The sequence below is a fragment of the Rhizobium sp. 05N430 genome (genome assembly GCF_056396985.1).
Genome location: NZ_JBFTMO010000001.1, coordinates 1 through 112,555, shown reverse-complemented (window position 1 = coordinate 112,555; position 112,555 = coordinate 1). Strand labels below are relative to the sequence as shown.

Sequence of the window (112,555 nt, the reverse complement as noted above, 5' to 3'; positions counted from 1 at the left end):
CATGTTCAGCGCCAGCGTCACGACGTCGACATTGCCGGTGCGCTCGCCATTGCCGAACAGCGTGCCTTCGACGCGGTCGGCACCCGCCATCAGGCCGAGTTCGGTCGCGGCGATGCCGGTGCCGCGGTCATTATGCGGATGCAAGGAGATGATGATATTGTCGCGGTTGTCGATCTGCCGGCACATCCACTCGATCTGGTCGGCATAGATGTTCGGCGTCGCCATCTCGACGGTCGATGGCAGGTTGATGATCAGCTTGTTGTCTGCGGTCGGCTTCACTTCGGCGATAACCGCGTTGCAGATTTCCAGCGCCACTTCCAGCTCGGTGCCGGTAAAGCTCTCCGGCGAATACTGGAAGCGGTAACCGCCACCGGCCTTTTCCGCCATGTCGGTGATCATCTTCGCCGCATCGACGGCGATCTGCTTGATGCCGTTGACATCCTTGGCGAACACCACGCGGCGCTGCAGCTCGGAGGTCGAATTGTAGAAATGGATGATCGGCTTGTGGGCACCCTGCAGCGATTCGAAGGTGCGGGTGATCAGTTCGGGGCGGCACTGCACCAAGACCTGCAGGGAAACGTCGTCAGGCACGCCACCCTCTTCCACGCACCAGCGGGCGAAGTCGAAATCGGTCTGCGAAGCCGAGGGGAAGCCGATCTCGATTTCCTTGAAACCCATGTCGAGCAACAGCTGGAACATCCGGGCCTTGCGGTCGTGGCCCATCGGGTTGACCAGTGACTGGTTGCCGTCGCGCAGATCCACCGAACACCAGATCGGCGCCTTGGTGATGGTCGTCGACGGCCAGGTGCGGTCAGGAATGTTGATCGTCGGATAGGCGCGGTATTTCAGCCCGGCTTCGGGCATGCCGGCCTTCGGGGAGGTGCTGGTTTTGGAGGAGTTGCTGTTGGCGTCCATTGTCGTCGTCTCTTCTCGCTTCACGCATAAGCCGGCGCCCGTTCGGGGATGAGCCGTCTTCAATGCGGACCTGTAGGGGTCTTGTGTGGCCTGGTCTTGAACGTTCGTGAGAGGAGCTCTTATGCCGGCAGGCTTTTCGGCCGCCGGGCGCTCCTCAACGGACCCGGCAACCGCGCGTAAGGCCGAGGAGAAGAAGCGAGGTCAGGGCATGCGCGTTGTCGCGCAGGGCGATACGCCCGCGTGCAATCGTGCCAGAAATCTTTGCGCCTGTGGTCTTCATGCTCGGGCTTATAGCCGTGCGCTAAAAAACTGGCAACCCCCCCCCACCTATGCTTTTGCCCTTTTCACCAGATGCTGCAGCGTCAGCATCAATCCGCCCGCCAGCAATCCCCAGAAAGCACCGGAGATCCCCGCGAAGGAAACGCCTGATGCGGTGACCAGAAACGTGATCGCTGCGGCCTCGCGCGATTCGGGCGCCTGGAACGCCGCCATGGCGGAGCTCGAGAAGGCACCGACCAGCGCAAGGCCGGCGACCGCCTGGATCAGCACCGGCGGCGCAAGCGCCACCGCAGTCGTCACGGCACCGGCAAGCGGCCCGAGGATCAGGTAGCAGATACCGCAGACCAGCACCGCCCAATAACGGCGAGCCGGATCCGGATGCGCATCGGGACCGGCACACATCGCCGCGGTGATCGCCGCCAGATTGACCGCATGGCCACCGAATGGCGCAGCCAGCAGCGAAAAGACACCCGAGACGGCAAATAGCGGCCCGGGCTTCGGCTCGTAGCCGTTGACCTTCATGACCGCGATGCCGGGAATATTCTGCGAGGCCATAGTGACGATGAACAGCGGCAGGGCGATCGAGATGAAGGCCGGCAGGTTGAAGACCGGGGCGACAAACTCGACGGTCGGCAGCAGCGCCCGCCCGACCGCCGCGCCTGCCCCATCGGGAACATCGACGCCGAAGACCACAACCAGCCCGAACGCCGCAAGCGCTGCCGGGACCGCCCAGAGCCGCTTGAAGGCACCGACCACCATCCACGTCAGAACGATCGGCAATCCGAGCAGCGGATTGAACGCCACAGCCTTGACCGGCGCGAAGCAGAGCCCAATCAGCACGCCCGCCAGCATCGCATTGGCAAGCGGCGCGGGAATGGCCGCCACCGCCCGGCCCAGCGGCTTGAAGAGACCGGCAATCACGATCAGCAGCGCACAGACGATGAAAGCGCCGACAGCCGCATTGAACCTGCCCTCGACGATCCCAGTACTGGCAAGCAGCGCCGCCCCCGGCGTCGACCAGGCCATGCTGACCGGCAGCCGTGTGGTGAAACTCAGAACGATAGCGCAGATCCCGAGCCCCAGCGACAGTGCCATCAAGCCCGACGCCGCCTGCGCCTCGGTGGCGCCGACGGCCTGCAGGCCGTGCAGCACGACGGCAAAGGAACTGGCAAAACCCGCGAAGGCCGCGAGAACGCCCATGAACAGGCTTTGAACGGAAAAGTCTTTGAACATTGCGGGACTCGCGTGATGGGGGCGAATACCGCATGGAGCATGGAGCTTGGGCCGCATGCAAGTGCAGGCGGCCCTGCAAATTGTCGTCAGCCGCTATCTGGTGGCGACTAGCGGAATCGGTCTGTCCTTGCTCTCGTTGAACCGCGCGATGAGCGCCGCCTGGGCTTCAAGATCGACCGGCTGCTCGATCTGTTGCGACGAGCCGTCGGTGAAGCTGATGGTGGCGGTTTTGTACAAACCCTGGATCGTCACGCTGTCATCCGGATGACCGTCGAAGGATATAACGGTTTTGCCATCCTTGTGCTCGACGCGCATCTTATCGACACTCAGCCCTTCTCCAAACTCGATGCTGGCGCTGCCGGCCGCCCAAACGGTGTCTCGGCCATCACCGGCAGCAAACCGCACCGTCGCACCACCTCCAACGACAATCGTATCATTTCCCCTGCCGCCGATGGCAACGCTGCCGGAATGAACCACAATCGTGTCGTCGCCCAAGCCACCATCGACATAGCTGTCGGACCACGCGTCAATCAAATCGTTGCCCTCCCCGCCATCGACGCGTCCGTCAGAGAAAACACTGATGACGTCATTGCCATTTCCACCGCTGACGGTTCCGGACACCGCCTTGATGTTATCATTGCCGTCGCCACCATCGACATAGCTCCCACCACCTCCTGCGTCGATCGTGTCGTCCCCCGTGCCGCCCGACACGCGGCTGTCGGCCCACGCCTTGATGGTGTCGTTGCCAGCGCCGCCGTCGATCTCGCTGCCGCTCCAGGCATCGATCTCGTCATTACCTTCGCCGCCGTAGATGACGCTGTCGGACCAGGCGCCGATCGTATCGTCACCGGCGCCGCCATTGACGAAGCTCTTTTCTCCTACGGTGACCGTGTCGTCCCCTGCCCCGGCATCGACAACGCTGTTGGCTGCCGCCGAAATCGAGTCATCAGTCGCCCCGCCGATCAGGATACGGATTGCCGTCGCCTGCCAGCGATCCGCCGCATTGCGAAGGTCTGCCGACGTTATCTGCGTTTCGTCCGCAGCTTTGCCACGCGGCGAACCTTCCGCGGCAGAGTGCATCTTGTCGAAGTCCGGCGGCTGCGGAGCCCTGTCCGGCGTGCGCCACAGAAGCGAGAAACCTGTCGTCACCCCACTCGTATTCGTCATGGAATCTTCCCCCGAAAATTCATCTGCCGGCAACCGGCCCAAAACCTCACGTTGAAATGCGTACACGGGCAATGCGGCAATCTTGCCGCGCCAAGCATGCCTCAAACTTACGCTTAGGTTGAACAATCACAGATAGAACCTACTGCGGTAGTGAGGCGGATAATTGCTGGCAGCCCGGAGATTCCTGCCACCAGGCACGTCAGGTCGAACCCGAAACTGGCAAATGCTTGCTATGCGAGCAAAAAAGCCTAATTTAGTTGCGGTGGAGAACCAAAAATCCAGGTGAATGAATGTCGGACGATCCCGATGACCTCAGCAGAGCAGCGGTTGGCCTTTCTTCAGCGGCCATTCTCGCATCGCTCATCAAGACATTGAACGAAAAGAATCTTCTGTCGGACGACGAGGAAAACGCCGTCTATGACGCGGCGATCGCACTGCTTGGCGACAATGCGGGCGAAGATGAAGATGGCGTCTTCGAACTGGCGCAGGAGATCATCGAAGAGCGCTGGAAGCCGGCGCCGGGCTGACCGGCAGGCGGAAAGAAAAACGGGGCGCGAACGCCCCGGATTGTATCAGATCTCGCTCTGCGAGGTGATGACGCGCGACACCAGGCCGTAATCCTTGGCCTCTTCGGCCGAGAGCCAGTAGTCGCGATCCGTGTCCCTGGCGATCTTGTCGACCGGCTGGCCGGTGGCCACCGAGAAGATCTTGTTCAGGCGCTCGTTCATCTTGATGATTTCACGTGCCTGGATCTCGATGTCCGACGCCATGCCGCGCGTGCCGCCGGAGGGCTGGTGCAGCAGGAAGCGGGTGTTCGGCAGGCAGAGACGCTGTTCCTTCGGAACCGCGACATAAATCAGCGCGCCGGCAGAAGCGACCCAGCCGGTACCGATCATCCAGACCTTCGGCTTGATGAACTTGATCATGTCATGGATCGAATCGCCCGACTCGACGTGGCCGCCAGGCGAGCTCACGTAGATACGGATGTCTTCGTCGCTGGCTGCGGCAAGCGCCACGAGCTGCGAGCAGACCTTCTGGCCAAGCTCCATGGTGATCGGGCCGTAGATGAAGATCGAACGCGATTTGAAGAGGTTAGCCTCTGCGTCCTTCCCCAAAGACAGTTCCTTGGTCTTGTCCTCTTGTTCTTCGTCGTTCATTCGAACCTCTCTCGGCTTCATTCGGGTTTCCCGGACATAGTGTGACTCAATGCGTAAAACAATGCGGGAAAAAGACAAGCCACGGAACGGGTGAAGATATTCTTATGACAAACCCGAGAACTGCCAGCATTATGCTGCTATCCCCAGGCGGGAGGAAAAGATGACATCGCCTTTGCTTCATCGGGCCGTCAGAAACAACGCGCTCTGGTGCGACGCCGTCTGCGCCGCGCACGGCCAGCGCGGCGAGTTTGCCCGAACACTCTGGCTGCACCGTCAGGGCACCCCGCCCTTCTATCCCGATGCCATCACGCTGACCGGCGCGGAAAGTGCCGCCGAACAGGAGGAGGCAATCGCCGTCCTCACCCGCTCGCGGCCGGGCGGCTGGGGCATCAAGGACAGCTACTGCGCCCTCGATCTCGCGCCGCAGGGTTTTACCGTGCTGTTCGAGGCCGAATGGATCGGTCTCGATGCTGATGATGACCTCGATGACGACGGCTCTGGCCTGACATGGGAGCGCGTCGAAACCGCCGGAAAACTCGCCGCCTGGGAGAAAGCCTGGGCGGGCGGAGAACCGCAGGCCACACCCATTTTCGCCGAACCGCTGCTGCAGAGGCCCGAGATCGCCTTCCTCGCTGCCTATTCCGACAAGGCGCTGCAGGGCGGCGCCATTCTCAATCACCAGGCCGAGGTGATCGGCCATTCGAATGTCTTTGCCATCGGCGGCAATGAGCAGCCGATCCGCACCGGGCTCGTCAGAGAAGCGCGGCGGCTTTTTCCCGGCGAACCTATCGTCGGCTATGAGAGCGGCGACGACCTGGAAAATGCCTTGGCGCTCGGCTTTACCGCGCTCGGCCGGCTGCGGATCTGGGCGCGCGACTGAGCTTACCGAAATGTAAGTTGCCAAGGCTTTGAAAAGCCGGAATCCGTTCCTACGTCATTCGTAGGCGGGCTTATCCCGCACGTAACACAGGAGAGAGCCATGTCACCGGAAGAACGCCAATTGCTGACCGGCCTTTTCGACAGGGTACGCACCGCATCCGCCACGCCGCGCGATCGCGACGCCGAGGCGCTGATCGATCAGGGCGTGCGCGAACAGCCCTACACGACCTATTATCTGGCACAGGCCGTCATCGTGCAGGAAAAGGGGCTGGAAGCAGCCGCCAACCACATCAAGGAGCTCGAAGAGCGCGTCCGCCAGCTGGAAGCCGGCGAGAGCGAACACCGCCAGGCAGAACAAGGCGGCGGGTTCCTGAGCTCGATCTTCGGCAGCGGCCAGACGCAGCAGGCCGCCCAGCCCTCCGGCCCGTGGGGCAATGCCCCGCGCCAGAGCTATCAGGACCGCGGCTACGACGACAATGTACGCCCGATGCAGCCGCGGCAGCAGCAGCCGTCCGGCCCCTGGAACCCGCAGCCGGACGCTCCTTCGGCCGGTGGCAGCTTCCTGCGCGGCGCGCTTGGCACGGCAGCCGGCGTTGCCGGCGGCATGCTGCTCGCCAATTCGCTGAGCGGTGTCTTCGGCAATCACATGTCGTCGCTCGGCTGGGGTTCGCCCTTCGGCTCAAGCCCGTTCGGCAACACGCCGGCACCGACGGAAGAGACCGTCATCAACAACTACTACGGCGGTGACGACGGCAAGCAGGCCGCCGACAATTCGGCCGGCAACGACGACAACAGCAATATCCAGCAGGCAGACTACGATCCCTCCGACGATGACGATAGTTTTGACGATTCACAGGATAGCGGCGACACGTCGGACGTCTGATATGGGTGGCATACGGCGCAGGGCGCCGTATGCCACCTCGATGGTTAGCCGTGCGGCATCATCCGCTTGAGAACGCCGTCGCGCAGCAGATAGTGGTGGCCGAGCGCTGCAAGCGCGTGGCCTGCGGCCAGCACGATGATGATCCAGGCAGCATCGTTGTGCAGCATCTCATAGGTATGAGCGAGCGGCTTGTCCTGCGCAAACAGGCTCGGCACCGAGAACAGCCCGAAAAACTCGAAAGGCTCGCCCTGCGCCCAGCGCAGCAGGAAGCCGAGAACCATCTGCGCAATCAGCAGACAGTAGAGAAGCCAGTGCATGCCCCTGGACAACAGCGCGTTGATGCCGGCATCGGCAGCCGCAAGCCGCTTGCCGCCGGAGCTGCGCCAGACGAGGCGGACGATGAACACGACGGTGAACAGCAGTCCGAGCGAAATATGAATAGCCTGCAGCTCCTTGCGAAGCGGCGTACCCTTTGGAAGCGAGTTCCAGACATAGGCGGCGGCAAAGAGCGCAATCACGAGGATCGCGGTCAGCCAGTGCAGGGCAATCGTCATTTTGTCGTAGCGGGACGTATCGGCGGCCGCGCGCGGGGCTGCGGCGGCTTGATCAATGGCCATGATTTTATCTCTTGAATGAAGTGTGTGACAGGATGCCCTCCGCACATAGCGGGGAGGAAACTCTGCTGCAATCCAAGCCACTTAACGCGAAAAGGCGGCCGCGAAATCCGCTGCCGCCAAAAGATGATTATAAATATCGACTTAACGCCGATGCGGAACGCCGCGGCAGATTTTGCCCAGCGATCACATTTTCGTGCGTGCGCAGGTCAGCCCCGGCCGCGATAGCTGGCGACGCCCTGATCCGGCAGCCAGACATGCTCCGGCGGCTTGCCGGTCTGCCAGAAGACATCGATCGGGATGCCGCCGCGCGGATACCAGTAGGCGCCGATACGCAGCCACTTGGGATCGAGCAGCTCGGCGATCCGCTTGGCGATATAGACCGAGCAATCCTCGTGGAATGCTCCGTGATTGCGGAAGGAATGCAGGAAAAGCTTCAGCGACTTCGATTCCACCAGCCATTCGTTGGGGATGTAATCGATGACGATATGGGCGAAATCCGGCTGCCCGGTCATCGGGCAAAGCGAGGTGAACTCAGGCGCCGTGAAACGCACGACATAGTCGGCGCCCTGGCTGCCATTCGGCACCTTTTCGAGAACGGCCGCTTCCGGGCTCGTTGGTGATTCAACCTGCGAACCGAGCTGCGAAAGCCCGCTGACATCCGTCATCGCCATTTCCATGTTCCTTCCAAATCGATCGTCCGTCCACGGGCGCCGATCGTCGCGCACCGCATGGATTGCTCATGTGGGACCGCAAATAGTCCTTTTGCGCCGATCTTCCAAGCGGACAAAAAGCGGCGGCGTCCGTCAGCCGGCTTGGCCTACCACTTGACGCGAACGCCGAGCGAGCCGCCCAGGGAGAAATTGTCACCGGCGCCGGACAGCGAGGATTTCGCGGCCATCTCGCCATAGACCGAATAGCGTTCGTCGCCCCAGCTATAGGAACCGCCAAGACCAAGCCCCGCCGAAAGGTCATCGCCACGGCTGGCGAAATGGCTGCCGGCCACGTTCACCGAGACACCGTCCAGAAACTCGTAATAGAGATTGGCCGCGCCATAGAGCTTGAGCCGTGTCGCAGTCCCGTCGTCGGCTTGCCAGCTCGCTTCCCGATCGACCGCCATCCCCAACCGGCCGTTCAGGCTGGCGCCGCGATCAAGCGACACCTCGGCGCCGAACTTGTCGTAGAAGCTGCCAAAATCAACGGATGAATAGGTCAGCTGCGCCTGCGGTGTAATCGACCAGGAGCCTGCGATATCAAGACGCTGGCCGGTCTCGATGCTCAGAATGTAGCCGACGGCGCCACTGCCGCTCTTCAGCGGCGAAGCGACGAGATCGGAGCTCAGGTCGCTGCCGTAGAAATTCAGCTGGCTCTGGGCATCGGCATAGAAGCCCTGATCGCCGTACCACGTCAGGGTGCTGCCAAGTCCGAAGCCCGACGTATCGATATGGCCATTGCTGATGCTGGAGCTCAGGTCGCTCGACATCGTGCCGAACTGCGCTGTCAGCCCGCCGATCAGCCTGCCATTGCTGCCGTCATAAAGCGCGCCGTCCAACCCGCCCTGCATTCGCCAGATGTCGTAGTCATGGCTGGTATCGACGGTGCCATCATTGGCCGTGAGGCGGCCATGCAGACCCTCGGTGCGCAGCCAAACGCCTTCGATCTCATCCGCGGCTCCGCCCGCAGATCCATCGGAAACCGTCTGGAAATCGCTCGACAGCATCCGGTCGCCGATGCGCTGCTGAAGCGTGCCGGCCTGATTGAGCCCGAGCAGCATCAGCAGTGGATAGGCCTGATAGACCGGAATACCGGGCTGCAAACCGGCCGAGCGCAGATACCAGTCGCCATCGCCCGGCGTAGTGATGCCGTTCTGATAGAGCCGGTAGGCATAGGCGCCGCCGACGACGGCCTGCTGTCCGTCCAGCACATAGTCGCCGATGAGCGAGAACGTCCCCGCCGAGGTGCCGCCAGCATCGACGATCTTGATGCCCTCGACCGTCTGCCCGCCTGCGCCGCCGAGATTGACGACACGGACATTGGTATTGCCCGAGGTATTGCCGGTTACCACGAGACGGTCGGTGGATGAGGTATCGTCACCGAGTACACTCTCGATTTCGAGCACGCCGCCGCTGCCGGCATAGTCGCCTGAAATCGTCAGCGTGCCGATCGAATTACCGGGCGCGACGGTGCCGGCATTGACCGTATTGCCGACCTGTCCGATGCCCTGCAGCCGCCCGCCGGAGAATATGTCGAGCGGGCCGCCGAGAATGCCGTTGACCGACAGCGTTCCAGCCTCGACCGAGGTGGTACCGGCAAAGGCCGCGTTGTTGCCCGTCAGGAAAGTCGTGCCGCTGCCGATCTGGCGGATCGTACCGCTGCCGGTGACGAGATTGGCGAAGGTGAAACTGTCCGAACGGTCAAAGGCGAGCGTGCCGTTGTTGGTGATATCGCCGGTGACACTGCCGCTTGTGCCGCCATTGCCGATCGCCAATGTGCCCGCCTGGATATCCCAGTCGGTCACCGCGCTCCCGGTGCCGGTCAGGAACCAGTGCCGGTGCCGGTCTTCTGGAAGATATCGAAATTCTGGTACTGCGGGCCAATCGCCGAAACATCGAAACTGTCGCCGCCCGTACCGCCGAGGCGCAGCTTATCGGTGGCAACCCCAGCCCCTGCCACGACATTGCCCTCGATCACCGACCCTGCCTGTAATTCGAGCGTCATGGTACCCGTGGTCGCCGCAACGGTGCGCGTGATCGCGTCGCTCTGTCCTGCACCGGCCCGGATGGTACCGCTATTGGTGATGTCGATATCGCTAGCCCCGGTGTTCGACAGGATAGCCGCTCCCCCAGCGCCACCTTCGATCGTTCCGCTGTTTGTGACCGCGCCGCTGCCAGCGCGGACAATCAGACCGACACCGCCCAGGCCACCGGTAAGGCCGCCGTTGCCGCCCCGGATCGTGCCATTGTTGACAAGCGTGCCAGCGGCGCCGATGCCGCCGAAATCGACGGCCGCTCCACCCGCACCGGAGGCGCTGGAACCACCGGCAATCGTGCCGTTATTGACCAGGCTCGAACTGGCAAAAATGCGAGTTCCCACACCGCCCGAGCCACCGGCGCCGCCGCCTGCGCCACCGGTGATCGTCCCATTGTTGGTAAATGCGGTACGTGTCGTCCACACCGCCACCTGCCCCGCAGTCGTATCCGCCGCACCGGCATTGCCACCGGTCAGCGTTCCCGAGAACGTGACGCCGATACCACCAGATCCGCTTTCCTGAATCGTCAGATTGGCGCGTGTACCGACGGTCGAGGCGTCATAGAGCCCGGTCAGCGTGAAGCCCTGTGTATCGATCGAAATCGGACTGGTCGGCTCCGGCAGGATGCCGGCCGATATCGAGAAGCTGTTGGCCATGACGATCGTCGAACTGGGATCGCCGCTGGCATTTGCCGACGTGATCGCGTTACGAAGCTCCGTCTCGTTGGTCACCACATAGTCGGCCGCGCACGCAGGAGTGGGCGATAGGCAGGACAGAACGATGGCTGAAAAGCTGACACTTGAAAGCAAGATTGCGGATATCGGTTGGCGCGCAGAGTCAACGCCGCATGAAATGGCACGCTTGTACGGTCCGGTCATGGAAATCCTAGATATTGCTAAAACAGAATAATAAGTTTGCAATTCAAAATGCCGGGCCAAGACTTTGACTTCGGCGATCTAGGGATCGATTAGACTGGAATTATTAAACCGATATTGCAGCGCAACAGAGATTATTACTGGACAAAATTGTAGTACTGCGCGGCGCAGCGAAGCAACTTTATGATGCATAGCAAATTGAATTTATATGCAATCCCCGGAAATACAGAGCAGGCACTGGCTCTATTGCAACCCGAAGATGCCGTCACTATCAGCAACGTTGCACCGCGCCAATGCTGCCGCGCACATGCAGATTTTCACATTACCCGCATGCACAGGAGCGCTCTGAGAGTGTCTCCGCCCGGAGACCTTAACCGGCAGACGGCCATATCGGCGCGCCGTCAGGCTTCCTTTATGACTTTGACGCGCAACCCATGGGCTTTTTCGCCCTCCGGTTCGACGTGAATGGCAATGCTGGCGCCCGGATGCACCGCGCGGATGGCATCTTCAAGGCGGTCGCAGATATCATGCGCCTGGCGCACCGACATGGCAGCCGGAACGACCATATGAAAGTCCACGAAGGTCACCGCCCCTGCCCGGCGCGTCTTCAGATCATGGACGCCGAGAGACCCCACCGCATGCGTGGCGATCGCCTGCTTGATCGCCTCTTCTTCTTCCGGTTCCGCCGCATGGTCCATCAGGCCGCCGATCGAGTGGGAGATGACCTTGTAGCCCTGATAGAGAATGTTGATGGCGACCAGGATGGCGAGCACCGGGTCGAAGATCGGATAGCCGGTGGCGAGCGCCAGAAGCAGGCCGATGAGCACGCCGACCGAAGTCACCACATCCGACATGATATGCTGGCCATCCGCCGTCAGCGCTGCCGAGCGATGCTGCGTTCCAACCCGGATCAGCAGCCTTGCCCAGACGAAGTTGATGACACCGGCCGCAAAGTTGATCGCAAGACCGAGCACCGGCGCTTCCAGCATCTTGGGATCGCTGAGAAACCCGACGGCTTCCTTGACGATCAGGATGGCGGCGACGACGATTAGCACGCCCTCGGTGACCGCTGAGAGATATTCGGCCTTGTGGTGGCCGAACGGATGGTCGTGGTCGGCAGGCTTCTGCGCATAACGGATCACGAAGAAGGCGATGAAGGCGGCCACCACGTTGACGAAGGATTCGAGACCGTCGGAGAGCAGCGCCACCGACCCCGTCACCCACCAGGCGGCGAGCTTCAGCCCCATCACGCCGAGCGACATCGGGATGCCCCAGAATGCCAGCCGCCGGACTGTCATATTGCCTTGTTCCGTCATCTCGTATCCCTCTGCGGATGCGAATGAATTGCAGCATTTGGCCCATTCAAACGCAAAACCGCCCACGCGAAAATCGCGCAGGCGGCTAATGCGGCTCATATGGTCGAAGACGGACGATTTGTCAAAGGGCAAGCTCATAAATCCACGTTGACGGATATTACATAACGCGTTATATAATCAAGCATACATAGTGGAGCACAGCATGGTCGAAGACATCGTGCGGACATCGGGCCTGTTGACGCTCGGCAGCCGCATGCGCCGCATCGGCGAACGCCTGCAGGCCGACACGCAACAGTTCATCGACGAGGCGGGCCTCGGCATCCAGGCTGGACAATATCCGTTCCTGGCGGCGATCGACGGCGCTGGACCGCTGACGATCGGCGAGCTTGCCCAGTCGGTCGGCATCACCCAGCCCGGCGCCACGCGCACCGTCGGCCAGCTATTGGAGCTCGGACTGGTCGATATGCAACCGGCGCCGGACGATCAGCGCCGCAGGCTTGTGTCGCTGACGGAAAAAGGCAAGCAGCTCGTCGATGTCTCGCGTGCTGAAGTCTGGCCGCGCATCGCCGCCGCCGTCGCCGACGTCTGCGGCAGCCTCGACGGCCCGCTTCTCGATCAGCTTGCAACAATCGAAGACGGCCTGACCGCAGCATCGCTCATCCGCCGCGCGCCGCCGAAGGAGACGACACCATGACACATATCCTCGACCGCCCGATCTGGAACGCGCTGCAGACGGCGCATGCAGGCATCGCCGAAGGCGGCCCGCTCGCCCGGCGCTACCCGCCCGGAATCGTACCCTTTGCGGCAGCGGCCGATGATACGCCGGAAAGCCTGAGCGCATTGGCTGCCCTGCCCCGGCCCGGTGAGACGATGGCGCTTGTGGAGCCGGGATCGGCTACCGTTCCGGATGGCCTCGATATCGCCGGCGAAGCAACGCTGATCCAGATGATCGCCAGGACGCCGCATGATCCGCTTTCCGACCCCCGGATTGCGCCGCTGACTGCGGCCGACGCCGAAGAGATGCTGGCGCTGGCACAGCTGACCAAACCCGGCCCCTTCACCCTCGGCGCCCAGAAACTCGGCACTTTCTGGGGAATCAAGAACAGCGGCAAGCTGATCGCCATGGGCGGTCAGCGGCTGAAGCAGACCGGCTTTACGGAACTGAGCGGCCTTTGCACCCACCCGGACTTCCAGGGCAACGGTTTCGGCAAGCTGCTCTTCCGCTATGTCGCGGGCCATATCGCGGCATCCGGCGCAACTGCGTATCTGCATGTCAACGCGCTCAACACCGGGGCGATCGCGCTTTACACGACGCTGGGCTTCGAACAGCGCTGGGAACTCAATCTGAAAATCGTCAGGCGCGGGGACTGACCGGCGCCTGAATGGTCGTCTCAGCCTGCCGGGCAGGCTGCGCCCGTATCGACCCAGGCCTTGATCAGGTCGCCGAACTCCGCCTGCGTGCCGGGCGCAGGCTCGCGCCCGTCGCCCGGGTTCCAGCCCCAGCCGACCAGGCTGTCATGCGACATGTGCTCGACGATCTTCGACAGATCGCGCCCGCCATTGCGCTCCGGGTCCTTCAGTTGCTGGCAGATCTCGCCGAGCGACTTTCCAACCCAGGCCATTTCGATCGGTGCCAGATGCCAGGCGGGATTGCCGGGGATGCTCTTCAGCGTCGGCGACTGGCCGACGATCGCCGCATTGTCAGGCCCGTGGCAGGTGTTGCACATCATGCCCGGCACGCCCATACCGCCATCGCCGCGCGTCACCGGCGGCTGGTGCGGATGCATCGCCATCGTCTGCAGCGGCCTGTCGCCCGCCGGATGGCAGTTCAGACATCGCGGATGCTCGATCACCTTGCCCGCCTCTTCGAAGAGCGCCACCGACCGCGCCTTCTGATCGGCAATCGATGCGAAGGAAGCGACCGGCTTCAAGGGCGTCTTGTCGGTTTCAGGCGCCGTCTGCGCCAATGCCATGAATGATACGGGCAAGGCCGCAACGAGGGAGAGACCGCCTGCCATGCAGGCGAGGACCAATCTGCTTGTCATCTCCGCCTCCCTCAGCTCGTCGCCACGGCAACGATCGGCAGGCTGCGCACCGGCGCACCGGTGAGCCGCCGCCAGGCATTGGCCGTCGCGGGTCCGACCGGCGGCACGCCCGGCTCTCCCACCCCGGTGGGCGGTTCGCCGGATTTGATGACGGCGACCTCCACATCCGGCATTTCGTTGATGCGGATCGAGCGGTAATCGTGGAAGTTCGACTGCATGATCGCCCCGCCCTCACCGAGCGTCACCGCATCGAACAGCACCGCACCAAGCCCGTAGCCGATGCCGCCCTCCATCTGCGCCTTGATGACATTCGGATTGATGGCGACACCGCAATCGACGGCGCACCAGACCTTGTGGACCCTCGGCGCCCCATCGGCACCGGCGGAAACCTCGACCACCTGGCCGACATAGGTGTTGAAGCTCTTGACCACGGCAACGCCACGCTGCCGTCCCTCGGGGATCTTGCCGCCCCAATCGGCCATCTCCGCCGCCTTCTTGAGAACCCCGGCATAGCGCGGGTCCTCCGTCAGCTGCTCGAGCCTTCCCTGCACCGGATCCTTGCCTGCCATCTGGAACAGCTCGTCGAGGAAGGTCTCGACCGCGAAACCGGTATGCGTATGGCCGACCGAACGCCACCAGAGCGGCGGGATTGCCAGCTTCACATTATGTGAGATGACCCTGAGGTTCGGCACGTCGTAAGGCAGGTCGGAGGCGCCCTCGACCGAGGTGCTGTCGAGATCGGCCTTGCCCATGATCGACTGCCCGACGATCGCCTGATCCCAGGCGACGATCCGGCCATCGGCATTGATGGCGCCACGCATCTTGTGGAGATACATCGGCCGGTAATAGCCGCCGCGAATATCGTCCTCGCGCGTCCACATATGCTTGACCGGCCGCGACTGGTCGGTCGCGGCGAAGACCGACGCCGCCTCCTGCATGTAGGGCGAACCGAACTGCGCCTTGCGCCCGAAACTTCCGCCGGTGATCTGCGTGTTCAGCCGCACCTTCGCCGGATCGATGCCGGTGATCTTGGCGGCCGTCGCCTTGTCCATGCCGGGGAACTGCGCCCCGTTATAGACATCGAGGCTGCCGTCCGCCGCCTTGATGAAGACAGCATCGAGCGGCTCCATCGGCGCATGCGCCAGGAACGGGAAGATGATCTGCGCCTCCAGTGTCTTCAGCGAGGTATCGGTAAAGGCCTTGTCGACGTCGCCCTTTTCGGATGCGGTGATGCCCTTCTCCGTCAGCGCCTTCGCATAGTCGGCCGAAAGCTGCCCGCTCGACCGTGTCTCCGCCTGCGACAGATCCCAATCAACCTTCAGCACAGACCGGCCCTTCAACGCCGCAAACGTGCTGTCGGCATAGACGGCAACGCCCTGCGGCAGTTGCTTGACATCGACGACGCCCTTGACCTTACGCGTCTCGCTATCGTCGAAGGATTTCACCGCCGCGCCGAAATGGTTCGGATGCGCGACGACGGCGACCAGCAGATCGTCAGGAATGATGTCCAGCGTATAGATCGCCTGGCCATTGGTCTTCGACACCGTGTCGAGCTTCGGCAGTTCCTGGCCGATCAGCGTGAACTTGGAGGGATCCTTGAGCTTCACGTCGGCCGGCGGCTTGATACCGGCAGCCTTGGTGGCCAGCGCTCCGAAGCCGCTGTCCTTGCCGGAGGCCGCATGTTTGACCCGACCTTTCTCGACGGTGATCTCACTGGCCGGAACCTTCCACTCATCAGCCGCCGCGGCGACCAGCATGGCGCGCGCCGTTGCCCCCGCCTGACGGAACTGCTCATAGGAATTGGCGATCGACGACGAGCCGCCGGTCCCCTGCAGGCCGAAAGCGAGGTTCGCATAAACCTTGTCATCGGCCGGCGAATGCACCGCGCGCATCTGCCCCCAGTCGGCATCGAGCTCTTCGGCGACCAGCGTCGCAAGACCGGTGAACGGCCCCTGCCCGAATTCGATATGCTTGGAAAGGATCGTCACCGTATCGTCAGTGCCGATCCTGACGAAGGTGTTCAGCGTCACCAGCGCGTCCGCGCCGCCCGCCTGCACACCCTTTTCTGCGGCAAAGGCCGAAGTCTTCGGCAGCAGCGCAAAGCCGATCACCAAGCCGCCTGTTGCGGCCAGAAAGCCGCGGCGTGTCGTTGCAATCTCCTGAATGGTCATCGCTCAACCCTCCATCGACGCGGCGGCATTGTGAATGGCCGCGCGGATCCGATGGTAGGTGGCGCATCGACAGATATTCCCGGCCATCGCCCCGTCGATATCCTCGTCGGTCGGCTGCGGGATGTTCTGCAGCAGCACCACGGCCGACATGATCTGGCCGGATTGACAGTACCCGCATTGCGGCACGTCGATCTTGACCCAGGCAGCCTTCACCGCATCGGCTTCCTTGCCTTCGACACCTTCGATCGTGAAAATCTCGGATCCATCGACGGTGGAGATCGGGGTGATGCAGGAGCGGCGGGTGAAGCCGTCCATATGCACGGTGCAGGCGCCGCATTGGGCGACACCGCAGCCATATTTGGTGCCGGTCAGCTTCTCGAAGTCGCGGATGACCCACAGCAGCGGCGTATCCGGATCGCCGTCGAACGTTTTCGTCTGTCCATTGAGCGTGAAAGTAACCATGGTCGAGCCTCGGGAAATTTGGCTGGACCCATTGCGGCCCCAGCGAGCATCGCAGCTTTGTTCACGACGAATAAGCTAGGGCGACGATCAACCTCGGCCATGGCAAGAACTGATAAAAGCGCGGCGTTCCAAACGCCTGAGATCAGGCGCCCTCTACGGACGCCTCACCATCATCGGTGCCAAAGACGACAGTCTGCGGCCAGCGCAGCAGCGCCTCGGCGCCCGCAGGCGTCAGGGCATAGACGCCCTTCGCCTGCTTTTCGAACCAGCCATAGACATTGCCGAGCAGGATTTTTCCGGCATCCGGCGCATACGCCTTCATATCCCGCGGCCTGACCAGCCCCTGCTGCAGAGCGGCGGCGCAGATCAGCGCCTGCTGTCGGTAGGCAGTCATCTGCGGCACGCGCGTGCTCCCGCCGATAACGGGATCGCCACGGCGGCGCTGATGCTCCCTGACCAGCCGCGACCGCCGTTTCGGATTGGTCCGCGGCATCGGCGAGATGGACGAGACGATGACGCTCACATCGCCGGTATCGGAAACGCCGAGCATGCCGATCCCCAGCCTGCGGCAGAGATCGCGATAGCGCTTGTCTGCCTCGCGCCCGCGCCCCTTGGCCGAAACCCGCGCGGCGATCCAGACTTCGTCGCTCATCGCCGCCCGGTCGACCGCCTGCAGGATAAGCTCGAGATTGAAGCTGAGCTTCAGCTCGCAAACGACGACCACGCTTGGATCGCCTTCGCTGAGGCCGACGAGATCGCATCCGCCGATCTCGCCTTTGACGGCATAGCCCGCCGCCTCCAGAAAGGCTTTGACCGGCAGATAGAGCGAAGTTTCCATCGGGAAGTGTTATGCCGGATTGAGATCGGCGATCTCGCCATGGCGAATGAGCAGCCGCGGCGACGACATATCGCCGGTCTCGTCATCGACCATCACCGCATAGGCGGCAACGCCGATAAACCGCGCGGCCATCGAGGTCGCGATCTTTTCTGCACTCATGGCATTCGATGCTTGCCGCATCTCGCCCGGCACCAGGTTGCCCCGGTTCTTGCGGTACGGGAGGACGATAAACTTCTCAGCATTGGCCACGACGATATCCTTATTCATCGTTCCTGAAATGTTCTGATTTGGAATGGGAAGTCAACCAGTTGCTTCCTCTCCTGGGCGAAAGGCCCCGGGAGGGTTGTGAAGCCGGAGCGAAATACGCAGCAGCCACGGCAGCGGCGTCCACAGGCCGGTCGCAATCCCGGCTTCGCGCAAGCCGGCAGCGGTCCACGTATTGCAGCCGACAAGCGCGTTGAAACGGCCCTGCCCCTCGAAGAAGGCATCGCCCTGACCATAGGAAAAACCAAGCGGCACAGGCTTTTCATCGCCAACGATGAAACTCGACGCGATATAGTCCGACAGCCGCGCGAAACCTGCGGCGGACACGTCGATCGGCGTCACACCGGGATGATCAAGCGGAATATCTCCCGCCAGCTGCACATGCATGACAGCACTATCCAGCGTCAGGCTCTTGAACACCGGCATCGGCTTCAGGTCGGCCCAGGTCGGCGTTTCGGTATAGAAAGCGCGCCCTCCCCAGCCGAAGATGATGTAGCGCACATCGGGATTGCCGAGATCGAGACCGGCATCGGCGAGAAAGTTGAAACGCTTGAGAATATCGGGCGTGGCAGGAATCGCGAAATCTGTGTGAATGGGATTGCTGAGAACGAGAATGCGGTCGGTGGCACTCGTCGTTTCGGGCGGCGGCGCACGCCAGGGCCTTGGAATCACCATTCCGGCAACGACGGCAATGGCGGCCAGCACGATAATGATCGCCAATCCCTTGAGCAGCTTCACGAGCATGCGATCTTCCGCACGAGAGATGGGAAATGATCGGCCACCGGATGGCGGCGGCCGATCGGTATCCTTGGCTCAGGCAGCCTTGGTCTTCGCCTTCCGCGCCAGATGCGCCACCACATTCTCGATCATCCGCATCCCGGCATCGCCGCCGAGCGTCATGATCGATTCCGGGTGGAACTGCACCGCCGCGATCGGCTCCTTGGTGTGCTCGATGCCCATGATCGTGCCGTCCTCGCTTTCCGCCGTGATCATGAACTCACGCGGCAGGGTCGAGGGATCGGCGAAGATCGAGTGGTAGCGGCCGACGGTGACTTCCTTGCCGAGGCCGGAGAAGACCAGGCCGGGCTCTAGCACGCGGATGCGCGACGGCTTGCCGTGCATCGGCAGCGCCAGATGGCGAAGCTCGCCGCCATAGGCCTCGGCGAGCGCTTGCAGGCCGAGGCAGACGCCGAAGATCGGCAGGTTGCGGGCGCGCGCCTTCTTGATCGTCGCCTTGCAGTCGAAGTCCTTCGGATTGCCCGGTCCCGGCGACAGGACGACCAGATCCGGATCCAGCCGGTCGAAGATTTCGTCGGGCACCGGCGTGCGCACAGTCGAGACAGTGGCGCCAGTCTGGCGGAAATAGTTCGCCAGCGTGTGGACGAAGCTGTCTTCGTGGTCGATCAAGAGGATGTTGACGCCCTTGCCGACGGCAGCGACGTCGCGGCTGACCTTGCCGGAATTGCCGGCCTTGGCATCGCGGATGGCGGAAAGCATGGCGGAGGCCTTCAGTTCGGTTTCGGCTTCTTCTTCCTCGGGGATGGAATCGTTGAGCAGCGTTGCCCCTGCCCGGACTTCGGCAATCCCGTCCTTGATGCGCACGGTGCGCAGCGTAAGCCCCGTGTTCATGTCGCCATTGAAGCCGACCATGCCGATCGCTCCGCCATACCAGGCGCGCGGGCTCTTTTCATGGCTTTCGATGAAGCGCATCGCCCAGAGTTTTGGCGCACCTGTCACCGTGACCGCCCAGGCATGGCTGAGGAAGCCGTCGAAGGCATCCATGTCGTCGCGCAGGCGGCCCTCGATGTGATCGACCGTGTGGATCAGACGCGAATACATCTCGATCTGGCGGCGGCCGATGACCTTGACCGAACCCGGCTCGCAGACGCGGCTCTTGTCGTTGCGATCAACGTCGGAGCACATCGTCAGCTCCGATTCGTCCTTCTTGGAATTCAGGAGCTTGAGGATCTGCTCGCTGTCGGCAATCGGGTCCTCGCCGCGCTTGATCGTGCCCGAGATCGGGCAGGTCTCGATGCGGCGGCCAGACACGCGCACGAACATTTCAGGCGATGCGCCCACCAGATATTCCTGGTTTCCAAGATTGATGAAGAAGGAATAGGGCGACGGATTGATCGCCTTCAGCCGCTTGGAAATGTCGGACGGCTTGCTGTCGCAGCGCTCCATGAACTTCTGGCCCGGTACGACCTCGAACAGATCGCCGCGGCGAAAGCTTTCCTTCGCCTTGGTGACCAGCTCGGCATATTCGCCGGGGCGATGATCGCTCTTGGGCGGAATGGCATCGGTGCGCACGAAAGGCTCCGGTGCGATATCGCCGGCCTTGCCCTCGGTCGTTAGGCCGCCCTTGGCGAAATCGTAGCGATCGACCCAGGCCTTGGCCGAGTAGTTATCGACGACGAGGATCTCGTCCGGCAGATAGAGAACCATGTCGCGCTGGTCGTCGGCGCGCTTCAGCTTCAGGTCGATCGCATCGAACTGGAAGGCCAAATCGTAGCCGAAGGCTCCGTAGAGGCCGAGGCTGGCATCGGCCTGCGAATAGAAGAGATCAGTGACGGCGCGCAGCACCGTAAACACCGTCGGCATCTTCGAGCGCTCTTCTTCGGTAAACACCCGGTCGGGCAGCTTCACCTTGAGATCGAGCCGGCGGGCGGTGGCGGCGCCAAGCTCCAGCTCACGCACGGCCTTCAGGCGCTCGGTGACGAAGCCGAGCAGCACTTCGCCGCGCTCGTTATAGGCTTCGATCCAGACATCGCGACCGAAGGAGGAAATGCCGAGCGGCGGATCGACGACGGCCGTATCCCAGCGCGTGTAGCGGCCCGGATATTCGTAGTTCGACGAGAACACCGCGCCGCGGCGCTCATCGAGCTTGTCGACATAGGACACCACCGCATCCGCATAGGGAATGGGCCGCCGCTGCCGGGTGACGGTGATGCCGCCCTTGGTCTCGTAGATTTCCGCACCATCGTCCCGAAGGATCGTAACCATAGTTCCACTCCGTTATCGGTGCCCGGACGCAAGGCGGCCAGAAAACAAAAAAGCCGCCTCGAAAGTTTCGGGCGGCTCACTCGTCGTCTGAAGACACGATTGGTCGAGGCCGCCTCAGCGAGCCCACCACCAAACTGCAATGTTCTTCGACGTGTTCATGGGCGAAATTGTTAGCGTGAGATGAGAGAGAGCGCAAGAGGCGAATATGGAATGAAAAAGGGCGGCCCGAAGGCCGCCCTTGTCGTCAAATCCGTTGATCAGAACTTGGCTTTTGCCGTCAGCATGAACGTACGGCCGCGGCCGGTATCGATCGTGCTGCCTGCGATTGTGCTCGACGCTGGCGTATAAGCCTTGTCGAAGACATTGGTGACGCTGGCGGTGACTTCGAAGCCCTGCTCGAATTTGTAGTTGGCGAACAGATCGACAAGGCCGTAACCCGGCTTGTAGGGGCTGGCGCCCGCTGCGACGTTGACATCACCGATGTTCGCACGGCTCGCGGCATAGAAGCGCGTACCGACCGTCAGGCGCTGATCTTCGAGGAAGCGTGCGCCAAGCGTCGCGGTGAAGATGTCGTCAGGCAGATAGGACTGAACGCCAAAACCGTTGATCTGCGATGGCAGGTCGGTGTCCGTGTGGGTGTAGGACAGATCGCCGAAGACGAAACCGGCATCGTAGCCAGCTTGGATTTCGATCCCCTGAACCGTCGACGTGCCGGGATTGTTGGTGAAAAATACACCGCCCGTCGGCGTAAACGCGGCCGTTATGTAATTATCGACACGATCATAGAAGTAGTTCGCTTTGAACCGGAAGCTGTCACCGGAATCAAACAGACCATCGACCTTGATGTTTGCCCCGATTTCCCAGCCTTTCGAGACTTCCGGCTCTAGGAACGGATTTGGGAAGAAGGACATCCGGCCGCCAGGATGCGTACCGCCAACAAATGTCTCGTTGATCGTCGGCGAACGCATCGTTTCGGCATAGGTCACATAGGGCTGGAGCCAATCGGTGGCGTTGACTGCCAGCGTCACACTCGGATCAAGCCGGCCATCGGAGCGATCAACCGAGTACGGTCCTGCAGGCAGCCCAGCAGGATTACCTGCGGTAACGGCCCCGGAGCCGCTGAGATCGAAATGGTCGTAACGCAGACCGAGCGTCAAATCCGTGATGCCGTACGTAAACGTCGTGCTGTTGAAAACACCGAGCGTGCCATTCTTGCCGTCGCCGTTCACTCCACCCTGCGGCTGCGCCGTGCTGTTCATGACATCATAAGTGTCGTGGAAATATTCGACACCATAGTTCGATGAGACCGAGACATCGCCGAGATCGAATTTCGAGGTGTTCGAGACGTCGAAACCGATACCGGTATCGGTGATCTCGCGTCCGGCCGCAGTTCCTCCGCCAGTCGCGTTTGTATCATACGTCATCTTCAGACGGTTGTAATAGAATCCGGTCTTGAAATCGATGAGATCGTTGTCGCCGGGCTTGTATTCGTAGGTCGCGCTGAAGGTCTTGTTCTTCAGATTCTGGTAGTAAGAGTTGGCAAAGAAGTCGTTGTCATAGGTCAATCCGCCGATGCGGATGGTGTTTTCGGCGTTCGGCGTGATCTCAGCCTTGAGCAGGCCCGAGATCAGGTCCTCTTCGGTAAACGGCACCTCGACGCCATCGCCGTTGTCGAAATTCTTGGGATCGCTCTTGCTGATGCCGCCGACAACGGCAAACACATCGTTGAACCGGTAGGCACCGACTGCGGATTCAGACCAGCCCATGCCGTTATCGCCAGTGGTCGCCGAAACGATGCCGCCATAGCTCTTGTCGCCCTGGATAAGATCGTCGACATTGTAGGTCTGAAAATTGACGGAACCGGCAAGCGCACCGCCGCCAATACCGGTGACCGCCCCGCGCGTGATATCGATGCCAGCCAGGAACGCCGGATCGACATAGGTGAGGCCCTGCGCCTCATGGCCGGTGAAGCGGAAGTTCTGCCGAACGCCGTCGATCATCATGTTGACACGGCCAGAACCTTCAAAGCCGCGGATGTTGACGGCAACGCCAGGATTCTGCGGATTGTTGGCAGTCGACGTGCCTGGAACGCCACGCAGCAGATCGTCGGTTTCCTGCCCCGATTGCAGGTCGATCTGATCCGCTGTCACTGTGCTGGAAGGACCGGCCTTGTCGTAGGGGTCATTCGCTGCCTTGCGATCGCCCTTGACGATGATGGGAGAAAGGAACGTTTCTCCGTCCTTCGTCTGCTTATCGTCCGACTGCTGCCCGGCCGGGGCCGCGCTCTGCGCAAGGCTGATCGACGAATGAGAAATTAGAGCAAGCGCCGTGCAAGCAAGCAGCAGCGAACGCGAATTGCGGACAACCATAAAACCAACCCTCTATATGATGAAGTACCGGGCTGGCTGGTCGGTTCGCGGGCGCGATCGAGGGGCTGGCTAGGCGTTTTCAGATTGAGGCGGCCCCAAAAACCGCCTTCTTTTTGCCGCAATAAAAAACATGACTATTTGTGTCAATATATCAGCGCCGATTATCTTGATAATAATCATCATGTTTTAACGATCCACACAAACGTTGCGAAATTGCAACGAAACCAGCCCGTTTGCGTTGTCCCTCCTGCCGCTAACAGCAACGTGGGATGGGCATGTGAAAATCGCTTCCGCAATTGCCGCCATGAGCCTCACCGTCTTCATGCTCTCGGGCGCCACCCTGCCCCGTAACGGGCCGGTACCTGAACAGAAGCCTGAAGCAGCCGAACCGGCAGCGCCGCAAGACCAGGCTCCGCCGGTGCAGACAGCACCCGTTCCCCAGCCCAAACCCGAAGAGGCAAAGCCCGAACAGCCGAAATCCGATGACGGCAAGCCGGCGCCTGCCAAGTCAGGAAAACCTGAAGATACCGCCCCGGAAACGGCCAAACCCGATGCGTCGCAACCCACCGATCAGAAACCGGAGGATGCCAGGCCCGAAACGCCGAAAGGCGAGACGCTGGAAGATCAGCACCTGACGATCGAGCCGGAGAGCGATACCGACCATGCCGATTGCATCAAGGAGCTGCAGAGCCTCGGCGTCGTCTTCAAGGAGATCCCCCGGATCGATGACGGCAACGGCTGCGGCATCGACAAGCCGATCGTCCTGTCGGAAGCGCTCCCCGGCATCAAGGTGAAACCCGAAGCGACGCTGCGCTGCCCGACGGCGCGGGCGCTCGCTCACTGGATGAAGGAAAGCGTCATCCCGGCCGCCGCCGTTGCCGCCAAGGATCAGGGCAAGATCACTACGATCAATCAGGCGTCGGCCTATATCTGCCGCCTGCGCAACAGCGCCGAAACCGGCAAGATTTCAGAACACGCCCGCGGCAACGCCATCGATGTCGCGAGCTTCAGCTTCGAGAGGGGCGAGGATATCGCGGTCAAACCGCGCCGAGAGGATTCGACGCTGACCGGCGCCTTCCAGCGCACGGTCAGCGCTTCCGGCTGCCTCTACTTCTCGACGGTGCTCGACCCTGAAAGCGACGCGGCCCACGAGACGCATTTCCATCTCGATGTTCTCGAGCGCAAGGGCGGATACCGGTATTGTCACTGAATGTTCAGCCCACTCAACGCGTTAGCCTCACAAAGTGAATCGGAAACTGAACCACCTGATTCAGTTTCAGAACCAGTCCTCAGAACAACCCCTCGATATACCCCTGGTCGTTCAGGAATATCCGCTCCGCTGAGGGCGACTTGGGCAGGCCCGGCATGGTCATGATCTCGCCGGTGATGACGACCACGAAGCCGGCGCCGGCCGAGAGGCGCACTTCGCGCACCGGCACGATATGCCCTTCCGGCGCGCCGCGCAGATTGGGATCGGTCGAGAAGGAATATTGCGTCTTGGCCATGCAGACCGGCAGCTTGCCGTAGCCTTGCTCTTCCCAGGCGATGAGCTGATCACGCACCGCCTTGTCGGCGGTCACTTCGCCGGCGTGGTAGATCTTCGAGGCGACGATCTCGATCTTTTCCAGCAGCGGCAGGTCGTCGCCATAGAGCGGCTGGAACTTTGCCTGACCGGAATCGGCAAGTTCGACGACTTTGTGGGCAAGCTCCTCGATCCCGGCGGAACCCTCGGCCCAGTGGCGGCAGAGGATGGCTTCGCCGCCGAGACGCGCAACATATTCCTTCACAGCCGCGATCTCAGCATCGGTATCCGAAACGAAATGGTTGATGGCGACGACGACAGGCACGCCGAACTTGCGGACGTTCGAGACATGCCGTCCGAGATTGGCGCAGCCCTTGACGAGGGCGGCGACATTCTCTGCGCCAAGGTCTTCCTTCTTCACGCCGCCATTCATCTTTAGCGCCCGGACGGTAGCGACGATAACCGCAGCATCAGGCTTCAGCCCCGCCTTGCGGCATTTGATATCAAAGAACTTCTCAGCACCAAGATCGGCGCCGAAGCCTGCTTCAGTGACGACATAGTCGCCAAGCTTCAGCGCCGTTTTCGTCGCCGTCACCGAGTTGCAGCCGTGGGCGATGTTGGCGAAGGGGCCGCCATGAACGAAGGCCGGATTGTTTTCCAGCGTCTGCACCAGGTTCGGCTGCATTGCGTCCTTCAACAGGACGGCCATCGCGCCATCCGCGTTCAGGTCGCGGGCATAGACGGGTGTTTTGTCGCGCCGGTAGGCGACGATGATGTTGCCAAGGCGCTTTTCCAGGTCCTTCAGATCGGAAGCAAGGCAGAGGATCGCCATGACCTCGGAGGCGACGGTGATATCGAAGCCGCCCTCGCGCGGAAAGCCGTTGGCAACGCCGCCGAGCGAACTCACCATTGAGCGCAGCGCGCGGTCGTTCATATCCATCACCCGCCGCCAGGTGATGCGGCGAATGTCGATATCGAGCTCGTTGCCCCAGTAGATATGATTGTCGATCATCGCCGCCAGCAGATTATGCGCCGAGGTGATCGCGTGGAAATCGCCGGTGAAGTGCAGATTGATGTCTTCCATCGGCACGACTTGCGCATAACCGCCACCGGCCGCTCCGCCCTTGACGCCGAAGCAGGGACCGAGCGAGGCCTCGCGGATGCAGACGATTGCCTTCTTGCCGATGCGGTTTAGCCCGTCGCCGAGGCCGACCGTCGTCGTCGTCTTCCCCTCGCCCGCCGGCGTCGGGTTGATCGCTGTGACCAGGATCAGCTTGCCGTCCTTCTTTTCCGCCTGCGCGGCGATGAAACTGGCGCTGATCTTCGCCTTGTCGTGGCCATAGGGCACCAGATCCTGCTCCGGAATGCCAAGCTTGGCGCCGATCTCGAAGATCGGCTTCTTCCTGGCCGCGCGGGCGATTTCGATGTCGGATTTGATAGCCACGGGTCGTCCTCGGAGTTTGTGTTATTGTCCGACCATGCCGCCATCGCCGCGTCGGAAACAAGACCCCGCATGCCGCTTTTCACGCCGTTCCACGACAAACCACGCCATCGGCCGGGATGAAATCCACCGTCAAGGCTTGCTGCAACTTGCATGGATGGGCTATGCCCCCTCTATCGTTTCAGCGTGCGGGGGCACCTAAAGATGAAATCACTTGAGCTGCTCGTCGAGCGCATCATCCTGTCGAGCCGCTGGCTGCTCGTCGTGTTCTATCTCGGTCTCGTGGCGGCCCTTGCCGTCTATGCGATCTCCTTCGGCTACAAATTCCTGAAGGTCGCAAGCGCCGTCTTCACACTTGGCGAAGACGAGATGATCCTCGCCATGCTTGGTCTCATCGATGCCGCGCTGGTCGCCAGCCTGATCGTCATGGTGATGATCTCGGGCTACGAGAATTTCGTCAGCCGCTTCGACGAGGCGGACGGCGAAAAGGAGCACGAAGTGTCCTTCCTCGGCAAGCTCGATTCCGGCAGCCTGAAGATCAAGGTCGCTTCGTCGATCGTGGCGATCTCGTCGATCCACCTGTTGCAGGTGTTTCTCAATGTCGATCAGTATGAAGACGGCAAGATTATGTGGCTGACGCTGATCCACATCGCCTTCGTCGTCTCCGCGCTCATGCTCGGCTTCCTGGAAAAGCTGATGAGCTCGACCAAGAAGAACGATCTGAAGGACAAGGACTAACCGCCGGAAGCAGCCGGCGCCGATGCCGGCTGGACATCCGCGGGCGCTCCAGTCGTCGCCGGCGGCTCGCCGTGCCGGTGGCAGCGGGCGCCCGCCGGATCGTCCGCCTGGCAGAGCCGGATGCCTGGGCTCTCGTTCGAGGCAAGCATGTCGGTGATCAGCCCCAGCTTCAAAGCCTCCGAAGTCGGCAGAAGCCGCAGCGTCTGCGGCGTCGCACTCATCATCAGTGCGATGATATCCTGGCTGACGCCCATTTCCTTCAGATAGGCGGAGAGCGCAGCCTCGGCCTTCTTCCCGAGCTTGGTCGATTTCGTCTCGCCCTCGCTCCTGCGGCCGATCTCGGTGCGCGAAATCTCCTCTTTCCGGCCGTTCACCATCCGGTATTCGATGCGGTAGGACACCCGGATCCTGTCATAGATAGTGGTGATCTGATGGACGCCGATATAGGCCCATTGCGACGCAACCCGCGACATCCCGCCGGCAAGTGCGATCGGACAGGCCGAAAGACAATAGGCGCCGCCTGAATACGTGAGGCCGGCAGCCGTGCCGTCCTTGGCGATCGCCGCCTTGCATCGCATGTCGGCGATCGGACAATCCTTGAGCCGGGTGCCGCCGACTGCCGTTTCCAGACCATTCTTGCGGATCATCCGGCCCATCGCATAGGCGGCATCCACCTCCCCGCCTTCCGACCGGAAGACGACTGGCAGCTTGCGCCCGTTCAGCTGCTTCAGAATTTTCTTCAGCCGCAGCGGTGTGTCGCGCGTGATCCGGCCTTCTGCCGATACCCACTCGGCGCAATCCGCCAGGCAATCGGCGCTGCGGACGAGGATGAAACTCATGGAAGGAGGCTGGTTCCGCTTGGGTTTGGCAGCCCACGCATCGGAACCGGAGACAGGAGGCAATTGGAAGCAGAAAATCAGCGAAAGAATGACGAAATATTTGGCGGCGAGAATGGTGGCACAGCGCACGAGCGGTCGTCCCGTTTGGATCGCCTGACGCTAGCAATAGCGACCCGAAGCAGCAAGCGCCACAGCCGCACGTTATGCTAAAGTGAAACCGTATTCATCGCTTCAGAGGCAGCCTTTTAGGAATTTAAGTCTACCGTCGACCAACTTCTGAGGTGATTCTTCTCCTCCCGGCGCGGGAGAAATCCACAGCTTCGTAGTAATGGAAGAAGTAAAATAGCCGCGATCACTACCTGCATAATACATTATGCAACCAATGAGTGCGTATGTGTGATTAATTTTTAACACTATAAATTAATCAGCATGGCCGATGCGAATTGTGGCTAGCATCCCGTGGAGTTTTACGTATGTGTTAGCGGTAACATTCGAGTGATCGGGGCGCATAATGTCATACATGACTACCTCTGAACGGCAATCGCTGCTGACAGGAGAGCTGGCTGCTGCCCGCACGCGTGTATTGTTCGTTCACGCACTGCACAGGGTGGCCGGCGCATTCGGCCTGTCGCAGACGACGCTCCTGCACACACCGTCGGCCGAAGATCTGCTGTTGAAGTCGCTGATCATCGAAAGCTCGCTGCCCGCCTCCTATATCCGCGAATTCGACCGGGCGCATATGCTGCGCAGCTGTCCCTTCACGGCAAAGCTTCGTGAATCAGCCGTTCCGCAGCACTGGAATCTGGCGGAAACGCTGCAAGGACTCAACTTCCCGGCAGAGCTGCGTAACCTGATGATGCATTACGCCATGCCGACGGGCATCACCTTCCCGATCAACGCACTCGATGGAAACCGGCTGGTCTTCTGGTTTGGCGGCGAGCGTGCGCCCTTCGCCCAGAACGAAGTCAACGAGCTGGCGATGATCATGCTGCATGCGCTCGACGCCTATAATACCGTGCGCCGCAACGAGGACAGCGCCTACAATGCCCTGTCGGCCCGCGAGCTTGAGGTCGTGCGCTGGACGGCGCAGGGCAAGACCTCGGTCGAGATCGGCCAGATCCTGGCGCTCTCCGACCATACCGTGAACGCCTACATGACCAATGCGATCAAAAAACTCGATTGCGTGAACAGAACGCAGTTGGTAGCTAAGGCCATACGCTTGAAGCTGATCAGCTGAGAAATCAGAAGAGAATCAGTGCGCAAACCTCATGGGAGGGAACGTGCCTCTTCGATTTGAACAGCCCGCCAACGGCAAAGAAAAGCAGACGCGCGACCATATCGGCATCTCTGATCTTGAGATCGTCCAGATGGTTGCAGCCTACCGAAATTTCGGATTCTGGCGCATCGAGGTGGAATCGGGACATTTCTTCGCCAGCGAAGATGTCTTCGCGATTTTCTGCATGACCTTCACCTCTGGCCCCGCCAATCTGGTCGAGCTCCTCTCGCGCATTCATCCCGAGGACCGGGTTCTGATCACCGAAACCTTCGAGCAGGCGAGCCTGCACAAGACGGGTTTCCACTTTTCCTATCGCGTCGATAACGGGCTTGGCGGCTACAAGACGGTCCGCTCCGTCGGAAAATTCCGCAACAACGAGATCGTCGGCATTACCTACGAATTCGTCGAGCAGCTCCGCGTCGTCGGCTTCGAGGATAACGGCGCCTGAGCCGGCCGCATCAGCGGCCGAGCACCGCGCGCATCTCGACGATATTCGAGCGCACCCTCAGCATATAGAAGCCCATCGTCGCCAGGTGGCTCGGCATGATCCAGCCGTCTTCGCGTCCATTGGAAATGATCGCCGGCTGGATGCGCAGCGCCGCCTGGAACTGCTTGGTGGTGCCGCTGAACAGCGCCCCGAGATTGCGCTCGGCTACCACCTGCGAAAAGTCGGATCGGGCAGCCGTCAGGATCGCGTAATAGCCATACAGCTGGCCATAGGCGAACCAGAAGCGGTCGTCCGCCCGGGTGTCGAACCAGCCGAAATTGTGGTTCTCCGAACGCTCCGCCAGAATGTCGGATGTGCCGCCGAGATCGTTGGCGATGCGATCGATGAACTGCAGCAGGTTGTCGGCGCGGCCGTCGAACACGGCATTGCAGTTCGCAAGATCGGTGTTGAACTTCCGCAGGCTCTCGATCGCCGAGCGGTAGTAGCTCGGCGTCGGCGTCTTCGGGCCAAACGGGTTCATGCCGAAATACCAGCTGTACTCGTCATATTGAAGATTGCCGCGGGCGCTCTGCAGGTCGCCGTTGATCCCTGAAGTACCGCGAACGCGCCCCAGCGTATCGACGAGTTCGGCCGACGTGCGGCGAACCGCCTGATTGATGCCGCGCTGGAAGGAGGCTTTGTTGTCGAGGAACGGCGTGTGATCCCAGTCGACGCCGAAGAAGCCCATGCGATAGAGCAGCATGGAGGAGATCCAGGCATTCTGGTTGACGTTGGAATCGATCAGATCGGCGGTGACATCGACGATCGCAGAACGCTGGCAGGTCTTGGCAGGCGCCGGCGACGCCGCCGAAGCTGTGCCGGTATCAGCAACCGGAATTTCCTGGCCGGCAGCGACCTTGCGCTCCGAGAAGCGGTACTGATCGACGAAGTTCGGATTGAAGCCCGACCAGACCTGCGTTTGCCAGAAGAAATAGCCGTAGAGCACCGCAAACAGCGCGACGACGGCGATGACAGGTAAACGGATCATCCAGCTGCGCCGCTGATACCAGCCATGTGCGGCCATGAACGGCCAGAGGATGCCGGCAGCCAGAACGCCGAACCAGCGGCCGATGGCGCTTCCGATAGACCTGAAGAAACCGGTAATCCGGTCGAGCATTGCCATCTCCCCTTGCGCAGAATTTCCTCATCCACATAAGTGCTTGCCGAAGCGAGCACAACAAGAGCACGAGATTTTTGCCGCGCGCACCGAAGCGCCACCCTGTGGGCGGCGGCTCCGGCGGCTCGGATTTCTATGAGCAAATCCTCATGGTACAATGCCGCGCTTGGCGCCGTCCGCCGTGGGCCCGCCTGCCGGGAGGTTGTGTGATGAGCGAAGTCGACGTGCTGTTCGCCACCCTGAGACATGCGGCCGGCCAGCAGACAGCCGACTGCATCGAGAATGCGGTCAGGAACGGCTCGGATCGCGATCTCAACCGCATCAACGCGCTCGCCTTCGCCAAGGTGCATGATCTCGACGAAGAGAAGACGATCGCGGGCTTTCTGCATGCGGCCCGGATCGGCGCCTTCGAAATGACCTGGAATGTGCTCTGCCCCGGCTGCGGCGGCGTCCTCGACAGCGGCACCACGCTCAAGGCGGTCGATCGCGAGAGCTATCATTGCGCGCTCTGCGCCGCCGGTTACGAGCCGACCCTCGACGAGATGGTCGAGGTCACCTTCACCGTCAGTCCACGGGTGCGCAGGATCGCCGCCCACGAGCCCGACCGGCTGCCGGCGCTCGAATATTACCGCCAGGTGTTTTTCAGCACCGGCGTCGACCTTCCCGACGATCTCGAAGACCGGTTCGGTCGCATCCTCCTGGAGATGATTGAGCTGGATCCCGGTGAAAAGGCCTTCGTCTCGGTGCAGCTGCCACCGCAATTCATCATCATCTTCGATGCCGTGACGCATTCGGCGCAGTTCATCGACGTCCAGGGCGAGCCAACCGGCGAGCGCCAGAACCTGTCGATGGTCATCAGCCGCAGCCATACGCCGAACGAGACCGAGACCCTGCGCCCCGGTCTGCTGCGGCTGACGCTGGAAAACCACACCGACCGCCGCGTGCTGCCAAATGTCTGCATCGCCGGCGACGACCTGCACGATATCCTCGGCCGCAGGCGGCCATTCCTGACCGCCAAGCGTCTGCTGACCAACCAGAGTTTCAGGGATATCTACCGGACCGATACGCTCGACGTCGACCAGCGCCTGAGGATCACCAGCCTGACATTCCTGTTCACCGACCTCAGAGGCTCGACGGCGCTTTACGAGCGTGTCGGCGATCTCGCCGCCTTCGATCTGGTGCGCGCTCATTTCCGGGTGCTTCACGAAATCGTCGCCACCGAGGCAGGCGCGGTCGTCAAGACCATCGGCGACGCAGTAATGGCGACCTTCCCGAGCCCCGACCGCGCCGTCACCGCAGCCCTGCGAATGCGCGAAGCGATGCTCCGCCTGAATACCGAACGCGGTAGCGAAGATCTGCTGCTCAAGATCGGCATCCACGAAGGCCCCTGCCTCGCCGTCAGCCTCAACGACCGGCAGGATTACTTCGGCCAGACCGTCAACATCGCCTCTCGCGTCCAGAACCTTGCCGATCCTCACGTGATCCTGACGACCGAAGCGATTGTCGGAAACGAACGGGTCTGCGAAATCCTGCGCGACAGCGGCATCACCTCGGTCTCCCGCATGGAGGAGCTGCACGGCATTTCCAGAGAGGTGAAGATTTTCGCGCTGCCGTGACCGCTATTCCAGGATCGGAACATGCGGCGCGGCGGTCCGCGGCAAGATGCCGGTCACCCGCGGATCGTCGGCGACCTCGATCAATAGGGCATAGGGCGAAAAGCCCGAGCGCCGGTAAAACGAGAGCGCATTCGGATGGTCGAAATGGCAGGTATGGAGCCACAGCCTTTCGATCGGATGCGCCCAGGCGATGGAAAGCGCATGGTTCATCAGATAGCGCCCGGCGCCGGTGCCGATCGTCTCCTTGGTGACGCCGAAAAACACCAGTTCGCAGGCGCCCGGCTCCCGGAAATCGAGTTCGATCATCCCGGCAGGCTTGCCGCCCGATGACAGCACGTAGATCTCTACCCTGGGATCGCGGAGGATAGCGGCCAGTTCGCCGTCGCTGATCACCAGCCGTGAAACCCACATCCATTCCTCGCCGATTGCCCGGAAAAGCTGCCGGTAGGTATCGAGATCGGGGACGGTCATGCGCGCAAGGGAAAGGTCTGAGCGTTCGGCGGCTGCGACGACTTCCGGCTTCTCCCGCATTTCCAGGCAGGTGACGGCGTTGGCAAGCTTGCCCTTTGGGACAAGAGAATAGCCTTCCGGCAGGACCGGATTGGAGTTGCCTATCGTTTCAATCGTTTCCATCGTTTGGCCCTACCATGCGTGTCGCGGAATTCCCCGGTCGAGGCATAGCGGCTTGGCCGGTTCTTGCAAAGACCGGAGGTCCGGCGCTGATGCCGGCTAGGAGCGCCCGAACCGCAATCTCAGACGCGGCAGCCGCTTGGTCAGGTCGATCAGCGGCCTGTCGTGCTCCATGCTGATCACAGGCACAAACGCGGAAAACTTCTTCTCGAAGGCGATGCTTGCGGCGCTCTTGCGCTGCTCGATATCCTGCGGCACCAGCATGCCCCGCTCGAAAAGCGAGATCGGTGCGGCGATGTTCGGAAAAATCGTCTGGCTGATCTTCGCCTTGGCACCCGGCCGGTCGGTATCGACCTGGGCACGGTAGAGCACCAGCCGCTCTTCCGTATCGACCATCAGCTTCCGGGTCAGCACGTTGCAGAGCGCGATCTGGCTGTTCAGCGCATCGACGAAACTCTGGAACATGGTGATGAAGCGCTCGCGCCGCTGGCTCTCGTCGCGCATCACCTGCTCCTCGCTGGAAATGCGGTCAGCCTCGCCTTTCAGCGCGCGGCGCTCTTCCTCGAGCCGCTCCCACTCCGTTCTGCCGCCATAGACGCCGATGCGCCCCTGCGTCGTCAGCGCCTTGGCGTTCAGCTCCTTCATCCGCATCCGCGCGATATCGATCGCATCGACGAGGCGGCGGCGGTGCTCGATGATATCGACGACACCGCCTTCGGCCGTCTTGTGGCACTCGCCGGCAAAGCCGCGGTGCTGGGTTACAAGGCCTGCAAGCGCATCACTCTTGGCGAAAAGATCAAGCAGCCGCTCGACGACAGGTGCCTCGCTGACGCGCTGGCTGTGCAATCTCCACATCCGCTGGCGCGAGAACCACCCAGTAATCCGCTCGCGGCGCGTCAGTCCGCGAAAACTGTCGAGATCGGCGGAGACGTCTTCAGACAACCGGTCGAGTTCACCGGCGAGCTCGCCAAGCGCGGCATCAAGCGCCTCGCGCTTCTGGCCTGCGGCCTGGAAACGCTGGTTCTCGTCCAGAAACGTCTCGTCGCTGGACTGCGCCTCGTTGCGAGCAAAGCTACCAATGAAGGCGGCGCAATCGCCAGCTTCGGCGCGCAGCTCTTCCGCCAGCGCGCTTGCCGTTTCCATGAGAATTTCGAATGATGGAGCCTTGCGCACCCGCTTCTCCTGGGAATCGTTGGCCTCAAGCTAACCGGTCGGAGACGGGATGAAAATCCGCCTTTTCAGACGGCCTCGGCCACGAAGGGGCCGTTCATTTCGTCGTCCCAGTGCCTGCGGCAGAGCGAAACATATTTCTCGTTGCCGCCGACATCGATCTGCGCGCCCTCGTGCAGCACCTTCCCCTCGCCGTCGAGCCGCACCACCATTGTCGCCTTGCGGCCGCAGTGGCAGATGGTGCGCACTTCGCGCATCTCGTCAGAAATGGCGAGCAGCTCCTCGGAGGCCGGAAACAGCTTTCCCTGGAAGTCGGTGCGCAAGCCATAGACCATGATCGGGATACCGAGCCGGTCGACGATGCGGGCGAGCTGCCAGACATGCTCGCGCGTCATGAAATGCGCCTCGTCGACGAAGACGCAGGCGATCGGCTCTCCCTCACCGGCAAGCCGTGTCACCAGCGCCAGAAGATCGGTCTCCGCCTCGAAGGGAATGGCCTTGGCTTCCAGGCCGATCCGCGAGCCGATGATGCCCTTTCCGGTGCGCTCGTCGAAGGCGGCGATCAGCATCACCGTGCGCATGCCGCGCTCCTGGTAATTGTAGGAGGCCTGCAGCAGCATCGTCGTCTTGCCGGCGTTCATCGTCGAGTAATTGAAGTAGAGTTTCGCCATGTTTTTCTCCGTTCCTCGCTTTTGACGGCTCGAATCGCCGATGAGAAGAGCGCAGAGCTGATAACCACAGGAAATCCACGCGCGAATCCCGCCGGAATCCTTGCTTTTCAGGCCATCACGGAAAATTGCGCGACGTCGCAATCGAGTATGCCAAACCGCCGCAAACGCACTGTGGTCGCTTGTAAATGTCAGCTATTGATGGTTGGCTTGGGGACGATAAGACTGGGAGTCTATAAATGAGAACGACAAGCGCATCCAAACTGCTTACCGCAACTGCCGTTGCAGCTCTTTCCATTGCCACGGCCGCATTCGCAGCAGATCCTGAAAGCTGCACCGCCGTGCGTTTTTCCGACGTCGGATGGACTGACATCACCGCAACCACCGCAACCGCGACCGTCGTGCTGAAGGGCCTTGGCTATGAGCCGAAGACCACGGTTCTGTCGGTGCCGGTCACCTATCAGTCGCTGAAGAACAAGGACATCGACGTGTTCCTCGGCAACTGGATGCCGACCCAGGAAAAGGACGTCCGTCCCTTCCTCGACGACAAGTCGGTCGAATCCTACGGTCCAAACCTCGTCGGCGCGAAATATACGCTCGCGACCAACGCCAAGGGCGCCGAACTCGGCATCAAGGACTTCAAGGACATCGCTGCCCACAAGGATGACCTGGACGGCAAGATCTATGGCATCGAGCCAGGTAACGACGGCAATCGCCTGGTCATCGACATGATCGACAAGAACACCTTCGGCATGAAGGGCCTTGAGGTCGTCGAATCCTCCGAACAGGGCATGCTGGCGCAGGTCGCCCGCGCCGAGAAGGCCGGCAAGCCGGTCGTCTTCCTCGGCTGGGAACCGCACCCGATGAACACCAACTTCAAGCTGACCTACCTGACCGGCGGCGACGACGTCTTCGGTCCTGATTTCGGCGGCGCCAAGGTGTTCACCAACGTTCGTGCCGGCTATTTCGGTGAATGCCCGAACACCGGTACCCTGATCAAGAACATGACCTTCTCGCTCGAGATGGAAAACCAGATCATGGGCAAGATCATGAATGACGGCGAAGAGCCGGAAAAGGCTGCTGCGGAATGGCTGAAGGCCAACCCGTCGGCGCTCGATCCGTGGCTCGCAGGCGTCAAGACGCGCGATGGCAGTGCCGATGGCCTGCCCGCCGTCAAGAAGAGCCTTGGCCTCTGACGATGACGTGCGCGGGGCGGCCTTGCCGTCCCGCCTCCATTTCATCCCGAATTCTTGATCTTTTTTGGATAGGCACGCCCCTTGGACTGGATCACTGACGCTAAAATTCCGATCGGCTCTTGGGCCAAGTTGTTCGTTGACTGGCTGACGACCAATGCCGACTGGTTCTTCAACCAGCTGGCCTTCATCCTGTCGCATGTCATCGACGGCATGCTGTTCGTGCTGCAGGCGCCGCATCCATTGATCGTCATCGCCGCCATCACCGGCATTGCCTACTGGATACGCCGGTCGGTCGTCGTTGCGGTCTTTACCTGTCTTGGGCTGCTGCTGATCACCAACCAGGGTTACTGGAAAGAGACGACGGAAACGCTGGCGCTCGTGCTCGCCTCCACCTTCGTCTCCATGCTGGTCGGCATCCCGCTCGGCATCGCCGCAGCGCGGCGCGCCTGGGTCTACTCGGTGCTGCGCCCGATCCTCGATCTGATGCAGACGATCCCGACCTTCGTCTATCTGATCCCGGCCCTGATCCTCTTCGGCCTCGGCATGGTGCCGGGCCTGATCGCTACGGTGATCTTCGCCATTCCCGCCCCGATCCGCCTGACGCGCCTCGGCATCATCTCCACGCCGCCCTCGCTGGTTGAAGCCGCCGAATCCTTCGGCGCGACGCCGATGCAGGTGCTGCGCAAGGTGGAACTTCCCTTCGCCACGCCGCAGATCATGGCGGGTCTGACCCAGACCATCATGCTGTCGCTGTCGATGGTGGTCATCGCCGCCCTCGTCGGCGCCGATGGTCTCGGCGTCCCCGTCGTTCGCGCGCTGAACACCGTCAACGTCGCCAAGGGCTTTGAAGCCGGTCTCTGTATCGTCATCCTGGCGATCATCCTCGACCGCATGTTCCGCACTGCAGGTGAAGGAGACGGCGTATGACCTCCGTTCGTTTCGACAATGTCAGCATCATCTTCGGCGACAAGCCGGAAGCCGCCCTCTCGATGGTCGATCAAGGCAAGACCCGCGACGAGATCGGCGCATCGACCGGCCTCGTGCTCGGCGTCGCCGATGCCTCGATCACCGTCGAGGAAGGCGAAATCCTCGTCCTCATGGGCCTCTCCGGCTCCGGCAAGTCCACCCTCCTGCGCGCCGTCAATGGGCTGGCGCCCGTCGTGCGCGGCTCGGTCACGGTCTCCACAGCCACCGGCCCCGTCGATCCCTATAAATGCAGCGCCAAGGCGCTGCGCGATCTGCGCATGCACACCGTCTCCATGGTCTTCCAGCAGTTCGCGCTGCTGCCATGGCGCACGGTTGCCGACAATGTCGGCTTCGGTCTGGAACTCGCCGGCATGGCCGACGCCGAGCGCAAGAAGCGCGTCGATGAGCAGCTCGAACTTGTCAACCTGACAAAGTGGGCAAACCGCAAGGTCAACGAACTCTCGGGCGGCATGCAGCAGCGCGTCGGCCTCGCCCGCGCCTTCGCAACGGGCGCGCCGATCCTCCTGATGGACGAGCCGTTCTCCGCCCTCGATCCGCTAATCCGCACCCGCCTGCAGGACGAACTCCTGGAATTCCAGCGCCGTCTCAAGAAGACCATCCTGTTCGTCAGCCACGATCTGGACGAGGCCTTCCGCATCGGCAATCGCATTGCCATCATGGAAGGCGGGCGCATCATCCAGTGCGGCACCCCGCAGGAAATCGTCAAGAACCCGGCCGACCAGTATGTCGCGGACTTCGTGCAGAACATGAACCCGATCAACATGCTGACCGCGCAGGACGTCATGCAGCCCGGTCTCGGCCAGTCTGCCGTGGGCGCCACCGTCACCGCGACGGCCAAGCCCGCAACGCCGCTCGTCGATATCCTCGATGCCCTGTCCCGCCAGCCGGGCAGCATCGGCGTCGTCGACAACGGCACGATCGTCGGCACGATTTCGGCGCAGGACATCGTCAGCGGCCTCACCCGCCACCGGCGCAAAGAACAGGCTTGATCCTTCCGTCCACTTCCGACAGAAAAGTGGACATGAAAGATCAAGCTTCCGTATTGCGGGAGACGGACGGGCAGGCCCGGACGCTCGCCCGCACCCTGCTCCGTTCGGCCCGCTATGCCGGCCTCGCCGTACTCGATCCGGCGACCGGCTTTCCCTTTGCCAGCCGCGTGCTGCTCGGCACCGATATAGACGGCACGCCCGTCGTCCTCGTCTCGGCGCTCTCCACCCATACCAAGGCGCTGGAAGCCGATCCCCGCGCCTCGCTGCTAACGGGCGAGCCCGGCAAGGGCGATCCGCTCGCCTACCCGCGCCTGACGACGCAATGCATCGCCGAACCGGTGGAGCGCGGCAGCCCGCTTCACGAGCGCATCCGCGGCCGTTTCCTGAACCGGCATACCAAGGCCAAGCTCTATATCGACTTCCCGGATTTCCGGTTTTTCCGCTTGCTGCCGCAGTCCGCCAGCCTCAACGGAGGCTTCGGCCGGGCCTATCTCCTGGAGGGTTCGGACCTTGCGATTCTCTCCCCCGCCAACGATGCGGTGGCGGCTGAAGCCGATGCCATAGTGCGAGATTTAGTAGACAACCACCCAGAGGTGCTTAGGGCACTTGAAACCCGTTTCAAGGGGACAACTGACGGGACTTTGAGGGTTTGTGGCCTGGATAGTGCTGGTTTTGACGTGATTTCGGGCGATAACTTGTCACGTTGTGAATTCGAAGAGCCTGTCACAAAACCCGGGGAAATTATTCCACACATATCTAAAATAGCATACTCGATACCCGAAATTTAGGTATATACAATCTTCATGCCCAATTGCTACTTTTCGGGCGTCCGCCAAACCCCGTCTAACGCCCTGTGCCTATACGGAAAAAATTCGCATTAGGAAGATTGGAATAATGGAAAATACTGACTTGTCAGATCACGCTAATGTGGCGGCCGCGCTTCTGTCAGCAATGGCAAACCCCAAGCGCCTGCTCATCCTCGTGAGCCTCGTGAAGGGTGAAGTTCCCGTCGGCGTCCTCGCGACGCAGGTTGGCCTTAGCCAGTCTGCCCTGTCGCAGCATCTCTCCAAGCTTCGCGCCCAGAAGCTGGTCCGGACCCGCCGCGATGCGCAGACCATTTATTACTCGAGCAATTCCGAGCCTGTGATGAAAATCCTGGCAACGCTCGAAGACATTTACGCTGTTCAGAACCGGAGCCGTTCCGCGGCCTAAAGTCAACGCTGACATCACGTCAGCCAAGAACCGGTCCGCCAATGGAATAATTCCGGAATGGACCGGACGCAGTATTTCAGCACGTCAACCCTACTTCTTGACCGGCAGATCGCTCGATTTGCCGGTCTTTTTCGTTTCGGCCGGATACCGTTCTGGCGGTATTTCAATGCGGCGGCAAAGCGCATAGCAATGAGCGGTAAACTCTGGTTTCGTGCGCTTTAGGTCTCTTGACGCCCGATTCCGCGCTGATAGTTTGACCGGACGGTAAAAATACGGGCTTAAGCCCGGGGAACGGGCCTCGCGGCCAGGAGAACAGCATGTCCAATCGCCTCAACACCCCCAACGACCTTCGCGCCTTCTGGATGCCGTTTACGGCGAACCGGCAGTTCAAGAAGGAGCCGCGCATGTTCGTCGGCGCCAAGGACATGTACTACACCACCCATGATGGCCGTCAGGTGCTCGATGGCACCGCCGGTCTCTGGTGCGTCAATGCCGGCCACTGCCGCCCGAAGATCACCGAGGCGATCCGCGAACAGGCGGGCGAACTCGATTACGCCCCGGCCTTCCAGCTCGGCCACCCCAAGGCCTTCGAACTGGCGAACCGCCTGGTCGATATCGCCCCTGAAGGCATGAACCACGTTCTCTACACCAACTCCGGCTCTGAATCGGTCGAGACCGCGCTCAAGGTGGCGCTGGCCTATCACCGGGTAAAAGGCAACGGCTCGCGCTTCCGCCTCATCGGCCGCGAGCGCGGCTATCACGGCGTCAATTTCGGCGGCATCTCGGTCGGCGGCATCGTCTCCAACCGCAAGATGTTCGGCACGCTTCTGACCGGCGTCGATCACATGCCGCACACCCACCAGCCCGGCAAGAACAACTTTACACGCGGCGAGCCTGAACATGGCGGTGATATCGCAACCGAACTCGAGCGTATCGTCACCCTGCACGACGCCTCGACCATCGCCGCCGTCATCGTCGAGCCGGTCGCCGGCTCCACCGGCGTGCTGATCCCGCCGAAGGGCTATCTGCAGAAGCTGCGCGAGATCTGCACCAAGCACGGCATCTTGCTGATCTTCGACGAAGTCATCACTGGTTTCGGCCGCCTCGGCGCTCCGTTCGCCGCCCAGTATTACGACGTCATGCCCGACATGATCACCACCGCCAAGGGCTTGACCAATGGCGTCATCCCGATGGGCGCGGTCTTTGTCACCTCGGAGATCCACGACGCCTTCATGAGCGGCCCCGAGCACATGATCGAGTTTTTCCACGGCTACACCTATTCGGGCAACCCGATCGCTTCGGCCGCTGCACTCGCCACGCTCGACACCTATAAGGAAGAAGGCCTGCTGACCCGCGCCGCGGAGCTTTCCGACTACTGGGCCGACGCGCTGCACTCGCTGAAGGATTGTCCGAATGTCATCGACATCAGGAACACCGGCCTGATCGGCGCCATCGAGCTCGACCCGATCGCCGGCGAACCGACCAAGCGCGCCTTCACCGCCTTCCTGAAGGCCTATGAGAAGGGCCTGCTGATCCGCACGACCGGCGATATCATCGCCCTGTCGCCGCCGCTGATCATCGAGAAGCACCATATCGACGAGCTGTTCGGCAAGCTGCGCGAGATCCTTCAGAACAACATCTGATCGTCACGAGACCAAACGAAATGCCCGCCGGAACTGATCTCCGGCGGGCCTTTCATGTCTTGATCTCAGGCCTTGTGCGCCGAAGCGACTGACAGGCAGAGCGCGAAGCGCTTCAGCAGCTTGATGTCGAAATGCCCTTCTCGGCTCAGCATCCATTTCAGGGCGTCGGCAGGCGACCAGGGCTGCTTGTAGGGCCGGATCGAGGTGATCGCGTCATAGACGTCGCAGATCGCCGCGAGCTTTGCATAGATGCTCAGCTTCGAGCCGGGAACCATATTCGGGTATCCCCGCCCGTCGATCCGCTCATGGTGGTTGAGGCAGACGTCGAGAACGATGTCAGGCATGCCCGCCTGCCGCTTCAGGATCGCATGGCCAAGTTCCGGATGGCTGCGGATCAGCTGCATTTCCTCGTCGTCGAGCTTGCCTTCCTTGGCGAGAATCTCGTGCGGGATTTCCACCTTGCCGACATCGTGCAGCAGACCGGCAATACCGAGGACGCGAACCGTCTCCTCGTCGAAATCCAGGTAGCGGGAGAAATGAATCATCAGCGCGCTGACCGACAGCGAATGCACGAAGGTCGTCTCGTCCTTCGACTTCAATCGCGTGACACTGAGGAAGATCGCCGGGTTTTCATCGAGCGACGTGGACAGTCCCGAAATGACGGGCGCGATATCATCGATCGCGACACCCGCACCGCCCTGAATCTTGCTGAAGACATCTTCGAGCTGCTCGGCGGATTTCTGGATGGTTTCGCGCGCAGCCTTGGTCTGTAGCTCGACGGCACGGGGATCTTCGGAGGCATAGGCAGGCACATTGGAGCGCAGGCCGTTGGTATCGACGCCCTTGGCTGTGTTGATGACCACCCCGGCGACACCGCTGCCGCGCAACCGCTGGGCATCGGATTCCCGCCTTACGAGAAACCGGTGACGCCCGAGCAATGGGTCGTTCCAGGCCCCTTCGACGGCCTCGATAAACATCCCAGCCCTGACCTGGCTGGCTTCAATGCGCTTTAGCATTCAGTCGCTTAGTCCCAACGCACGATTAGACTTGCCGGGCCGAGTTTATTCTTGAGACACACTCCAGACCGGCCACCCTTATACAACCTTCATAGCATGCAAATGTTAATCGGTTCTATTTTACGAATATTCTCACGCACAAAGATTCACTGACTATTCTTGGTATCTTTCCGGCGTTATTTGCAACTCGTGGATTAAATCGATTTGAGCACTTAGCCCAAGGTAGATGCCGGCTAATGACCTCTGAAAAACTCCGGAATTTTACGAAAATGACGCCGGAGCCCGGTCGTTTCGCGCAATCCAGAACAATTTTGGCAGTGATTTTGTTATTTCCTTGCGAAATCAAATGAGAATTCCTAGAAAATCGCCATGCGCCCGCTGAAGTCAAAGATGACCGGCCGGGGGCATTGACCGCACCGGAACCGCCGTCTTGGCGCAACTCAGAAGAGTTGTTGTACGCGCCGGCTCCGATGTCGCGGCAGTCACGCGGGCGAAAGCCCCACCCAAGGAGAACGAAAATGAGTCTGAAGACTTTGACTGGCGCGACGATGCTCGCATCGCTGGCTTTTGCACCGCTTGCCCATGCCGATATCACCATCGGCCTCATCGCGCCCCTCACCGGCCCGGTTGCCGCTTACGGCGATCAGGTGAAGAACGGCGCGCAGACCGCTGTCGACGAGATCAACAAGAACGGCGGCATTCTCGGCGAGAAGGTCATCCTCAAGACCGCTGACGACGCCGGCGAACCGAAGCAGGGCGTTTCCGCCGCCAACCAGCTGGTCGGCGAAGGCATCAAGTTCGTCGTTGGCCCGGTCACCTCGGGCGTTGCCATCCCGGCATCCGACGTGCTGGCTGAAAACGGCGTGCTGATGGTCACCCCGACGGCAACTTCTCCTGATCTGACGAACCGCGGCCTGACCAACGTCCTGCGCACCTGCGGCCGTGACGACCAGCAGGCTGGCGTTGCTGCCGAATATGCCCTGAAGCATTTCAAGGACAAGCGTATCGCCATCATCAACGACAAGGGCGCTTACGGTAAGGGTCTCACCGACAACTTCAAGGCAACCCTGAACGCCGGTGGCGTCAAGGAAGTCATCGACGACGCCGTCACGCCTGGCGACAAGGACTTCTCGGCACTCACCACCCGCCTGAAGGCCGAAAAGGTCGACGTCGTCTATTTCGGCGGCTACCACCCGGAAGGCGGCCTGCTCGCCCGCCAGCTCGCCGACCTCTCGGTCAAGGCGACGATCATCGGCGGTGACGGCCTGTCGAACAACGAATTCTGGAACATCGGTACCGAAGCCGCTGCCGGCACGATCTTCACCAACGCCTCTGACGCCACCAAGAGCCCGGACTCCAAGGCCGCTGCTGCAGCGCTCGCCGCCAAGAAGATCCCAGCCGAAGCCTTCACGCTGAACGCCTATGCCGCCGTCGAAGTCATCAAGGCCGGCATCGAGAAGGCCAAGAGCGCCGAAGACGCGGAAGCCGTCGCAGCAGCCCTGAAGGGCGGCGAAGCGATCCCGACCGCTATCGGCAAGCTGACCTACGGCGAAACCGGCGACCTCTCCTCGAAGAGCTTCGAGCTCTACAAGTGGGAAGCTGGCAAGGCCGTTCCGGTCGAATAAGGCGCTCTGCCATCGCATTTCTGCCGGGCGCCTTGTGCGCCCGGTTTTCGTTTGGGGCGCAGCCTGCCACATATCGCATTGTGCAACACAGTTCGGCTATAACGGTGGCACGAAGCAATTGGGGACGCGCATGACCAGCAAGCTCGAACGCCATATCGACCAGGGCACCGGCCGCGTGCCCGCTGACATCGTCCTCAAGGGCGGGCGGTTCTTCGATCTGGTGACCGGCGAACTCGTGGCCTCCGACATCGCGATATCCGGCGACCGGATCGTCGGCACCTGCGCCGATTATCAGGGTGCCACCGAGATCGATATATCAGGGAAGATCGTCGTTCCTGGATTCATCGACACGCATCTCCATATCGAATCCTCGCTCGTGACCCCGCATGAATTCGACCGCTGCGTCCTGCCCTACGGCGTCACCACGGTGATCTGCGATCCGCATGAGATTGCCAACGTCATCGGCGAAGACGGCATCCGTTTCTTCCTCGAGTCTGCGCAGGAGACGATCATGGACATCCGCGTCCAGCTCTCCTCCTGCGTTCCGGCGACGCATCTGGAGACGGCGGGCGCCGACCTGCCGATCGAAAAGCTCTTGCCCTTCCGCGATCATCCGAAAGTCATCGGCCTTGCCGAATTCATGAATTTCCCAGGCGTGATCCACAAGGATCCGGTCTGCCTCGCCAAGCTCGAAGCCTTTCAGGGCGGCCATATCGATGGCCACGCGCCGCTGCTGCGCGGCACCAATCTGAACGGCTACCTCTCGGCCGGCATCCGCACCGAGCACGAATGCACCACTGCCGAGGAAGCGCTCGAAAAGATCCGCAAGGGCATGCACATTCTGGTGCGCGAAGGATCGGTGTCGAAGGACCTTCACGCGCTGATGCCCATCATCACCGAGCGCCTATCGCCTTTTCTGGCGCTCTGCACCGACGACCGCAATCCTCTCGATATCGCCGAGCAGGGCCATCTCGACTACATGATCCGCACGGCGATCGCCTCGGGCGTCGAGCCGCTGGCAATCTATCGCGCCGCCTCGATCTCGGCTGCCCGCGCCTTCGGCCTGAGGGATCGGGGCCTCGTCGCCCCCGGCTGGCGCGCCGATCTCGTGGTCATCGACAGCCTCGAAAGCTGCAAGGCCGAAATGGTCTTCTCCGCCGGCCGCCGCGTCACCGCAGAACTCTTCGCCACCCGCAAACCCGTCGCCCCCGTCGGCCTCGACAGTGTCAAGGCGCGGCCCGTCCAGGCGATGCATTTCGGCGTGCCTGTCGCCGAAGGTGAAACGCCTGTGATCGGCGTCATGCCCGGCAAGATCATCACCGAGCACCACCGCTACCGCCTGCCGGTCAAGGGCAACCAGACCGATCTCGATCTCGAAAACGACATCATCAAGGTCGCCGTCATCGAGCGCCACGGCAAGAACGGCAACCACGCCAACGGCTTCGTCCAGGGTTTTGGGCTGAAGAAAGGGGCGATCGCCTCCACCGTCGGCCATGACAGCCACAATATCTGCGTCGTCGGCGTCAACGAGGACGACATGGCGCTCGCCGCCAACCGGCTCGGTGACATCAAGGGCGGCTTTGTCGTCGTCGAAGACGGAAAGGTGACAGGCGAGATCCCGCTCCCCGTCGCCGGCCTGATGAGCCTCGAACCCTACGAGACAGTCCGCGACACGCTGCATCACCTGAGAAAGGCGGCCTATGCCCTTGGAACGACTCTCGAAGAGCCCTTCCTCCAGGTCGCCTTCCTGCCGCTCCCGGTGATCCCGCACCTGAAGATTTCGGATATGGGGATGGTGGATGTTGACCGGTTCATGCTGATCGGGTGAGCGATGCCTGTCGTTTTCAGATTCGGAAACCTGAAGTTCTTCTTCTATTCAAACGAAGGCAATCCGCGCGAGCCCATCCACATCCATATCCGCGGCCCCAGCGGCGAAGCGAAGATCTGGCTGGAACCGGCCATCGGCATCGCCGCGAGCAGAGGCTTCAATCGCAGCGAGCTTGCTGATATCATTCGGGAAGTCGCAAAGAACCAATCGGCGATCGAAAGAGCGTGGCATGAGCATTTCAGCAACTGAAGTCAGCTTCGATGAAAACACCATGTGGGTCGTGCTCGATGATGGCCGCACACTCGGTGTACCGCTCGCTTGGTTTCCGCGCCTGCTTTCCGCAACAACCGAACAGCGCGCCGCCGTCGAGATCAGTCCGATGGGTCTCCATTGGGACGAACTCGACGAAGACATATCGATCGAGGGACTGATTGCCGGGCGTGGTGACCAGACAATCAAGCGCCCCTCCGCGGCGTGATCAGCCCAACTCTCCACAATAACCGCTCAGTGGCGCAAGCCTGATCGCCCCGCCTGACACTTCGCCCTTCAGCCCCGGCACAGCAAGCCCCCCAGCGACCTTCATCCCCGCAGGCAATTTAAACTCTGCCGCCTCGCGTGTCAGATTGAAGACGAATAGCAGCTTCTCTCCACCCTTCGTCCGTGTGAACGCCAGCAGGTCCTGATTGGTACCGATGAATTCCATGTCGCCGTCGATGAGCGCCGGATGCTGTTTGCGGAATGCCAGCGTTTCCCGGTAATGCGAAAGCACCGAAGCCGCATCCGTTTCCTGCGTATCGACCGATAGCGCTGCCTGCTCGTAGGGCACCGGCAACCAGCTCTTCTCCGCGCCGGTGAACCCGGCATGCGCCTTGGCCGCCTCCCAGGGCATCGGCGTGCGGCATCCGTCGCGGCCCTTGAAGGCCGGCCAGAAGCGGATGCCGTAGGGATCGCGCAGGTCTTCGAAGGCGAGCTCGGCTTCGGGAAGGCCGAGTTCCTCGCCCTGGTAGAGGCAGATCGAGCCGCGCAGCGCCGCCAGCACCGAAATCGCCAGCTTGGCGATGACGGGGCGTTCGGCTTCGGTCTTTGCGAAACGGCTGACATGGCGGTTGACGTCGTGGTTGGAGAAGGCCCAGCAGACCCATCCGTTCGCCACCATGCGCTGGAACGTATCAACGCATTTGCGGATATGGGCAGCGGTGAAATCGGGGCCGAGCAGGTCGAACGTGTAGCACATATGCAACTTGTCGCCGCCGCTGACATAGGCGGCCACCGTCTTCAGCGAACGCGCGCCGTCGCCGACCTCGCCGACTGTCGTCCGGTCCTCATACTGGTCGAGCAGCGCCCGGAAGCGCTTGAGGAAATCGACATTCTCGGACTGCGTCTTGTCGTAGAGATGGTTCTGCATGCCGTAGGGATTGCTGTCGGGCGCATCGAGCCCCGCATCGCTCTCGTCGGGTTCGTGCGGAGGGTTATCGCGCAGCAGCTTGTCGCAGAAATAGTAGTTCACCGTATCCAGGCGGAAGCCATCGACGCCGCGGTCGAGCCAGAATTTCACGGTCTTCAGCACCGCGTCCTGAACCTCCTTGTTGTGGAAGTTCAGATCGGGCTGCGAGGTCAGGAAGTTGTGCTGGTAATATTGGCGGCGCACGCCATCCCATTCCCAGCCCGGCCCGCCGAAGATCGACAGCCAGTTGTTCGGTGCCGTGCCGTCCCGTTTCGGATCGGCCCAGACATACCAGTCGGCCTTCGGATTATCGCGGCTTGCGCGGCTCTCGACGAACCAGGGATGCTGGTCCGAGGTGTGGGAGATCACCTGGTCGATTATCACCTTGATGCCATGCGCATGCGCGGCCTTCATCATCTCGTCGAAATCGTCGAGCGTGCCGAAGATCGGATCGACGTCGCAATAATCGGAAACGTCGTAGCCCATATCGGCCATCGGTGACTTGAAGAAGGGCGAGAGCCAGATGGCATCGACGCCGAGGCTGGCAATATACGGCAACCGGCGCGTGATTCCCTTCAGGTCGCCCAGACCGTCGCTGTTCGTATCCTGAAAAGAGCGTGGATAGACCTGATAGATCACCGCGCCCCGCCACCAGTCCGCCGACTTCACCGCCATGAATGCACTCTCCGAATGGTTCGTTCGCGCACAGACTAGAGCCTTTCTTGGTTCTATTGAAGCATTCTGTTGGCTCAAACGGAGTCGGATGGTCGACCGGCTGGCGCGCGTCGTAGCCACATCTACGGCCAAGCCAGCCGGTCGATCAGGCGGCCCGTTTCAGCCAACCCGAAGGGCCGGGCATCTTTCCGCCAGGATCAAAGGCGATCGGCTCGACCGTACCTTTGGGTATGCCCTCGCCAATCGCCTTTGCCCTGACGAAAACCTGCTCCGGCAGAATGCTTCAATAGAACCAAGAAAGGCTCTAAAGCCCGGAAAACAAAAAACAACTGCGTTAACAGCCTATTCTGGGGTGGACGCGGAAAGGCAAATTCGTGCCGCATATAGGCTTGTCCACACCCAGGACGACCCCTTCGCAAGGGGGGTTGCAACGCCAAACCTTTGCGATAAGGTGCGCGTTGACCTGCACGTAACAGGTCAAAACCGGGAACAAATGACTAAAAACAGGCGACAAAGCCTGGAAAGGTGGCCCAACCATGAACCATATAACGAAAAAAATTCTAGCTTCCGCAATGTTTGGCACATTGCTGGCTTTCTCGGCCCACGCGGCCACGATCAACATCCACAATGGCGGCGACCCGACGTCGCTCGATCCGCAGAAACTGTCAGGCGACTGGGAAAACCGCATCGCCGGCGACATTTTCGAAGGTCTCGTCACGGAAGACGCCAAGGACAATCCGATTCCCGGCCAGGCCGAGAGCTGGAAAGTGTCCGATGACGGCAAGGTCTACACCTTCAAGCTTCGCGACGGCATCAAGTGGTCCGATGGCCAGCCGGTAACGGCCGGAGACTTCGTCTTCGCCTTCCAGCGCCTCGTCGACCCGAAGAACGCCGCCGATTATGCCTACCTGCAGTTCACCATCAAGAACGCGGAAAAGATCAACAAGGGCGAGATCGCCGATCTCAACCAGCTCGGCGTCAAGGCTGTCGATGACAAGACGCTCGAGATCACGCTCGAAAATCCGACCCCTTATTTCATCAACGCGCTGATGCACTACACCGCCTATCCGCTGCCGAAGCATGTGGTGGAAGCCAAGGGCGCCGACTGGGTGAAGATCGGCAACATCGTCACCAACGGCCCCTATAAGCCGACCGAATGGGTTCCGGGCTCGCACGTCACCACCGTCAAGAACGACCAGTATTACGGCGCCAAGGACGTGAAGATCGACGGTGCCAAGTTCTTCGTTCTCGAAGACCAGGAAGCGGCGCTGAAGCGCTACCGCGCCGGCGAATTCGACATCCTCACCGACTTCCCGACCGACCAGTACGAGTGGATGAAGAAGAACCTGCCGGGCCAGGCGCATGTCGCGCCGTTCTCCGGTCTCTACTACTACGTCATCAATTCGCAGAAGCCGCCCTTCAGCGACAAGCGCGTCCGCCAGGCCCTGTCCATGGCGATCAACCGCGAAGTCATCGGCCCGCAGATCCTCGGCACCGGCGAACTGCCGGCCTATTCCTGGGTCCCGCCAGGCACGGCGAATTACGGCGATCCGGCTTATGTCTCCTGGAAGGACCTGCCCTACAAGGACAAGGTCGAGGAAGCCAAGAAGCTGCTCAAGGAAGCAGGCTTCGGTCCTGATCACCCGCTGACGGCCGAGCTCAAGTACAACACCAACGACAACCACAAGCGCATCGCCGTGGCGATCGCCTCGATGTGGAAGCCGCTGGGCGTCAATGTCGAGCTCGTCAATGCCGAAACCAAGGTGCATTACGACCAGCTGCAGCGCGGCGAAGTGCAGATCGGCCGTGCCGGCTGGCTCGCCGACTACAACGACCCCGACAACTTCCTGAACCTGCTCGTCACGGGCGTCCAGATGAACTATGGCCGCTGGTCCAACCCGGAATACGACAAGCTGATCAAGGACGGCAACGCCCAGACCGATCTGACCAAGCGCGCCGAAATGTTCAAGAAGGCCGAGCAGATCGCGCTGGATGATTCCGCCGCGCTGCCGATCTACTATTACGTATCCAAGAACGTCGTTTCGCCCAAGATCGAGGGCTTCGTCGACAACGTCCAGGACATCCACCGCACCCGCTGGCTGTCGATGAAAGAGTAAAGGAAAACGGCCCTTTCCGCCCCGCGCGGAAAGGGCCGGTCCACGATCATGATCAAATATGCACTCCGTCGATTGCTGTCGACGATCCCGGTTCTGTGGATCGCCGTCACAGCCTGCTTTTTCGTTTTGCGCCTTGCCCCCGGCGGCCCCTTCGATGGCGAAAGGCCATTGCCGCCGGTGATCCTGAAGAACCTGGCTGTCCACTACAATCTGGATAAGCCGCTCATCCAGCAGTACCTCATCTATGTGGGTGATCTGCTGAGAGGCGATCTCGGCCCGTCATTTGCCAGCGAAGACTTCACCGTCGCGCAGCAGATCATGATCGGCCTGCCCTATACCTTCACGATCGGCACAGCCGCTTTCCTGCTCGCCATCATCATCGGCGTCTTCGTCGGCTGTCTTGGGGCGCTCTATCAGAACAAGACGCCGGATTACATTCTGGGCGCGCTGATCCTGGTGGGCGTCGTGCTGCCGAACTTCCTGATCGCGCCGATCCTGCAGCTGGTCTTCGGCATCCATCTCGCCTGGCTTCCGGTCGGCGGCTGGGGTGACGGCTCGCTGAAATATCTGGTGCTGCCCGTCGTCGTGCTGGCGCTGCCGCATGCGGGCCGTATCTCGCGCATCACCCGCGGATCGATGATCGAGGTGATGGGCCAGAACTATATCCGCACCGCCAAGGCCAAGGGCATCGGCCCGCGTCTGACGGTCATGCGCCATGCGCTGAAGCCCGCCATGATGCCCGTCGTCTCCTATCTCGGCCCGGCGGCCAGTTATCTTCTCACCGGCTCGCTGGTTGTCGAAAGCGTCTTCGGACTGCCCGGCATCGGCCGCTATTTCATCAACGCAGCGCTGAACCGCGATTACGGCATGGTTCTCGGCACGGTCATCTTCTACATGGTGCTGATCGTCTTTTTGAACCTTCTCGTCGATATCGCCTATGCGTGGCTCGATCCGAAAGTGAGAAACCGATGATCCTCAATCCTGCCAAACGCGAGTTGCTGGCAGCCGAGCTACTGGAGGCCGAAGGCCTGGCGCCGGAAGGCCGCTCGCTCACCAAGGACGCGCTCCGGCGCCTGTCGCGCAACAAGGCCGCAGTCGTCTCGATCGTCGTCCTCGTGCTCCTGGTTCTCGTCGCCTTCATCGGCCCGTGGTTCATCCCCTATAACTACGAGGATCCGGACTGGGCCGCCTTCCGCATCCCGCCCTCCTTCGAAACCGGCCACTATTTCGGCACCGACCCGAACGGCCGCGACCTGCTGGCCCGCGTGCTGTACGGCACCCGCATCTCGCTCGCCGTCGCCTTCACCGCAACGCTGGTCTCGGTGGTCATCGGCGTGCTCTACGGCGCCATCTCCGGCTATATCGGCGGACGGCTGGATTCCATCATGATGCGCTTCGTCGACATCATGTACGCCTTCCCCTACATCCTCTTCGTCATCCTCTTGATGGTGATCTTCGGCCGCAACGTCTATCTGCTCTTTGCAGCGATCGGCGCGCTCGAATGGCTGACCATGGCTCGCATCGTTCGCGGCCAGACGCTGTCGATCAAGCACCGTGAGTTCATCGAGGCCGCACGCGCCTCCGGCCAGCGGCCGCTCAAGATCATCATCAAGCACATCATCCCGAACCTGATCGGCCCTGTCGTGATCTTCGCAGCACTGACCGTGCCTGAGATCATCGCCACGGAGAGCTTCCTCTCCTATCTCGGCTTCGGCGTGCAGGAACCGCTGACCTCGCTCGGCACGCTGATCGCCGAAGGCACGGATGCCATGGAAAGCATGCCCTGGCTGCTGATCTTCCCGGCCGGTTTCCTTGTCGCCCTGCTGCTCAGCCTGCTGTTCATCGGCGACGGCCTGCGCGACGCGTTCGACCCGAAGGATCGCTGACATGACCGAAAACCTTCTGGAACTCAAAGACTACTCGATCACCTTCGAGACCTCGGACGGCCAGGTAAAGGCCGTCTCCAACATGAACCTGTCGATCAAGCGCGGCGAGCGCGTCGCCATCGTCGGTGAATCCGGCTCCGGCAAGAGCCAGACCTTCCTCGGCGTCATGGGCCTGCTTGCCAAGAACGGCAGAACATCGGGCCAGGCGCTGCTTGAAGGACGCGACGTGCTGTCGCTGAAGCCGAAAGAGCTCGACCAGGTGCGCGGCAAGGACATGGCCATGGTCTTCCAGGACCCGATGACCGCCTTGAATCCGTCTCTCAGGATTTCCCGGCAACTGACGGAACAGCTTGAGGTTCACCGCGGCTTCACGGCGCGCGCCGCCTCCGCCGAAGCCCTCGACATGCTGAAGCGGGTCGGTATCCCTGATCCCACGAGGCGCTTCAATCTTTACCCGCACGAGCTCTCCGGCGGCATGCGCCAGCGCATCGTCATCGCCATGGCGCTCCTGACCAAGCCGAAACTCCTGATCGCCGACGAACCGACGACGGCGCTCGATGTCACCATCCAGGCGCAGATCCTCGATCTGTTCAACGACCTAACCTCGGAGATGAACACGGCACTGGTGATGATCACCCACGATCTCGGTGTCGTTGCCGGCCTCGCAGACCGCGTCGCCGTCATGTATGCCGGGCGCATCGTCGAAGAAGCGCCGGTCGACGAGCTCTTCGACAATCCGGCGCATCCCTACACGGCAGCGCTTCATGCCTCGATCCCGCGCCCGGATCAGGATGTCGATGAACTCGTCGTCATCCCCGGACGGCCGCCGAACCTGCAGCACCTGCCGAAGGGCTGCAATTTCTCGCCCCGCTGTTCGCAGGTTCAGGACGATTGCATCGATCGCCCGCCAACGCTCGAGACGCTGGCGCCCCGCCACTGTGCCGCCTGCTACCATCCCTTCCCGCGCCGCGAGGAGCTTCTGATCCATGGCTGACCGTTCCCTGCTCCGGGTCGAGAACCTGACGACCCAGTTCGAACTGCCCGCCAAGGGCTTCTTCAAGCCGCCGGTCATGCTGACAGCGGTCAACAATGTGAGCTTCGACCTCAAGGAAGGCCGCACCCTCGGCATCGTCGGCGAGTCCGGCTGCGGCAAGTCCACGCTCGGCCGCTCGATCCTGCGGCTGCTGACCTCGCAGAAGGGCCGCATCCTCTGGCAGGGCCGCAACCTGCTCGATCTCCCCGACGAGGAGATGCGGGCCGCACGCCGCGACATGCAGATCATCTTCCAGGATCCGATCGCATCGCTCGATCCGCGCATGACGGTCGGCGACATCATCGCCGAACCGTTGACGGTCTTCGAGCCGAAGCTGTCGAGAGCAGAGCGGCTGGAGCGCGTCCGCGACATCATGAATGCCGTCGGCCTCGTACCCGAAATGATCAACCGCTACCCGCACGAATTCTCGGGCGGCCAGGCGCAGCGTATCGGCATTGCCCGCGCCGTCGTGACCAAGCCGAAGCTGATCATCTGCGACGAGCCGGTTTCGGCGCTCGACGTGTCGATCCAAGGGCAGGTGATCACCCTGCTCAGAAAGCTGCGCAAGGAATTCGGCCTGACGCTGATCTTCATCAGCCATGACCTTTCGGTCGTGCGGCTGATTTCGGATGACGTGCTGGTGCTCTATCTCGGCAAGGTGGTCGAGGCAGGCGATTGCGCGACGGTGTTCGAAAACCCCGCTCACCCCTATACGCAGGCGCTCTTCTCGGCAGCCCCGATCCCGGATCCGAAGCTTGCACGGCAGCGCACCCGCATCCGTCTGCAGGGCGATCCGCCCTCGCCGCTCAACCCGCCGAAGGGCTGCGTCTTCTCGCCCCGCTGCTGGAAGGCGACCGACATCTGTCGCACCGAAATGCCGCCGACGGAGCAGGTCCGCCCCGGGCAATCGGCGGCCTGCTATCACATGGATCGCTGATCTCAGATCCGCCCTGGCGACTGACGCGCGCAACACGCGGACAGCTCCAGCGCTTGCCCCGGAGCGGAACAAATGACGCTCCGGGGCAGTTTCCCCTCTCGTAAAACACATGTTCCGGGTCTTGGTAGGGCTCCGAATGGAGGAAAGAATAATGCTGAAATTGATCTCGAATGCCGGTCTTGCTCTGGCACTCACCCTGGGCAGCGTCGCGCTGCCCGTAAGCTTTGCGCAGGCGCAGGACGTGCAGTTCCGCATTGGTCCTGATGGCGTGCGCATTTACGATCGTGACCGCGACAGGGATCGCTACGGTGACCGCGATCGCGATTTCCGCCGCGGCTGCAGCCCGCGCGAAGCCGTGATGGCCGCCCGCGATGCGGGCCTGCGCCGCGCCGAAGTCGTCCGCGTCACCGACCGCAGTGTCACCGTTCGCGGCTGGACGCGCGGTGGTCCGGACCGGATCATTTTCGCCAATCGCCGTGGCTGCCCGGAAATCGGCTAAGCTTCAAAAACCGCGTTTCGAAAACAGACGGCCCGCCCAAAGCGGGCCGTTTGCGCGTCCTGTGCGCTTGCCACCCGAAGCCTCTGCGCGTAAGCAGCAGACGCTTAGGAATTCCGGGAGGCTGATTTGAGCGGACGCTTTCTTTCGATCGGTGAATGCATGGTGGAGCTGTCGCAGGCTGGTGAAGGCCTGCTGCGAAAGGGCTTTGCTGGCGACACGCTGAACACGGCCTGGTATGCCCGCGCCTGCATGCCCGCCTCCTGGACCGTCGATTACTTCACCGCCCTCGGCGACGACGCCATGTCCGATGAGATGGCCGCCTTCTTCGAGAGCCACGGCATCGGCACGGGCCATATTCGCCGCATCAAGGGCAAGGCGCCCGGCCTCTACATGATCAATCTCAGGAACGGCGAACGCTCGTTCAGCTATTGGCGCGACAGCTCCGCCGCCAGGCAGCTGGCCGCCGACCCCGACCGCCTGCGCGAGGCGGTGGAAGCCTCCGACGTCATCTATTTCTCCGGCATCACGCTGGCCATCCTACCGCGCGAGGATACCGACACGCTGCTGGCCGAAACTCGCCGCGCCAAGGCATCCGGCAAAACAGTGGTCTTCGATCCGAACATCCGCCCGCGGCTCTGGTCGAGCTATGACGTCATGCACACGGTCATCAGCGAAGGCGCCCGCGCCTCGACGCTCGTCATGCCGAGCTTCGACGACGAAGCCTCGCATTTCGGCGACGATTCGATCGAGGCGACCATCCACCGCTACCGCGCGCTTGGCGCCCAGAACATCGTCGTCAAGAACGGGGCTGATGGCGCCACGCTGGATTTCGAAGGCAAGCGCGCCATGGTTCCGGCCGAAAAGGTCGAGACCGTCGTCGATACGACCAGCGCCGGCGACAGCTTCAACGGTTCCTTCCTGGCGAAATACCTGGAGACCAAAGACGCCGAGACAAGCGCCCGCTTCGCCGCCAAGGTCGCAGCCCGCGTCGTCAGCGAACACGGCGCACTGGTCGCCAGGGACAAGCTCGGGCTCTGAGCCCGGCTCTCCAAGCGCTCTGTAATAAATCCATCACGGAAAGCCTTCAAAATAAGGCATGCGGGAATCGCTCCATATGTGGAGCAAGCCTGCCTGGGGTCGTGTCCGCCGAAGCCGGCGGCCTGGATGGATACGGGATATGCTTCAACATCCTTCGAAGAGCCTGAATGGCGAGAGCTGGGCCAATACCGCACCCGGCACGGTACCCGAACGCCTCGTTATCGTCACCGACGCCTGGCACCCGCAGGTCAATGGCGTCGTGCGCTCGATCGAGAACACCAATCGCGAGCTGGCGAAGATGGGCGTCGAAGTATCGATGGTCACGCCAGAGCGCTTCGCGAGCTTCCCCTGCCCGACCTATCCCGAGATCCGCCTGTCGGTCGCCCGCTATGGCCGTGTTGCCCGCGAGATCGAAAAACACCGGCCGTCCTACGTTCACATCGCCACCGAAGGCCCGCTCGGGCTGACGGCGCGGCGCTGGTGCCTGAAGAACCGCATGCCCTTCTCCACCAGCTATCACACCCGCTTTCCGGAATATGTCTCGGCACGCCTGCCGGTGCCGAAGAGCTGGCTCTACGCTTTCGTCCGTTGGTTCCACAATTCGGGCGCCGGCTGTATGGTCGCAACCCCCAGCCTCGCCCGCGAACTGGCAGAAAAAGGCATCCGCAACCTGATGCCCTGGACGCGCGGCATCGACGCCTCGCAGTTCCACCCGGCCGAACTCGAGGAAAAGCCCTTCGGCCTGCAGCGCCCCGTCTTCATGACCGTTGGCCGCGTCGCGCTCGAAAAGAACCTGCCCGCTTTCCTCGATCTCGACCTGCCCGGCTCGAAGGTCGTCGTCGGCGATGGCCCGGCGCGTGCCGAGCTTGCCAGGCGCTACCCCGATGTGCTTTTCACCGGCATCAAGTTCGGCGAGGAACTGGCCGCGATCTACGCCCAGGCCGACGTCTTCGTCTTCCCGTCGCTGACCGATACCTTCGGCAACACCATCCTGGAAGCGCTCGCCTCCGGCGTCCCGGTCGCCGCCTATCCGGTCACCGGCCCGCTCGACATCATCGGCGATGACGGCGAAGTCGGCGCGCTTGATGATGACCTGCGTGCCGCCTGCCTGGCCGCACTTTCGGCCTCCCGCGAAAAGGCCCGCGAGCTGGCGCTGAATTACTCCTGGGAAGCGGCAACGCAGCAGTTCATCAACAACATCCGCGCCGCCAACGGCGTCATCGCCCCGAAATGGAAGCGCGCCTGGCAATATGCCAAGACCTTGCCAAGGCGGAAGGCGGCGATCGCTGCGGAGTGATTGGTTTGAGGCCTGAAGTAATTTGAGGTTGGCGCAAGCAGCCTCCACATCCGCCCTACGGGCACCTTCTCCCCACTGGGGAGAAGGGAAAACATCAGCGTATTCATTCCTGCACCATCAAGCGGAACGGCGCGGCGAATCCCTTCTCCCCAGCGGGGAGAAGGTGGCGGCAGCCGGATGAGGGGGCCGCACGCTCAAAGCTAAAAGGCTGGCTAACCCTAAGTCCGCCGCCTCTTCCCCTCGTAGGGGTTTTCCTTCTCGCGGTAGTGGATCCGGATCGGCACGCTCGGCATGTCGAAATCGACGCGCAGGCTGTTGATCAGGAAGCGCGTGTAGGATTCTGGCAGGGAATCGGCGCGCGTGCAGGAGATCATGAAGGCCGGCGGGCGGGCCTTGACCTGCGTCATGTATTTCAGCTTCAGGCGGCGGCCGGAGACGGCGGGCGGCGGATGCTGCACCTGCTGCTGCTCCAGCCAGCGATTGAGCTTCGAGGTCGAGATGCGCTTGTTCCAGACACGGTCGGTCTCGATGATCGACTGCATCAGCTTGTCGAGCCCACGGCCGGTCTGGCCGGAGATCGGTACGGCGCGAATGCCGCGCGCCTGCGGCAGCAGCCGCTCGGTCTTTTCCCGGAGATCGGCAAGCACGGCCTGCGGATCCTCGATCATGTCCCACTTGTTGAAGGCGAGAACGGCGGCGCGGCCTTCGCGGATCACCAGATCCACCAGCTGCAGGTCCTGCTTTTCGAACGGAATGGTCGAATCGAAGACGATCACCACCGTTTCGGCAAAGCGGATCGAGCGCAGCGAATCCGCAACCGACAGCTTTTCAAGCTTCTCGGTGACACGCGCCTTTTTGCGCATGCCGGCGGTATCGAACATCTTGATGGTCCGGCCCTGCCAGTCCCACTCGACGGAAATGCTGTCGCGGGTAATGCCGGCTTCCGGACCCGTCAGCAGACGGTCTTCGCCGAGAAAGCGGTTGATCAGCGTCGACTTGCCGGCATTCGGGCGGCCGATGATCGCCACGCGCAACGGCTTGGTGTCGTCGTATTCCGGCTCGTAGTCGTCGTCTTCGAATTCGTCGCGGACATCGACGTCGGTGACGGCGTCGTCTTCCTGCTTGGCATAGGCTCGGTCCTTGCCGATCGCCTCGACGATGGCGTCGCGCAGATCAAGCATGCCCTGGCCGTGTTCGGCAGAAATCGGCGTCGGTTCACCGAGGCCGAGCGTATAGGCATCGTAGAACCCGCCATCGGAGCCCTTGGCTTCCGACTTGTTGGCAACCAGCACCACCGGCTTACCGCGGCGGCGCAGCATCTCGGCGAGATCCTTGTCAACAGGTGTCAGGCCGAACTTGGCATCGACGACGAAGAGCGAAAGATCCGCCTCGTCGATCGCCGCTTCTGTCTGCAAACGCATGCGGCCCTGCAGGCTCTCTTCGTCAGCCTCTTCGAGACCGGCAGTGTCGATGATGGTGAAGGTCAGGCCCATCAGCCGCGCGTCGCCAGGACGGCGGTCGCGGGTAACGCCCGGCGTGTCATCGACAAGCGCCAGCTTCTTCCCAACCAGGCGGTTGAAAAGCGTCGATTTACCGACATTCGGGCGACCGACGATGGCGACCGTAAAACTCATCAGGTTTCCTTAAGCTCAGCCCTGTGCGGCGGGCGCTTTGCCGGATGCGGTGATATTATCAAGCATCATCTGCGCCCGGTTGGCAACATTGCGCGGGCTCGCGGCATCTTCAGTGATCTGCGTGAACCAGGTACGCGCCTGCGCCATGTTGCCGGCCTTGTAGGCGGCAATGCCGAGCGCTTCGCGGGCCGAGTGGCGGAAGGCATTGGCAGGGATCGCCATGTCCTCGAGTTCGGCAACGACCTGATCGTAGGTACCGGTATCGATCAGCAACCAGCCGGCGCGAAGCTTGGCCGCGCTGCGCACGGCTTCCGGAACCGACTGATCCTTGCCGATCGTCTGGAATGCAGCAACGGCGCCGGCATTGTCGCCCTTGGCGGAAAGAACGGTCGCGGCGCGCATGCGGGCCAGAACCGGATAGGCGCCATGGCCTTCCTTTTCCAGCTTGTCGAGAGCGGCGATCGCTTCGTCGTTCTTGTTTTCGTCTGCCAGCTTCATCGCCGCCAGGAACTGGTCGCCGGTGCTGGACGAGGCATTGTCGTCCCAATACTGGTAGACCTTGAAGCCGACGGTGCCGAGAACGATCAGGACGGCGAGCGCGATCAGGTAGCGGCCAAAGCGGCGCCATGCGCCCTTCATCTGGTCGGAACGCAGTTCCTCATTGACTTCACGAATGAAGCTGTCGTCGTTGAATGCCATTCTCGTCTCCGGCAGGAAAAGCCCAGTTTATGCGTTTGCGCATATTGTTGGGCCTTCTACCCCATTTTGCGGCCGATGTAAGGGGGATATCTGAGATTCCTCAGGAAGCCAGCATCGGCAGCGGCGCCACGCCGATCAGCCATTCATGCACGCGCCAGATCATCAGCGCCCAGACGATGACACCGATGACGACGGCGTAGAGATCGTATTTGCCCGAAACGAACACCGGAAGGGTGATCTCGCCGCGGCGCCAGCGGCGCTTCAGCGAGATGCGCAGGATGACGCCCCAGGCGAGAAACGCCGCAAACAGCAGGACGGAATAGGCCTCGCCATTCGACAGCAGATGAGCGAGCGCCCAGATCTTCACCGAAAGCACGACGGGATGCTTGGTCTTCGCCCGGATATGGCCGGCCGGCAGAAAGCCGGCGACAAAACAGATAACGGCGACAAGCATCAGCGTGACGGTCAGATGCGCCATGCCCGCCGGCGGATTGTAGAGCATGCCGATCGGCTCGCTGCGCGCCGTCACGAAGGCATAGGCGACGAACACAAGCGTCAGGATGCTGGCGATCGAATGGAAGGCGATCCACACGGGCTTGCCGAGCTTCTCGATCATCGCCAGCCGGAAGCCGGGTGCGACGACGCGGATCAGATGAAGACCGAGGAAAAGAACGAGGCTTAAGGCAAGCAAGGCCATGGCTGATATTCCTGATTGATAGATGCTGATGCTGGATACCGGTTGACCGGCGAAAATGCCAGCGCGACCGCAGCTTCGCCGCAATTCTGTAACAGGAAAGCCGCAAACAAATTGTCGCGGTGCCCATGTTTCGTTCCATTTCCTCTGCCTGTCTCGCCCTTTCCGTTGCCCTGCCCTCCGCAGCCTTCGCTGCCGATCAGCCGAAGCAGCTCGTCATCATTTCCTTCGACGGCGCCCACGACAACGCGCTCTGGCAGAAGAGCCGCGAGATGGCGGCGAAGAACGGCGCGCACTTCACTTATTTTCTGTCCTGCACCTTCCTGATGAATCAGGATGCGAAGAAGGCCTACCAAGCCCCTCATCAGAAACGCGGAAAGTCGAATGTCGGCTTCGCCCAGAGCGACGGCGAAATCCGCGAGCGGCTCGGCAACATCTGGCATGCGCATCTGGAGGGACACGACATCTCCAGCCATGCCTGCGGCCATTTCGACGGCCGCCAGTGGAGCGGCGCCGACTGGTCGGATGAATACGCGACCTTCAAGGCGACGCTGAAGAATGCCTGGAAGGGCGTCGGTCTGCAGGAGCCTGATGGCTGGCAGGATCTCGCCGATCACGGCATCAAGGGTTTTCGCGCCCCCTACCTCTCGGCAACGGCGGGCAGCGACATGATCACGGCAGAAAAGAAGGCGGGCTTCACCTATGACGCCAGCCTCGTCACCAAGGGACCGGCCATGCCCGTCATCGAAGACGGCATCATCCGCTTCGGCCTGCCGCTGATCCCCGAGGGACCGAAGGACCGTCCGATCATCGGCATGGACTACAACCTCTTCGTCCGCCACTCCAAGGGCGAAGAAGACGCCGCCGACAGCAAGACCTTCGAAGAGCGCTCCTACGCCGCCTTCAAGGAAGCCTTCGACAAGCAATATGCTGGCAACCGCATCCCGCTGCAGCTCGGCTTCCATTTCGTCGAAATGAACGGCGGCGCCTATTGGCGGGCACTCGACCGGCTGGTCAGCGACGTCTGCCACCGCAGCGACGTCGCTTGTGTCAGCTATTCCGAGGCGATTCCGATGATTCTGGCGCGCGGGAAACTGAAAGAGCAGGACGCTTCGGGGCTGTAACGCCGCTTCAATTCGGCAGCATGAGGAGATTGGCCGGAGCGCAAGCGCCCCCCATCCGCCCTTCGGGCACCTTCTCCCCGCTGGGGAGAAGGGAAGTGTAAGCGTTCAAGGCTGGGTCCCTTCTCCCCAGCGGGGAGAAGGTGGCGGCAGCCGAATGAGGGGGCTGCTCGCTCAAAGCTATCGGCAAGTTAGCTCGGGTGCTCAGCCGTCCTGATGGACAACCCCACCTTCACGGTCCAGATACCGCTGATCGATCGCCGGCAACGGCTCCCCATCAATCGCCGATTCGAACGTCCGAAGACGCTTGTAGATGGACAGCAGCTCGACGATCGTCGTCCAGGAATTGACGAGATACTGGAACGATTCACGCACCTGTCCGAACACATTCTGGATCTGGCTCATGACGCCAAGCGTCAGCTTGCCCGCAACGATCGACGGCACGAGCACGAAAGTGCCAAACAGATTGTCCGCCTGCAGATAAAAGATACGGGCAACGTTGAAATACATGTAGTGGAAATAGAGGCGGAAGTAGTTGCGCCGCACGTTGGCGAACAGCTGCGCCACTGTGATCGGATCCGCGCGGTCGTCATGGTCCTCGCCATAAACCAGTTCCTTGCGGTAGGCCGCTTCAACGCGCTGGTTGCGGAACTCGAGGCCCGGCAGCTTGATCCCGACCGCCGCCAGAAACACCGTTCCGAACAGCGACCAGCAGATCGCCGCCCAGACGAGCGCATGCGGGACTTCGCCGATAATTGGAAGTTCGGTGACCGTGCCGGAGAACTTGAACAGCACCGGCAGGAAGGCGATCAGCGTCATGATCGAGCTGACGAGGTTGACGCCAAGGCTTTCGACCGTGGTCGAGAAGCGCATCGTATCTTCCTGAACACGCTGCGAAGCGCCTTCGATATGGCGCAGCTTCGGCCAGTAGGACATGTAGAATTCGTTCATCGCGGTGCGCCAGCGGAAGATATAGTGGCTGACGAAGAACAGGTTCAGCACGCCAACGGTGATGGCGACGAAGGCGATGCCCGCAAAGCCGGTCATGCCCCAGTAGAGGTCGGCAGCGCTCGGTATCGGGTCCTGACGCGCCAGCGCCCGCTGGATCATGTCGTAGAACGGTCCGTACCACGCATTGATCGCCACGCTCACCTGCACCGAGAAATAGGTGTTGAAGATGATCAGCGCCGAGCCGAGCACCGACCAATTCTGCCAGCGGTGCGGGCTGTAGGTGAACCAGAAGCCCGCGAATAGGGCGACGAAGACCGCGTAATAGATGTAGAACCAGAGGAACGGTTTCGACCAGAAGACGGAAACGCCGATCACCGCCTCCTCCCCGGCCGGCAGCGGCGGCAAGCCCATCGCGGCACCGAGGCCGGAGCCTCCGAAATACCAGAGAAGAACGCCGATCAGCGCCCAAACGATAGCGGATGTGAAGAACAGTTTCGGCTTCGGGAAATAGGAGACGAACACGTTTGCGCGGCTTTCTTGAACAGAGTCGGCATTTGCTTTGACAGCACTGATTGTGCGGGAAATTAAGGCAGTTCGAAGAAGGCAGCAATGGCCGCGGGCCATTCTTACGTATTTGTAACGGCTTATCCCAGTTTCTTGATGACCGGCAGCACCAGGAGCGCGCAGAGGACGAGCGCGGCCGCCGCCATATAGGTCGGCAGTGTGAAGCTGCCGGTGCCTTGCGCCACCCAGCCGGCGACCAGCGGCCCGACGATCTGGCCGAGCCCGAAGGCCGCCGTCATCATCGCGAAGATCCGCCGCGGGCTATCGGGCGACAGCTTGCGGCCGATCTGCAGGCCGAAGGCGGTGATGGCCAGAAAGGTCGCGCCGAACAACCCGCCGCCGATCAGCGGCGCCAGCGAATGCGGCAGCATGACGGTGGCCAGAACGCCCGCCGCTTCAACCACCAGCGCGGCCACATAGACGCCACCGAGGCCAAGCGGCTTGACGAAGGGCTTCCAGGCAAACAGCGCGACCGCCGATGTCAGCCCCGCGATGAACCAGCAGAGAAACTCCACCATCTGCCCGGCGGCATCCATGCGCGCGATGGCAACGAGGAAGGTGGCGGTGATCACATAGCCGAAGCCGAAGATCCCGTAGGAAAGCGTCACCAGCGTCATCGGCCGGTTCCAGCGGATGGCAGGCTCCGGCCCTGACTGCTGCGAACGTGCCGGGCCGGCCGGCAGCAGATACCAGACGGCGGCAAGACTGACCGCAGAGAAGATCGCCCCGCCGAACCAGTCGGCTTGCCAGGCGCCGACAACGGGATAGAGGAGACCGATCAGCAGCACCATGACCGACGATAGCGCGATCCCCGCCCCCGGCCCGCCGAAATGCGCCGATTGCACATGGTCGTTCCCCGCTGCAGCCCCATGGCTGAGGACGATCGACGAGGTGAAGATCATTGCAAAGGCGCTGGCGAGACCGGCGAGGAACCGGATTGCAGCGAAGACGGGCACCGAGGTCGTCACGCCCATCGCTGCCAGTAGCAGCGTGCTGAGTGCCAAAGCCGACAGCGCCACGAAGCGCTCCCGCCCCGCCGCCCAGCCATAGGCGGCAAGAATGGCACCCGCGAGATAACCGACGAAATTCGCCGAGGCGATGAAGCCGGCATCCGATGCCGAGAGCGGAACGCCGGTCATCATGCCCGGCAGGATCGGCGTGTAGGAGAAGCGCCCGAAGCCCATGGCCGCGGCCATGGCGATCATCCCGGCAAGCGCCGTGCGGAACAGACTGACGGGCTCATTGTCATTACGTGCCAACATGCCACGCTTATCGCGCCGTTCTTGCTGCACCGCAAACAAGTAATTCTCATCGATCGATCAATTTCAGAAATTCGAGATGTGTATCTTGAAACGCAATATCGTACGATATATGTTTTACGACATAGCATTCGATATGACTAACGATGAAAGGAAGAGCTATGAGAGGCTTTAGAGGCGGTGGCGGCGGCATGTTCGGCGATGCGATCCGCATGGGAATGGGCCGGAAATTTTCGGCAGGCGATCTGCAGATCGTGCTTCTGGCGCTGCTCAACGAGCAGCCGCGCCACGGCTATGAACTGATCAAGGTGCTGGAAGAGCGCTCCGGCGGCTTCTACGTGCCGAGCCCCGGGGTCATCTACCCGGCGCTGACCTATCTGGAAGAAACCGGCCTGACCGAAGTCGAGGCCGAGGGCACCAAGAAGCTTTACAAGATCACCGAAAGCGGCAAGCGCAAAGTCGAGGAGAACCGCGCCATGATTGACGGCATTTTCAGCAAGCTTGAGCGCGTCGGCGAGAAGATGGCCTTCGTCAACCGCATGTTCGATCCGGAACAGCATGGCCGCCGCCACGAGGAGAACGAGGAGTTCATGCGCGACGACCGTGAGGTTCGCGCCGCCCGCGAACTGCTCCGCTCGGCGCTGCGCATGCGTCATCCCTGGTCACCGGCTGAAGCGGCCCGCATTTCAGGCATCCTGGAGCGTGCCGCAATGGAAATCCTCCAGGGCGGTGACGCCAAGCCGCAAGGCTGAGCTGTCCACGCCGGACCTTAAAGCGGACTGCCGTCGCGCGTTGCGTGGCGGCCGTCTTTTTGCAGGACGGGGCCGATCTGCGCCATGTCGCGCCGCACCGAACTGCCCGGCAGCCCGTCGCGCTCCGCGACCCAATATCCGGCAACGCCAATCGCCGTCATCACCGCAAACAGTGGAACGGCCACGGCCGATTTCCTGAACCGCCCAAAGCGGATCGGCTTTTCGATCAGCAGATAGGTCAGGGCCGCAAGGGCAAAGCCGGCGGCAAGCAGGCCGATGCGAACGGAAAACGCCGGCGTGTCCTTCTCGACGATGTAGCCGAACGACAAGAGCGGCCAGTGCCACAGATAAAGCGGATAGCTGATCAGGCCGACGGCGATGGCAATCGGATTGCTGAAGATCGCCTGTTTCAGAAATGCGTTCCTCCCCGCAGCAATCACCAGCACGGCTCCGAGAACCGGTGCGGCGGCGATGATGCCCGGAAAAGCCTGCTTCTCGCGGATCAGCGCGAAACTCAGAACCAGCAACACGATGCCGGAGATGGCAGCGGCATTGGCCGCCGGTTTCGAAAGATTGCCGCGGGACCGCTCAAGCTCGGCCAGCGCGGCACCGGCAAGCAGCTCCCAGAAGCGGGTAATCGGCAGGTAGAATGCCGTTGTCCGGTCAAGGTAGACGATGACCAGATTGGCAATCATCGAGACAAACGCCACGACGGCGATCGTCTTGATCACGTTCATGCCGCGCCGCCAGGCAATCCAGGCCGCCAGTGGCCAGACGATGTAGAATTGCTCCTCGACCCCGAGCGACCAGAGATGCAGCAGCGGATTGGAAATCCCGCCATCCTTCTGGCTGCCGATCTCGAACCAGAAAAGCAGGTTGGCGACGAAACCGGCGCCGCCCGCCACATGCTCTCCAAGCTCCCGGTTGTCGGCCGCCGACAAGGCGATCCAGCCAACGCACAGGCAGAACAGCAGTACAGCGATCAGCGCAGGAAAAATCCGGCGGATGCGGCGGCTATAGAAATCGAAGATCGAGAAGCGGTCGTCATGCAGCTGCTGCAGGATATGCCCGCTGATCAGATAGCCCGAAATCACGAAGAAGATATCGACGCCGACAAGGCCGCCCGGCAGCCAGGTGGGAAAGGCATGGAAGATGACGACGGACAGAACCGCGACAGCGCGCAGCCCGTCGATATCCGAGCGATAGCCGTGCTGAACGGCCGATCCACTGCCCTGTTGTCTCTGCAGCATTCCCGACCCTCCGCAACAGCCGGCGGGCAAGGCAACGGTTCAGCCGGCATGTCTCAAGCGGTACCGCGGAAATGCCGCAGCCGCTAATCGGCCATAGGCGGTAGACGCCTGAATATTCGGATGAGTGTGGTGCTAAGCCTGGCCGCCGGGCGCCGTAAAGGATGAGCGCCCTACCCGGTTAAGCAGCAAGATCCGGCAGCGTCAGGATCAGCGGCCCGTTGCGGGTGGCAACGACGGTGTGCTCATACTGCACTGTCGGCGCCTGCGGATCGGCATAGAGCGTCCAGGCATCGTCGCCGCCTTCGGCCCAGGTAGCGCCGAGCGACAGGAACGGCTCGACGGTGAAGACCAGACCATCGGTCATGATCCGCTTTTCGGACGGATCCGGCCAGGTCGAGAGTTCGCCCGGCTCCTCGTGCAGCGAGCGGCCGACGCCGTGGCTCGCCAGATTGGCGACCAGCGTGTAGCGGTTCTTGGCTGCAAAGGCGCCGACGGCATTGCCGATCTTTGCCAGCGGCTCGCCCGACTTGATCTGGTTGAGGCCGACGAACAGCGCCCGCTTGCCGTCGCGGCAGAGCCGCTCGATCTTCGGCTTGACCGGCGGCACGGTGAAGGAGGCGCCTGTGTCGGCGAAGAAGCCGTTCTTCTCGGCCGAGACGTCGATATTGACGAGATCGCCCGGGCGGATCACCCGCGGGCCGGGAATGCCGTGGGCGATTTCCTCGTTAACGCTGATGCAGGTCGCACCCGGAAACTGGTAGCAGAATTCAGGCGCCGAACGGGCGCCTGCATCTTCGAGAACCTTGCGGCCGATCTGGTCAAGCTCCAGGGTGGTGATCCCCGGCTCAAGCGCTGCCGCCATGATCTGGATGGCGTTAGCGCAGATGCGACCGACATCCTTCAGCTTTTCCAGTTCGTCGTCGTTTTCGATTACCATCGTTCTTCCCGGCTGCCGCATCGGCGGCAGGCCAATTGCGGGTCTAGGCGGTGGCTTTCGCGCCTTCGCCCGTTTCAGTCAATGCCTTTCTGACCAGCGGCGCGACTTTCGTGCCGTAGAGCTCGATGCCGCGCATGATCTGGTCATGCGGCATCAGACCGATCGCCATCTGCAGCAGGAAGCGGTCATTCTTGAACAGCTTGTGCGCAGCAACGATCTTCTCGGCCACCTGTTCCGGATTGCCAAGGAAGAGGTTGCCGATCGGTCCCCGCGCCGCATCGAAATGCGCCCGGTTCGTCGGCCCCCAGCCGCGCTCGCGGCCGATGCGGTTCATCACCTCGGCCTGCGGCCCATAGAATTGGTCGGCTGCCGCTTCGGTCGTATCGGCGATGAAGCCGTGAACGTTGATGCTGGTCTTCAGCTTCGAGGCATCCTGCCCTGCCCGGCGTGCCGCCTCGCGATAGAGCTCGAAGAGCGGCGCAAAACGCGGATATTCCCCGCCGATGATCGCCAGTGCCACCGGCAGACCCATGGCGCCTGCCCGCGCCACCGACTGCGGCGTCCCGCCGACGGCAATCCACAGCGGCAGCGGATCCTGCAGCGGACGCGGATAGACGCCCCGCCCGTTGATCGGCGCCCGCAGCTCGCCCTTCCAATTGACGACCTCCTCGTCGCGCAGCGCCATCAACAGATCGAGCTTCTCCTCGAACAGCTGGTCGTAGTCCTCGAGATTGTAGCCGAACAGCGGAAAGGACTCGATGAACGACCCGCGCCCCGCCATGATCTCGGCGCGTCCGTTCGACAACAGATCGAGCGTTGCGAACTGCTGGAAGACGCGGACAGGATCTTCGGAGGACAGAACGGTGACGGCGCTTGTCAGCCGGATATTCTTGGTCTTCACCGCGGCAGCCGCCAGCGCCATGGCGGGAACGGAGGCCGCATAGTCAGGACGGTGATGCTCGCCAAGCCCGAAGATATCGAGCCCCACCTGGTCGGCAAGCTCGATTTCCTCGATCAGATGCTTCAACCGCTCGGCACCCTCCGCACCCTTGCTGCGGCTCGGATTGGGGTTGACGTCGGCAAAAGTGTAGAGACCCAGTTCCATTGTCGGCATCCTGTTGAACTTGCTCCTCAGATAAGGATCGGCAAGCCCCTGGGCAAACGGAAATTCTGGAACGGATCGTTCGATAAAGTTGATGGCTGGATGGGATCAGGCCAGCGGCCAATCCGAATCCAAATTCAACGGCTTGCGGGCGCAGGCGGAATCGAAATCGAAACCGCCTCAGCGTCCGCTTTAAGCCGATCAATTGCGTTTCAGGTATTCCTCAAGCTGGCCAGCGACGGTACCCCAGCCGTCATGGAACCCCATCTTCTCGTGCGCTTCCTTGTCTTCGGCACGCCAGTGCAGCGCCTTGGCGGTATATTTCGTCCGGCCGTTGCCGAGATCTTCGAGCAGGATGACGGCGGTGAAGAACGGCTTTTCGGACGGCACCCAGCCGCTCGTATAGGCATCGGTGAAGACGATCTTCTCGTTTTCGACGAGCTCCAGATAGACCCCGGAATTCGGATACTTGTTGCCGTCAGGGTCCTGCATGACGACGTAGCTGGAGCCACCCGGGCGCACATCGAGCTTGGCTTCGGCGATCGTCCAGGGCTTCGGAACGAACCATTCCTTGATCGAATTCTCGTCGGTCCAGGCCTTGTAGATCTTCTCGCGCGGCACATTCATTTCGCGGACGAGAACCAGTTCATGCTGTGTCGTGGCGGTCATTTCGGCATTCCTCCTGTTGAGCGAAACCTGTGTACGATCAGGTTGTTCCAAGGACGTGGCGGCTCCCGCCATTCCGACATCGTGATCGATTTTTTCGTAGGTTATTTGACGCCGGACAGCACCGGCGGTTTCTGCAGGCCATCGAGCTGCAGGCGGATATGGGCGGCCTCGGCGGCGGAATTGGCGAGCGCGATGGCCCGGTCGAACGCCTCGCGCGCCTCCCGCGTCCGCCCCATCTGCTTCAGCAGGCCGCCTCTCAGACCATGGAAATAGAAATAGCCGTCGAGCTTTTCGGCAAGCGTATCGACCAGCGCCAGCGCCTCTTCCGGCCCCTTGAGCTTGGAGACGGCAACCGCACGGTTCAGCGTGATCACCGGCGAAGGCTGCAGACGCTCCAGCACCCGGTAAAGGATTTCGATCTCTTCCCAATCGGTATCCTCCGCCCGCTTGGCGCGCGAATGGATCGCCGCGATCGCGGCCTGGATCTGATAGGGGCCGGGCCGGCGATGGCGGATCGCCTTGTCGAGCAGGTTCAGCGCCTCGTTGATCAGCGCATGGTTCCAGCGCGTCCTGTCCTGATCCTCAAGCAGAACCAGTTCGCCCTTGGCATCGAAACGCGCCTCGCGGCGCGAGATCTGCAGCAGCATCAGCGCCAGCAGCCCCATGATCTCGGGTTCACCCGGAAAGATCCGCAGCATCAGCCGCCCGAGGCGGATCGCCTCGTCGGCGAAGGCGGCCGCATCGCGCTTCGGGTCGCCCTGCGAATAGCCTTCGTTGAAGACCAAATAGATCATCGTCGAGACGATGGTGAGCCGCTCTGCCCGCTCCTCCGGTCCCGGCGTCTCGAAGGGCACGCCGGCCTTGGCGACACGGGCCTTGGCGCGGGTGATGCGCTGCTCCATGGCGCTTTCGCCAACCAGGAACGCCTTGGCGATCTGCTGCACAGACAGCCCGGAGACGATGCGCAGCGCCAGCGCGATCTGCTGCGTCGCCGGCAGATCCGGATGGCAGCAGATGAACAAGAGCCGCAGGATGTCGTCGCGATAATTCGATTCGTCCAGCCGGTCGGCGATATCGCTTTCGGCATCCTCCGTATCGGAGATCAGCTCCTCATCCGGCAGCGCCTGCGTCTTCTTCTGCTTGCGCACCGCGTCGATGCCGCTGTTGCGGCCGACGAATACAAGCCATGCCGTCGGATCGCGTGGCGGGCCCTTGTCCGGCCAGGTGCGGATGGCGCGCAGGCAGGCCTCCTGAAAGGCCTCTTCCGCGATATCGAGATCGCGGAAATAGCGTAGCAGCGCGCCCAGCGCCTTCGGCCGGGCCGAAGCCAGCGTCACGTCGATCCAGGCAATGTCTGTCATGTGGCTCTATCTCCCGGATGGAACACGTAGAAGGGGCGGATCTCGTAGGAGGTCGAGCCCGGATTGGCGGCCGACAGATCCTTGGCGAAGGCGATTGCCTCATCCAGCGTATCGAAGTCGATGCAGTAGAAACCGAGGAGCGCTTCCTTAGTTTCAGCGAAGGGTCCATCGAGCACCAGCGGCTCGTCCTTGCCCTTGCGCAGCGTGGTCGCAGAGGTCGTCGGCATCAGGCGACCGGTAGGGCCGAGCTTGCCGGATTTGGCAAGCGGCTCCTGCACGGCGTAGAGCTTCGCCATGACGGCATCCTCTTCTTCCTTCGACCAGGAAAAGACGGTTTCTTCATTGGCATAGCAAAGGATCGCATACAGCATCGGTTACTCCTCTTCCTCAATGACGAAGGAGTAACGCGCCATCCGACACGGCGCAGCAAAAAATTACATCCGGAAAATTTAGCATTGGGGATTGTATCAGCCATCCCGCCTTTCGCCATCGAGTTGCCACCTTCGGCTTCGATGTCTCCAGCGGCTGGATTTCCAACATCATATTTCAGGACGAAACATGCATCTTTTCAAAAGCCTGCTGCTATCGGCTGCGATCACCGTGGCGGCTTCCGCCGCCTATGCCGCGCCGCAGAATTTCATCTATACCGGCTCCGGCGACCTCGAGGCGGCAAAGTCCCTGCTGGAGCGGCCGGATATTGGCGGCGCGCAGGTGGTCTATAACTGGAAGATGCTGGAAAAGGGCAAAGGCGAGTACGACTTCTCGGCGATCGAGAAGGACCTGGCGATCGCCGAGAGCTTGAACAAGAAGCTATTCATCCAGGTGCAGGACCGCTTCTTCAATCCGAAGGCCCGCAACATCCCCGACTACATGCTCGAAGGCGCCGAGTATGGCGGCGGGCTGGCGCCGCAATTCGACAATCCCGGCGAGAACAAGGGCATCGGTTCCGGCTGGGTGGCGCAGCAATGGAACCCGGCCGTGCGCGCACGTTATCAGGCGCTGCTGACCGCGCTTGCGCAGAAATTCGACGGCCGCGTCTACGGCATCAACCTGCCGGAGACATCGATCGACCTCGACCCGAAGAACGAGCCGAAGGATTTTTCCTGCGACGCCTATTTCGCAGGCGAGATGGAAAATCTCGGCTTCGCCCGCAAGGCGTTCACGAAGTCCATGGTCGTCCAGTATGTCAATTTCTGGCCCTGCGAATGGGAAAACGACCATAAATACATGAGCCGCCTCTTCGACTTCGCGGCGAAGAACAATATCGGCCTCGGCGGCCCGGATATCGTGCCGAACCGCAAGGCGCAGATGAAGAACTCCTATCCGTTCTTCAATCAGTACAAGGGCAAGCTTGCCTATGTCGGCATGGCGGTTCAGGAGCCGACGCTGACCTACAGGAACCCGCAAACCAAGAAGCCCTTCACCAAGGAAGAATTCACCGCCTTCGCCGACGACTATCTCGGCGCCAGCGTCATCTTCTGGAGCACGAAGAGCCCCTGGCTCAAGAAGTAGGCGAAAGCCTCACCTGCAGCCCGGCGATGGCCCGGCGGAAAACATCGTGATCATCGAGGGCGCGCGACAGAACGAGCGCGCCCTGGATACCCAGCACCGCGTGCTCGGCCTCGGCCCGCGCCTCGCCGGAGTTCCGGCCAGCCCGCGTCAGCGCCCCGGCCAGCGCCTCGACCCAGCGCCTGAAATAGCTGTTGATCGCCTCGCTGAAGCGCTCTCGTGTCCCATCCAGCGCAAAGGCGCCGACCAGGCAGATGCGCCCGCCCGAGCGGAAGTAATCGTCAACGCCACGCCACATCGCCGCGATCGCCACGGCGGGCTCGTCGCGGCGCAGCGGCTGATAGATGAAGTCCTCGAACCAGCGGTCGACCTCGGCAAGCACGGCCGCCGCCATCTCCTCCTTCCCACCAGGGAAGAAGTGGTAGAGGCTGCCCTTGCCAATCCCGGTGCGTTCGGTGATCCGGCTGAGCGTCGTGCCCTCATAGCCGAGCTCCCGAAAGATCTCGGCAAGCAGGGGCACGACATCGCGGCGTTCGTAAACGGTCTTCAGGGCATCAATCCTTCAGAGACCAAGCTCCGACAGCCCCGGGTGATCATCCGGACGGCGGCCGAGCGGCCAATGGTATTTGCGGTCCGATTCCTTGATCGGCATGTCGTTGATGCAAGCGAAACGGCGCTGCATCAAGCCGCTGGCATCGAATTCCCAGTTCTCGTTGCCATAGGAGCGGAACCAGTTGCCGCTGTCGTCGTGCCATTCATAGGCATAGCGCACGGCAATGCGGTTTTCGCGGAACGCCCACAGCTCCTTGATCAGCCGGTAGTCCAGCTCCTTGGCCCATTTGCGCGCCAGGAAGGCAACGATCTCCGGCCGTCCGTTGACGAACTCGGCGCGATTGCGCCAGGCGCTATCAGGCGTGTAGGCGAGCGAAACCTTTTCCGGGTTCCGGCTGTTCCAGCCGTCCTCGGCAAGGCGGACTTTCTGGGTGGCGGTTTCAAGCGTGAAGGGGGGAATAAGCGCAGTCATTGTCTTTTCTCCTGTACTGATGAGGATATATTGTACCGATCGGTACAAAAGACGCAAGCAGCGAGATTGCGGCATTCGCGCACAGTGCGGATGGTAATGATTTGGAGGGTCTTGTTTGAAGTTCGCAGAGAGCGGCACGCCCCCTCCGTCATCCTCGGCCTTGTGCCGAGGATCTAACGAACTCCTACGTCAGCCGTTGCAGATGCTCGGGACAAGCCAGAGCATGACGGCGGTGGGTAGGACTGAGGCTCGCACGTGAAGACTGTGAATGGGATGAAGCGCTCGTCCCACCGCCACCCACCTGGCGCACCGCCCTATGCGTCGCTCAGCGTCCGCTTCACCGCATTCCGCCAGCCCTTGAGCTTGGCGGCTCGCGTCTTCTCGTCCATATCCGGCTCGAAACGCTTGTTTCGTTTCCACTTGGCGGAGAAGGTCTTCCGGTCCGGCCAGACACCGGCGCGGCTGCCCGCCAGCCAGGCGGCACCGAGCGCCGTGGTCTCCAGGATCACCGGTCGGTCGACAGGCGCATCGAGCAGATCCGACAGCCGCTGCATCGTCCAGTCGGAAGCGACCATGCCGCCATCGACGCGCAGCACGGTATCGTCGGTGCCGTTCTTCCAGTCCTTCTGCATCGCATCGAGCAGATCCCGTGTCTGGTAGCAGACGGCTTCGAGTGCGGCGCGGGCAAGCTCCGCCGGGCCGCTGTTGCGGGTCAGGCCGAAGATCGCGCCACGCGCCTTCGGATCCCAATGCGGCGCCCCGAGACCGGTAAAGGCGGGCACCAGATAGACCTCCTGCGAGGGATCGGCGCTTTCAGCCAGCTTGCCGGTCTCTCCGGCCGTGTCGATGATCCCGAGCCCGTCGCGCAACCACTGCACCGCCGCCCCGGCGATGAAGATCGATCCCTCGAGGGCGTAGGTCGTCTCGCCGTCCAGCCGGTAGGCGATGGTGGTCAAGAGCCGGTTCTTCGAGCGCACCATGTCGGAGCCGGTGTTCAGCAGCGCGAAGCAACCGGTGCCATAGGTGGATTTCATCATGCCCGGCTCGAAGCAGGCCTGGCCGATGGTCGCCGCCTGCTGGTCGCCGGCAACGCCGAGGATCGGGATCTCGGCGCCGAACAGCGACTTCTCGGTGATGCCGAAATCGGCCGAGCAGTCCTTCACTTCCGGCAGCATGGCAGCCGGAACGCGCAGGATTTCCAGCAGGTCCTTGTCCCAGCTATTGTCGGCGATGTTGTACATCAGCGTCCGCGAGGCATTGGTCGCATCGGTGACGAAGTTCTTGCCGCCGGTCAGCCGCCAGATCAGGAATGTATCGATGGTGCCGAAGCAGAGTTCGCCCTTGGCGGCCCGGGCCCGCGCGCCCTTCACATTGGCCAGCATCCAGGACAGCTTGGTCCCGGAGAAATAAGGATCGAGGATCAGGCCGGTCTTCTTGGTGAAGAGCTTTTCGAGGTCCTGGCGTTTCAGGTTCTCGCAATAGCTGGCGGTGCGGCGGTCCTGCCAGACGATGGCATTCTGGATCGGCTTTCCCGTTGCACGCTCCCAGACGACGACGGTTTCGCGCTGGTTGGTGATCCCGAGTGCGGCAATATCGGTCGCCTTCACCTTGGCTTCGCGCAGCGCCATGTGGATGGTCGAAACCACCGAATCCCAGATCTCTTCCGGGTCGTGCTCCACCCATCCCGAGCGTGGATAGATCTGCGTGAACTCCTTCTGGCCGACGCCCGCAATCTTCATCTCGCCATCGAAAACGATCGCCCGCGTCGATGTCGTGCCCTGATCGATCGCCAGAACATACCCGCTCATGCCTGCCCCTCCCTCTAAGCTCAGCGGCTTTCAGATAGATCATTTAAGACGCAGAAACGAAAGAGAAAAGAAAGCCGATCGCAATTTTGCCTCGCCGTAAATAGGCCGCTTTACAAGCCGGCCGACGCATGCTTAAAGGGCACCAACGACAGGGGTGCTCCGTATAGCCGGGGCTGAGATGCGGCCGCATGGTCTCGAACTCTTGAGCTGATCTGGATAATACCAGCGGAGCGAGGCGAGCGATGTTTTCTGGCGCACAAATTTCCCTTTACCCGATGACCGACCGTTTCGTCGATGTCATCCTCTCGGCCCTTCCGGCCCTCGACCCCTATCGCGACAGGCTCAGGATCGAGACCGACGACATCTCGACGCTGATCGTCGGCACGCCCGATGTGGTCTTTGCGGCGATGCGCGACCTCTATGTCAGCGGTTCGGCCGATGGCATCCATGCGGTGCTGCGCGCTACCATCTCCCGCGGCTGCCCGGGTGAGCCGGATGATCCGATGTGCCATACCGAAGCCCTCTCGGGTCCGGTCCTGCCGCTTGCCGAGCGCAAGGCGTCAGCGCTGGAAGCCGTTGCCTCCTCGCCGGTCACTGGCCGCCAAGCGGCGGCGCAGTTCTCGCTGTATGTCATGGGCACCGGCGATCACATGGAAGAGATCTACGGCTGCATCGACTTCCTGAAGAATTCGGGCGTCTTCGACCGCTCGAAGAATTTCTGTACCCGCGTCAAGGGCGACGCCGGTGCGGTCTTCGCGACCATTCACGAAGCCTTCGTCCGTTTCGGTCCGCCGAATGGCCATGTGACCATCGACCTCACCGTCTCCGCCAACAGTCCATCCGCCGTCTGATCGCTGCCTCACGTCAGGAGACTGCCGATGCTGCGGTTCATCCGATTGCCGCAACTTGCCATGCGTTCTGCGCCCGCCGTGCTGTCGGTCAGCGCGCTGCTGGCCATCTGGGAAGCCTATGTTGAGCTTGCCGGTGTGCCGCCGACGACGCTGCCTGCGCCATCGCGCGTCATCACCCAGGCATTCGTCGAACGCGCAGCGCTGCTGAACAACAGCTGGCCGACGCTGCAGGCGACGATCTCCGGCTTCGGCCTGTCGCTAGCAATCGCGTTCCTGTTCTCGGTCGCCATCGACTTTGCGCCGCGCCTGCGCGCCGCCCTGATGCCGGTCTTCGTCATCAGCCAGACATTGCCGCTGGTCGCCATCGCACCGCTGATCGTGCTCTGGTTCGGCTTCGGGCTGCTGCCAAAAATTCTGCTCGTCGCCCTCGTCACCTTCTTTCCGATGCTGGTGGCCCTTGCCCGCGGCTATGCGGCAGCCGAACCGGAGATCGAGGAGCTGCTGGCCTCGATGGGCGCCTCGCGTTGGAAGCGCTTCATCGTGGCGCGGCTGCCGGCGTCACTGCCCTATTTCTTCGCCGGGCTGCGCATCTCGATCACCTACGCGGTCGTCGGCGCGATCTTTGCCGAATATGCGGGGGCTGCCCGCGGGCTCGGCATCTATATCCTCAACGCCAAGAACAATTTCCGCGCCGATCTCGTGCTTGCCGCCGTGCTCGTCAGTTCGCTACTGACACTCATCCTGTTTTCGCTGGCCGTGCTCGTCGAATGGCTCGCCATGCCCTGGCACCGCGCCAGCCGGGACGACCGTCGATGAGCGATCAGCCTCTTCTCGATATCCGCGATCTCAGCTGCCGCCTCGGCACCGTCGATGTGCTCGATGGTATTTCGCTAGAGCTTCACGCGGGCGAATTCGTCTCGATTCTCGGCCCGTCGGGCGCCGGAAAATCCACGCTCTTCCGGATCCTGACCGGAAGCGTCGCCAAAACAGGCGGCACTATCCGCATGAACGGCAATACGCTGGTCTCAGAAACCCGCCCCTTCGCCTTCATGCCGCAGCGCGATGCGCTGATGCCGTGGCGGCGGTTGCTTGCCAATGCAGCACTCGGCCTCGAAATCGCGGGGATGTCGAGACGGGACGCGAGCGCCGAAATCACGCCGCTGCTGGCCGAATTCGGCCTGGAGGGCTTCGAACGCAGCTGGCCGCATGAACTCTCCGGCGGCATGCGCCAGCGTGTCGCTCTGCTGCGCACCGTCGTCCAGCAGCGGCCGATCCTGCTGCTCGACGAACCCTTCGGCGCGCTGGATGCGCTGACCCGCCTGAAGATGCAGCGCTTTCTCGAAGCGCTCTGCCTGCGCCGGGGGCTGTCGGTGATCCTGATCACCCATGACGTGCGCGAGGCCGTGCTGCTCTCCGACCGCATCTATGTGCTCTCCGCCCGTCCGGCCCGCGTCGTCCTCGAAACCAGGGGCGATCTGCCCCGCCCGCGCACCGAACCCGGCAGGCAGCAGACGGACGTCATTGCAATCGAAAACCGCATCCTCGCAACGCTCTTCGAAGGAGAAGATCAGCCATGACCCTTCCGTCCATCACCCGCCGCACCGCGCTTGCCGGCATTCTGTCACTGGCCGCCGCACCGCTCACTGTTCGCGCCGCCAATCCCAAGGTTTCCGTCGCCCTCGACTGGACGCCGAACACCAATCACGTCGGCCTCTACCTGGCCCGTGACAGGAATTTCTACCGCGACGCCGGTATCAACGTCGAAATTCTCCCCTACACGGACACTTCGGCCGCGACCCTCGTTGCCAGCCGTGTCGCCGATTTCGGCGTTCTCGGCTCAATCGGCTTGATGACGCAGCGCGCCGCCGGCGCCGATCTCATCGGCACCTTCGCCATCGTCCAGAAAGAAACCGGCCGCGTCGTCTTCAAGGCCGATCGCAGCGACATCAAGACGCCGAAGGATCTGGACGGCAAGACCTATGGCGGCTTCGGCAGCGCCTGGGAAAACGCCCTGCTCGGCTCGATGATCAAGAACGCCGGCGGCAAGGGCGAATTCGAGACCGTGACGCTGGGAACCTCCGCCTATCAGGCACTCGACAACGGCGCCGTCGATTTCACCCTCGAAGTCTACACCTGGGAAGGCGTTCAGGCCGAACTGGAAAACAAGGCCCAGCGCGCCTTCGTCTATGCCGATTACGGTGTGCCCGACGAACACACGGCCCTCATCGGCAGCAGCAACGCCTATCTCGCAGAGAAGCCGGAGCTTGCCCGCGCCTTCATGCAGGCAACGCGGAAGGGGTATGAATTCGCGGCCGATCATCCGGATGAGGCAGCAGACATCCTGATCAAGGGATCGGACGGCGCGCTGATGAACGCCGAACTGGTGCACGCCTCGTTGAAAGCCCTCGTTGACGGCGCCTATCTGCGCACGGGACCAGGCAAGGCTGGCGACATGGAGCCGGCCAAGATGAACGCGATCGGCAACTATCTCTTCGATGCCTGTATCCTGAAGGATGCCAATGGCGCACCGCTTGCCAAGCGCCCGGACTTCTCGGCAGCTTTCACCAACGGACTGCTCGCCGGAAGCTGATAGAGGCAACGCGGCGATTGTCAGCCACCGCTCTTTGCGCATAACCTTGGTCCATTGCGGACCAAGGAGAAGCGTTCATGAAGAGAACCGTCGTCGTCACCGGCTCCACCAGCGGCATCGGCCTGGCGATCGCCACCGCCTTTGCCGGCAAGGGCGACAACGTCGTCATCAACGGCTTCGGAAAAGCCGAGGAAATCAAGGCGATCACCGAGCGGCTTGAATCACTTTCGGAGGCACGCGCCCTCTACCATCCGGCCGACATGACCAAGCCCGCCGAGATCGCCGATCTGATCGAAACGGCGGCAAAGACCTTCGGCACCGTCGATGTCCTCGTCAACAATGCCGGTATCCAGCATGTCGAGAAGATCGAGGATTTCCCGATCGACAAGTGGGACCAGATCATCGCCATCAACCTGTCGAGTTCCTTCCACACGATGCGCGCAGCCATTCCGCATATGAAGGCGAAGAAGCATGGCCGCATCATCAACATCGCCTCGGCCCACGGCCTCGTCGCCTCGCCGTTCAAATCTGCCTACGTGGCGGCGAAACATGGTATATTAGGATTAACGAAGACGGCCGCACTGGAGCTTGCTGAGTCGGGCGTCACGGTGAACGCCATCTGCCCCGGCTATGTGCTGACGCCGCTGGTCGAAAAGCAGATCCCGGATACGGCAAAGGCCCGCGGCATGACCGAGGAGCAGGTGAAGACCGAAGTGATCCTCAAGGCCCAGCCGACGCATGAATTCGTCAAGGCCGAGGAGATCGGCGCGCTGGCGCTCTACCTCGCCAGCGACGACGCCCGCCAGGTCACCGGCACCCACATCTCGATTGACGGGGGCTGGACTGCAGCATAACCATTAGAAAAACAACAATAAGGAACATCATGAGCGACAGCATCCGCTTCATCCTCAATGGCGAGGACATCGCACTCAAAGATGTCCGACCGACCGAGACTCTGCTCGATTTTCTGCGGTTGAAGCGCCGGTTGACCGGCACGAAGGAAGGATGCGCGGAAGGCGATTGCGGCGCCTGCACGGTGCTCGTCGGCCGCCTTGTAGATGGCAAGCTCGCCTATGAATCCGTCAACGCCTGCATCCGCTTCATCGGCTCGCTGAACGGTACTCATGTCGTCACCGTCGAGCATCTGGCGGCCAAGGATGGCACATTGCATCCGGTGCAGCAGGCGATGGTCGATTACCATGGCTCGCAATGCGGCTTCTGCACGCCGGGCTTCATCATGTCGCTCTACGGCCTGTGGCTCTCCAACGACAAGCCCGGCCGCCCGCAGATCGAAAAGGCGCTGCAGGGCAATCTCTGTCGATGCACGGGCTACGAGCCGATCGTCAAGGCGGCCGAAGCCATCGCCAGGGCGCGCCCGAGCACGCTGTTCGACCCTCTGGAAAAGACCCGCTCCGATATCGTCGCCCGCCTCTGGGCGATGCAGCCGCGCGAGACCATCACCGTCACCTCCGATGACGGAAGGCTGATGATTCCCGGTTCTGTCGAGGCGCTGGCCCGTATTCTGGCGGAAGAAAAATCCGCCACCATCGTCTCCGGCTCGACCGATGTCGGGCTCTGGGTGACGAAGCAAATGCGGGCGCTGAACCCTGTCGTCTTCATCAACCACCTCAGCGAATTGCAGACGATCAAGGTCACCGACGGCGGCGTCACCTTCGGGGCGGGCGTCACCTATACGAAGGCCTTCGAAGTGCTGGCGAAGAAGGTGCCGGCGCTTGCCGCCCTGATCAACCGCATCGGCGGCGAGCAAGTGCGCAACATGGGTACCATCGGCGGCAACATCGCCAACGGCTCGCCGATCGGCGACAGCCCGCCGCCTTTGATCGCCCTCGGCGCGACGCTGAAGCTGCGCTCCGCAGCTGGCACCCGCATGCTGCGGCTCGAGGATTATTTCATCGCCTATGGCAAACAGGACCGCAAACGGGGCGAATTCGTCGAAAGCGTCTTCGTGCCCTACCCCGCCGAGGGCAGCCATTTCGCCGTCTACAAGGTCACCAAGCGCCGCGACGAGGATATTACCGCCACCCTCGGCGCCTTCTACCTGACGCTCGACGACGCCGGTGACGTCAACGACATCCGCATTGCCTTCGGCGGCATGGCGGCAACCCCGAAACGCGCCCGCACCGTCGAATCCGATCTGATGGGCAAGCCCTGGACCGAAGCCACCATCGACGACGCCCGCCCCACCTTCGACGCCGACTTCCAGCCGCTGACGGATTGGCGCGCCACCGCCGAATACCGTCAGCTTGCGGCGAAGAACTTGCTGATGCGGTTTTATCTGGAAACGGTGGGGACGCCGGTGGAACTCAAGCGGTTCGAGGGGGTGGCGTGATGGCGGTCTCACCTTACACTCAGCTGCTTGAGATGTGCGAGGGCCCCTCCTCCTTTCCCTCATTCCTGTGCTTGTCCCAGGAATCCAGTGCGCCCATGTCTATGGGTGCGGGAGAGTATTTCACGGCGCAGACGCGCCGTGGCTGGATTCCTGTGACAAGCACAGGAATGAGGGTGGCATTGAGGGCCGCGACCAAAATTACGGCGGAGCATCCCCATGGATAAATCCACCTTCGAAAACCCAAAGGCCATGATTTCCGGCCCGATGCACGGCTCGCTGCGCCATGATTCAGCGCATAAGCACGTCACCGGAAGTGCCGATTATATCGACGACATTCCGGAACCAGCGGGCCTGTTGCACGGCGCGCTGGGCACCTCCGACCGCGCCCATGCCGATATCCTCAGCATGGATCTCTCGGATGTCCGCCGCCACCCCGGTGTCATCCTCGTCTTCACCGGCAAGGACGTGCCGGGGGTCAACGACGTCTCCTCGAACGGCAGCCATGACGAGCCGCTGCTTGCCGAAACCAAGGTCGAATTCCACGGCCAGCCGATCTTTGCCGTCATCGCCGAAACCCGGGAAGCCGCCCGCCACGCCGCCCGCAAGGCGAAGATCGAGTATCGCGACCTGCCGCATTGGAGCGATATCGACGGCGCGCTGGAAAACGGCAGCCCTCTCGTCATCACCCCGATGACGCTGAGGCGCGGTGAAGCCAAGAGCGAGATGGACAATGCCAAGCACCGGCTGCGCGGCCAGATGCGCATCGGCGGCCAGGAGCATTTCTATCTCGAGGGACACATCGCTATGGCGATCCCCGGCGAGGACGACGAGGTCACCGTCTGGTCCTCGACGCAGCATCCGAGCGAGATCCAGCATATCGTCGGCCATGTGCTCGACATTCCGTCCAATGCCGTGACGGTCAACGTGCGCCGCATGGGCGGCGGCTTCGGCGGCAAGGAAACGCAGGGCAACCAGTTTGCAGCCCTCGCCGCCATCGCCGCCAAGAAGCTGAAGCGCGCCGTCAAATTCCGCCCGGATCGCGACGAGGACATGACCGCAACAGGCAAGCGCCACGATTTCCTCGTCGATTACGAGCTCGGCTTCGACGACGAAGGCCGCATCCACGCGGTCGATGCCACCTATGCGGCACGCTGCGGTTTCTCGTCTGATCTCTCCGGCCCGGTCACCGACCGCGCGCTGTTCCACGCCGATTCCAGCTACTTCTACCCGCATGTGCATCTGCAGTCGAAGCCGCTGAAGACCCACACCGTCTCCAACACCGCCTTCCGCGGCTTCGGCGGCCCTCAGGGCATGCTTGGCGCCGAGCGCTTCATCGAAGAAATCGCCTATGCCACCGGCAAGGACCCGCTGGATGTTCGCAAGCTGAACTTCTACGGCCAACCGGGCTCCGGCCGCACGACGACCCCCTATCATCAGGAGGTCGAGGACAGCATCGTCCTGCGCATCGTCGAGGAACTCGAGGAAAGCGCCGATCACCAGGCCCGCCGCAACGCAATCATCGCTTTCAACCGCGACAGCCGCTACATCCGCAAGGGCATTGCGCTGACGCCGGTGAAATTCGGCATCTCCTTCACCATGACCGCCTTCAACCAGGCGGGCGCCCTCGTTCATATCTATCAGGACGGCTCGATCCACCTGAACCATGGCGGCACCGAGATGGGCCAGGGCCTCTATACCAAGGTGGCACAGGTCTTGGCCGACAGCTTTCAGGTCGATATCGATCGGGTGAAGATTACCGCGACGACCACGGGCAAGGTGCCGAACACCTCGGCAACGGCAGCCTCCTCGGGTTCCGACCTCAACGGCATGGCCGCCTATGACGCCGCCCGGCAGCTGAAGGACCGCCTCGTCGCTTTTGCTGCCGAGAAATGGAGCGTCGATCCGGCCGACGTGATCTTCCTGCCGAACCGCGTGCGGGTTGGCGAAACGGAAATCCCCTTCCCGGATTTCATCAAGCAGGCCTATTTCGCCCGCGTCCAGCTTTCGGCGGCTGGCTTTTACAAGACCCCGAAAATCCACTGGGACCGCGCCGCCGGCCGCGGCACGCCCTTCTATTATTTCGCCTATGGCGCCGCCTGCACCGAGGTTACGATCGACACGCTGACCGGCGAATACCTCATCGACCGCACCGATATTCTCCACGATGTCGGCCGCTCGCTGAACCCGGCGATCGATATCGGCCAGGTAGAGGGCGCCTTCGTGCAGGGCATGGGCTGGCTGACGACCGAGGAGCTCTGGTGGGACGACAAGGGGCGGCTGCGTACCCACGCCCCCTCCACCTACAAGATCCCGCTCGCCTCCGACCGCCCGAAGGTGTTCAACGTCAAGCTGGCGGAATGGTCGGAAAACAAGGAAGCGACGATCGGCCGCTCGAAGGCCGTCGGCGAGCCGCCGTTCATGCTGGCGATCTCGGTGCTGGAAGCGCTCTCCATGGCGGTTGCCAGCGTCGCCGATTACAAGGTCTGCCCGCGGCTCGATGCGCCTGCCACGCCGGAGCGTGTGCTGATGGCGGTCGAGCGGATGAAGATGGTGTGAGGGGCGGCGGGGTGGCGTTCGTGGCTTACCCCCCTCTGCCCTGCCGGGCATCTCCCCCTCAAGGGGGGAGAGCAGCTGGAGGCATCCGCTCGCACCATAATGATCCTTCGACGTCAGTTGTTTGGGGAAACCGGCGCCCCCAGCCAATCTCCCCCCTTGAGGGGGAGATGTCCGGCAGGACAGAGGGGGGTACCCCACCCACAAACCTCCCGGTCACAAAACAATGACCACCTTCACCGACTTCCTCCTCACCCACCCCGCCACCATCCTGATCGAGATCACCGGCACCCAGGGCTCCACCCCGCGTGAAACCGGCACATTCATGCTCGTCTCCCCCACCGCCATCTGGGGCACGATCGGCGGCGGTCAATTCGAATATCTGGCGATCGAAAACGCCCGCAGCCTGCTCCAAAACAGCGGCAAGGAAACCATGGACATCCCGCTCGGCCCCGAGATCGGCCAATGCTGTGGCGGGCGCACGCAGCTGCGCTTCCGCAGGGTGACCACCGATATCCTGGAGGAGCTGGAAACCAGGCGCGTCGACGAAGCCGAACACCGACCGGCCGCTTATCTGTTCGGCGCGGGCCATGTCGGCCGGGCACTGGCAGCTGCCCTTGCGCCGCTGCCGCTCGCCGTGACGGTCATCGAAACCCGCAAGGAAGAACTGACAAACCTGCCCGCCGAAACCAAAACCCTGCTGACGCCGATGCCCGAGGCGCTGATCGCCGAGGTGCCGGCAGGCTCGGCCATCGTCATCCTGACGCATGACCATGCCCTCGATTTCCTGATCGCCCGCGAGGCGCTGGCGAGAACCGACCTCGCCTACACAGGCATGATCGGCTCGGCCACCAAGCGTGCTACGTTTTCGAGCTGGCTGTCGCGCGAGGGCGGCGAAAGGCGCTGGCTCGAGCGTTTGACATTGCCGATCGGCGGCTCTGCCGTCCGCGACAAGCGCCCGGAAGTGATCGCCGCCATGACCGCCGCCGAGATTCTGGCAGCGTTAGCTGTTTATGGCCAGCGCTCGAAATGATCGTGCGGTTCCCGGCCATCCAGGAACCCCAGATCGCGCCTGACCCGGTCGGGCATGGTGTCGGGGTCGAGCCGCGACGAGTATACGAACGTGCGGTAGACCCATGCCCGAAGACGCGAGACAAGCGCTTTTACCGGCAGCTCGTGGTGCAGTTCATTGCGTTCGATCGTTGAGTCTTTCATGACAGTCACCTTCATTCACTTGACGGTATGACTTGCAGTCTGCGCCCGAAAATGCTGCAATTCCAATCGAACAAACATGCGAACGCATAAAGAGAACTTATCCATGAAGCTCTCCAGGCAATTCCCGCTGAATGCGCTGCGCGTCTTCGAGGCCGTGGCGCGGCATAGCAGTTTCACCAAGGCCGGCGAAGAGCTCGGCATGACCCAGACGGCGGTGAGCTATCAGGTGAAATTGCTGGAAGAGAATATCGGCGAGCCGCTGTTCCTGCGCCGCCCGCGGCAGATCAGCCTGACCGAAACCGGGGAAAGGCTGGCGCCGCAGGTGACGGAAGCCTTCGAGACGCTGCAGCTCGCCATGGCCGAGGCGCGCGGCGAGACCGAAGTGACGCTGCAGATCACGTGCCTCGCAACCTTCGCCTCACAGTGGCTGGCCCGGAAGCTCGGCCTCTTCCAGCTCGCCCATCCCAATATCGCCGTGCGGATGAACACATCGGACACGCTGGTCGATCTCGGCCGCGAGGCCTTCGATATCGGCATCCGTTCCGGCACCGGCGAATGGCCGGGGCTTCGCGCCGAGAAACTCATGGATGTCTATTTCACCCCGATGCTGAGCCCGGCGCTCGCCGGGACCATCGGCGGCATCCATGAACCCGCCGATCTCCTGAAGCTGCGCATTTTCGATACGACAGATCCCTGGTGGCACCAGTGGCTGGAGGCGGCCGGCGTTCCGACATCGAACCTGAAAACACGGGCATCGAGCTTCTATGGCGCCCAGGCCTACGAAGCGGCCGCCGCCGTCGCCGGCCAGGGCGTCGCCATCCTGACGCCGGCTTTCTACCCGGACGAGCTCGCCAGCGGCAAGCTGATCCGCCCCTTCGACCTGGAATGCACAGATGGCCGCGGCTATTGGCTGGCTTACCCCGAAAACCGCCGCAACGTCCCGAAAATCAAGGCTTTCAGAAACTGGATCCTGACGGAGATGCACGGCACCGAAGCGCCGTCTCAATAGCCCATTTCGGGCGCATAGAAGCAGCGCGGCGTATCCTCGTTGGGAAACAGGCAGAGGTGATAATCGCCATCGCCGGAATGCATCGCCTTGGTCAAAGGCAGCAGGAAAACGTGATAGCGCGTCACCAGCCGGTGGTCGCCCGGCACCAGCGTCACCCGGTAGCCGTTGGGTGTCACCTTGACGCTTTTCGACGGAATCATCTGGCAATCGCCGGTCTCGCTGTCGCCATTGCAGCAGAAGGGATCATAAGCCCATCCGGACGCCGCATCATGCGCCAGAGCGCCGGGCGCAAAGGCAATCAATACGCATGCCAGTAAGCTTCGCATGGGCACATCTCCAGATGAATGCCCCACCGGATATGCGCTCTCGCAGCAATGCGGCGGCCCTCAAATGAAGGTGTAACGAAGTCGTCACATTTCAAGACGGCCGTGCGGTCCCATCAGTGCATCGAGCCCGTCCAGGCTGACAACATCAGCCGATCCGCGAAAGATCAGCAGCGGCTTGCCAAATATTTCCACCCCGTCCTTGTGGACGATCAGCCCCTCGCCATCCCGGCAGGCGACGATCCGGTTGGTGATCGTCTCGCTGTAGCGCAGCAGCGCCGGAAGGAAGCGTTCGTCCTCGTTCAGATGCGGGAAATACTCGAAGGGGACGAGGTCGAGCGCCTCGCCATCGGTGATCTCGGCGGGCTGCTGGCCCAGGAAGAAGGCATCGACGGCGATGGTGCCGATCAGGATGCCGTCGTCGCGTGTCCAGGCACGTAACCGTTCGAGCACATCAGCGTTCCGCAGCCGCTGCAAAAAATGTCCGGTATGGCCGCCGGACAGGTGGATCGCATTGCAGGAAAACAGCCGCTTGAGATCGTCAGGCACGATGTCGTCGAGATCGATGAACGGATCGAGCTTCAGCCCATATTCCGTATAGTAGGCCACCTTTTCGTTGAAGAAATCGCGGTCGGGATCCGGGCCGGAGGAGACATAGCCGATATGGTCGCCGCGCTGGCGCACGATCTCTGCCAGCCGCCTGTCCATCGGCGCATTCTCGGCAATCACCTGGTCGCTGTAGAGCGCAAGGATCATCAGCCCTCTCCTTCATAGCTGCCCCGCAACTATCGGCGATCCCGACCGGTCTGTGAAGCCAACTTCCCCCTTCCCTCGCGCATCAACATTCTGCAATGTGACGAGTCGGAGGAAGACAGGGGAACAGCATGTATGAATACGCCATAGCGTGGGAATGGTTCGCCTTTGCAGCGCGCTGGTTTCACGTCATCACCGCGATTGCCTGGATCGGCTCGTCCTTCTATTTCATCGCCCTCGACCTCGGCCTGGTGAAGCGGCCGCATCTGCCGGCCGGCGCCTATGGCGAGGAGTGGCAGGTCCATGGCGGCGGCTTCTATCACATCCAGAAATATCTGGTGGCCCCGGCGCAGATGCCGGAGCATCTGACCTGGTTCAAATACGAGAGCTATTTCACCTGGCTCTCGGGCTTCCTGATGCTCTGTATCGTCTATTACGGCGGTGCCGATCTCTTCCTCATCGACCGCCATGTGCTGGATATCAGCCCGATGACGGCGATCCTGATTTCGCTCGCCTCGCTTGCCGGCGGCTGGCTGGTCTATGACCTGCTCTGCAAATCACCGCTCGGCCGCAATACCTGGGGCCTGATGATCGTGCTCTATGCGGTGCTGGTATTCATGGCCTGGGGCTATACCCAGCTCTTCACCGGCCGCGCCGCCTTCCTGCATCTCGGTGCATTCACCGCGACGATCATGTCGGCCAATGTCTTCATGATCATCATCCCCAACCAGAAGATCGTCGTCGCCGACCTGATCGCCGGGCGCACACCCGATCCGAAATACGGACAGATCGCCAAGCAGCGCTCGCTGCACAACAACTACCTGACGCTGCCCGTCATCTTCTTCATGCTGTCGAACCACTATCCGCTGGCCTTCGGCACCGCCTTCAACTGGGTCATCGCCGCCCTCGTCTTCCTGATGGGCGTCACCATCCGCCACTGGTTCAACACCACCCATGCCAGAAAGGGCCGCCCGACCTGGACCTGGATCGCCACCGTGATCCTGTTTATCCTGATCATGTGGCTCTCGACGGTGCCGAAGGTGCTCACCGGCGAGAAGGATGCCGATGCGGCGGCCGTCGCCCCTGCCTTCCAGCAATTCGCCGGCGATCCGCATTTCCCCGCCGTCAAGCAGCTGATCGGCACGCGTTGTTCCATGTGCCACGCGGCCGAGCCCGTCTATGACGGCATCGTCCGGGCGCCGAAGAATGTCATGCTGGAAAACGACGCGGAAATTGCCGCCCACGCCCGGGAAATCTATATACAGGCAGGCCGCAGCCATGCGATGCCGCCCGGCAATGTCACAGAGATAACCGCCGACGAGCGCAAGCTGCTCGTCGCCTGGTTCGAAAGCGCAGTCGAAGGCAAACAGGAATGACAGTGAAACTTCTGCGCGGGCGCCTGCTCTCGTTCAAGCGCGCCCCGCAAAGCCTGAGCGATCAGGAAAGCTACCGCTATGAGACCGATGGCGGCCTTCTGATCGAGGGCGGCAAGATCATCGCTGTGGGCAGCTATGCCGATGTGAAAGCAAAGGCGCCTGACGATGCCGAGGAAATCGACCACCGCCCGCATCTCATCATGCCCGGCTTCATCGACACCCATCTGCATTTCCCGCAGATGCAGGTCATCGCCTCCTACGCCGCCAACCTCCTGGAATGGCTGAATACCTACACCTTCCCGGAGGAATGCCGCTTCGTCGAGAGCGCGCATGCACAGAAGATCGCCACGCATTTCTACGACGAGCTGATCCGCCACGGTACGACGACGGCGGTCGCCTATTGCTCCGTCCACAAGACCTCCGCCGACGCCTATTTCGCCGAGGCCATGAAGCGCGGCATGTGCATGGTCGGCGGCAAGGTGATGATGGACCGCAACGCCCCGCAGGGCCTGCTCGACACGGCTGAAATGGGCTATGACGAGACCCGCGCCGTGATCGCCGAATGGCACGGCAGGGGGCGCAACCATGTCGCCATAACCCCGCGCTTCGCCATCACCTCGACGCCGCAACAAATGGAAGCAGCCGGAGCGCTCGCGCGCGAATTCCCCGATCTGCATATCCAGACGCATCTCTCCGAGAACCACGACGAGATTCGCTACACCTGCGAGCTCTATCCAGAGGCGATCGACTATACGGATATCTACGCCCGCTACGGCCTGCTCGGCCAAAAGACGCTGTTCGGCCACTGCATCCATCTCTCCGATCGCGAAGCCGATGCGATGAGCGAGGCAGGCTCCATCGCCGTCCATTGCCCGACATCGAACCTATTCCTCGGATCCGGCCTCTTCCCGCTGAAGGCCCTATCGCGCCGCGACAAGCCTGTGCGCATTGGCGTTGCCACCGATATCGGCGGCGGCTCCAGCTATTCGATGCTCAGGACGATGGACGAGGCCTACAAGATCCAGCAGCTGCTCGGCGAACGCTTGAACCCGCTGGACAGCTACTACCATATGACATTGGGCAATGCCGAAGTGCTGTCGCTCGCAGACAGCATCGGCACGCTGGAGACAGGCACCGATGCCGATATCGTCGTCCTCAATGCCGCCGCTACACCGGCCATGGCGTTGAAGATGGACGTGGTCAAAACGCTGGTGGAAGAACTCTTCCTGCTGCAGACGATGGGCGACGACCGCTCGATCGTCGAGACATATGTCGCCGGCAACGCAATGAAGGCAGCGCTTTGAGATAGGGACTCAAAATCGGGGGGAAGCATGAGCGAGACGCAACGCAGGTTGACGACCATCTTCTCCGCCGATGTGCAGGACTATACGCGCCTGATGGGCCTTGACGAAGAAGGCACGCTGGCGACGCTGAAGCGCTACCGCGAGTCCATGTCCGGTCTGATTGCCGCCCATGGCGGCCGCGTCGTCAACACCTGGGGCGACGGCCTGATCGCCGAGTTTCCGAGCGTCGTCGAGGCCGTCCGCGCTGCCGTCGATGTGCAGACCGAACTCGCAGGCTTCAACAGCGCCAAACCGGCGAGCGAACAGATGCTCTTCCGCATCGGCATCAATCTCGGCGACATCATCGTCGAGGGCGCCGATATCTACGGCGACGGCGTCAACATCGCCGCCCGCCTGCAGGCCTCGGCACCGGCCGGCGGCATCGTCATCTCCAACACCGTCTATGACCAGGTCCGCAACAAGGTGCCTGTTGGTTTCGATTTCCTCGGCCCGCTTAGCGTCAAGAATGTCTCCGAAGCGATACCGAGCTACGCCATCCGCATCGGCGAGAGTCATCCAGCCCAAGCTGCCGCGCAAGCCGCAGCCTCCGGAGCACCGGCCGCCTCCCCCGCCCGCCCGGATCAGCGGTCAACGGCTTCGCCATCACGCGCCCGCAAGCTGCTCGGCATCTTCGCCATCGCCGCGGCTTTTTTCGCCCTGATCAACGCGCTCACCTGGGAGGGAAATCTCTGGGCCGTCTGGCCGATCCTCGTGCTCGCTTTCGCCGCCGCCATGACGATCGCCCGCCTGCAAAACCGCGTCGACCAGCAGCTCGCCGGTCTCGCCATCATCGGCCTCGGCCTGATCGCCATCAACCTGCTCTCCTGGAGCGGCACATTCTGGGCCATCTGGCCGCTGATGGCTTTCGCCGCCGTCGGCGCCATCCGCTGGGTGATGCGCGGCTGAAAGGGGCGGCCAAGGCCGCCCCGCCAAAGCTTCACACGGTCGGCACCGTTCCGCCATCGATGGTGAACTCGGCGCCATGAATCGACGCCGCCCGATCGGACGCGAGGAAGGCAACGAGCTCGGCAACTTCCTCGGGATAGGCTGGGCGGCCGGCCGGAATACCGCCGAGCGCATCCATGATGCTCTGCTTGGCGGCCTCGGCATCGATGTCATTGGCTTCCGATATCCGCGACACCAGCCGGTCCGACGCCTCGGTCATGATCCAGCCCGGCGCCACCGCCGTGACCCGCACGCCCTTCGGTCCGAGCTCCTTCGACAGCGCCTTGCTGTAATTGCTGAGCGCCGCTTTCGCCGCCGCATAGGCAATCGTCGCCTCGTGCTGCGGTAGCCGCCGCTGGATGGACGATATGTGGATCACCACACCCGTTCGGCGCTCGATCATCTGCGGCACGAGTAGCCGGTCGAGACGGACGGCAGGCATCAGGTTGAGGGCCAGCTCGTTTTGCCAATGCTCCTCCGTCAAGGCCGCAAAACCGCCGCCCGGCGCTGCCGATCCGCCGAGCGTATGAACGAGAATGTCGATCCCGCCGAATTGTTCGAGCGCGGCACGCGCCAGAACCTCCACGCCTTCCGGTGTCGAAAGATCGGCGGGCACGAAGAGCGTCGCAGGCGTACCGGCATCCGGCGCCGAACGGGCACTGGTGATGGTCTCGGCGCCAGCTGCGGCAAACCGGCGAAGGATCGCGGCACCCGCCCCTTTCGTGCCACCTGTCACCAGCACGCGCTTGCCGGAAAACTCCTCGGGAATGATCGGAAATGTCTGAGCTATGGTCATGTCTGTCCTCTTGTGTTGGAGGACGGGGCGCCGCCGTCCAAAACAATCGCGTTGCTTGAAGACGAAGATGGCTTTAGGCTTTCGAGATGACAAGTACGCACGAAAAAGTAGGGTACTTACCTAAAAGTAAGTCCACCGATGACCTGACGCCATCGACCGCTGCCGAGGGCGTCGAAAATGTCCTGCGCATGCTCGAGGGCCGCTGGAAGCTCGTCATCCTCTTCCATCTCTTCGGCGGCAATGTGCTGCGCTTTTCCGATCTGGAACGGGCGATCCCGGCGATCTCGCAAAAGATGCTGATCCAGCAGCTGCGCCAGATGGAAGCCGATGGCATCGTCAGGCGTATCGTCCACCACCAAGTGCCGCCGAAGGTGGAATATTGCCTCACCGACTGGGGCCAATCGCTCTGCCCGGCGCTCGACGCGCTGTTGACATGGGCCGCTGCCAAGCCTGCCGGATAGGACGGAAACCCGGACCTAAGCATATGTTTCTGCTGGCAGCGGAACGTGAATATGCTACCTCTCGAAGGCTTTCCGGAGGATGCCGATATCATGTCAAAGCCGCTGACGATTGCCGATCTGAAGACGCTGGCCCGCCGCCGTGTGCCGAAGATGTTTTTCGACTATGCCGACTCCGGCGCCTGGACGGAGAGCACCTACCGCGCCAACGAGAGCGACTTCGCCAAGATCAAGCTGCGCCAGCGCGTGCTGGTTGACATGACCAATAGGTCGCTCGAAACCGAGATGATCGGCCAGAAGGTCTCGATGCCCGTCGCGCTGGCGCCAACGGGCATGACCGGCATGCAGCATGCCGACGGCGAGATGCTGGCAGCTCGCGCAGCGGAAGAATTCGGCGTGCCCTTCACGCTGTCGACGATGAGCATCTGCTCGATCGAGGATGTCGCCTCGGTGACGACGAAGCCCTTCTGGTTTCAGCTCTACGTCATGCGCGACAAGGACTTCGTGCTCGACCTGATCAACCGTGCGAAGGCGGCAAAGTGCTCGGCCCTTGTGCTGACCGCCGACCTGCAGATCCTCGGCCAACGCCACAAGGACGTGCGCAACGGCCTCTCCGCCCCGCCGAAATTCACGCCGAAACACATCTGGCAGATGGCAACGCGGCCGCTCTGGTGCCTGGACATGCTGCAGACCAAGCGCCGCACCTTCGGCAACATCATCGGCCACGCCAAGAACGTCACCGATCTCTCCTCGATCTCGATCTGGACGCATAAGCAGTTCGATCCTAGGCTCTCCTGGGCCGATGTCGCCTGGATCAAGGAAAAATGGGGCGGCCCGCTGATCATCAAGGGCATCAACGACGTGGAAGACGCGAAGCTCGCCGCCGAAACCGGTGCCGACGCCATCATCGTCTCCAACCACGGCGGCCGCCAGCTCGACGGCGCCCCCTCCTCGATCAGCATGCTGCCCTCGATCGTCGATGCAGTCGGCCATAAGATAGAGATCCACCTCGACGGCGGCATCCGCTCCGGCCAGGACGTGCTGAAAGCAGTCGCCCTCGGCGCCAAAGGCACCTATATCGGCCGCCCCTTCCTCTACGGCCTCGGCGCCATGGGCAAGGACGGCGTGACGCTGGCGCTCGAGATCCTGCGCAAGGAAATGGATTTCACCATGGCGCTCTGCGGCAAGAGGGACATCAAGGATGTGGATGCGTCGGTGATTACCGGTCCGCAATAAAGCCGGTCCCCCGCATCACCGTTCCAATCCGGATCACAAATCTTCGCGCAATCATGCGTTGTTAATTCTCAAAGATTCTTTTTTAGCACCAGCTTGAAAGCACCAAAGCGGTGCTTTATGTTAAACGCATGGTATCCGCGACAAGAACATCACCGCAATCCATGCTGCGCTACAGGTTGGCGCCAGGGCATGAAGCGCGCGCCGCGATCGACGAAACGGTAGCTGCCTACGAGCACATGGCCGGGATACTGGCCGATCTTCTGTCGGGAAAGGCCGGCGCCAATCTCGTGGTGCTGCATGATCTCGCCTATGAAACGGTGAGAGAACAGACCGGCCTGCCAGCACGTCTGGTGACGCTCGGGCTGCGGGATTTCGCATCTGGACGCCTGGAACAGTGCGTCACGCGGCTACCTCTGGATGAAAAACTCTTCGCGATCAAAGGCCCCGCAGATCTGACGCTTGCGACCGTCAGAGGCCGTGTTGCCGTCCCTTTCGATGTCGCCGGCTATTCGCCGGGATGGGACAATATCTTTCCCGCCTATCTGGCCGTCACGGGCGGCCGGTATGAAATTCACATCGGCGTCACGCCGAATTCCCCACGGATGGAGGAAAACATGAATGAGGGTGTTCTTTCACGCATGGGCCGTCTGATTGCCGGCATTGCCAATGCCGCCATCGACAAGGCCGAAGGCGCCAACAAATTGGCGATCATCGAGCAGGCGATCCGCGAGATCGACGCCGCCGCCGACGAGGCGCGGACCGATCTCGGCAAGGCACGCGCCGAGGAATATCGGATCACCAGCCGCCGCACCGAGATTACCGATGACATGACCGCGCTGGATGGAAAGATCCGTCTTGCGGTATCGTCAGGACGCGAGGATCTGGCAAAGGCCGGGGTTGCGCGACAGATTGACCTCGAGGCCCAGATCGCCGCGCTAGACAAGGCGCTGACCGATGCCCGGGAGCATGTCGACGAGGGCCAGAAGGCTCTGCAGGCCGTTCTTGCTACGCGAAGAGAAGCGGAGGCACGCCTTTCCGACTACAAGCGCAGCCTCGCGCAGCACGCACCTGCCGAGGTCTCGCCCGGCATCACCCGCGCCCAGCCCGGCGCCACCGCCGCAAAGGCAGCCGCCGCCGTATCGCGCATGACCGGCGTGCCCTCGGGCGAAGTCGCAAGCAGCGCCGAACTCGATGAGCTGGACCGCCTCCACCGCGAGCAGGCGATCGAGGCCAGGTTGGCGCGCTTCAAGGCCGGCGGCCAATAAGCCCATGAGCCTGCTCTTCGCCCCCGAGTGCACGCCCTTCGCCATCGCCGCCGTCATGCTCGCGGGCCTGACGGCCATCGAAATTCTGGCGATGTTGCTGGGCTTTTCGATCAGCGAGATGATCGGCAAGCCGCATGCGCCGCATACCGATGGACATGAGGGCGTCACAGGACTGCTGTCATGGCTGAATGTCGGCGGTGTCCCGATCCTTATCCTGATCCTGTTGATACTCGGCTTCTTCTCGATGACAGGCTTCGTCATCCAGGCGATCGCCAGCGCTTTCTGGGCGCCTCTGCCGGCGCTTGCCGCTTCGATCCCGGCCGTCCTGCTCGCAGCCCCGATGGTGCGCGCCTCGAGCCGCACGGTGGCGCGGATCGTGCCACGCGACGAGACCTATGCCGTCGATCTGTCGGAATTCGTCGGCCGCACCGCAGAGGTCGCCATCGGCCCGCTGGACCAAGGCCTGCCGGGGCGTGTCCGGTTGAAGGACGCACACGGCAACTGGCATTCGCTGCGCGCAAAAGCCGCCAAGGATCAGCCGCCGCTTGCCGTCGGTGCCAAGGTTCTGCTGGTCGATCGCGCAGCCGACATCTTCATCGCCGTTTTCGCGCCGGACGAGCTTCTCGATACGGCCAGATCATCTTTGGGAGAGAATTCATGATCTATGACGTCATACTGCCCGCCGCAATAGGCATCGTCCTTGTTCTCGGCATTGGCTTCGTGCTCGCCTCGCTCTACACCCGCTCCAGCCGCGACGAAGCCTATGTGCGAACCGGCCTCGGCGGCCAGAAAGTCGTCCTCGATGGCGGCTCCGTCGTGCTGCCGATTTTCCACTCGATCGCCCGCGTCAACCTCAAGACCCTGCGCCTGGAAGTGCGCCGCGGCGAAGGCGACGCGCTGATCACCAAGGACCGCATGCGTGTCGATATCGGCGCCGAGTTCTATGTTCGCGTCAAACCCGATGGGTCCTCGATCGCACTCGCCGCGCAGACGCTCGGCAACCGCACCAATGATGCCGAACAGCTGCGCGTGCTGATCGAAGCGAAATTCGTTGATGGCCTTCGCTCGGTCGCGGCCACGATGAACCTCGACGCGCTTCAGGAACAGCGCATGGATTTCGTCAAGGCCGTCCAGGAAGCCGTCGGCGCCGACCTGCAATCGAACGGCCTCGAACTTGAGTCGGTATCGCTGACGCGCCTCGACCAGACCGACATCAAGCATTTCAACGCCAATAACTTCTTCGACGCGCAGGGTCTTGCCGCGCTGACGCGCATCACCGAAAGCCGCAAGAAGGAGCGCAACGAGATCGTTCGCGATACCGAAGTGGCAATCGCACAAAAGGATCTGGAAGCGCGCCAGCAGTCGCTCGCCATCGAGCGGACCAAGCGCGAAGCCGAACTCAGCCAGGAACGCGACATCGCCAACAAGTCGGCGGCAACGCGCGCCGAAACCGCGCAGCAGGAGCAGGCCGCAAAACGGGCAGAAGAAGAGGCGCGTATCGCCTCGCAGCAAGCGATCGCCGAACGCGAAGCGTCGGCCAAGCAGGCTCGCGAGAGCGCCAATATCGACGCGACCCGCGCCGTGCAGCAGCGCGAGACCGAAGCCAAACGCGACCTGCAGATCGTCGCCCAGGAAAGCGCCATCGCGGTTGCCAACAAGAGCCGCGAAGAGTCCGAAGCCAAGGCTGCAGCAGAGGCGGCCCGTGCGCTTGCTATCGCCGCAGAGGAAAAGGTCGGCACGGCCAAGGCCGTTGAAATCGCCGAACGCGAAAAGCAGATCGCCGTCATCGACGCCCGCAAGAAGGCCGAGACGGAAGCAACAGCGGTGACCGTTGGCGCCGAAGCCGAGAAACAGGCAGCGATCGACCAGGCCGAAGCGATCAAGACACTGGCCACCGCAGAGGCCGACGCCGCCATCATAAAGGCCAAGGGCATTCTGGAAACAGGCAAGGCCGAAGCCGAAAGCGAGGCACTGCTGAACGACGCGCGCAACAAGCTGAGCGCCGCCATCATCGAGTTCGAAATCACCCGCGAGCGCATCCGCATCATCCCCTCGGCGCTTGCCGAAGCCGTCAAGCCGATCGAGAAGATTTCGGACATCCGGATCTTCGACACCGGCGGCATGCTGGGCCGCGGCGGAAACACCGGTGCCGGCGGTTCAGGCATCGGCATGGGCGAAGGCCTTGCAGGGCAGCTGCTCGCCTACCAGGCCAACAAGCCGATCCTCGACAAGCTGATGAAGGAAGCCGGGTTCGAGGGCGATAACGCTATTTCCTCGCTGCTCGGCAATCTCGAAGGTTCGAAGCCGAATGCCGAGCCCGCAGCAGCCCGCCCCCGCCCAGCGAGCGAAAGCGACAGCTGAGACGGCGGCTACAACCGCCCCGTCGCCAATCCGGCCGCCCATTCCGGGCGGCCTTTTGCTTTGGCGAGCGCCGACATCGCCATGTTGTCGTAGGCAACCGAGCGAAAGATCGGGATCCAGCCAAGCGCGGTCTTCTCCAGAATGGCGTAGCTTGCCAGCGGATGACCGCTTTCCACCTTGTGGGCATAGGGAAGATCGTCGTCATAGGCCGGGCAGCCGACGCTGCCGGGATTGACGAGCAACCGGCCGCCGGAGAGTGCGATCGCTCGCGGCAGGTGCGTGTGGCCGCAGAGGATCAGCGGCAGGTCGATGCCCTCGGCCAGCGCCTCGATCTCCGCTTGTGCCTTCAAGAGGACATAGCCCTCAGGCGAGACCGTTTCCGTCCAGTAGAGATTATCGTCATCAGGGGTTGCGTGGCAGAGATAGACCTCGTCGCGATAGATAAGCTCGGGCGGAAGCGTCCGCAGCCAGTCGAGATGGCGTGGGCTGAGATCGTGATAGGCGGCTTCATCGGAGGTGAACATCTGCTCCGGCGCGAACTCGATGAGATATCGGTCGTGATTACCACGCACCGTCGGCAGATTGAGCGGCAAGAGCCGGTCGCCGGTCTTTCCGGCTTCGAGCGGGCCGCTGAAGCAGTCGCCGAGATTGACGATGTCGCTGATGCCAAGTGCCGCAATATCGGCGAGCACCGCCTCCAACGCCAGCGCATTGCCATGGATATCGGCGATCGCCGCAAACCGCATGGCTCAGCTGCCGCGATAGGTGGAATAGCCGTAGGGCGAGATCAGCAGCGGCACGTGGTAATGCGCTGTCGTATCGGCGATCCCGAAGCGGATCGGCACGAGATCGAGAAAGGCCGGATGCGGCAGCGCTGTTCCTGAACCTCTCAGATAGTCGCCGGCGTGAAACAGCAGCTCGTAAGTTCCCACGACGAAGCTCTCGCCACTCAGGATAGGCCCGCCATCGACGCGTCCGTCAGCGTTGGTCTCGACCGTCTTGAGAAGCTTGCGCAGATCGCCTTCGACCGAAAACAGATCGATGCGCAAACCCTCGGCCGGCTTGCCGAGGGCGGTATCGAGGACGTGGGTGGTCAGTCCGGTCATAGGGCTGGCTCTCTGATGATGAAGGGCTTGGCGAAGAAGAATTCTTCCAGATTGTTTTCGGTCCCGTCGCGATCGACGACGATGAAGCTGCTCGGCTCGCCGAGCGACATCAGCGGGTGATGCCAGACATTGCGTCTGTAGTTCACGCCCTGATCACCGCGCGCAGAAAACACCTGTGGCCGTCCCGGCCGGCCATTTTCATCCTCCGAGACGACGACGAGAAACGGCAAGTTCGAGATCGGCGAAAAACTCTGGCTGCCGAAAGGATGGCGCTCCATCATCCCGACCTCATAGGGAAAGGCGCGCGGCTGGCCACGGAAAAGATTGATGATGACGCGCGCGCCCTCACCTGCTGCTTCGGCAGACGCAAGCGCATGAAACCGTTCGGTCGTGCCGCCGTTGATATAACGCATCGTCGACGGATCGGCCTCGATGACATCGCCGAAGGGCGCGAAGGCGGCTTTGGTGAGGGGCTGGATGTCGAGGTAGTCTGGCATTGTCATTCGCCTTGTGCCCGCCAATGGCGGATGTTTTCAAGTTGGGTAACAAGCTCGGGCAACGCAGTTCTTGCAGTCTGCCAGATCACCGGCAGTTCCGCCCTGTAGTAATCATGGACGATCAGGTTGCGCATGCCCTTGATCCGTGTCCACGGAATCTCCGGATGGTTTTGCGAAAATCCGGGTTCGATCGCCGATATCCGTGCTGCTGCCTCGCCGACCAAGACTAGCGACATTGTCACGGCAAGCTGAGTGCGGACATCGGCGAGGAACTGCGCCTCGCTCATCCCTTCGGTCAGATCGAACGCCGTCTGCGCTGCCGCCTGCATTCGGTCCATATGGTCGACAAGCCGCTCATTGTTCATATGTCGGATGCTTCCGAGAGAACGCGAGCCTTGATCTTGTCGGGCAGCCCGCCTGGTGTGACGAGGTCCACCTTGACGCCAAGGATATCCTGCAATTCCTCCAGCAACCCGCCGAGATCGAACAGCGTCGTCCCCGGCAGCGCATCGACGAGAATATCGAGATCGCTATCGGCCCGGTCCTCGCCGCGGGCCACCGAGCCGAAGACACGCGGGTTCGCCGCGTTGAAACGCTTCGTTGCGTCCCGGATCGCCTGCCTGTTCTTCTCCAGCACTTCCGATGGCCTCATTGCACCGTCTCCTGCAACTGTGACTATAGGCGAGCGCGAACGGCGAGGAAAGAATTCCGCGTCATTAGCGCTCCGGAAGCATGGAGTTCAGACGCAGAAGCGCGATCTTCTCAACCTGACTGGCGGCCGTCGAAAACTCGTCCTCGCGGCTGTTACCGATCCGCTTCTCGAAGGCTGAGAGGATATCGTCCTTGTTCAGACCCTTGACCGCAATGATGAAAGGGAAGCCGAATTTTTCGGTGTAGTCGTTGTTGAGCTCGGTGAAACGCTTGTGTTCCGCCGCGCTCAGCCGGTCGAGCCCAGCGCCCGCCTGTTCCTTCTTGCTGTCCTCTGTCAATTCACCCGCGATTGCCAGACGTCCGGCGAGATCGGGATGGGCGCGCAGCACGCCGAGGCGCTCCTCCTCGCTCGCCGCCCGGAAGATCGCCACCATCGGCGTGTGAACACGGTCGGCCGTCAGTTCGCCGTGGATGAAGCCGTCGTCATAGGCGCGCTCGGCGATGAACGGCGAATGCTCGAAGACGCCGCCGAAGCGGGTGACGAATTCCTCTCGCGCGATCATCAGATTGTCTCCGGCTTGTGATGCTCGTGCCAGTGCCTGGCGATCTCGATGCGCTGCGGCACCCAGACCTTCTCGTGGGACAACACATATTCCATGAAGCGCTTCAGCGCCGCGGCACGGCCCGGACGGCCGACGAGGCGGCAATGCAGCCCGACGGACATCATCTTCGGGCTACCCTCCTTGCCTTCCGCATAGAGCGTGTCGAAAGCGTCTTTCAGATAGGTGAAGAACTGGTCGCCGGAATTGAAACCCTGCGGGGTGGCAAAGCGCATGTCGTTGGTCTCGAGCGTATAGGGAATGATCAGGAACGGCTTGCCATCCGCGCCATTCACCCAGAACGGCAGATCATCGGCATAAGAGTCCGACGAATACAGGAAGCCGCCCTCTTCCTGGACGAGCCGCAGCGTGTTGTCCGAAGGCTTGCCCTGGTACATGCCGTAGGGCCGCTCGCCGGTCAGTTCGGTATGCAGGCGCACGGCTTCCAGGATGTGCTTGCGCTCCAGATCCTCCTGAAAATCCTTGTATTCCAGCCAGCGATAGCCGTGGCTGGCAATCTCCCATCCCGCTTCCTTCATCGCATCGACGGCTTCCGGATTGCGGGCCATGGCCAGCGTCACGCCATAGACGGTTGCCTGCACCTTGAGTTCTGTGAACAGCCGCCACAGCCGCCAGAAACCGGCGCGCGAGCCGTACTCATAGATCGATTCCATATTGAGGTTGCGCTGTCCCGGCCAGGCAGCACCGCCGACAATTTCCGACAGCAGGTTCTCCGAGGCCGGATCGCCATCGAGAATACAGCTCTCGCCGCCTTCCTCGTAGTTGATGACGAATTGAACGGCGACATGCGCGCCGCCCGGCCATTTCGGATCGGGCGTTTTGCGGCCGTAGCCGATCAGATTGCGCGGATAGGTATCGGATGCCATAAAATCACCTTCTCGAGGACAGGCGAAACGGTAGCACCCGGGGAGCGAAAGTCGAGCCGGAAATGCGAAAGAGACTTTCACGGAAATCGAGAAAGTCTCTCACGAAATCACTCAGCTAAGCCCGATCGCCCTGAGGACCGCGACGCAGACGACGCCCGATGCGACGGCCGCCAGCATTGGCAAGCGAAGCGCTGCTAGCGCGGTGACGGCGCAGGCGATGGTCTCGGCAATCCCGGTCGCAAAGGCTGTCGGCGCGACGACGGCCATCAGCACCGCCGGTGGAATGGATTCGATCGCCTTGCGCCTGCTGCCGTCGAGCGACACATGGCGAATGAGGAAGAGACCGCTGACGCGCGTCAGAATGGTTGCCGCCGCCATCGCCAGGATGGCAAGCAATGTCGAGAAATCGAGCGTCATGGCGTCACCTCCACGCGGCGCTTGCCGCTGACCATCGCAGCGGCAAGCCCGGCCAATGCGCCGGCGGCGATGTACCATACACCGGGGATGAAATGCTGCGTCAGGACGGCCGCCGCACCGCTGGCGAACAGGACCGCACCGGTCTCCGGTCCCTTCCAGAAACCCATGACCAGCACGATGAAGACCGCAGGAAAAGCGAAATCGAGGCCCAGAGTGACGGGATTACCGAGGAAGGCGCCGAGTGTTGCCCCCGCGAGACTGGACAGCAGCCATGTCAGATAAAATGGCGTGGCAAGCCCAGCAAACCAGGCCGGCGTCAGCCGCGCGATACCGGCCCGGAATTCGGCCATCGCCCAGATCTCGTCGGCGAGGAACAGCACCGAGAAATAACGGGCACGCGGCGGAAAGGCCTGCATCTTCGAGCCGATCGAAGCGCCCATCAGCACGTGGCGGATGTTGACGAGCAGCGCCGCGAAGCCCAGCCCCGCCCAGGAAGCCGGATGCGTCCAGATATCCATCGCCACGAATTGCGACCCGCCGGCAAAAACCAGCGCGCTCATCAGGCCGGTCTCAAGCGGCGACAGCCCCTTGGTGGCAGCGACTGCGCCGAAGACCAGGCCGATCGGGATGACGGCGGCGATCAGCGGTGCGATCGCCCGCATACCGCCGGAAAATTCCGCCCAGAATTCATTCTTTTTCACATTCAAAACTCCGCTTGCTGCGGAGGTCATAAAGCGGCGCAAAAACGCCGTCTTGAACGAAAGTGATTACCGGGCGCGGTACTGGCCGGGCGTCAGTCCGGTGCGGGCCTTGAAATGCCGGGTGAAATGAGCCTGATCGGCAAAGCCGCATTCGAGCGCAATCTCCGCAGGCTGTTCGCCTGCCTGCAGCTTCCGCCGGGCGATCCTGACGCGGACATCTGTGAGGAAGGCATGCGGCGTGATGTGGAATTCCTTGCGAAAGGCGCGGATCAGATGCGCACGGCTGAGACCAGCGATAGCGGCGAGCTCTTCGAGACCGATATCGCTTTCATATTGCTCCGCCAAATAGTCGCGCGCCCGGCGCACCGCCGACCGTTCGGCGCTATCGACAGGAATGATGATCGAGCTGCCATGCTGGCGGAACATCGCGTCCAGCACCAGGAACATGCCCTGCCCGGTCTCCAGCGCCCCGGCCCCCGTCTCCAGTGTCCGATGCGCCTCCAGAAAGGCATTGGCGAGCTTTGGATCATGGAGGATCTGCTTGCCAAAGGCCGGCGTGCCGTGGAAGGCCCGGCCGGTCACGTCCTCAAGAATTTCCCGGAACAGTGCCATGTCAGGATAGATCATCCGGTAGCGGTAACCGCCATCCGTTGGCGCACCGTCATGCGTCTCGCCGGGATTGATCAGGTAGAGATCGCCGGGACCGGAGGCCTCGCGCGCACCGCGGATCGTGGCGATCTGGCTGCCGCTCTCGATGGCGCCGATGCTGAACGTGTCATGCGCATGCGGCGCAAACTCGTGGGTCAGGAACGTCGCGCTCAGGCATTCCATGCCGTCGAAGCGCCGGTCGCGCCAGAAGCGGGTCGTCTCCGCCCCGGCGAGCGGCATGGCAACAGTCGCCTGTTCCTGGGAAATATTCTGCATCGCGCCGATATAGCAGTTTTCCACAGCCGCTTCTTGAACAAAAGTGATCAGGCGATCTTCCGGGCGCTGACCTTGCCCATCGGATGCAGCGAGTGAACGCGGAACGGCCCGCCCATGCCCTCTTCCATCATCAGCGCGATATTGGAGATGGCGATCGGCTCTGCCAGCACCGGCTCGAAGATGCCACGCAGCGCCTGTTCGATGCGCGGCATGTCGACAACATTGACCGGGCCGGTCACCGGCATGTGGAACCGGTACTCGTCCATCACATAGGGGTTGCCCCAGCGGTGTAGATTCGTGAACTGCGCCGCCGACAAACCGTCGGGATCACTCCGCTCGATATCGGCTTCCGAAAGTGGCGCCCGGAAGCCATCGAAATGCTGAACGATCGACGATGCGAGATAGCGGACATTCTCGCATGGCAACGTCGGAACCAGGCTGTAATAGTTTCCGAGCCGCGCCACTTCGATGCGCGGCACGCTGAACGGCTGGAACGTGCCGGAAAAGCGCATCAATTCCCGCAGTAGTTGCGCTTCAGATACCTCCGCGGAGAGGTGGAACGGCGCTTTCAGCACGCCATGAAAGCCGTAGCGGCGCGGCACGGCCGTGTGGAAGGCGATTTCGTGAATGCCGAGACCGCGAACGGCCGGCGGCTCCAGCATCTCGCCCGAAAAAACGTTACGGCCAAGCCAATTGGCCGCCACATGGCTGAGCGGATCGCTCGGCGAAGGCGTGAAGCAAATGGCATAGCGCATGCGATTTCCTCCATCTGAGAATGCGGCGCACGGCCGAATCCGGCGCCGTCGATGCGCAAGCAGATAGGTGATTTGCATGACAGAATAACGAAATATACTCTGGACGAATTCACGTTTAGCGTGAAGCGGCCGTGATATGGCTCGAAAGCGCGAAGCTTTCAGGCAGGTCGAAGGAGAGCTTTTCGCCTGCAATTGGTGCAACGACAGCTTCGGCAAGCCGATGCGCCAGGCCGAAGCTGACCTTGAAACCGCCGGTTAGCGCATGCAGATGCGCATGAAGCGGGTGCGGCCCCACCATGGGATCGCGGTCGATCGCCTTCGGCCGCAGCCCCGCCCAGCGCTCGATAACGCGCGCATCACGGAGCACCGGCACCATCTCGCGCGCAGCGGCAATAAGCGGATCGAGTAGCGCATCTGTGGACAACGGTTCCGCAAAGCTGTTCTCGCTGGTGCTGCCGACCGCGACATGCCCGCCCTCATGCGCGACGATATAGAGCCCGTCGCGGAAGATCGTCGGCATTGCGGGATCGACATCGGCTTTCAACAGCGCCGCCTGCCCCTTCACCGGTTGCCCGAGCGGCTGCGGCAAATCGGGCGTGAAGCGCTGAAGGATTGGGAACGATCCGTGCCCGGCGGCAATGATGCAATCGCCGAAGCCGATGCTCCGGCCGCCGATAACGGCAATCCGCGCCCCTGTATCAAGGCTGTCGAGCGCCGCCTCCTCCAGAAGCCGAACATGCTTCGCCCGCATCAGGAACGCCCGGAGGACGGCGATCAGCGCGCGCGGCGCCACCCGACCGGCCAGCGTATCGTGAACGAAGCCGCTCTCGCCTGCTGCCGCGTCTATCCAGCCCTGAACAGGTGGCGCATCGCTAACATGCCAGTGAAACGCCCGTCCCTGCTGATTCCAGTTGGTCTCGGCATCGGCGGAGTGGCGGAGCGCAATGGTCTTCAGATGCGGCTTCGGCAGCGGGATAAGACGGCCGGAGCGCCGGTAGCCGGCCGAAAGCCCGGTTGCCGCCTCGAGAACGGCGATCTCGCCTTCAAGGCTGACAAGCGCATCGAACTGGAACTGCTTCTTGGCATTCCATTTGTCCGGCATATGCGGCATCAGCGCGCCGAGCAGACCGCCGCTGGCACCCTGCCCGATCCGCCCGGCATCGATCAGCAACGTATCGATGCCCAGCCGCTCGGCGTGAACCGCCGCCCACAGACCCATGATGCCGCCGCCGGCGATCAGGAGATCGGCGGATTGACCGGAGAGAAGAGCCGGACTATCGGCTTGTGGCATGACAGATATCGATCCCGATCAGATTGGCAACAACAGCCAGCCGCTCGAATGGCGAGACGGCGATATGCCTTATTCGCAGGCCTTTGGCGACCACTTTTATTGCCAGACCGACGGCCGCCTGGAATGCGGCCACGTCTTCCTCGCAGGCAACGGCCTGCCGGAACGCTGGGCTGAAAAGCAGAGTTTTCTGATCGGCGAACTCGGCTTCGGCACAGGCCTGAACTTCGCCGAGACCTGGCGGCAGTGGAGGCTACAGCGCAGCGACGGCCAGCATCTGCACTTCATATCCTTCGAGCTTTATCCGATGCAGCGCGAGGAGATCCACCGCGCCCTGTCGCACTGGCCCGAGATCGATGCCGAACGCAATGGGCTGACGTCCGTCTGGCCGGATGCACCAACCGGCACCGTCAGCCTCGATCTCGATCCGCAGACCCGCCTCAGTGTCGTCTGCGGCGCTGCGTTAGACGGCGTGAAGGCCGCCGAGCCGCGCTTCGATGCCTGGTATCTCGATGGCTTCGCGCCATCGCGCAATGGCGACATGTGGTCGGAAGAGTTGATGCGGCTGGTCTGCGAGAAGACGGTTTCGGGCGGCAGCTTCGCCACTTATGCGGCGGCGGGATTCGTCCGGCGCAATCTTGTCGCTGCAGGCTTTGCCGTCGAGCGTCGCAAGGGCTTTGCGGGAAAGCGCGAAATGCTCTGCGGCCCCAAGGACCTATAGGCCGGAGCGGCCCGGCACCGGCTCGGTCTTGCCTAGCCACAGCTGGATTTTCTCTTCCAGCAATTCGGGACTGATCGGCTTCGACATGTAGTCGTCCATCCCGGCATCGAGGCAAAGCTCGCGGTCGCTTTCCAGCGCATGCGCGGTCACGCCGATGATCGGCACGCGATGCCCCTGCCCGCGCTCGCGGGTCCGGATCGCCCGCGTCGCATCGTGGCCGTTCAGGACGGGCATCGACACGTCCATCATGATGATGCGTGGCGAATGCGTTTCCCAGGCATTGACCGCTTCCTGGCCGTTGTTGACCACGAGGAAGCTGAGGTTAGTGCCCTGCAGGATCTGCGTGAAGACGATCTGGTTGACCTCGTTATCCTCGGCTACCAGCACATCGACGAACTCGGCCTTGCGCCGAGGCTCCTCGCGCACGGGTTCCTCGAACTCCGGCTCCTTGAGTTGCGCTTCCGCCTGCAGCCGTGCGAGCTCGGTTTCCGAAGCCTGCTTCACGCGCTTGGCCCGGACGACCTCGACGATCGTGCCGCGCAGCAGATTGGCGCGCGCCGGCTTCATCAGATGCGCCTGGCCGTTCAGCGCCGCGAACTCCTTCTCGGAGCCCGAAATATCCATCGATGTCAGGAAGATGATCGGCAGATTCTCGAAGCGCGGATCGGCGCGCAGGCGGCGCGCCACTTCGGCGCCGTTCATGCGCGGCATATGATAATCGAGCACCAGCGCATCGACCTCGACGCCGACCTGATGCGCAGCCTCCAGAATGGCAATACCCGTCGCGCCACTTTCGGCCGCCACGCCGTCGAAGCCCCAGAGCGTCAGCTGTTCGCTGAGAATCGCGCGGTTCACCTCGTTGTCGTCGATAACGAGAATGCGGGCGCCGCGCACATTGACCGGCAGCGGCTTCGGATCGAGTTTCGCAGCAGCGACCGCGAATGGCAGATTGACGGTGAAGACCGAACCCTTACCCGCGTCGCTCTCGGCATGGATATAGCCGCCGAAGAGATCGACGAGCCCGGCGGTGATCGCCAGCCCGAGACCGGTTCCCTCATGGCGCCGTGTCGAGGAGGAATCGACCTGCGAGAATTTGTCGAACACCGATTGCAGCTTTTCGGCCGGAATGCCGATGCCGGTATCCTCGATCCGGAGCTCGACCATCACCTCACCATCCGATCCCTGCCGGAACCCGATATCGACGAAGACATGGCCCTTCTCGGTGAATTTCACGGCGTTGCCGACCAGATTGGTGACGACCTGCCGGAACCGCCCGGCATCGCCGATGACCGCGGCAGGCAGGTTGGGATCAGCGCGTACCAGAAGCTCCAGATCCTTCTCCGCCGCCTGCGACGACAGGAGCGTTGCGACGTCCTCGACCGCCTCGACGAGATCGAACGACGCCTTGCGCAGCTTCATCTGCCCGGCATCGATCTTCGAGAAGTCGAGAATGTCGTTGATGATCGTCAACAGCGCATTGCCGGATTTGACGATGATATCGATGAAGGTCTTCTGCCGCGCGTCGAGATCGGTCTTCGCCATCAGCTCGGCCATCCCGAGAACACCGTTCATCGGCGTGCGGATCTCGTGGCTCATATTGGCGAGGAATTCCGATTTCGCGCGGTCGGCGGCTTCGGCCCGCGACAAGAGCCGCTGCAGCTCGCCTTCGCGCTGCTTCATCTCGGTGACGTCGGTGAACAGCGCGATCCAGTGGCCGCGTTCGCTGATCGTCGCCTCCATGTTCACCCAGCGCTCGCCGAGGATATGGAAGACGGTGATGATCGGCTCACGCGCGGCGATGGAACTGCGCCAGTAATGCAGCGTATCGGCGGCCGAACCGTTGAAATCGCCGCGCTCGGCGCAGAAATTGAAGAGATCGATCCAGCCACGCCCTGCGGCGAGATATTCGGCAGGGATCTGCAGCACCGGCACCAGCGCCTCATTAGATAGCTGGATGATGCCATCCTGAACGATCGCCAGCCCCTGCGGCATCGCCCGCGTTGCATCGCGCATCAATTCGCCGAGCGTCTCGATCGCCGCCCGTGCGTCATGCACTTCCTGCTCGCGCTGGCGGATGGTGCTGATATCGGAATAGGTCAGCAGGATGCGGTCGTCGGAAATCCGCCGGCTGTCGAAGATGATCGACTTGCCGCCCGACCAGTTGAGCTCTACCGGCTCCGGATCGCCCTCGGCGGTGAAATGGTGGCGCCGCGTTTCCAGCACTTCCTCCGGCGTCTGGCTGTAGCCATAGCGCCCGAGTTCGTGATTGCGGCGGATCACATCGAGAAATGGCCGGCCGTCGAAACGGTCCTCGATCGGCAGATCGCTGATCGTATAGAACTCGTCGTTGACGTAGAGAATATCGAGCTTGTTATCGAGGATCAGCACGCCGACCGGCAGCGAGCGCAGGATGCTTTCGATATCCCGGTGCAGCACTTCTGCATGCTGCTGGGAATTGATGATCTCAGCTTCGCGCTCCTTGAGCGGCGAGATATCCGAGAAGGAGCCAAAGACGTAAAACTTGCCGTCAGGGGTCTGCACCCGGTTGACGCGCGACAGGATGGGGTAGGATTTGCCGTCGGTGCTCGGTACGCGGCCTTCGATCTCCGTTAGCGAACCGTTCTTCAGCGCCAGCATATTCTCTTCGTAGATGCCGCGTCCGCTCTCTTCGCCGAACATCTCGAATTCGGTGAGGCCGAGCACCTTCGAGCGCTCGTGCCCGGTGAAGGTCTCGTAATACTGGTTGGCATAGACGAGCCGGTGGGCCTCGTCGCGCACGAAAGCGGCGACCGGCAGATCCTCCATGATCGTGCGCAGAAGATCGAGTTCGGCAACGCTTTCGTGCCAGCCCTTTTCGCTGGGCGGCCGCGCACCGCCGCGATAGGCGGAATTGACGACAAGCGGGCGGCCATCGGCGGCAAAGACGCCGATCGGGTGATCGAGCGTTTCGAGGGCGGTACGCACCCGCTCGAAATCGGCCAGCAGCGCCTGATCCGGCCCGGTGGAAACAGCGCGGCGGGGCTGCGGCCGCTTCTCGAAGATGCCGAGCACATAGGCCCGGTCTTCCGACGGCATGAAACTTTCGATCTGGACGCGCTCGTGGCCTTGCCCCGGCCGGTCGAAACAGATGGCATTTTCCTCGGTACCGAAGACCAGCGCCCGGCGCTCCTTGTCCTCGCGCTCCTCTTCCTCGGGGCGATCATGCACCTCGCGGCTGCGGCGGCCGATGAAATCGGAGATCTCCATGCCGAAGAAGCGCGCATAGGCTTCGTTGACGGCAACGTAGCGAAGCTCGCTATTCTTGACATAAGCAGGGGTATCCAGATCCGCGATCCGGCTGCATGCCAGTTCCAGAAGGTTACCTGCCGATGTCAAAAAGCGTCCACTCCCGCTGTGAATGAAATATTCACGACTGCAACCATAATGCCAAGCCGCTTAACAAGCTTTTAACCATAAAATCTTAGAGCGCGAGCGCCGGGCGCCAAAAGCGATGTTAAAGTTGAATCAGAAGACCAGCCGGACGTCTCATCTATTTGCCATTGCTTGTTCTTTTCCGGCTGCTTCGTTGCCCCGCGCCCTTGGAATCATGGAGAAAATTTAATCCCGCAGGCGCTTGCGCGACCATCAACGCGCCGCGATCGGGGCGGATTCTGACCATGGCTTCAAGACGAGCCTTGTCCATGAAAGGAATTCGACATGTCCGTTCTTCATAAGACCATGGCGGCGGGCCTGATTGCGCTGACCTTTGCCGGCGCCACCCTCGCCACCACAGGAACTGCCAATGCCCGCGGCGGCAACGCCTTCTGGGGCGGCGTTGCCGGAGGCGTCGTTGGCGGCGTGGTCGGCGGCGCGATCGCATCGCGCCCCTATTATCCGCCGGCCTATGCCTATTACCCGCCACCGGCCTATCCGGCTTATTATGCCCCGCGCTATTGCCATCCGGCATGGCGCTATGACCGCTGGGGCCAGCCCTACCGGATCGAAGTCTGCAGACGCTGAGTGAATTGCGGCGCCGCTTCCTCCCGGCGGCGCCGTCTTCTCTCTAAAACCAGAGATCGCGCACGCAGCGCCCTTTCGACGGCAGATCGGTGAAGGTCACCAGCCCGTCGAAATGGTCGATCGCCAGATCTTCCACCGCCTCCGGCGGCGCGAGCCTGACATTGACCGCCATCCGCCGCCGCCCGTCCGGCTCCAATACCAGACCGCGCCAGACGAGAACGCAGGCGCAGGCAGGGCAGAACAATATCTCCAGCGGCGACTTGTCTATTCCCGAGCGCGTATAGGACGCCGTGGGTCCGCTGACGGCAACCCGCTCGCCCTCATAATCATAAGCCCAGAGCGTCCCGTAGCGGCGGCAGAGCGTACAGTTGCAGGCTGTGATCGATCCCGGATCACCCTTGAGCGTCCAGTGCGCCTTGCCGCAATGACATGATCCGATCATCATCGATGCCGCTCCTCTTCGTCTACCGCATTCTGCCTCAGCGAGGCTCCAACCGCAAACGCAGCGCCGAAAATCAGGCCTCCGCAGCCGCCTGCAGATAGGCGGCCGACAGCAGGCGTGCCTCCGCACCGAGCCCGTCAAGCGCATCGTCGGCCACCGCCAGCTTTCCGAAGCTGCCCCTCGATAGCCCCGCCAGCGAGGAAAGCAGCGTGAAGGCCGTCTTCTCCGCCTGGCAAAAGGATGCATCAGCCGCATTGGTCAGGAGCCTGACGACCGCAGCCTCCAGCCTTTTCAGCACATCGGCCGACATCCTGAACTGGTCGATCGCGCCGGCCACCCGGTAGAGCGCGGTGGTGGCGTCGGGACGCGCGAGTTTCACCGAGACATAGGCATCCGCAATATCTTCCGCGATCGCTGCAATCGGCTTTCCGTCACCCGATATGGCCTCGATCGCCTCGGCGATCTGTTCGAAATGGCGCAGCAGAATTGCGAAGAGCAGCGCCTGCTTGTTGGGGAAATATTGATAGAGGGTGCCGACGGAGACACCGGCACGCTCGGCCACCCGCGTTGTCGTAAACAGCGCCAATCCACCCGTCAGCAAAACCTGAATGGCTGCCTCGTGAATGGTCTCGACCGTCGCGCCCGATCGTGCCTGCACCGGCGCTTTCCTCGGCTTCAACCGTGATGGGATGGCGTTTTCCAAATGCGAATACCGAACTGAAGGATCCTTCAGGTATATTTGCGGCTGACGTGAGGGTCAAGCAAACGGCACCTCACCCGGCAGCATCAGAGACAAGGAAAGAGCATCGCGATGATCGAGAACCAGATGACCACAGGCGAAAACGGCATCAGCCGCAGGCTGTTCCTCGCCACGGCCGCAGGCGCGGCCATGGCATCCTTGCCGTCGAATGCCTCGGCCCAGCAGGCCGCCTCGCCCCGCGTCCTGACGTTCAGCGATCACGAGCCGCTCGGCGGAATGCGCACCCGGTTTCTCAAGGATGTGCTGTTCCCGGCAATCGAACGGGAATCGAACGGGCGGCTGAAGATCGAGGATCACTGGAACGGTGAGATCGCTGCTGCCTATGACGCGCTCGGTGCGGTCAGCACATCCAAGGCCGACATGGCGACCGTCGTGCCGGAATACACAGCCAAGGAATTGCCGCTGCACCAGATTTTCAAGAGTTTCCCAACCGGCCCGGCCGGAAGCGCGCAGGTCGATTTCTTCCGCCGCGTCTACGCCGAAGTTCCGGCCTTCCCCGCGGAGCTGGAGAAAAACAACATCGTTCCGCTTTTCTGCGGCACCGGATATCCCGTGGCCTTCTTCAGCACCAAGCCGATGGCGGGTCTCGATGGCTTAAAGGGCGGCAAATGGCGTTCGGCGAGCTTCTGGCATCTGGACTTCCTTCGCAATGCCGGAGCAACCCCTGTCACCATGCATTGGGGACCTGAAATCTATGATGCTTTGAAAGCCGGAACGCTTGATGGCCTGATGGTGAATGTCGATAGCGGCTACATGCTGAAGGTCCACGAAGCCGCGCCCAACGTGCTGGTGTCGAAGGATCTGTGGCTCGGCCACCTCTATATGCTGACGATCAACAAGGACGTCTGGAACACCCTCGCGCAGGAAGACAAGGATGCGATCGCCCGCGCCGCAGAGACGTCGTACAGGGCTCTCGGCCCGGTGATGGATCGCAGCTTCGATGCACAACTGGCGGAACTGAAAACCGCTGGGGCGTCCGTGCGAATTCTTGAGGCCGCCGAGCCCGTGCGCTTTGGCACAGCCGCCAAATATCGCGACGTGCAGTCGGCCTGGGCGGAAGAGCAGAAGCGTAGCGGCACTGGCAATGCCGGTGCCGTATTGGCCGAGGTTACAGCGATCATGAACGATATCATGGGGTGAGTGGCAGCGGCCCCATCCTGCTTCTCCGTGACATGATCGAGGTGCCGGTCGCCGCTCCGGCGATGGGCACGCAATCGCCATAAAGCCATCGCCTCTTGACTTTCAGCGCGAACTAGACCAAATGCAGCCCAGCTTTCACCTTCCGGCCGCCGCGTGAGCGTGCCCCTGCCAGCAAATAGGAGCAGGAAGAAGGACAAAAGCGCATTTCGTATTGACCGCATCCCAAGACGCGGCAGAAGCGCTGGAAAGCTTTTTCCAACAAGACAAGTTCCCACTTCACGCGGGGTTCTTGACGCCAGAACAACACCGGGCCGCATTCCGCGCTCCGGCGATTTGGTTTTGGCGCGCCCTGAAAAGGTTATGACTTGACCAATTTTGAATCGCTTGGTGTCTCCAAGCCGATCGTCGCCACTCTTTTCCAGCTCGGCATCGAAACGCCGACCCCCATCCAGGAAAAGGCGATCCCTCTGCTCATCCAGGGTCGTGACCTCATCGGTCTCGCCCAGACCGGTACCGGCAAGACCGCTGCCTTCGGCCTGCCGCTCATCGAAAAGCTGATCCCCGAAGAGCGCCGCCCCGACAACCGCACGACCCGCACGCTGATCCTGGCGCCGACCCGCGAACTGGTGAACCAGATCGCCGTCAACCTGAAGAACTTCCTGCGCAAGTCGCATCTGCGCATCAACGTCGTCGTCGGCGGCGTCTCGATCAACAAGCAGCAGCTGCAACTTGAAAAGGGCACCGACATTCTCGTCGCCACCCCCGGCCGCCTGCTCGACCTCGTCAACCGCCGTGCCATCGGCCTGACCGCAGTGCGCTACCTCGTGCTCGACGAAGCCGACCAGATGCTCGATCTGGGCTTCGTGCATGACCTGCGCAAGATCTCCAAGATGGTGCCGAAGAAGCGCCAGACCATGCTGTTTTCGGCCACCATGCCGAAGGCGATTGCCGATCTTGCCGCCGACTTCCTGACCGATCCTGTTACCGTCGAAGTCACGCCTCCGGGCAAGGCTGCCGACAAGGTCGAGCAGTATGTCCACTTCGTCAACGGCAAGAACGACAAGACCGACCTCTTGAAGAAGTCGCTGACGCAGAACCCGGATGGCCGCGCCATCGTCTTCCTGCGCACCAAGCATGGTGCCGAGAAGCTGATGAAGCATCTCGATTCCGTCGGCTACTCGGTCGCCTCGATCCATGGCAACAAGAGCCAGGGCCAGCGCGAGCGCGCCCTCAAATCCTTCAAGGACGGCGATATCAAGACGCTGATCGCCACCGACGTTGCCGCCCGCGGCATCGACATTCCGGCTGTCAGCCACGTCTATAACTACGACCTGCCTGAAGTCGCCGAAGCCTATGTCCACCGCATCGGCCGTACGGCCCGTGCCGGCCGTGACGGCATCGCGATCGCCTTCTGCGCTCCGGATGAAGCCCGCCTGCTCCGTGACATCGAGAAGCTGATGAACATCAGCATCACCGTTGCCAGCGGCGAAGCGCCGGCCGACATGCGCGCCGCCCCGCGCCGTGCAAACGGCAACGGCAATGGCAACAACCGCAATCGCGGTGGCGAGCGTCAGGCCCGTGGAGGCGAAGGCCGCAGCGAGCAGCCCCGCGGCGAAAACCGCGGAAACCGTCCGCAGCGCCCACGCCGCGAAGGTGAAGGTGGCGAGGTTCGTGCCGGTGGCGAGGAGCGCCGCGAGCGCCGTCCCCGTCCCGAACGCCAGACCCAGCGCAACGAGGACTTCCGCGGCCAGCGCCGTGGCGAAGTCGCTCCGGACCTCGGCCCGGACAACGATCTCGCAACGACGTCGGATTTCCGCCCTGCCGCCAAGAAGCCGCAGCGTCCGCACCATGGCGGCGGCGAAAACCGCCATCATCCGGGCGGCGCCCGCAATGCCCACGGCCGTCCAGCCCGCAAGCATGGCGAAGGCCAGCAGGCCCAGGGCGAGCGCAAGGATGGCTCCGGCGGCATCCGCCGCAAGGGCCCGCGCAACGGCGGTGGCCAGCGCCGCGAACAGGCCTGAGCGTCTGTCCGAATACTGAATTCACGAAGAGGCCGGTATATTCCGGCCTCTTTTTGTTTTAAAACATAGGAGACGGCTTACATCCGGATAAGCGGCCTTGAAGCGCCGTGAACCGGTCACATGTGAAAAACGACATTGCAATCTGCATGCGAGACGCCGGGATCGTCATCCAAGCAGTATTGTTAGGCGCAGGCTCCGGAAAGGAGCGGGCGCCGTTAACTGTGTTTATTTTCAAGTCCATTGGATTAAGTGAGATAGCCAGTGTCATTGCCTTCGAGATCGAGCGCGCGCCGCTTCCAGTTCATCCTGATCAAACCGTCGCACTATGACGACGACGGTTACGTGATCCGCTGGTGGCGGGCGATGATCCCTTCAAATTCGCTGGCCGCGCTTTACGGCATCGCCGCCGACTGCGGCGAGCGCGAGGTGCTCGGCCCAGGTGTCGGCATCGATATCAAGGTGATCGACGAGACCAACACCCGGGTCAATATTCCGGAACTCCTGTCACTGCTTGCCCGCAACGGCAATTTCGGCATGGTCGGTCTCATTGGCGTGCAGTCCAACCAGTATCCCCGCGCCCTCGATATCGCCCGCCCCTTTCGGGCTGCCGGCATTCCTGTGTCGATGGGTGGCTTCCATGTCTCCGGCTGTCTGTCGATGCTCGACGGCAAGGCCGTGGAGCTCGACGCCTGCCGCGAGATGGGCATCTCGATGTTTGCCGGTGAAGCCGAAGGGCGCCTCGAC

At 61.9% G+C, this 112,555-nt stretch carries 110 protein-coding genes and 2 pseudogenes (1 of these 112 cut by a window edge); 54 read left to right on the top strand and 58 right to left on the bottom strand.

From position 1 onward, the window contains the following. The 3 genes from leuA to AC1DJO_RS00550 all read right to left on the bottom strand — a co-directional run. A protein-coding gene (gene leuA, locus AC1DJO_RS00560) for a 2-isopropylmalate synthase (RefSeq protein ID WP_477968409.1) crosses the window boundary here: on the bottom strand, positions 1 to 915 show its 5' portion. It extends 819 nt beyond the left edge of the window; only the first 915 of its 1,734 coding nucleotides appear in the window; the start codon lies at positions 913 to 915; its stop codon lies off the left edge, out of view. Between the two features lie 327 nt (positions 916 to 1,242). Continuing rightward, positions 1,243 to 2,427 carry a benzoate/H(+) symporter BenE family transporter gene (locus AC1DJO_RS00555; RefSeq protein WP_477968407.1) on the bottom strand — a complete coding sequence of 395 codons (1,185 nt, stop codon included), beginning with the start codon at positions 2,425 to 2,427 and terminating at the stop codon, positions 1,243 to 1,245. A gap of 93 nt (positions 2,428 to 2,520) precedes the next feature. Then, positions 2,521 to 3,627 carry a calcium-binding protein gene (locus tag AC1DJO_RS00550; protein WP_477968405.1) on the bottom strand — a complete coding sequence of 369 codons (1,107 nt, stop codon included), beginning with the start codon at positions 3,625 to 3,627 and terminating at the stop codon, positions 2,521 to 2,523. Positions 3,628 to 3,884: 257 nt separating this feature from the next. Here AC1DJO_RS00550 and AC1DJO_RS00545 point away from each other — a divergent pair, with 257 nt between their 5' ends. After that, a complete protein-coding gene (locus AC1DJO_RS00545) occupies positions 3,885 to 4,121 on the top strand; it encodes a hypothetical protein (RefSeq protein WP_112386220.1) in 237 nt (78 codons plus the stop codon). Positions 4,122 to 4,166: 45 nt separating this feature from the next. Here AC1DJO_RS00545 and AC1DJO_RS00540 read toward each other — a convergent pair whose 3' ends face one another. Beyond that, complete coding sequence (locus AC1DJO_RS00540) at positions 4,167 to 4,751, bottom strand: ATP-dependent Clp protease proteolytic subunit (RefSeq protein ID WP_112386219.1); 585 nt, start codon at positions 4,749 to 4,751, stop codon at positions 4,167 to 4,169. Positions 4,752 to 4,911: 160 nt separating this feature from the next. Between AC1DJO_RS00540 and AC1DJO_RS00535 the strand changes: the two genes are divergently transcribed. Beyond that, positions 4,912 to 5,631, top strand: coding sequence for a hypothetical protein (locus AC1DJO_RS00535; protein ID WP_477968403.1), 720 nt, complete (start codon positions 4,912 to 4,914; stop codon positions 5,629 to 5,631). Between the two features lie 99 nt (positions 5,632 to 5,730). After that, positions 5,731 to 6,513: a DUF2076 domain-containing protein gene (locus AC1DJO_RS00530; protein WP_477968401.1), complete on the top strand. Its 783-nt coding sequence runs from the start codon at positions 5,731 to 5,733 to the stop codon at positions 6,511 to 6,513. Positions 6,514 to 6,557: 44 nt separating this feature from the next. Here the strand turns inward: AC1DJO_RS00530 and AC1DJO_RS00525 are convergent, their stop codons facing one another. The 4 genes from AC1DJO_RS00525 to AC1DJO_RS00510 all read right to left on the bottom strand — a co-directional run bounded on the left by AC1DJO_RS00525 (position 6,558) and on the right by AC1DJO_RS00510 (position 10,607). Next, positions 6,558 to 7,130, bottom strand: a complete 573-nt coding sequence (locus tag AC1DJO_RS00525; protein WP_477968399.1) for a cytochrome b — start codon at positions 7,128 to 7,130, stop codon at positions 6,558 to 6,560. Positions 7,131 to 7,336: 206 nt separating this feature from the next. Then, entirely contained in the window at positions 7,337 to 7,801 is a 465-nt protein-coding gene (gene queF / locus AC1DJO_RS00520) for a preQ(1) synthase (protein ID WP_477968397.1), read from the bottom strand. Positions 7,802 to 7,947: 146 nt separating this feature from the next. Beyond that, positions 7,948 to 9,645: an autotransporter family protein gene (locus AC1DJO_RS00515; RefSeq protein WP_477968395.1), complete on the bottom strand. Its 1,698-nt coding sequence runs from the start codon at positions 9,643 to 9,645 to the stop codon at positions 7,948 to 7,950. Between the two features lie 17 nt (positions 9,646 to 9,662). Next, complete coding sequence (locus AC1DJO_RS00510) at positions 9,663 to 10,607, bottom strand: hypothetical protein (RefSeq protein WP_477968393.1); 945 nt, start codon at positions 10,605 to 10,607, stop codon at positions 9,663 to 9,665. A gap of 49 nt (positions 10,608 to 10,656) precedes the next feature. Here AC1DJO_RS00510 and AC1DJO_RS00505 point away from each other — a divergent pair, with 49 nt between their 5' ends. Beyond that, positions 10,657 to 10,785, top strand: coding sequence for a hypothetical protein (locus tag AC1DJO_RS00505; protein ID WP_310294298.1), 129 nt, complete (start codon positions 10,657 to 10,659; stop codon positions 10,783 to 10,785). A 367-nt stretch (positions 10,786 to 11,152) separates the two neighbouring features. Here AC1DJO_RS00505 and emfA read toward each other — a convergent pair whose 3' ends face one another. Continuing rightward, positions 11,153 to 12,067 carry a CDF family cation efflux transporter EmfA gene (gene emfA / locus AC1DJO_RS00500; protein WP_477968391.1) on the bottom strand — a complete coding sequence of 305 codons (915 nt, stop codon included), beginning with the start codon at positions 12,065 to 12,067 and terminating at the stop codon, positions 11,153 to 11,155. Between the two features lie 202 nt (positions 12,068 to 12,269). Between emfA and AC1DJO_RS00495 the strand changes: the two genes are divergently transcribed. Beyond that, the gene (locus tag AC1DJO_RS00495) at positions 12,270 to 12,761 is read left to right on the top strand and encodes a MarR family winged helix-turn-helix transcriptional regulator (protein ID WP_477968389.1); all 492 of its coding nucleotides are present in this window, start codon (positions 12,270 to 12,272) and stop codon (positions 12,759 to 12,761) included. Next, on the top strand, positions 12,758 to 13,438 hold the full coding sequence (locus tag AC1DJO_RS00490) for a GNAT family N-acetyltransferase (RefSeq protein WP_477968387.1): 681 nt from the start codon (positions 12,758 to 12,760) through the stop codon (positions 13,436 to 13,438). Before AC1DJO_RS00495 ends, AC1DJO_RS00490 begins: the two co-directional genes overlap by 4 nt. 20 nt (positions 13,439 to 13,458) lie before the next feature. Here AC1DJO_RS00490 and AC1DJO_RS00485 read toward each other — a convergent pair whose 3' ends face one another. The 8 genes from AC1DJO_RS00485 to AC1DJO_RS00450 form a co-directional block, all read right to left on the bottom strand. Then, positions 13,459 to 14,112 (bottom strand): Isoquinoline 1-oxidoreductase subunit, encoded by a 654-nt coding sequence (locus tag AC1DJO_RS00485; RefSeq protein ID WP_477968385.1) that lies wholly within the window; start codon positions 14,110 to 14,112, stop codon positions 13,459 to 13,461. A gap of 11 nt (positions 14,113 to 14,123) precedes the next feature. Beyond that, complete coding sequence (locus AC1DJO_RS00480; protein ID WP_477968383.1) at positions 14,124 to 16,283, bottom strand: xanthine dehydrogenase family protein molybdopterin-binding subunit; 2,160 nt, start codon at positions 16,281 to 16,283, stop codon at positions 14,124 to 14,126. Positions 16,284 to 16,286: 3 nt separating this feature from the next. Continuing rightward, positions 16,287 to 16,745 carry a (2Fe-2S)-binding protein gene (locus AC1DJO_RS00475; protein ID WP_112515704.1) on the bottom strand — a complete coding sequence of 153 codons (459 nt, stop codon included), beginning with the start codon at positions 16,743 to 16,745 and terminating at the stop codon, positions 16,287 to 16,289. A gap of 142 nt (positions 16,746 to 16,887) precedes the next feature. Next, the gene (locus AC1DJO_RS00470) at positions 16,888 to 17,583 is read right to left on the bottom strand and encodes a DUF2161 domain-containing phosphodiesterase (protein ID WP_477968381.1); all 696 of its coding nucleotides are present in this window, start codon (positions 17,581 to 17,583) and stop codon (positions 16,888 to 16,890) included. A 9-nt stretch (positions 17,584 to 17,592) separates the two neighbouring features. Beyond that, positions 17,593 to 17,832 (bottom strand): hypothetical protein, encoded by a 240-nt coding sequence (locus AC1DJO_RS00465; protein WP_112386207.1) that lies wholly within the window; start codon positions 17,830 to 17,832, stop codon positions 17,593 to 17,595. 51 nt (positions 17,833 to 17,883) lie between these two features. Then, positions 17,884 to 18,591, bottom strand: a complete 708-nt coding sequence (locus AC1DJO_RS00460) for a TIGR02117 family protein (protein ID WP_477968379.1) — start codon at positions 18,589 to 18,591, stop codon at positions 17,884 to 17,886. A gap of 69 nt (positions 18,592 to 18,660) precedes the next feature. Further along, on the bottom strand, positions 18,661 to 20,850 hold the full coding sequence (locus AC1DJO_RS00455; protein ID WP_477968377.1) for an anthranilate synthase: 2,190 nt from the start codon (positions 20,848 to 20,850) through the stop codon (positions 18,661 to 18,663). A 257-nt stretch (positions 20,851 to 21,107) separates the two neighbouring features. Further along, entirely contained in the window at positions 21,108 to 23,219 is a 2,112-nt protein-coding gene (locus AC1DJO_RS00450; protein ID WP_477968375.1) for a TonB-dependent receptor domain-containing protein, read from the bottom strand. Between the two features lie 277 nt (positions 23,220 to 23,496). Between AC1DJO_RS00450 and AC1DJO_RS00445 the strand changes: the two genes are divergently transcribed. Then, positions 23,497 to 24,429: an extensin-like domain-containing protein gene (locus tag AC1DJO_RS00445; RefSeq protein ID WP_477968373.1), complete on the top strand. Its 933-nt coding sequence runs from the start codon at positions 23,497 to 23,499 to the stop codon at positions 24,427 to 24,429. A gap of 79 nt (positions 24,430 to 24,508) precedes the next feature. Here the strand turns inward: AC1DJO_RS00445 and AC1DJO_RS00440 are convergent, their stop codons facing one another. After that, complete coding sequence (locus AC1DJO_RS00440; protein WP_477968372.1) at positions 24,509 to 26,185, bottom strand: formate--tetrahydrofolate ligase; 1,677 nt, start codon at positions 26,183 to 26,185, stop codon at positions 24,509 to 24,511. Positions 26,186 to 26,386: 201 nt separating this feature from the next. On the opposite strand from AC1DJO_RS00440, the gene AC1DJO_RS00435 reads away from it, so the two are divergent. After that, positions 26,387 to 26,920, top strand: a complete 534-nt coding sequence (locus tag AC1DJO_RS00435; protein ID WP_112444202.1) for a TIGR00645 family protein — start codon at positions 26,387 to 26,389, stop codon at positions 26,918 to 26,920. 11 nt (positions 26,921 to 26,931) lie between these two features. Here AC1DJO_RS00435 and AC1DJO_RS00430 read toward each other — a convergent pair. Then, a pseudogene (locus tag AC1DJO_RS00430) lies at positions 26,932 to 27,888 on the bottom strand (COG3904 family protein); the annotation flags it as partial. A gap of 382 nt (positions 27,889 to 28,270) precedes the next feature. On the opposite strand from AC1DJO_RS00430, the gene AC1DJO_RS00425 reads away from it, so the two are divergent. Both AC1DJO_RS00425 and AC1DJO_RS00420 read left to right on the top strand, forming a co-directional pair. Next, positions 28,271 to 28,996, top strand: a complete 726-nt coding sequence (locus AC1DJO_RS00425; RefSeq protein ID WP_112386198.1) for a helix-turn-helix transcriptional regulator — start codon at positions 28,271 to 28,273, stop codon at positions 28,994 to 28,996. A gap of 43 nt (positions 28,997 to 29,039) precedes the next feature. Beyond that, complete coding sequence (locus AC1DJO_RS00420) at positions 29,040 to 29,483, top strand: PAS domain-containing protein (protein WP_112516092.1); 444 nt, start codon at positions 29,040 to 29,042, stop codon at positions 29,481 to 29,483. A gap of 10 nt (positions 29,484 to 29,493) precedes the next feature. Here AC1DJO_RS00420 and AC1DJO_RS00415 read toward each other — a convergent pair whose 3' ends face one another. Beyond that, entirely contained in the window at positions 29,494 to 30,639 is a 1,146-nt protein-coding gene (locus tag AC1DJO_RS00415) for a DUF2333 family protein (RefSeq protein WP_112537907.1), read from the bottom strand. A 209-nt stretch (positions 30,640 to 30,848) separates the two neighbouring features. Between AC1DJO_RS00415 and AC1DJO_RS00410 the strand changes: the two genes are divergently transcribed. Beyond that, positions 30,849 to 32,255, top strand: a complete 1,407-nt coding sequence (locus tag AC1DJO_RS00410; RefSeq protein ID WP_477968369.1) for a DUF5939 domain-containing protein — start codon at positions 30,849 to 30,851, stop codon at positions 32,253 to 32,255. 3 nt (positions 32,256 to 32,258) lie between these two features. Here the strand turns inward: AC1DJO_RS00410 and AC1DJO_RS00405 are convergent, their stop codons facing one another. From AC1DJO_RS00405 to AC1DJO_RS00395, 3 genes are all read right to left on the bottom strand, one after another. Continuing rightward, positions 32,259 to 32,888, bottom strand: a complete 630-nt coding sequence (locus tag AC1DJO_RS00405; protein WP_477940374.1) for a GNAT family N-acetyltransferase — start codon at positions 32,886 to 32,888, stop codon at positions 32,259 to 32,261. A gap of 96 nt (positions 32,889 to 32,984) precedes the next feature. Beyond that, on the bottom strand, positions 32,985 to 34,058 hold the full coding sequence (locus AC1DJO_RS00400) for a hypothetical protein (RefSeq protein WP_112386194.1): 1,074 nt from the start codon (positions 34,056 to 34,058) through the stop codon (positions 32,985 to 32,987). Positions 34,059 to 34,123: 65 nt separating this feature from the next. After that, the gene (locus AC1DJO_RS00395) at positions 34,124 to 34,726 is read right to left on the bottom strand and encodes a thymidine kinase (protein ID WP_112515688.1); all 603 of its coding nucleotides are present in this window, start codon (positions 34,724 to 34,726) and stop codon (positions 34,124 to 34,126) included. A gap of 236 nt (positions 34,727 to 34,962) precedes the next feature. Here AC1DJO_RS00395 and AC1DJO_RS00390 point away from each other — a divergent pair, with 236 nt between their 5' ends. From AC1DJO_RS00390 to aptA, 6 genes are all read left to right on the top strand, one after another. Continuing rightward, positions 34,963 to 35,919, top strand: a complete 957-nt coding sequence (locus tag AC1DJO_RS00390) for a choline ABC transporter substrate-binding protein (RefSeq protein ID WP_112515686.1) — start codon at positions 34,963 to 34,965, stop codon at positions 35,917 to 35,919. 81 nt (positions 35,920 to 36,000) lie between these two features. Continuing rightward, positions 36,001 to 36,846 carry a choline ABC transporter permease subunit gene (gene choW, locus AC1DJO_RS00385; RefSeq protein WP_112386191.1) on the top strand — a complete coding sequence of 282 codons (846 nt, stop codon included), beginning with the start codon at positions 36,001 to 36,003 and terminating at the stop codon, positions 36,844 to 36,846. Continuing rightward, positions 36,843 to 37,895, top strand: a complete 1,053-nt coding sequence (choV, locus tag AC1DJO_RS00380) for a choline ABC transporter ATP-binding protein (RefSeq protein ID WP_112386190.1) — start codon at positions 36,843 to 36,845, stop codon at positions 37,893 to 37,895. Before choW ends, choV begins: the two co-directional genes overlap by 4 nt. Before the next feature lie 32 nt (positions 37,896 to 37,927). Next, positions 37,928 to 38,683: a HugZ family pyridoxamine 5'-phosphate oxidase gene (locus AC1DJO_RS00375; protein ID WP_477969193.1), complete on the top strand. Its 756-nt coding sequence runs from the start codon at positions 37,928 to 37,930 to the stop codon at positions 38,681 to 38,683. A gap of 106 nt (positions 38,684 to 38,789) precedes the next feature. Next, entirely contained in the window at positions 38,790 to 39,107 is a 318-nt protein-coding gene (locus AC1DJO_RS00370) for an ArsR/SmtB family transcription factor (RefSeq protein WP_112386188.1), read from the top strand. A 317-nt stretch (positions 39,108 to 39,424) separates the two neighbouring features. Then, positions 39,425 to 40,750, top strand: coding sequence for an omega-aminotransferase AptA (gene aptA / locus AC1DJO_RS00365; RefSeq protein WP_112386187.1), 1,326 nt, complete (start codon positions 39,425 to 39,427; stop codon positions 40,748 to 40,750). Positions 40,751 to 40,815: 65 nt separating this feature from the next. Here aptA and AC1DJO_RS00360 read toward each other — a convergent pair whose 3' ends face one another. After that, a complete protein-coding gene (locus AC1DJO_RS00360) occupies positions 40,816 to 41,766 on the bottom strand; it encodes an HD-GYP domain-containing protein (RefSeq protein ID WP_477940379.1) in 951 nt (316 codons plus the stop codon). A gap of 518 nt (positions 41,767 to 42,284) precedes the next feature. Here AC1DJO_RS00360 and AC1DJO_RS00355 point away from each other — a divergent pair. From AC1DJO_RS00355 to AC1DJO_RS00340, 4 genes are all read left to right on the top strand, one after another. Continuing rightward, positions 42,285 to 43,391: a branched-chain amino acid ABC transporter substrate-binding protein gene (locus tag AC1DJO_RS00355; RefSeq protein WP_112515680.1), complete on the top strand. Its 1,107-nt coding sequence runs from the start codon at positions 42,285 to 42,287 to the stop codon at positions 43,389 to 43,391. A gap of 130 nt (positions 43,392 to 43,521) precedes the next feature. Continuing rightward, positions 43,522 to 45,219, top strand: a complete 1,698-nt coding sequence (gene ade, locus AC1DJO_RS00350) for an adenine deaminase (RefSeq protein WP_477968367.1) — start codon at positions 43,522 to 43,524, stop codon at positions 45,217 to 45,219. Between the two features lie 3 nt (positions 45,220 to 45,222). Further along, positions 45,223 to 45,468, top strand: coding sequence for a DUF4160 domain-containing protein (locus AC1DJO_RS00345; protein ID WP_477968365.1), 246 nt, complete (start codon positions 45,223 to 45,225; stop codon positions 45,466 to 45,468). Further along, complete coding sequence (locus AC1DJO_RS00340; RefSeq protein WP_477949319.1) at positions 45,449 to 45,697, top strand: DUF2442 domain-containing protein; 249 nt, start codon at positions 45,449 to 45,451, stop codon at positions 45,695 to 45,697. The genes AC1DJO_RS00345 and AC1DJO_RS00340 overlap by 20 nt, the downstream gene beginning before the upstream one ends. Here AC1DJO_RS00340 and bglA read toward each other — a convergent pair whose 3' ends face one another. Then, the gene (bglA, locus tag AC1DJO_RS00335) at positions 45,698 to 47,338 is read right to left on the bottom strand and encodes a beta-galactosidase BglA (protein ID WP_477968363.1); all 1,641 of its coding nucleotides are present in this window, start codon (positions 47,336 to 47,338) and stop codon (positions 45,698 to 45,700) included. A gap of 536 nt (positions 47,339 to 47,874) precedes the next feature. On the opposite strand from bglA, the gene AC1DJO_RS00330 reads away from it, so the two are divergent. The 8 genes from AC1DJO_RS00330 (at position 47,875) to AC1DJO_RS00295 (ending at position 56,145) form a co-directional block, all read left to right on the top strand. Then, positions 47,875 to 49,455 carry a peptide ABC transporter substrate-binding protein gene (locus tag AC1DJO_RS00330; RefSeq protein WP_112515670.1) on the top strand — a complete coding sequence of 527 codons (1,581 nt, stop codon included), beginning with the start codon at positions 47,875 to 47,877 and terminating at the stop codon, positions 49,453 to 49,455. Between the two features lie 48 nt (positions 49,456 to 49,503). After that, the gene (locus AC1DJO_RS00325; RefSeq protein WP_112515669.1) at positions 49,504 to 50,427 is read left to right on the top strand and encodes an ABC transporter permease subunit; all 924 of its coding nucleotides are present in this window, start codon (positions 49,504 to 49,506) and stop codon (positions 50,425 to 50,427) included. Next, positions 50,424 to 51,341, top strand: coding sequence for an ABC transporter permease subunit (locus AC1DJO_RS00320; protein WP_112386176.1), 918 nt, complete (start codon positions 50,424 to 50,426; stop codon positions 51,339 to 51,341). The genes AC1DJO_RS00325 and AC1DJO_RS00320 overlap by 4 nt, the downstream gene beginning before the upstream one ends. A 1-nt stretch (position 51,342) precedes the next feature. Then, positions 51,343 to 52,335, top strand: coding sequence for an ABC transporter ATP-binding protein (locus AC1DJO_RS00315; RefSeq protein ID WP_477968361.1), 993 nt, complete (start codon positions 51,343 to 51,345; stop codon positions 52,333 to 52,335). After that, a complete protein-coding gene (locus tag AC1DJO_RS00310) occupies positions 52,328 to 53,311 on the top strand; it encodes an ABC transporter ATP-binding protein (protein ID WP_477968359.1) in 984 nt (327 codons plus the stop codon). The genes AC1DJO_RS00315 and AC1DJO_RS00310 overlap by 8 nt, the downstream gene beginning before the upstream one ends. 151 nt (positions 53,312 to 53,462) lie before the next feature. After that, a complete protein-coding gene (locus AC1DJO_RS00305) occupies positions 53,463 to 53,810 on the top strand; it encodes a hypothetical protein (RefSeq protein WP_112386173.1) in 348 nt (115 codons plus the stop codon). Between the two features lie 126 nt (positions 53,811 to 53,936). Continuing rightward, positions 53,937 to 54,848, top strand: coding sequence for a sugar kinase (locus AC1DJO_RS00300; protein WP_477968357.1), 912 nt, complete (start codon positions 53,937 to 53,939; stop codon positions 54,846 to 54,848). Between the two features lie 139 nt (positions 54,849 to 54,987). Beyond that, entirely contained in the window at positions 54,988 to 56,145 is a 1,158-nt protein-coding gene (locus AC1DJO_RS00295; RefSeq protein ID WP_477968355.1) for a glycosyltransferase family 4 protein, read from the top strand. 218 nt (positions 56,146 to 56,363) lie between these two features. On the opposite strand, the gene der is transcribed toward AC1DJO_RS00295, so the two are convergent. From der to AC1DJO_RS00280, 3 genes are all read right to left on the bottom strand, one after another. Continuing rightward, on the bottom strand, positions 56,364 to 57,779 hold the full coding sequence (der, locus tag AC1DJO_RS00290) for a ribosome biogenesis GTPase Der (RefSeq protein WP_477968353.1): 1,416 nt from the start codon (positions 57,777 to 57,779) through the stop codon (positions 56,364 to 56,366). Positions 57,780 to 57,794: 15 nt separating this feature from the next. Continuing rightward, on the bottom strand, positions 57,795 to 58,478 hold the full coding sequence (locus tag AC1DJO_RS00285; protein ID WP_477949337.1) for a tetratricopeptide repeat protein: 684 nt from the start codon (positions 58,476 to 58,478) through the stop codon (positions 57,795 to 57,797). 100 nt (positions 58,479 to 58,578) lie between these two features. Further along, a complete protein-coding gene (locus tag AC1DJO_RS00280; protein WP_112390301.1) occupies positions 58,579 to 59,175 on the bottom strand; it encodes an NnrU family protein in 597 nt (198 codons plus the stop codon). 125 nt (positions 59,176 to 59,300) lie between these two features. Between AC1DJO_RS00280 and AC1DJO_RS00275 the strand changes: the two genes are divergently transcribed. Continuing rightward, positions 59,301 to 60,296, top strand: a complete 996-nt coding sequence (locus tag AC1DJO_RS00275) for a polysaccharide deacetylase family protein (protein WP_477968351.1) — start codon at positions 59,301 to 59,303, stop codon at positions 60,294 to 60,296. Between the two features lie 201 nt (positions 60,297 to 60,497). Here AC1DJO_RS00275 and bacA read toward each other — a convergent pair whose 3' ends face one another. Next, entirely contained in the window at positions 60,498 to 61,766 is a 1,269-nt protein-coding gene (gene bacA / locus AC1DJO_RS00270; protein WP_477968349.1) for a bacteroid development protein BacA, read from the bottom strand. Positions 61,767 to 61,888: 122 nt separating this feature from the next. Continuing rightward, positions 61,889 to 63,070, bottom strand: a complete 1,182-nt coding sequence (locus AC1DJO_RS00265; protein ID WP_477968347.1) for a YbfB/YjiJ family MFS transporter — start codon at positions 63,068 to 63,070, stop codon at positions 61,889 to 61,891. Between the two features lie 158 nt (positions 63,071 to 63,228). Here AC1DJO_RS00265 and AC1DJO_RS00260 point away from each other — a divergent pair, with 158 nt between their 5' ends. Next, positions 63,229 to 63,819: a PadR family transcriptional regulator gene (locus tag AC1DJO_RS00260; RefSeq protein ID WP_112515656.1), complete on the top strand. Its 591-nt coding sequence runs from the start codon at positions 63,229 to 63,231 to the stop codon at positions 63,817 to 63,819. Positions 63,820 to 63,836: 17 nt separating this feature from the next. On the opposite strand, the gene AC1DJO_RS00255 is transcribed toward AC1DJO_RS00260, so the two are convergent. From AC1DJO_RS00255 to AC1DJO_RS00230, 6 genes are all read right to left on the bottom strand, one after another. Continuing rightward, positions 63,837 to 65,069: an acyltransferase family protein gene (locus AC1DJO_RS00255; RefSeq protein WP_477968345.1), complete on the bottom strand. Its 1,233-nt coding sequence runs from the start codon at positions 65,067 to 65,069 to the stop codon at positions 63,837 to 63,839. A 178-nt stretch (positions 65,070 to 65,247) separates the two neighbouring features. Beyond that, a complete protein-coding gene (gene map / locus AC1DJO_RS00250) occupies positions 65,248 to 66,006 on the bottom strand; it encodes a type I methionyl aminopeptidase (protein WP_112390296.1) in 759 nt (252 codons plus the stop codon). A 43-nt stretch (positions 66,007 to 66,049) separates the two neighbouring features. Continuing rightward, positions 66,050 to 67,111, bottom strand: coding sequence for an LLM class flavin-dependent oxidoreductase (locus AC1DJO_RS00245; protein WP_477968343.1), 1,062 nt, complete (start codon positions 67,109 to 67,111; stop codon positions 66,050 to 66,052). A gap of 198 nt (positions 67,112 to 67,309) precedes the next feature. Continuing rightward, positions 67,310 to 67,777 (bottom strand): SRPBCC family protein, encoded by a 468-nt coding sequence (locus AC1DJO_RS00240; protein ID WP_477968341.1) that lies wholly within the window; start codon positions 67,775 to 67,777, stop codon positions 67,310 to 67,312. A gap of 101 nt (positions 67,778 to 67,878) precedes the next feature. Beyond that, positions 67,879 to 69,138 (bottom strand): RNA polymerase sigma factor, encoded by a 1,260-nt coding sequence (locus AC1DJO_RS00235; protein WP_477968339.1) that lies wholly within the window; start codon positions 69,136 to 69,138, stop codon positions 67,879 to 67,881. Further along, positions 69,135 to 69,509 (bottom strand): YciI family protein, encoded by a 375-nt coding sequence (locus tag AC1DJO_RS00230; protein WP_477968337.1) that lies wholly within the window; start codon positions 69,507 to 69,509, stop codon positions 69,135 to 69,137. The genes AC1DJO_RS00235 and AC1DJO_RS00230 overlap by 4 nt, the downstream gene beginning before the upstream one ends. Positions 69,510 to 69,696: 187 nt before the next feature. Between AC1DJO_RS00230 and AC1DJO_RS00225 the strand changes: the two genes are divergently transcribed. Further along, on the top strand, positions 69,697 to 70,650 hold the full coding sequence (locus AC1DJO_RS00225) for a hypothetical protein (RefSeq protein ID WP_477968335.1): 954 nt from the start codon (positions 69,697 to 69,699) through the stop codon (positions 70,648 to 70,650). Here the strand turns inward: AC1DJO_RS00225 and AC1DJO_RS00220 are convergent. From AC1DJO_RS00220 to glpK, 3 genes are all read right to left on the bottom strand, one after another. Further along, positions 70,640 to 71,197, bottom strand: coding sequence for a TetR/AcrR family transcriptional regulator (locus tag AC1DJO_RS00220; protein WP_477969191.1), 558 nt, complete (start codon positions 71,195 to 71,197; stop codon positions 70,640 to 70,642). The two genes, AC1DJO_RS00225 and AC1DJO_RS00220, sit on opposite strands and share 11 nt — an antisense overlap. A gap of 12 nt (positions 71,198 to 71,209) precedes the next feature. After that, positions 71,210 to 71,671, bottom strand: a complete 462-nt coding sequence (locus tag AC1DJO_RS00215; RefSeq protein ID WP_310294220.1) for a nuclear transport factor 2 family protein — start codon at positions 71,669 to 71,671, stop codon at positions 71,210 to 71,212. Between the two features lie 314 nt (positions 71,672 to 71,985). Continuing rightward, on the bottom strand, positions 71,986 to 73,479 hold the full coding sequence (glpK, locus tag AC1DJO_RS00210) for a glycerol kinase GlpK (protein WP_477968333.1): 1,494 nt from the start codon (positions 73,477 to 73,479) through the stop codon (positions 71,986 to 71,988). Between the two features lie 242 nt (positions 73,480 to 73,721). Here glpK and AC1DJO_RS00205 point away from each other — a divergent pair, with 242 nt between their 5' ends. From AC1DJO_RS00205 to xdhC, 8 genes are all read left to right on the top strand, one after another. After that, positions 73,722 to 74,330, top strand: a complete 609-nt coding sequence (locus tag AC1DJO_RS00205; protein WP_477949359.1) for a YkoF family thiamine/hydroxymethylpyrimidine-binding protein — start codon at positions 73,722 to 73,724, stop codon at positions 74,328 to 74,330. A gap of 27 nt (positions 74,331 to 74,357) precedes the next feature. Continuing rightward, the gene (locus tag AC1DJO_RS00200) at positions 74,358 to 75,146 is read left to right on the top strand and encodes an ABC transporter permease (RefSeq protein ID WP_477968331.1); all 789 of its coding nucleotides are present in this window, start codon (positions 74,358 to 74,360) and stop codon (positions 75,144 to 75,146) included. Beyond that, positions 75,143 to 75,907, top strand: coding sequence for an ABC transporter ATP-binding protein (locus AC1DJO_RS00195; RefSeq protein ID WP_477968329.1), 765 nt, complete (start codon positions 75,143 to 75,145; stop codon positions 75,905 to 75,907). The genes AC1DJO_RS00200 and AC1DJO_RS00195 overlap by 4 nt, the downstream gene beginning before the upstream one ends. Continuing rightward, positions 75,904 to 76,920, top strand: coding sequence for an ABC transporter substrate-binding protein (locus AC1DJO_RS00190; RefSeq protein ID WP_477968327.1), 1,017 nt, complete (start codon positions 75,904 to 75,906; stop codon positions 76,918 to 76,920). Before AC1DJO_RS00195 ends, AC1DJO_RS00190 begins: the two co-directional genes overlap by 4 nt. A 77-nt stretch (positions 76,921 to 76,997) precedes the next feature. Next, positions 76,998 to 77,774 carry a 3-hydroxybutyrate dehydrogenase gene (locus AC1DJO_RS00185; RefSeq protein WP_112537941.1) on the top strand — a complete coding sequence of 259 codons (777 nt, stop codon included), beginning with the start codon at positions 76,998 to 77,000 and terminating at the stop codon, positions 77,772 to 77,774. Positions 77,775 to 77,803: 29 nt separating this feature from the next. Continuing rightward, on the top strand, positions 77,804 to 79,270 hold the full coding sequence (xdhA, locus tag AC1DJO_RS00180; RefSeq protein WP_477968325.1) for a xanthine dehydrogenase small subunit: 1,467 nt from the start codon (positions 77,804 to 77,806) through the stop codon (positions 79,268 to 79,270). Between the two features lie 216 nt (positions 79,271 to 79,486). After that, on the top strand, positions 79,487 to 81,826 hold the full coding sequence (gene xdhB, locus AC1DJO_RS00175) for a xanthine dehydrogenase molybdopterin binding subunit (RefSeq protein ID WP_477968323.1): 2,340 nt from the start codon (positions 79,487 to 79,489) through the stop codon (positions 81,824 to 81,826). A gap of 223 nt (positions 81,827 to 82,049) precedes the next feature. Continuing rightward, positions 82,050 to 82,856, top strand: a complete 807-nt coding sequence (xdhC, locus tag AC1DJO_RS00170; protein ID WP_477968321.1) for a xanthine dehydrogenase accessory protein XdhC — start codon at positions 82,050 to 82,052, stop codon at positions 82,854 to 82,856. Here xdhC and AC1DJO_RS00165 read toward each other — a convergent pair. After that, positions 82,835 to 83,038, bottom strand: a complete 204-nt coding sequence (locus tag AC1DJO_RS00165; RefSeq protein ID WP_477968319.1) for a hypothetical protein — start codon at positions 83,036 to 83,038, stop codon at positions 82,835 to 82,837. The two genes, xdhC and AC1DJO_RS00165, sit on opposite strands and share 22 nt — an antisense overlap. Before the next feature lie 103 nt (positions 83,039 to 83,141). Between AC1DJO_RS00165 and AC1DJO_RS00160 the strand changes: the two genes are divergently transcribed. Continuing rightward, positions 83,142 to 84,047, top strand: a complete 906-nt coding sequence (locus tag AC1DJO_RS00160; protein WP_477968317.1) for a LysR substrate-binding domain-containing protein — start codon at positions 83,142 to 83,144, stop codon at positions 84,045 to 84,047. Here the strand turns inward: AC1DJO_RS00160 and AC1DJO_RS00155 are convergent. After that, positions 84,041 to 84,373 (bottom strand): hypothetical protein, encoded by a 333-nt coding sequence (locus tag AC1DJO_RS00155; protein ID WP_112537949.1) that lies wholly within the window; start codon positions 84,371 to 84,373, stop codon positions 84,041 to 84,043. The two genes, AC1DJO_RS00160 and AC1DJO_RS00155, sit on opposite strands and share 7 nt — an antisense overlap. 84 nt (positions 84,374 to 84,457) lie before the next feature. Beyond that, complete coding sequence (locus tag AC1DJO_RS00150) at positions 84,458 to 85,126, bottom strand: Type 1 glutamine amidotransferase-like domain-containing protein (RefSeq protein WP_477968315.1); 669 nt, start codon at positions 85,124 to 85,126, stop codon at positions 84,458 to 84,460. Positions 85,127 to 85,254: 128 nt separating this feature from the next. Here AC1DJO_RS00150 and puuD point away from each other — a divergent pair, with 128 nt between their 5' ends. Genes puuD through AC1DJO_RS00135 form a run of 3 tightly spaced genes read left to right on the top strand, consistent with a single transcriptional unit; the run spans position 85,255 to position 88,748 of the window. Then, on the top strand, positions 85,255 to 86,499 hold the full coding sequence (gene puuD, locus AC1DJO_RS00145; RefSeq protein ID WP_477968313.1) for a urate hydroxylase PuuD: 1,245 nt from the start codon (positions 85,255 to 85,257) through the stop codon (positions 86,497 to 86,499). Beyond that, on the top strand, positions 86,496 to 87,803 hold the full coding sequence (guaD, locus tag AC1DJO_RS00140) for a guanine deaminase (RefSeq protein WP_477968311.1): 1,308 nt from the start codon (positions 86,496 to 86,498) through the stop codon (positions 87,801 to 87,803). The genes puuD and guaD overlap by 4 nt, the downstream gene beginning before the upstream one ends. A 27-nt stretch (positions 87,804 to 87,830) precedes the next feature. Beyond that, the gene (locus AC1DJO_RS00135) at positions 87,831 to 88,748 is read left to right on the top strand and encodes an adenylate/guanylate cyclase domain-containing protein (RefSeq protein ID WP_477968309.1); all 918 of its coding nucleotides are present in this window, start codon (positions 87,831 to 87,833) and stop codon (positions 88,746 to 88,748) included. 31 nt (positions 88,749 to 88,779) lie between these two features. Here AC1DJO_RS00135 and AC1DJO_RS00130 read toward each other — a convergent pair whose 3' ends face one another. Beyond that, a complete protein-coding gene (locus tag AC1DJO_RS00130) occupies positions 88,780 to 89,583 on the bottom strand; it encodes an SDR family oxidoreductase (protein ID WP_477968307.1) in 804 nt (267 codons plus the stop codon). A gap of 86 nt (positions 89,584 to 89,669) precedes the next feature. On the opposite strand from AC1DJO_RS00130, the gene AC1DJO_RS00125 reads away from it, so the two are divergent. The 5 genes from AC1DJO_RS00125 to AC1DJO_RS00105 all read left to right on the top strand — a co-directional run bounded on the left by AC1DJO_RS00125 (position 89,670) and on the right by AC1DJO_RS00105 (position 94,903). After that, positions 89,670 to 90,044, top strand: a complete 375-nt coding sequence (locus tag AC1DJO_RS00125) for a winged helix-turn-helix transcriptional regulator (protein WP_477940428.1) — start codon at positions 89,670 to 89,672, stop codon at positions 90,042 to 90,044. A 90-nt stretch (positions 90,045 to 90,134) separates the two neighbouring features. Further along, entirely contained in the window at positions 90,135 to 91,277 is a 1,143-nt protein-coding gene (locus tag AC1DJO_RS00120; RefSeq protein WP_477969189.1) for an alpha-hydroxy acid oxidase, read from the top strand. A gap of 128 nt (positions 91,278 to 91,405) precedes the next feature. Continuing rightward, positions 91,406 to 92,542 carry a PspA/IM30 family protein gene (locus AC1DJO_RS00115; protein ID WP_477968305.1) on the top strand — a complete coding sequence of 379 codons (1,137 nt, stop codon included), beginning with the start codon at positions 91,406 to 91,408 and terminating at the stop codon, positions 92,540 to 92,542. A gap of 4 nt (positions 92,543 to 92,546) precedes the next feature. Beyond that, positions 92,547 to 93,203, top strand: a complete 657-nt coding sequence (locus tag AC1DJO_RS00110; protein WP_477968303.1) for an OB-fold-containig protein — start codon at positions 92,547 to 92,549, stop codon at positions 93,201 to 93,203. Next, positions 93,200 to 94,903, top strand: a complete 1,704-nt coding sequence (locus AC1DJO_RS00105; protein ID WP_477968301.1) for a flotillin family protein — start codon at positions 93,200 to 93,202, stop codon at positions 94,901 to 94,903. The genes AC1DJO_RS00110 and AC1DJO_RS00105 overlap by 4 nt, the downstream gene beginning before the upstream one ends. A gap of 8 nt (positions 94,904 to 94,911) precedes the next feature. Here the strand turns inward: AC1DJO_RS00105 and AC1DJO_RS00100 are convergent, their stop codons facing one another. The 12 genes from AC1DJO_RS00100 to AC1DJO_RS00045 all read right to left on the bottom strand — a co-directional run bounded on the left by AC1DJO_RS00100 (position 94,912) and on the right by AC1DJO_RS00045 (position 102,731). After that, a complete protein-coding gene (locus AC1DJO_RS00100; protein WP_477968299.1) occupies positions 94,912 to 95,649 on the bottom strand; it encodes a metallophosphoesterase family protein in 738 nt (245 codons plus the stop codon). Between the two features lie 3 nt (positions 95,650 to 95,652). Then, positions 95,653 to 96,009 (bottom strand): hydroxyisourate hydrolase, encoded by a 357-nt coding sequence (uraH, locus tag AC1DJO_RS00095; RefSeq protein ID WP_477968297.1) that lies wholly within the window; start codon positions 96,007 to 96,009, stop codon positions 95,653 to 95,655. Further along, positions 96,006 to 96,506, bottom strand: coding sequence for an ureidoglycolate lyase (locus tag AC1DJO_RS00090; protein WP_477968295.1), 501 nt, complete (start codon positions 96,504 to 96,506; stop codon positions 96,006 to 96,008). The genes uraH and AC1DJO_RS00090 overlap by 4 nt, the downstream gene beginning before the upstream one ends. 2 nt (positions 96,507 to 96,508) lie before the next feature. After that, the gene (locus tag AC1DJO_RS00085) at positions 96,509 to 96,835 is read right to left on the bottom strand and encodes a HepT-like ribonuclease domain-containing protein (protein ID WP_477968293.1); all 327 of its coding nucleotides are present in this window, start codon (positions 96,833 to 96,835) and stop codon (positions 96,509 to 96,511) included. 32 nt (positions 96,836 to 96,867) lie between these two features. After that, positions 96,868 to 97,158 carry a nucleotidyltransferase family protein gene (locus tag AC1DJO_RS00080; RefSeq protein WP_477968291.1) on the bottom strand — a complete coding sequence of 97 codons (291 nt, stop codon included), beginning with the start codon at positions 97,156 to 97,158 and terminating at the stop codon, positions 96,868 to 96,870. Positions 97,159 to 97,222: 64 nt separating this feature from the next. Then, positions 97,223 to 97,720, bottom strand: a complete 498-nt coding sequence (gene uraD / locus AC1DJO_RS00075) for a 2-oxo-4-hydroxy-4-carboxy-5-ureidoimidazoline decarboxylase (protein WP_477968289.1) — start codon at positions 97,718 to 97,720, stop codon at positions 97,223 to 97,225. After that, complete coding sequence (puuE, locus tag AC1DJO_RS00070; protein WP_477968287.1) at positions 97,720 to 98,643, bottom strand: allantoinase PuuE; 924 nt, start codon at positions 98,641 to 98,643, stop codon at positions 97,720 to 97,722. The genes uraD and puuE overlap by 1 nt, the downstream gene beginning before the upstream one ends. A gap of 111 nt (positions 98,644 to 98,754) precedes the next feature. Continuing rightward, positions 98,755 to 99,060, bottom strand: coding sequence for an AzlD family protein (locus AC1DJO_RS00065; RefSeq protein WP_112537966.1), 306 nt, complete (start codon positions 99,058 to 99,060; stop codon positions 98,755 to 98,757). Further along, on the bottom strand, positions 99,057 to 99,791 hold the full coding sequence (locus AC1DJO_RS00060; protein WP_477968285.1) for an AzlC family ABC transporter permease: 735 nt from the start codon (positions 99,789 to 99,791) through the stop codon (positions 99,057 to 99,059). The genes AC1DJO_RS00065 and AC1DJO_RS00060 overlap by 4 nt, the downstream gene beginning before the upstream one ends. Before the next feature lie 36 nt (positions 99,792 to 99,827). After that, on the bottom strand, positions 99,828 to 100,685 hold the full coding sequence (locus AC1DJO_RS00055; RefSeq protein WP_477969187.1) for an AraC family transcriptional regulator: 858 nt from the start codon (positions 100,683 to 100,685) through the stop codon (positions 99,828 to 99,830). Between the two features lie 47 nt (positions 100,686 to 100,732). Then, positions 100,733 to 101,440 (bottom strand): DUF1045 domain-containing protein, encoded by a 708-nt coding sequence (locus AC1DJO_RS00050; protein WP_112390259.1) that lies wholly within the window; start codon positions 101,438 to 101,440, stop codon positions 100,733 to 100,735. Positions 101,441 to 101,555: 115 nt separating this feature from the next. Further along, complete coding sequence (locus AC1DJO_RS00045; protein ID WP_477968283.1) at positions 101,556 to 102,731, bottom strand: NAD(P)/FAD-dependent oxidoreductase; 1,176 nt, start codon at positions 102,729 to 102,731, stop codon at positions 101,556 to 101,558. Here AC1DJO_RS00045 and mnmC2 point away from each other — a divergent pair. Further along, complete coding sequence (gene mnmC2, locus AC1DJO_RS00040) at positions 102,730 to 103,449, top strand: tRNA (5-methylaminomethyl-2-thiouridine)(34)-methyltransferase MnmC2 (protein WP_477968281.1); 720 nt, start codon at positions 102,730 to 102,732, stop codon at positions 103,447 to 103,449. The two genes, AC1DJO_RS00045 and mnmC2, sit on opposite strands and share 2 nt — an antisense overlap. Here the strand turns inward: mnmC2 and AC1DJO_RS00035 are convergent. Next, the gene (locus tag AC1DJO_RS00035; protein ID WP_477968279.1) at positions 103,444 to 106,824 is read right to left on the bottom strand and encodes a response regulator; all 3,381 of its coding nucleotides are present in this window, start codon (positions 106,822 to 106,824) and stop codon (positions 103,444 to 103,446) included. The genes mnmC2 and AC1DJO_RS00035 overlap by 6 nt on opposite strands. A gap of 321 nt (positions 106,825 to 107,145) precedes the next feature. Between AC1DJO_RS00035 and AC1DJO_RS00030 the strand changes: the two genes are divergently transcribed. After that, complete coding sequence (locus AC1DJO_RS00030; protein WP_112390255.1) at positions 107,146 to 107,448, top strand: hypothetical protein; 303 nt, start codon at positions 107,146 to 107,148, stop codon at positions 107,446 to 107,448. Positions 107,449 to 107,491: 43 nt separating this feature from the next. Here AC1DJO_RS00030 and AC1DJO_RS00025 read toward each other — a convergent pair whose 3' ends face one another. Next, positions 107,492 to 107,893: a GFA family protein gene (locus AC1DJO_RS00025; RefSeq protein WP_477968277.1), complete on the bottom strand. Its 402-nt coding sequence runs from the start codon at positions 107,891 to 107,893 to the stop codon at positions 107,492 to 107,494. A 70-nt stretch (positions 107,894 to 107,963) separates the two neighbouring features. Beyond that, entirely contained in the window at positions 107,964 to 108,548 is a 585-nt protein-coding gene (locus tag AC1DJO_RS00020) for a TetR/AcrR family transcriptional regulator (RefSeq protein ID WP_477968275.1), read from the bottom strand. Between the two features lie 153 nt (positions 108,549 to 108,701). Here AC1DJO_RS00020 and dctP point away from each other — a divergent pair, with 153 nt between their 5' ends. The 3 genes and pseudogenes from dctP to AC1DJO_RS00005 all read left to right on the top strand — a co-directional run. Further along, entirely contained in the window at positions 108,702 to 109,790 is a 1,089-nt protein-coding gene (dctP, locus tag AC1DJO_RS00015) for a TRAP transporter substrate-binding protein DctP (protein WP_477968273.1), read from the top strand. Between the two features lie 365 nt (positions 109,791 to 110,155). Beyond that, entirely contained in the window at positions 110,156 to 111,811 is a 1,656-nt protein-coding gene (locus AC1DJO_RS00010) for a DEAD/DEAH box helicase (protein WP_112537972.1), read from the top strand. 261 nt (positions 111,812 to 112,072) lie between these two features. Further along, positions 112,073 to 112,555 (top strand): annotated as a pseudogene (locus tag AC1DJO_RS00005) (radical SAM protein); the annotation flags it as partial.

Bases quoted from the DNA above. Each gene is read 5' to 3' on its own strand.
- AC1DJO_RS00555 (WP_477968407.1), bottom strand. From the start codon at position 2,427: ATGTTCAAAGACTTTTCCGTTCAAAGCCTGTTCATGGGCGTTCTCGCG.
- AC1DJO_RS00545 (WP_112386220.1), top strand. From the start codon at position 3,885: ATGTCGGACGATCCCGATGACCTCAGCAGAGCAGCGGTTGGCCTTTCT.
- AC1DJO_RS00540 (WP_112386219.1), bottom strand. From the start codon at position 4,751: ATGAACGACGAAGAACAAGAGGACAAGACCAAGGAACTGTCTTTGGGG.
- AC1DJO_RS00535 (WP_477968403.1), top strand. From the start codon at position 4,912: ATGACATCGCCTTTGCTTCATCGGGCCGTCAGAAACAACGCGCTCTGG.
- AC1DJO_RS00530 (WP_477968401.1), top strand. From the start codon at position 5,731: ATGTCACCGGAAGAACGCCAATTGCTGACCGGCCTTTTCGACAGGGTA.
- AC1DJO_RS00525 (WP_477968399.1), bottom strand. From the start codon at position 7,130: ATGGCCATTGATCAAGCCGCCGCAGCCCCGCGCGCGGCCGCCGATACG.
- queF (WP_477968397.1), bottom strand. From the start codon at position 7,801: ATGGCGATGACGGATGTCAGCGGGCTTTCGCAGCTCGGTTCGCAGGTT.
- AC1DJO_RS00505 (WP_310294298.1), top strand. From the start codon at position 10,657: ATGGCTGAAAAGCTGACACTTGAAAGCAAGATTGCGGATATCGGTTGG.
- emfA (WP_477968391.1), bottom strand. From the start codon at position 12,067: ATGACGGAACAAGGCAATATGACAGTCCGGCGGCTGGCATTCTGGGGC.
- AC1DJO_RS00495 (WP_477968389.1), top strand. From the start codon at position 12,270: ATGGTCGAAGACATCGTGCGGACATCGGGCCTGTTGACGCTCGGCAGC.
- AC1DJO_RS00490 (WP_477968387.1), top strand. From the start codon at position 12,758: ATGACACATATCCTCGACCGCCCGATCTGGAACGCGCTGCAGACGGCG.
- AC1DJO_RS00485 (WP_477968385.1), bottom strand. From the start codon at position 14,112: ATGACAAGCAGATTGGTCCTCGCCTGCATGGCAGGCGGTCTCTCCCTC.
- AC1DJO_RS00480 (WP_477968383.1), bottom strand. From the start codon at position 16,283: ATGACCATTCAGGAGATTGCAACGACACGCCGCGGCTTTCTGGCCGCA.
- AC1DJO_RS00475 (WP_112515704.1), bottom strand. From the start codon at position 16,745: ATGGTTACTTTCACGCTCAATGGACAGACGAAAACGTTCGACGGCGAT.
- AC1DJO_RS00470 (WP_477968381.1), bottom strand. From the start codon at position 17,583: ATGGAAACTTCGCTCTATCTGCCGGTCAAAGCCTTTCTGGAGGCGGCG.
- AC1DJO_RS00460 (WP_477968379.1), bottom strand. From the start codon at position 18,591: ATGCTCGTGAAGCTGCTCAAGGGATTGGCGATCATTATCGTGCTGGCC.
- AC1DJO_RS00455 (WP_477968377.1), bottom strand. From the start codon at position 20,850: ATGGTTACGATCCTTCGGGACGATGGTGCGGAAATCTACGAGACCAAG.
- AC1DJO_RS00450 (WP_477968375.1), bottom strand. From the start codon at position 23,219: ATGGTTGTCCGCAATTCGCGTTCGCTGCTGCTTGCTTGCACGGCGCTT.
- AC1DJO_RS00435 (WP_112444202.1), top strand. From the start codon at position 26,387: ATGAAATCACTTGAGCTGCTCGTCGAGCGCATCATCCTGTCGAGCCGC.
- AC1DJO_RS00425 (WP_112386198.1), top strand. From the start codon at position 28,271: ATGTCATACATGACTACCTCTGAACGGCAATCGCTGCTGACAGGAGAG.
- AC1DJO_RS00415 (WP_112537907.1), bottom strand. From the start codon at position 30,639: ATGCTCGACCGGATTACCGGTTTCTTCAGGTCTATCGGAAGCGCCATC.
- AC1DJO_RS00410 (WP_477968369.1), top strand. From the start codon at position 30,849: ATGAGCGAAGTCGACGTGCTGTTCGCCACCCTGAGACATGCGGCCGGC.
- AC1DJO_RS00405 (WP_477940374.1), bottom strand. From the start codon at position 32,888: ATGGAAACGATTGAAACGATAGGCAACTCCAATCCGGTCCTGCCGGAA.
- AC1DJO_RS00395 (WP_112515688.1), bottom strand. From the start codon at position 34,726: ATGGCGAAACTCTACTTCAATTACTCGACGATGAACGCCGGCAAGACG.
- AC1DJO_RS00390 (WP_112515686.1), top strand. From the start codon at position 34,963: ATGAGAACGACAAGCGCATCCAAACTGCTTACCGCAACTGCCGTTGCA.
- choV (WP_112386190.1), top strand. From the start codon at position 36,843: ATGACCTCCGTTCGTTTCGACAATGTCAGCATCATCTTCGGCGACAAG.
- AC1DJO_RS00375 (WP_477969193.1), top strand. From the start codon at position 37,928: ATGAAAGATCAAGCTTCCGTATTGCGGGAGACGGACGGGCAGGCCCGG.
- AC1DJO_RS00370 (WP_112386188.1), top strand. From the start codon at position 38,790: ATGGAAAATACTGACTTGTCAGATCACGCTAATGTGGCGGCCGCGCTT.
- aptA (WP_112386187.1), top strand. From the start codon at position 39,425: ATGTCCAATCGCCTCAACACCCCCAACGACCTTCGCGCCTTCTGGATG.
- AC1DJO_RS00360 (WP_477940379.1), bottom strand. From the start codon at position 41,766: ATGCTAAAGCGCATTGAAGCCAGCCAGGTCAGGGCTGGGATGTTTATC.
- AC1DJO_RS00355 (WP_112515680.1), top strand. From the start codon at position 42,285: ATGAGTCTGAAGACTTTGACTGGCGCGACGATGCTCGCATCGCTGGCT.
- ade (WP_477968367.1), top strand. From the start codon at position 43,522: ATGACCAGCAAGCTCGAACGCCATATCGACCAGGGCACCGGCCGCGTG.
- AC1DJO_RS00345 (WP_477968365.1), top strand. From the start codon at position 45,223: ATGCCTGTCGTTTTCAGATTCGGAAACCTGAAGTTCTTCTTCTATTCA.
- AC1DJO_RS00340 (WP_477949319.1), top strand. From the start codon at position 45,449: ATGAGCATTTCAGCAACTGAAGTCAGCTTCGATGAAAACACCATGTGG.
- bglA (WP_477968363.1), bottom strand. From the start codon at position 47,338: ATGGCGGTGAAGTCGGCGGACTGGTGGCGGGGCGCGGTGATCTATCAG.
- AC1DJO_RS00330 (WP_112515670.1), top strand. From the start codon at position 47,875: ATGAACCATATAACGAAAAAAATTCTAGCTTCCGCAATGTTTGGCACA.
- AC1DJO_RS00325 (WP_112515669.1), top strand. From the start codon at position 49,504: ATGATCAAATATGCACTCCGTCGATTGCTGTCGACGATCCCGGTTCTG.
- AC1DJO_RS00320 (WP_112386176.1), top strand. From the start codon at position 50,424: ATGATCCTCAATCCTGCCAAACGCGAGTTGCTGGCAGCCGAGCTACTG.
- AC1DJO_RS00315 (WP_477968361.1), top strand. From the start codon at position 51,343: ATGACCGAAAACCTTCTGGAACTCAAAGACTACTCGATCACCTTCGAG.
- AC1DJO_RS00310 (WP_477968359.1), top strand. From the start codon at position 52,328: ATGGCTGACCGTTCCCTGCTCCGGGTCGAGAACCTGACGACCCAGTTC.
- AC1DJO_RS00305 (WP_112386173.1), top strand. From the start codon at position 53,463: ATGCTGAAATTGATCTCGAATGCCGGTCTTGCTCTGGCACTCACCCTG.
- AC1DJO_RS00295 (WP_477968355.1), top strand. From the start codon at position 54,988: ATGCTTCAACATCCTTCGAAGAGCCTGAATGGCGAGAGCTGGGCCAAT.
- der (WP_477968353.1), bottom strand. From the start codon at position 57,779: ATGAGTTTTACGGTCGCCATCGTCGGTCGCCCGAATGTCGGTAAATCG.
- AC1DJO_RS00285 (WP_477949337.1), bottom strand. From the start codon at position 58,478: ATGGCATTCAACGACGACAGCTTCATTCGTGAAGTCAATGAGGAACTG.
- AC1DJO_RS00280 (WP_112390301.1), bottom strand. From the start codon at position 59,175: ATGGCCTTGCTTGCCTTAAGCCTCGTTCTTTTCCTCGGTCTTCATCTG.
- AC1DJO_RS00275 (WP_477968351.1), top strand. From the start codon at position 59,301: ATGTTTCGTTCCATTTCCTCTGCCTGTCTCGCCCTTTCCGTTGCCCTG.
- AC1DJO_RS00265 (WP_477968347.1), bottom strand. From the start codon at position 63,070: ATGTTGGCACGTAATGACAATGAGCCCGTCAGTCTGTTCCGCACGGCG.
- AC1DJO_RS00260 (WP_112515656.1), top strand. From the start codon at position 63,229: ATGAGAGGCTTTAGAGGCGGTGGCGGCGGCATGTTCGGCGATGCGATC.
- AC1DJO_RS00255 (WP_477968345.1), bottom strand. From the start codon at position 65,069: ATGCTGCAGAGACAACAGGGCAGTGGATCGGCCGTTCAGCACGGCTAT.
- map (WP_112390296.1), bottom strand. From the start codon at position 66,006: ATGGTAATCGAAAACGACGACGAACTGGAAAAGCTGAAGGATGTCGGT.
- AC1DJO_RS00245 (WP_477968343.1), bottom strand. From the start codon at position 67,111: ATGGAACTGGGTCTCTACACTTTTGCCGACGTCAACCCCAATCCGAGC.
- AC1DJO_RS00240 (WP_477968341.1), bottom strand. From the start codon at position 67,777: ATGACCGCCACGACACAGCATGAACTGGTTCTCGTCCGCGAAATGAAT.
- AC1DJO_RS00235 (WP_477968339.1), bottom strand. From the start codon at position 69,138: ATGACAGACATTGCCTGGATCGACGTGACGCTGGCTTCGGCCCGGCCG.
- AC1DJO_RS00230 (WP_477968337.1), bottom strand. From the start codon at position 69,509: ATGCTGTATGCGATCCTTTGCTATGCCAATGAAGAAACCGTCTTTTCC.
- AC1DJO_RS00225 (WP_477968335.1), top strand. From the start codon at position 69,697: ATGCATCTTTTCAAAAGCCTGCTGCTATCGGCTGCGATCACCGTGGCG.
- AC1DJO_RS00215 (WP_310294220.1), bottom strand. From the start codon at position 71,671: ATGACTGCGCTTATTCCCCCCTTCACGCTTGAAACCGCCACCCAGAAA.
- glpK (WP_477968333.1), bottom strand. From the start codon at position 73,479: ATGAGCGGGTATGTTCTGGCGATCGATCAGGGCACGACATCGACGCGG.
- AC1DJO_RS00205 (WP_477949359.1), top strand. From the start codon at position 73,722: ATGTTTTCTGGCGCACAAATTTCCCTTTACCCGATGACCGACCGTTTC.
- AC1DJO_RS00200 (WP_477968331.1), top strand. From the start codon at position 74,358: ATGCTGCGGTTCATCCGATTGCCGCAACTTGCCATGCGTTCTGCGCCC.
- AC1DJO_RS00195 (WP_477968329.1), top strand. From the start codon at position 75,143: ATGAGCGATCAGCCTCTTCTCGATATCCGCGATCTCAGCTGCCGCCTC.
- AC1DJO_RS00190 (WP_477968327.1), top strand. From the start codon at position 75,904: ATGACCCTTCCGTCCATCACCCGCCGCACCGCGCTTGCCGGCATTCTG.
- AC1DJO_RS00185 (WP_112537941.1), top strand. From the start codon at position 76,998: ATGAAGAGAACCGTCGTCGTCACCGGCTCCACCAGCGGCATCGGCCTG.
- xdhA (WP_477968325.1), top strand. From the start codon at position 77,804: ATGAGCGACAGCATCCGCTTCATCCTCAATGGCGAGGACATCGCACTC.
- xdhB (WP_477968323.1), top strand. From the start codon at position 79,487: ATGGATAAATCCACCTTCGAAAACCCAAAGGCCATGATTTCCGGCCCG.
- xdhC (WP_477968321.1), top strand. From the start codon at position 82,050: ATGACCACCTTCACCGACTTCCTCCTCACCCACCCCGCCACCATCCTG.
- AC1DJO_RS00165 (WP_477968319.1), bottom strand. From the start codon at position 83,038: ATGAAAGACTCAACGATCGAACGCAATGAACTGCACCACGAGCTGCCG.
- AC1DJO_RS00160 (WP_477968317.1), top strand. From the start codon at position 83,142: ATGAAGCTCTCCAGGCAATTCCCGCTGAATGCGCTGCGCGTCTTCGAG.
- AC1DJO_RS00155 (WP_112537949.1), bottom strand. From the start codon at position 84,373: ATGCGAAGCTTACTGGCATGCGTATTGATTGCCTTTGCGCCCGGCGCT.
- AC1DJO_RS00150 (WP_477968315.1), bottom strand. From the start codon at position 85,126: ATGATCCTTGCGCTCTACAGCGACCAGGTGATTGCCGAGAATGCGCCG.
- puuD (WP_477968313.1), top strand. From the start codon at position 85,255: ATGTATGAATACGCCATAGCGTGGGAATGGTTCGCCTTTGCAGCGCGC.
- guaD (WP_477968311.1), top strand. From the start codon at position 86,496: ATGACAGTGAAACTTCTGCGCGGGCGCCTGCTCTCGTTCAAGCGCGCC.
- AC1DJO_RS00135 (WP_477968309.1), top strand. From the start codon at position 87,831: ATGAGCGAGACGCAACGCAGGTTGACGACCATCTTCTCCGCCGATGTG.
- AC1DJO_RS00130 (WP_477968307.1), bottom strand. From the start codon at position 89,583: ATGACCATAGCTCAGACATTTCCGATCATTCCCGAGGAGTTTTCCGGC.
- AC1DJO_RS00125 (WP_477940428.1), top strand. From the start codon at position 89,670: ATGACAAGTACGCACGAAAAAGTAGGGTACTTACCTAAAAGTAAGTCC.
- AC1DJO_RS00120 (WP_477969189.1), top strand. From the start codon at position 90,135: ATGTCAAAGCCGCTGACGATTGCCGATCTGAAGACGCTGGCCCGCCGC.
- AC1DJO_RS00115 (WP_477968305.1), top strand. From the start codon at position 91,406: ATGGTATCCGCGACAAGAACATCACCGCAATCCATGCTGCGCTACAGG.
- AC1DJO_RS00110 (WP_477968303.1), top strand. From the start codon at position 92,547: ATGAGCCTGCTCTTCGCCCCCGAGTGCACGCCCTTCGCCATCGCCGCC.
- AC1DJO_RS00105 (WP_477968301.1), top strand. From the start codon at position 93,200: ATGATCTATGACGTCATACTGCCCGCCGCAATAGGCATCGTCCTTGTT.
- AC1DJO_RS00100 (WP_477968299.1), bottom strand. From the start codon at position 95,649: ATGCGGTTTGCGGCGATCGCCGATATCCATGGCAATGCGCTGGCGTTG.
- uraH (WP_477968297.1), bottom strand. From the start codon at position 96,009: ATGACCGGACTGACCACCCACGTCCTCGATACCGCCCTCGGCAAGCCG.
- AC1DJO_RS00090 (WP_477968295.1), bottom strand. From the start codon at position 96,506: ATGCCAGACTACCTCGACATCCAGCCCCTCACCAAAGCCGCCTTCGCG.
- AC1DJO_RS00085 (WP_477968293.1), bottom strand. From the start codon at position 96,835: ATGCAGGCGGCAGCGCAGACGGCGTTCGATCTGACCGAAGGGATGAGC.
- AC1DJO_RS00080 (WP_477968291.1), bottom strand. From the start codon at position 97,158: ATGAGGCCATCGGAAGTGCTGGAGAAGAACAGGCAGGCGATCCGGGAC.
- uraD (WP_477968289.1), bottom strand. From the start codon at position 97,720: ATGATCGCGCGAGAGGAATTCGTCACCCGCTTCGGCGGCGTCTTCGAG.
- puuE (WP_477968287.1), bottom strand. From the start codon at position 98,643: ATGGCATCCGATACCTATCCGCGCAATCTGATCGGCTACGGCCGCAAA.
- AC1DJO_RS00065 (WP_112537966.1), bottom strand. From the start codon at position 99,060: ATGACGCTCGATTTCTCGACATTGCTTGCCATCCTGGCGATGGCGGCG.
- AC1DJO_RS00060 (WP_477968285.1), bottom strand. From the start codon at position 99,791: ATGACCTCCGCAGCAAGCGGAGTTTTGAATGTGAAAAAGAATGAATTC.
- AC1DJO_RS00055 (WP_477969187.1), bottom strand. From the start codon at position 100,685: ATGCAGAATATTTCCCAGGAACAGGCGACTGTTGCCATGCCGCTCGCC.
- AC1DJO_RS00050 (WP_112390259.1), bottom strand. From the start codon at position 101,440: ATGCGCTATGCCATTTGCTTCACGCCTTCGCCGAGCGATCCGCTCAGC.
- mnmC2 (WP_477968281.1), top strand. From the start codon at position 102,730: ATGACAGATATCGATCCCGATCAGATTGGCAACAACAGCCAGCCGCTC.
- AC1DJO_RS00045 (WP_477968283.1), bottom strand. From the start codon at position 102,731: ATGCCACAAGCCGATAGTCCGGCTCTTCTCTCCGGTCAATCCGCCGAT.
- AC1DJO_RS00030 (WP_112390255.1), top strand. From the start codon at position 107,146: ATGTCCGTTCTTCATAAGACCATGGCGGCGGGCCTGATTGCGCTGACC.
- AC1DJO_RS00025 (WP_477968277.1), bottom strand. From the start codon at position 107,893: ATGATGATCGGATCATGTCATTGCGGCAAGGCGCACTGGACGCTCAAG.
- dctP (WP_477968273.1), top strand. From the start codon at position 108,702: ATGATCGAGAACCAGATGACCACAGGCGAAAACGGCATCAGCCGCAGG.